This is a genomic window from Streptomyces sp. TAA486 (assembly GCF_000426165.1).
This window is the reverse complement of the sequence record NZ_AUEV01000003.1, coordinates 400,637-500,129: the sequence shown is the minus strand read 5'-3', so window position 1 is coordinate 500,129 and position 99,493 is coordinate 400,637. Positions and strand designations below refer to the sequence as shown.

General features: G+C 70.0%; 74 protein-coding genes, 3 tRNA genes and 1 pseudogene (1 of these 78 only partly in view). 54 read left to right on the top strand and 24 right to left on the bottom strand.

Annotated features, from left to right (window positions below):
• Positions 1–32: 32 nt before the first annotated feature.
• The 10 genes and pseudogenes from I004_RS33055 to I004_RS0108850 form a co-directional block, all read left to right on the top strand.
• A complete protein-coding gene (locus I004_RS33055; protein WP_486579866.1) occupies positions 33–6,665 on the top strand; it encodes an amino acid adenylation domain-containing protein in 6,633 nt (2,210 codons plus the stop codon).
• Between the two features lie 56 nt (positions 6,666–6,721).
• Positions 6,722–7,999, top strand: coding sequence for an enterochelin esterase (gene fes, locus I004_RS0108890; protein WP_078510950.1), 1,278 nt, complete (start codon positions 6,722–6,724; stop codon positions 7,997–7,999).
• Positions 8,000–8,090: 91 nt separating this feature from the next.
• Positions 8,091–9,212, top strand: coding sequence for a 3-isopropylmalate dehydrogenase (gene leuB, locus I004_RS0108885; RefSeq protein ID WP_028435181.1), 1,122 nt, complete (start codon positions 8,091–8,093; stop codon positions 9,210–9,212).
• Positions 9,213–9,310: 98 nt separating this feature from the next.
• Positions 9,311–10,756, top strand: coding sequence for a pyridoxal phosphate-dependent aminotransferase (locus I004_RS0108880; protein ID WP_028435180.1), 1,446 nt, complete (start codon positions 9,311–9,313; stop codon positions 10,754–10,756).
• Positions 10,757–10,803: 47 nt separating this feature from the next.
• Positions 10,804–12,195 (top strand): hypothetical protein, encoded by a 1,392-nt coding sequence (locus I004_RS0108875; protein ID WP_028435179.1) that lies wholly within the window; start codon positions 10,804–10,806, stop codon positions 12,193–12,195.
• Positions 12,196–12,235: 40 nt separating this feature from the next.
• Positions 12,236–13,639 carry a 3-isopropylmalate dehydratase large subunit gene (leuC, locus tag I004_RS0108870; protein WP_028435178.1) on the top strand — a complete coding sequence of 468 codons (1,404 nt, stop codon included), beginning with the start codon at positions 12,236–12,238 and terminating at the stop codon, positions 13,637–13,639.
• Positions 13,640–13,655: 16 nt separating this feature from the next.
• Entirely contained in the window at positions 13,656–14,267 is a 612-nt protein-coding gene (leuD, locus tag I004_RS0108865) for a 3-isopropylmalate dehydratase small subunit (RefSeq protein WP_028435177.1), read from the top strand.
• An 82-nt stretch (positions 14,268–14,349) separates the two neighbouring features.
• A complete protein-coding gene (locus I004_RS0108860) occupies positions 14,350–14,565 on the top strand; it encodes an MbtH family NRPS accessory protein (protein WP_028435176.1) in 216 nt (71 codons plus the stop codon).
• Between the two features lie 72 nt (positions 14,566–14,637).
• Positions 14,638–14,976 carry a hypothetical protein gene (locus I004_RS0108855; RefSeq protein WP_028435175.1) on the top strand — a complete coding sequence of 113 codons (339 nt, stop codon included), beginning with the start codon at positions 14,638–14,640 and terminating at the stop codon, positions 14,974–14,976.
• 324 nt (positions 14,977–15,300) lie between these two features.
• A pseudogene (locus I004_RS0108850) lies at positions 15,301–15,576 on the top strand (alpha-isopropylmalate synthase regulatory domain-containing protein); the annotation flags it as partial.
• Positions 15,577–15,699: 123 nt separating this feature from the next.
• Here I004_RS0108850 and I004_RS0108845 read toward each other — a convergent pair.
• A tRNA-Arg gene (locus I004_RS0108845) sits at positions 15,700–15,772 on the bottom strand.
• Between the two features lie 338 nt (positions 15,773–16,110).
• Here I004_RS0108845 and I004_RS33050 point away from each other — a divergent pair.
• The 7 genes from I004_RS33050 to I004_RS0108810 all read left to right on the top strand — a co-directional run bounded on the left by I004_RS33050 (position 16,111) and on the right by I004_RS0108810 (position 25,563).
• Positions 16,111–17,862: a dynamin family protein gene (locus I004_RS33050; RefSeq protein WP_486579865.1), complete on the top strand. Its 1,752-nt coding sequence runs from the start codon at positions 16,111–16,113 to the stop codon at positions 17,860–17,862.
• A 491-nt stretch (positions 17,863–18,353) separates the two neighbouring features.
• The gene (locus I004_RS33045) at positions 18,354–20,246 is read left to right on the top strand and encodes a GTPase (protein WP_486579874.1); all 1,893 of its coding nucleotides are present in this window, start codon (positions 18,354–18,356) and stop codon (positions 20,244–20,246) included.
• 206 nt (positions 20,247–20,452) lie between these two features.
• Positions 20,453–20,935 carry a single-stranded DNA-binding protein gene (locus I004_RS0108830; protein ID WP_028435173.1) on the top strand — a complete coding sequence of 161 codons (483 nt, stop codon included), beginning with the start codon at positions 20,453–20,455 and terminating at the stop codon, positions 20,933–20,935.
• A gap of 210 nt (positions 20,936–21,145) precedes the next feature.
• Positions 21,146–22,654: a TQXA domain-containing protein gene (locus tag I004_RS0108825; protein WP_486579864.1), complete on the top strand. Its 1,509-nt coding sequence runs from the start codon at positions 21,146–21,148 to the stop codon at positions 22,652–22,654.
• Between the two features lie 150 nt (positions 22,655–22,804).
• On the top strand, positions 22,805–24,469 hold the full coding sequence (gene ettA / locus I004_RS0108820; RefSeq protein WP_028435171.1) for an energy-dependent translational throttle protein EttA: 1,665 nt from the start codon (positions 22,805–22,807) through the stop codon (positions 24,467–24,469).
• 19 nt (positions 24,470–24,488) lie between these two features.
• Positions 24,489–24,932 (top strand): thioesterase family protein, encoded by a 444-nt coding sequence (locus I004_RS0108815; RefSeq protein WP_028435170.1) that lies wholly within the window; start codon positions 24,489–24,491, stop codon positions 24,930–24,932.
• The gene (locus I004_RS0108810; protein ID WP_037975405.1) at positions 24,901–25,563 is read left to right on the top strand and encodes a DUF8185 domain-containing protein; all 663 of its coding nucleotides are present in this window, start codon (positions 24,901–24,903) and stop codon (positions 25,561–25,563) included. The genes I004_RS0108815 and I004_RS0108810 overlap by 32 nt, the downstream gene beginning before the upstream one ends.
• A gap of 61 nt (positions 25,564–25,624) precedes the next feature.
• On the opposite strand, the gene I004_RS0108805 is transcribed toward I004_RS0108810, so the two are convergent.
• The 3 genes from I004_RS0108805 to I004_RS0108795 form a co-directional block, all read right to left on the bottom strand.
• Positions 25,625–26,038: a globin gene (locus I004_RS0108805; protein WP_199779354.1), complete on the bottom strand. Its 414-nt coding sequence runs from the start codon at positions 26,036–26,038 to the stop codon at positions 25,625–25,627.
• 167 nt (positions 26,039–26,205) lie between these two features.
• On the bottom strand, positions 26,206–27,285 hold the full coding sequence (locus I004_RS0108800; protein WP_028435167.1) for an ABC transporter permease: 1,080 nt from the start codon (positions 27,283–27,285) through the stop codon (positions 26,206–26,208).
• Complete coding sequence (locus I004_RS0108795) at positions 27,282–28,010, bottom strand: ABC transporter ATP-binding protein (protein WP_028435166.1); 729 nt, start codon at positions 28,008–28,010, stop codon at positions 27,282–27,284. The genes I004_RS0108800 and I004_RS0108795 overlap by 4 nt, the downstream gene beginning before the upstream one ends.
• A 71-nt stretch (positions 28,011–28,081) precedes the next feature.
• Between I004_RS0108795 and I004_RS33040 the strand changes: the two genes are divergently transcribed.
• The 6 genes from I004_RS33040 (at position 28,082) to I004_RS0108765 (ending at position 36,637) form a co-directional block, all read left to right on the top strand.
• Entirely contained in the window at positions 28,082–29,038 is a 957-nt protein-coding gene (locus I004_RS33040; protein ID WP_051344852.1) for a methyltransferase domain-containing protein, read from the top strand.
• Between the two features lie 190 nt (positions 29,039–29,228).
• Positions 29,229–29,963: a TSUP family transporter gene (locus tag I004_RS0108785; RefSeq protein WP_028435165.1), complete on the top strand. Its 735-nt coding sequence runs from the start codon at positions 29,229–29,231 to the stop codon at positions 29,961–29,963.
• 494 nt (positions 29,964–30,457) lie between these two features.
• Positions 30,458–31,783, top strand: coding sequence for a hypothetical protein (locus I004_RS0108780; RefSeq protein WP_078510947.1), 1,326 nt, complete (start codon positions 30,458–30,460; stop codon positions 31,781–31,783).
• A gap of 151 nt (positions 31,784–31,934) precedes the next feature.
• A complete protein-coding gene (locus I004_RS33035) occupies positions 31,935–33,446 on the top strand; it encodes a protein phosphatase 2C domain-containing protein (RefSeq protein ID WP_486579863.1) in 1,512 nt (503 codons plus the stop codon).
• Between the two features lie 216 nt (positions 33,447–33,662).
• Positions 33,663–34,997: a VWA domain-containing protein gene (locus I004_RS0108770; RefSeq protein ID WP_028435162.1), complete on the top strand. Its 1,335-nt coding sequence runs from the start codon at positions 33,663–33,665 to the stop codon at positions 34,995–34,997.
• Positions 34,998–35,059: 62 nt separating this feature from the next.
• Positions 35,060–36,637: an FHA domain-containing protein gene (locus I004_RS0108765; RefSeq protein WP_028435161.1), complete on the top strand. Its 1,578-nt coding sequence runs from the start codon at positions 35,060–35,062 to the stop codon at positions 36,635–36,637.
• 99 nt (positions 36,638–36,736) lie between these two features.
• On the opposite strand, the gene I004_RS0108760 is transcribed toward I004_RS0108765, so the two are convergent.
• From I004_RS0108760 to I004_RS33030, 4 genes are all read right to left on the bottom strand, one after another.
• Positions 36,737–37,729 (bottom strand): BadF/BadG/BcrA/BcrD ATPase family protein, encoded by a 993-nt coding sequence (locus tag I004_RS0108760; protein ID WP_028435160.1) that lies wholly within the window; start codon positions 37,727–37,729, stop codon positions 36,737–36,739.
• Positions 37,720–39,012, bottom strand: coding sequence for a 6-phospho-beta-glucosidase (locus I004_RS0108755; protein WP_028435159.1), 1,293 nt, complete (start codon positions 39,010–39,012; stop codon positions 37,720–37,722). Before I004_RS0108755 ends, I004_RS0108760 begins: the two co-directional genes overlap by 10 nt.
• Before the next feature lie 23 nt (positions 39,013–39,035).
• The gene (locus tag I004_RS0108750; RefSeq protein ID WP_028435158.1) at positions 39,036–40,280 is read right to left on the bottom strand and encodes an ROK family transcriptional regulator; all 1,245 of its coding nucleotides are present in this window, start codon (positions 40,278–40,280) and stop codon (positions 39,036–39,038) included.
• A 141-nt stretch (positions 40,281–40,421) separates the two neighbouring features.
• A complete protein-coding gene (locus tag I004_RS33030) occupies positions 40,422–41,573 on the bottom strand; it encodes a mechanosensitive ion channel family protein (protein WP_486579862.1) in 1,152 nt (383 codons plus the stop codon).
• Between the two features lie 345 nt (positions 41,574–41,918).
• Here I004_RS33030 and I004_RS0108740 point away from each other — a divergent pair, with 345 nt between their 5' ends.
• Positions 41,919–42,458: an HNH endonuclease gene (locus I004_RS0108740; protein WP_028435157.1), complete on the top strand. Its 540-nt coding sequence runs from the start codon at positions 41,919–41,921 to the stop codon at positions 42,456–42,458.
• Positions 42,459–42,599: 141 nt separating this feature from the next.
• Here the strand turns inward: I004_RS0108740 and I004_RS0108735 are convergent, their stop codons facing one another.
• Positions 42,600–45,875: a glycoside hydrolase family 84 protein gene (locus tag I004_RS0108735; RefSeq protein ID WP_028435156.1), complete on the bottom strand. Its 3,276-nt coding sequence runs from the start codon at positions 45,873–45,875 to the stop codon at positions 42,600–42,602.
• A gap of 696 nt (positions 45,876–46,571) precedes the next feature.
• On the opposite strand from I004_RS0108735, the gene I004_RS0108730 reads away from it, so the two are divergent.
• From I004_RS0108730 to I004_RS0108720, 3 genes are all read left to right on the top strand, one after another.
• Positions 46,572–46,865 carry a hypothetical protein gene (locus I004_RS0108730; protein WP_028435155.1) on the top strand — a complete coding sequence of 98 codons (294 nt, stop codon included), beginning with the start codon at positions 46,572–46,574 and terminating at the stop codon, positions 46,863–46,865.
• 114 nt (positions 46,866–46,979) lie between these two features.
• The gene (locus tag I004_RS0108725; protein WP_028435154.1) at positions 46,980–47,237 is read left to right on the top strand and encodes a hypothetical protein; all 258 of its coding nucleotides are present in this window, start codon (positions 46,980–46,982) and stop codon (positions 47,235–47,237) included.
• A 310-nt stretch (positions 47,238–47,547) separates the two neighbouring features.
• The gene (locus tag I004_RS0108720; protein WP_028435153.1) at positions 47,548–48,666 is read left to right on the top strand and encodes a hypothetical protein; all 1,119 of its coding nucleotides are present in this window, start codon (positions 47,548–47,550) and stop codon (positions 48,664–48,666) included.
• A 28-nt stretch (positions 48,667–48,694) separates the two neighbouring features.
• On the opposite strand, the gene I004_RS0108715 is transcribed toward I004_RS0108720, so the two are convergent.
• The 3 genes from I004_RS0108715 to I004_RS0108705 all read right to left on the bottom strand — a co-directional run bounded on the left by I004_RS0108715 (position 48,695) and on the right by I004_RS0108705 (position 52,665).
• Positions 48,695–49,822, bottom strand: a complete 1,128-nt coding sequence (locus tag I004_RS0108715) for a serine hydrolase domain-containing protein (protein ID WP_028435152.1) — start codon at positions 49,820–49,822, stop codon at positions 48,695–48,697.
• Positions 49,823–49,831: 9 nt separating this feature from the next.
• On the bottom strand, positions 49,832–50,860 hold the full coding sequence (locus I004_RS33025; protein WP_486579861.1) for a DMT family transporter: 1,029 nt from the start codon (positions 50,858–50,860) through the stop codon (positions 49,832–49,834).
• A gap of 62 nt (positions 50,861–50,922) precedes the next feature.
• Complete coding sequence (locus tag I004_RS0108705; RefSeq protein WP_028435151.1) at positions 50,923–52,665, bottom strand: TIGR03767 family metallophosphoesterase; 1,743 nt, start codon at positions 52,663–52,665, stop codon at positions 50,923–50,925.
• A 500-nt stretch (positions 52,666–53,165) separates the two neighbouring features.
• Here I004_RS0108705 and pepN (I004_RS0108700) point away from each other — a divergent pair, with 500 nt between their 5' ends.
• Positions 53,166–55,745 carry an aminopeptidase N gene (pepN, locus tag I004_RS0108700; protein WP_028435150.1) on the top strand — a complete coding sequence of 860 codons (2,580 nt, stop codon included), beginning with the start codon at positions 53,166–53,168 and terminating at the stop codon, positions 55,743–55,745.
• 380 nt (positions 55,746–56,125) lie between these two features.
• Here pepN (I004_RS0108700) and snpA read toward each other — a convergent pair whose 3' ends face one another.
• The gene (gene snpA / locus I004_RS0108695) at positions 56,126–56,791 is read right to left on the bottom strand and encodes a snapalysin (protein ID WP_028435149.1); all 666 of its coding nucleotides are present in this window, start codon (positions 56,789–56,791) and stop codon (positions 56,126–56,128) included.
• Between the two features lie 207 nt (positions 56,792–56,998).
• On the opposite strand from snpA, the gene I004_RS0108690 reads away from it, so the two are divergent.
• The gene (locus I004_RS0108690) at positions 56,999–58,003 is read left to right on the top strand and encodes a LysR family transcriptional regulator (protein ID WP_051344851.1); all 1,005 of its coding nucleotides are present in this window, start codon (positions 56,999–57,001) and stop codon (positions 58,001–58,003) included.
• A gap of 91 nt (positions 58,004–58,094) precedes the next feature.
• Here the strand turns inward: I004_RS0108690 and pepN (I004_RS0108685) are convergent, their stop codons facing one another.
• On the bottom strand, positions 58,095–60,794 hold the full coding sequence (gene pepN, locus I004_RS0108685; protein WP_028435147.1) for an aminopeptidase N: 2,700 nt from the start codon (positions 60,792–60,794) through the stop codon (positions 58,095–58,097).
• Between the two features lie 219 nt (positions 60,795–61,013).
• Here pepN (I004_RS0108685) and I004_RS0108680 point away from each other — a divergent pair, with 219 nt between their 5' ends.
• Positions 61,014–61,646 carry a mycothiol-dependent nitroreductase Rv2466c family protein gene (locus tag I004_RS0108680; protein WP_028435146.1) on the top strand — a complete coding sequence of 211 codons (633 nt, stop codon included), beginning with the start codon at positions 61,014–61,016 and terminating at the stop codon, positions 61,644–61,646.
• Between the two features lie 162 nt (positions 61,647–61,808).
• On the opposite strand, the gene I004_RS0108675 is transcribed toward I004_RS0108680, so the two are convergent.
• Together I004_RS0108675 and I004_RS33020 are read right to left on the bottom strand one after the other, a co-directional pair.
• Positions 61,809–62,450, bottom strand: a complete 642-nt coding sequence (locus tag I004_RS0108675; protein ID WP_028435145.1) for a superoxide dismutase — start codon at positions 62,448–62,450, stop codon at positions 61,809–61,811.
• 140 nt (positions 62,451–62,590) lie between these two features.
• On the bottom strand, positions 62,591–64,066 hold the full coding sequence (locus tag I004_RS33020; protein WP_078510943.1) for an amino acid permease: 1,476 nt from the start codon (positions 64,064–64,066) through the stop codon (positions 62,591–62,593).
• 340 nt (positions 64,067–64,406) lie between these two features.
• Here I004_RS33020 and I004_RS0108665 point away from each other — a divergent pair, with 340 nt between their 5' ends.
• The 3 genes from I004_RS0108665 to I004_RS0108655 all read left to right on the top strand — a co-directional run bounded on the left by I004_RS0108665 (position 64,407) and on the right by I004_RS0108655 (position 66,479).
• The gene (locus I004_RS0108665) at positions 64,407–65,024 is read left to right on the top strand and encodes a biotin transporter BioY (RefSeq protein WP_028435144.1); all 618 of its coding nucleotides are present in this window, start codon (positions 64,407–64,409) and stop codon (positions 65,022–65,024) included.
• A gap of 131 nt (positions 65,025–65,155) precedes the next feature.
• Positions 65,156–65,641, top strand: coding sequence for a ribose-5-phosphate isomerase (locus tag I004_RS0108660; protein ID WP_028435143.1), 486 nt, complete (start codon positions 65,156–65,158; stop codon positions 65,639–65,641).
• Positions 65,642–65,645: 4 nt separating this feature from the next.
• Positions 65,646–66,479, top strand: coding sequence for a DNA-formamidopyrimidine glycosylase family protein (locus I004_RS0108655; RefSeq protein WP_028435142.1), 834 nt, complete (start codon positions 65,646–65,648; stop codon positions 66,477–66,479).
• 55 nt (positions 66,480–66,534) lie between these two features.
• Here I004_RS0108655 and I004_RS0108650 read toward each other — a convergent pair whose 3' ends face one another.
• The gene (locus tag I004_RS0108650) at positions 66,535–67,773 is read right to left on the bottom strand and encodes a GNAT family N-acetyltransferase (RefSeq protein ID WP_028435141.1); all 1,239 of its coding nucleotides are present in this window, start codon (positions 67,771–67,773) and stop codon (positions 66,535–66,537) included.
• 148 nt (positions 67,774–67,921) lie between these two features.
• Between I004_RS0108650 and I004_RS0108645 the strand changes: the two genes are divergently transcribed.
• Complete coding sequence (locus tag I004_RS0108645; protein WP_028435140.1) at positions 67,922–69,079, top strand: PP2C family protein-serine/threonine phosphatase; 1,158 nt, start codon at positions 67,922–67,924, stop codon at positions 69,077–69,079.
• A 113-nt stretch (positions 69,080–69,192) separates the two neighbouring features.
• On the opposite strand, the gene I004_RS0108640 is transcribed toward I004_RS0108645, so the two are convergent.
• Positions 69,193–70,497, bottom strand: coding sequence for an acyltransferase family protein (locus I004_RS0108640; RefSeq protein ID WP_028435139.1), 1,305 nt, complete (start codon positions 70,495–70,497; stop codon positions 69,193–69,195).
• Positions 70,498–71,112: 615 nt separating this feature from the next.
• Between I004_RS0108640 and I004_RS0108635 the strand changes: the two genes are divergently transcribed.
• Positions 71,113–71,307: a hypothetical protein gene (locus I004_RS0108635; RefSeq protein WP_028435138.1), complete on the top strand. Its 195-nt coding sequence runs from the start codon at positions 71,113–71,115 to the stop codon at positions 71,305–71,307.
• 182 nt (positions 71,308–71,489) lie between these two features.
• Here the strand turns inward: I004_RS0108635 and I004_RS0108630 are convergent.
• Together I004_RS0108630 and I004_RS0108625 are read right to left on the bottom strand one after the other, a co-directional pair.
• A tRNA-Gly gene (locus I004_RS0108630) sits at positions 71,490–71,560 on the bottom strand.
• A 262-nt stretch (positions 71,561–71,822) separates the two neighbouring features.
• Positions 71,823–72,701 (bottom strand): serine hydrolase, encoded by an 879-nt coding sequence (locus I004_RS0108625; RefSeq protein ID WP_028435137.1) that lies wholly within the window; start codon positions 72,699–72,701, stop codon positions 71,823–71,825.
• 609 nt (positions 72,702–73,310) lie between these two features.
• Here I004_RS0108625 and I004_RS0108620 point away from each other — a divergent pair.
• The 5 genes from I004_RS0108620 (at position 73,311) to clpX (ending at position 78,006) form a co-directional block, all read left to right on the top strand.
• Positions 73,311–73,387, top strand: a tRNA-Pro gene (locus tag I004_RS0108620).
• 108 nt (positions 73,388–73,495) lie between these two features.
• Positions 73,496–74,935 (top strand): trigger factor, encoded by a 1,440-nt coding sequence (tig, locus tag I004_RS0108615; protein ID WP_028435136.1) that lies wholly within the window; start codon positions 73,496–73,498, stop codon positions 74,933–74,935.
• A gap of 249 nt (positions 74,936–75,184) precedes the next feature.
• Complete coding sequence (locus tag I004_RS0108610) at positions 75,185–75,787, top strand: ATP-dependent Clp protease proteolytic subunit (RefSeq protein ID WP_106965301.1); 603 nt, start codon at positions 75,185–75,187, stop codon at positions 75,785–75,787.
• Between the two features lie 73 nt (positions 75,788–75,860).
• Positions 75,861–76,568, top strand: coding sequence for an ATP-dependent Clp protease proteolytic subunit (locus I004_RS0108605; RefSeq protein ID WP_028435134.1), 708 nt, complete (start codon positions 75,861–75,863; stop codon positions 76,566–76,568).
• A gap of 151 nt (positions 76,569–76,719) precedes the next feature.
• The gene (clpX, locus tag I004_RS0108600; RefSeq protein ID WP_028435133.1) at positions 76,720–78,006 is read left to right on the top strand and encodes an ATP-dependent Clp protease ATP-binding subunit ClpX; all 1,287 of its coding nucleotides are present in this window, start codon (positions 76,720–76,722) and stop codon (positions 78,004–78,006) included.
• Between the two features lie 183 nt (positions 78,007–78,189).
• On the opposite strand, the gene I004_RS33015 is transcribed toward clpX, so the two are convergent.
• Together I004_RS33015 and I004_RS0108590 are read right to left on the bottom strand one after the other, a co-directional pair.
• Entirely contained in the window at positions 78,190–78,891 is a 702-nt protein-coding gene (locus tag I004_RS33015; protein ID WP_051344850.1) for a hypothetical protein, read from the bottom strand.
• A gap of 75 nt (positions 78,892–78,966) precedes the next feature.
• Entirely contained in the window at positions 78,967–79,929 is a 963-nt protein-coding gene (locus tag I004_RS0108590; protein ID WP_028435132.1) for a hypothetical protein, read from the bottom strand.
• Positions 79,930–80,086: 157 nt separating this feature from the next.
• Between I004_RS0108590 and I004_RS0108585 the strand changes: the two genes are divergently transcribed.
• The 11 genes from I004_RS0108585 (at position 80,087) to I004_RS0108535 (ending at position 94,304) form a co-directional block, all read left to right on the top strand.
• Positions 80,087–82,729 (top strand): valine--tRNA ligase, encoded by a 2,643-nt coding sequence (locus I004_RS0108585; RefSeq protein WP_028435131.1) that lies wholly within the window; start codon positions 80,087–80,089, stop codon positions 82,727–82,729.
• 222 nt (positions 82,730–82,951) lie between these two features.
• Entirely contained in the window at positions 82,952–84,514 is a 1,563-nt protein-coding gene (gene folC, locus I004_RS0108580) for a bifunctional tetrahydrofolate synthase/dihydrofolate synthase (protein ID WP_028435130.1), read from the top strand.
• Positions 84,514–84,864, top strand: coding sequence for a DUF4233 domain-containing protein (locus I004_RS0108575; protein WP_028435129.1), 351 nt, complete (start codon positions 84,514–84,516; stop codon positions 84,862–84,864). Before folC ends, I004_RS0108575 begins: the two co-directional genes overlap by 1 nt.
• Before the next feature lie 122 nt (positions 84,865–84,986).
• A complete protein-coding gene (gene ndk / locus I004_RS0108570; RefSeq protein WP_028435128.1) occupies positions 84,987–85,400 on the top strand; it encodes a nucleoside-diphosphate kinase in 414 nt (137 codons plus the stop codon).
• Positions 85,401–85,703: 303 nt separating this feature from the next.
• Positions 85,704–86,723: a rod shape-determining protein gene (locus I004_RS0108565; protein ID WP_028431807.1), complete on the top strand. Its 1,020-nt coding sequence runs from the start codon at positions 85,704–85,706 to the stop codon at positions 86,721–86,723.
• Positions 86,724–86,866: 143 nt separating this feature from the next.
• On the top strand, positions 86,867–87,805 hold the full coding sequence (gene mreC, locus I004_RS0108560; RefSeq protein WP_028435127.1) for a rod shape-determining protein MreC: 939 nt from the start codon (positions 86,867–86,869) through the stop codon (positions 87,803–87,805).
• Positions 87,806–87,808: 3 nt separating this feature from the next.
• Positions 87,809–88,561, top strand: coding sequence for a rod shape-determining protein MreD (gene mreD, locus I004_RS0108555; RefSeq protein ID WP_028435126.1), 753 nt, complete (start codon positions 87,809–87,811; stop codon positions 88,559–88,561).
• A complete protein-coding gene (gene mrdA, locus I004_RS33010) occupies positions 88,558–90,720 on the top strand; it encodes a penicillin-binding protein 2 (protein WP_037975398.1) in 2,163 nt (720 codons plus the stop codon). The genes mreD and mrdA overlap by 4 nt, the downstream gene beginning before the upstream one ends.
• Complete coding sequence (gene rodA / locus I004_RS0108545) at positions 90,717–91,916, top strand: rod shape-determining protein RodA (protein WP_028435125.1); 1,200 nt, start codon at positions 90,717–90,719, stop codon at positions 91,914–91,916. The genes mrdA and rodA overlap by 4 nt, the downstream gene beginning before the upstream one ends.
• Before the next feature lie 175 nt (positions 91,917–92,091).
• Complete coding sequence (locus tag I004_RS39410; protein WP_037975396.1) at positions 92,092–92,292, top strand: hypothetical protein; 201 nt, start codon at positions 92,092–92,094, stop codon at positions 92,290–92,292.
• An 83-nt stretch (positions 92,293–92,375) separates the two neighbouring features.
• A complete protein-coding gene (locus tag I004_RS0108535) occupies positions 92,376–94,304 on the top strand; it encodes a TIGR03960 family B12-binding radical SAM protein (RefSeq protein WP_028435124.1) in 1,929 nt (642 codons plus the stop codon).
• A gap of 191 nt (positions 94,305–94,495) precedes the next feature.
• Here the strand turns inward: I004_RS0108535 and I004_RS0108530 are convergent, their stop codons facing one another.
• Positions 94,496–94,888 (bottom strand): VOC family protein, encoded by a 393-nt coding sequence (locus I004_RS0108530; RefSeq protein WP_028435123.1) that lies wholly within the window; start codon positions 94,886–94,888, stop codon positions 94,496–94,498.
• The gene (locus I004_RS33000) at positions 94,888–95,706 is read right to left on the bottom strand and encodes an arsenate reductase/protein-tyrosine-phosphatase family protein (RefSeq protein ID WP_486579860.1); all 819 of its coding nucleotides are present in this window, start codon (positions 95,704–95,706) and stop codon (positions 94,888–94,890) included. Before I004_RS33000 ends, I004_RS0108530 begins: the two co-directional genes overlap by 1 nt.
• 331 nt (positions 95,707–96,037) lie before the next feature.
• Here I004_RS33000 and I004_RS32995 point away from each other — a divergent pair, with 331 nt between their 5' ends.
• The 3 genes from I004_RS32995 to I004_RS32990 form a co-directional block, all read left to right on the top strand.
• Complete coding sequence (locus tag I004_RS32995) at positions 96,038–97,294, top strand: hypothetical protein (protein ID WP_199779353.1); 1,257 nt, start codon at positions 96,038–96,040, stop codon at positions 97,292–97,294.
• Positions 97,295–97,478: 184 nt separating this feature from the next.
• A complete protein-coding gene (locus I004_RS0108515) occupies positions 97,479–98,237 on the top strand; it encodes a TIGR03936 family radical SAM-associated protein (RefSeq protein WP_028435122.1) in 759 nt (252 codons plus the stop codon).
• A 271-nt stretch (positions 98,238–98,508) separates the two neighbouring features.
• Positions 98,509–99,493 carry the beginning of an Rne/Rng family ribonuclease gene (locus I004_RS32990; RefSeq protein WP_106965293.1) on the top strand. It continues 3,539 nt past the right edge of the window, so 985 of the gene's 4,524 nt are visible here — the first part of the coding sequence; its start codon is at positions 98,509–98,511; its stop codon lies beyond the right edge, outside the window.

Below are 99,493 nucleotides of genomic sequence, written 5' to 3'. Positions count from 1 at the left end.
AGCGTCCGTATCTGATCGACATCGTCAGCCGGGTGCAGGACGGGCGTCTGCACATGGAGTGGACCTACAGCGAGGCCGCTCACCGGGAGGAGACGGTCCAGGAGGTCGCCGAGCACACCCTGGAGGTGCTGCGTCGGCTTGCGGCAGAGGCCAAGCGCCCAGAGGTGGTGGGCTTCACCCCTTCCGACCTTCCGCTGAGTGGTCTGTCGCAGACGCAGATCAACGACCTTGTCGGCCGGTTGCGTTCGCTGCCGGAGTGGCAGTCCGGGTCGCTGCCGCGTCCGCTGGAGGACTGCTATCCGCAGACTCCGATCCAGCAGGGCCTGTGGTTCCAGAGCCAGTACGCGCAGGGCGAGGGCATCTACCACGTCCAGCTGATTCTGCGGATCGACCAGGACCTGGACGTCGACGCCTTCCGGCAGAGCTGGGCGCAGGTGATGCGCCGCCATCCGATCATGCGCACCAGTTTCTGGGCGACGGAGGACAGCGAACCGCTCCAGCTGGTCTGGGCCGATCTTCCCGTCCCACTTCAGATGGAGGACTGGCGGGGCGACAGCGCGGAGGAGCAGCAACAGCGCCTGGACGCCCACCTCGAGCAGGACCGCCGACGGGGCTTCGCCCCCCACGACATCCCGCAGTGGCGGATGCTTCTGGCCCGTACCGCCGATGAGAGCTACCAGCTCGTCTGGAGCGCTCACCACGCGATCCTCGACGGCTGGAGCATCAGCCTCATCCTGAACGACGCCGTCCAGTGGTACGGCGCGCTCACGCAGGGCCGGCACATCGAGCTGCTGCCCACCCGGCCCTACCGCGACTACGTGTCCTGGCTCGAACGCCAGGACATGGAACAGGCCGAGAGCTACTGGCGCGAGGCTCTGCAAGGAGTCGAAGAGGCCACCCCGCTGGCCGCGGGGAAGCGTCCGGAGACCGAGAGCGACACCTCCGCGGAACCGGCCCCGCAGGCGAGGACGAACTTCTTCCTCAGCCAGGCCGAGACCACCGAGATCCAGAACTTCGCGCAGCAGCACCGGCTCACCCTCAACACCGTCCTGCAGGGTTGCTGGGCGCTGCTGCTGGGGCGCTACGCCGGCACGGACGACGTCGTCTTCGGCACGGTGACCTCAGGACGCCCGTCCGAGGTCGAAGGCGTGGAGCGCATGGTCGGCCTGTTCATCAACACCCTGCCCCTGCGAGTGCGACTGCCCGAGCACAGTTCCTCGCTCGAATGGCTCCAGGGTCTGCAGGAACAGAACACGCAGATGCGCCAGTTCGACTACAGCCCGCTGAGCTACGTGCAGCGGTGGAGTGAACTGCCCGCCGGCGCCCCGCTGTTCGAAAGCCTCTTCGTCTTCGAGAACTACCCCGAGGACGAAAACACCGAAGCAGCACTGCAGTTCACCGAGATGAGCTCGCAGGAACAGACGCACTACCCGCTCAACATCGTGATCACGGTGGGCGAGCGCCTCGGCGTCAACGTCTTCTACGACACCCGCTGGTTCGATGAGGGCACGGTGGAGGCCGTCTTCGGACACATGCGGCAGATCTGCCGCGAGCTGGCCGCCTCGCCGCGGAAGCCCCTCGCGCAGATCACCATGCTCTCCGACGTCGAGCGCACCCGGATCCTCGACGAGTGGAGTACCGAAACCACGTCGGACATCGACCACACCTATATGCACGAACTCGTCGCCGCTCAGGCGCGGTTGACGCCCGACTCCGTCGCGGTGGTCCACGAGGACGGGCAGCTCACGTACGCACAGCTCGACACCCGCTCCAACCAGCTCGCGCACTGGCTGAAGGCCCACGGCGTCGGACCCGAGGTCCTGGTGGGCCTGTGCCTGGAGCGTTCGCTGGAGGGCATCGTCGGCCTGCTCGGCATCCTCAAGGCGGGCGGGGCGTACGTCCCGGTCGACCCGCGCTACCCCCTCGACCGGATGACGTACGTCGTCGAGGACGCGGGGATGCACCTGTTCCTCACGCAGTCGCACCTGCTGGAGAAGCTGCCGGGCGGAGACCTGCGGACCCTCTGCCTGGACTCCGAGTGGTCCTCCGTCGCCTCCCAGCCGACCGAGGCACCGTCGACGACCCTCACACCGGAGAACCTCGCCTACATCATCTACACCTCGGGGTCGACCGGAAAGCCGAAGGGCGTGATGGTCGCGCACCGCTGCATCCATCACGTGGTGCCGTGGATCCGCAAGAACGCGTGCTTCGACAAGCGCCAGAACGTACTTCAGGTCGCATCGCTGAGCTTCGACTTCTCCGTCTGGGAGATCCTCCTGCCCCTCGTGACGGGCGGCACACTCCACATCCCGAGCAGCGGCACGCGCATGATCGGTACCGATCTGCACGACATACTGGCCGAACGAGCCATCGAGAGCCTGAACTTCACGCCGGGCGCGCTGGCCACCCTGCCGACGGACTCCCTGCCGCATCTGCGCCACCTCGTCGTCGGCGGCGAGGCCTACTCCGCGGACCTGATCCGGACCTGGGCACCCGGCCGCGTGTTCTTCAACGTGTACGGGCCGACCGAGACGACGATCTTCGCCTCCGGAACGCACACCGACGAGAACCTCGACACCATCCACATCGGCCGCCCGATCACCAACGTCCGGCTCCATGTACTCGACGCCTACATGCAGCCCGTTCCCGTGGGCGTCCCCGGCGAGCTCTACATAGGCGGCGTCGGCGTCACCCGTGGTTACATGAACCGCCCCGAGCTCACCGCCGAGTACTTCGTCGCGGACCCGTTCAGCGGCGAGCCCGGAAGCCGCCTCTACAAGAGCGGGGACCTCGTCCGGTATCTCCCGGACGGCAACATCGAGTTCGTCCGGCGCATCGACAACCAGGTGAAGATCCGCGGCTTCAGGATCGAGCTCGGCGAGATCGAATCGGTGCTCGACCAGCATGCGCTGGTCCACAGCTGCGCCGTGCTCGCCCAGCCGGACGGCTCGACCAAGCGACTGGTCGCCTACGTGGCCCTCAACAAGGAGACCGCGGACGTGACCGACGTCCTCCGGGCCCACCTGAAGGAACAACTGCCGTCGTACATGGTCCCGTCGGCCTTCGTCTACATGGACGAGCTGCCCCTCAACAGCAACGGCAAGCTCAACCGCCGGGTGCTCCCGATGCCCGAGGAGAGCTCTGTGCCGGCGCTCTCCGAGAGCGCGCTTCCGCGGACGAGGACCGAGGCCCTGCTGGCCACGATCCTCGAGGAGGTGCTGGACCGCCGCGCCATCGGCGTCCACGAGGACTTCTTCACCCTCGGCGGGCACTCGCTGCTCGCGGTGAAGGTCGTGGCCCGCGTCCAGCAGACGTTCGGAGCCGATCTGCCGGTCCGTGTCCTGTTCGAGCAGCCGACGGTCGCCCAGATCGCCGTCGAACTGGACGCTCTGCTGCGGGAACAGGACCCGCAGGACGCCATCCCCCTGGTTCCCGTGTCACGCGACGAGCCCATTCCCGCGACGTTCGACCAGCAGCGGCTCTGGTACATGGACCGCCTGCACCCGGACAGCGCCCTGTACACCGTGGGCTGGCTGCTCCACCGGCACTCCGACGTCGACCCGGCGCGGCTGAGGAAGGCGCTCGGAGTGCTGATCGCGCGTCACGAGACGCTGCGGACCACGTTCCGGGAGGACCGGGGACGGGTGTGGCAGACCATCGCCGGGACCGGGACCGTCGTTCTCGCGGAGGCCGACCTGTCGGCCGAGCCTGCCGACCGGCAGCCGGAGGCGGTCAAGGCCCTCACACGCGAACTGTGGACCCGTACCTTCGACCTCGCCGAAGGCCCGCTGTTCCGCACGCTGCTCGTCCAACTCTCCGACAGTGAGGCGCTCCTCGCGTTCAGCGCGCACCACGCGATCTTCGACGGCTTCTCCGTGCGGATCCTCAACGAGGAGCTGCTGCGGATCTACGACGCCCTCGCGACCGGCGACTCGGAGCTGCCGGCCCCGCTGGCCGTCCAGTACGCCGACTACGCGGTGTGGCAGCAGCAGTGGCTCCAGGAGGAACGACTGCGGCCGCACCTGGCGTACTGGAAGGAGCAGCTGGCGGACGCACCCGCGCTGATCTCGCTGCCCACCGACCACGCACGCCCGGCGGTGCAGAACTACCAGGGCGCGAACCACACGTCCTCCGTGCCGCCGGAGCTCGTCGAGCAGCTCAAGAAGGTGAGCGGCGAGAACCGGACGACGGACTTCATCACGGTGCTGAGCGCGTTCGCCGTCCTGCTCTCGCACTACAGCGGACAGGACAAGGTGGTCATCGGCATCCCGGTCGCCAACCGCAGCCGGGTCGAGACCGAGCCGCTGATCGGATTCCTCGTCAACACCGTGGCGCTGTGCGTGGATCTGGAGGGCGACCCCACCTTCGCGGAGGTGCTCCAGCAGGTCCGGTGGAAGCTCCTGGAGGCGCAGAGCCACCAGGAGGTGCCGTTCGACCGCATCGTCGAGGAGCTCAAGCCGGAGCGCAGCCTCAGCTACAACCCCGTCTTCCAGGTGATGTTCACCGGCCTGGACAAGCTCTTCGAGGACGCGCCCGAGGAGCAGGCGCAGCCGTCGTGGATCCACGACGTCACGGAATCGGGCATCGGCGTCGCCAAGTTCGACCTGGGCCTGAGCATCCAGCGGCGCGACGGGGAGCTGCGGTTCAACTTCGAGTACAGCACCAACCTCTTCGAGCAGGAGACGATCGCCGGACTGGGCGAGCACCTGCGGATCCTCACCGAGGAGGCGCTCTCGGCACCGCAGACGCCCGTCAAGCGGCTTCCGATGCTGCCGGCCGGCGAGCGGACGGAGATCCTGAAGGCGCGCAACGCCACGTACGACGAGGAGGCCCTGCGGCCCGCGTGCCTGCACCGGCTCTTCGAGGAGCAGGTGCGCCGGACACCCGACCGCGTCGCGCTGTCCTACGAGGACCAGCAGCTCACCTACGCCGAGCTGGACGGGCGCGCCAACCGCCTGGCACGGACCCTGCGCGCTCAGGGAGTCGGCGCCGAGAGCCGGGTCGGCATCTGCATGCGCCGTTCGATCGACCTCGTCACCGGCCTCTACGCGATCCTCAAGGCCGGCGGTGCCTACGTGCCGCTGGACCCGGACTACCCGCCGGAGCGGCTGAAGTTCATGGCCGAGGACGCCCAGGTGCAACTCGCCCTGGTGCAGCCGGGCACCAAGGACGTTGCCGACCTGCTGTCCGGGCAGGGCATCGAGCTCATCGAGCTCGGCGGTCACGACACCTCCTGGCTCGATGCGAGCCCCGAGCCCGTCGACGCGGAGGTGAGCGCGGACAACCTGGCCTACGTGATCTACACCTCGGGCTCGACCGGCAGGCCCAAGGGCGCGATGCTCTCGCACCGCGGCATCTGCAACCGCCTGCTGTGGATGCAGGACGCCTACGGGCTCCAGGAGCACGACCGCGTCCTGCAGAAGACCCCGTACAGCTTCGACGTGTCGGTCTGGGAGTTCTTCTGGCCGCTCATCGCCGGTGCGCAACTCCATGTCGCGCGTCCCGAGGGCCACCGCGACCCGGCTTATCTGGCCGAGCTGATCGAGCAACAGGGCATCGGCGTCCTGCACTTCGTCCCGTCGATGCTGCAGACGTTCCTGCAGCAGCAGACCGTGGGCCGGCGATGCCAGGGCCTCCGGCACGTGGTGTGCAGCGGTGAAGCCCTTCCGCTCGAGGTCCAGGAGCAGTTCCTCCGGACCCTGCCGGACACACGGCTGCACAACCTCTACGGGCCGACGGAGGCATCGGTCGACGTCAGCTTCTGGGAATGCGGGGACATCCCGGGCGCCACCACCGTCCCCATCGGCACTCCGGTGGCGAACACGCAGCTGTACATCCTGAACGACGCGATGTCGCCCGTGCCCGACGGCGTCATCGGCGAACTGTTCATCGGCGGTGTCCAGTTGGCGCGCGGCTATCTGGGACGCCCCGACCTGACGGCCGAGCGCTTCGTGGCGAACCCCTTCGGCCCGGGCCGGCTCTACGCGACGGGTGACCTGGCCAGGTACCGGGCCGACGGCGTCATCGAATACGCGGGACGCAAGGACCACCAGATCAAGATCCGGGGCTACCGCATCGAGATCGAGGAGATCGAGGCCGTACTGGCCGATCACCCGGCCGTCCGGTCCTGCCTGGTCGTCGTGCACGAGGCCACACCCGCCGACAAGCGGCTCACCGCGTTCCTCACGACGAAGCCCGGCCAGGAGGCGGCGCAGGACGACCTTCGGTCGCATCTCCTCGAACGGCTCCCGGAATACATGGTGCCCGCGTACTTCGTGACGCTGGACGAGTTCCCCCTGACCTCCAACGGCAAGGTGGACCGGAAGGCGCTGCCGGCGCTGTCGGACGTCATTCAGCAGGCGCAGGCCGGCGAAAGTTACGTCGCACCCGGAACCGAGACCGAGAAGGTCCTCGCGGAACTCTGGGCGAGCCTCCTCGAAGTGGAACGGGTGGGTATCCACGACGACTTCTTCAACCTCGGCGGCCACTCACTCCTTGTGGCGTCCATGGCGACGGAGGTCCAGGACAGGTGGGGCATCGCGCTGATGCTTCCCACGGTCTTCCAGAACCGGACGATCGAAGCACTCGCGCAGGTCATCGACCAGAGCGTCGAGGAGGGCGACAGCGAAGAGCCGGACGCGGACGAGCTGTTCGATCTGCTCTGAGCATCACCACGCGTCACTCACCGCCAACCCACCTGCAAGGGACAAGGAGAACAACGATGTTCGCTCCGGAGACATCCATCGTGAGTCCCCGAATAGCCCGAGTGGCACAGGCCGTCGAGGCCGGGAACCACGACGCCCTCGACGAGCTGTGGAAAGAGGTCGCGGAGTCCGGTGCACCGCTGATGGAACAGGTCGGGGACGACGAGTCCCAGACGCTGGTCACCTTCCTGTGGCGGGATCCGGGCGACACCGAGAACGTCCTGGTGCTCTTCTTCAGCGCACCGAGCAACGAGGACTTCAGTGAATACCGGATGGAGAACCTTCCGGGCACCGATCTCTGGTACAAGTCCTACTTCCTGCCCTCGGACCTGCGGACGACCTACCTGTTCTCGGTCAACGACCCGATGGTGCCGTTCACGTCCTACGCGGAGGTCCTCGGGCGCCTCCCGGCCTACCGGACCGACCCGTTGAACCCGGCCGACTACACGCTCCTGGGCAATCCGAACACGTTCAAGGTGTCGGTGCTCGAGCTGCCCGGTGCTCCGAAGCAGCCGTGGAACATCGCCCGCCGCGGGGTGCCGAGGGGCAAGACCCACATGCACTCCATGGACAGCTCGATCCTGGGGACCAAGCACCACATCAGCGTGTACGTACCGCCCGGCTATGACGCCGCGTGCGAGGAGTACAACGTGTTCCTCCTCTTCGACGGGTGGTCGTACTACAACTTCGCGTCCATCACGACCGTCATGGACAACCTCGTCTACACCGGCCGGATCCCTCCGTACGTGCTGGTCATGCACACCAACGAGGACCAGGACATCCGTGCCCGCGAACTGCCCTGTCACCAGCCTTTCAACGAATTCCTGGTCCAGGAGCTGATGCCCTGGCTCCACGAGAATTACCACATCACCTCGGACCCGGCGCGCACCGTTCTCGGCGGCTCCTGCTTCGGCGGCCTTGCGGCGGCGTATTCGGCGTTCAAGTCGCCCGAGCGGTTCGGCAACGTGATTTCACAGTCGGGCTCGTTCTGGTGGCCGGGGAAGGACAACCCCGACTTCGAAGACGAGTGGATGACGAAGCAGTACGCGGAAAGTCCCAAGCTTCCCGTCCGCTTCTCCATGGATATCGGGAGCCTGGAGCGGGCCATCATGGAATACGACCCGATGACGACGCACCGGAACATGCGTGACGTCCTCCAGGAAAAGGGTTACGAGGTCGACTACTTCGAATACACCGGCGGACACGACATGGTCTGCTGGCGCGGCTCCATCGTCGACCGGCTCATTTCCTTCCACCCGAAGCCCAAGGGCTCGGCTCCCAAGAAGCAGGCGTGATGCCCGGCCATCGGCTCGGAACCGCCGGCTCCGCGACGTCCGGCGACGAATGCGCACTCGAAACCGCAACAGTCCGAAAGGTATTGACCCGATGAGCAATGCCACGATCACTGTGCTGCCGGGAGACGGCGTCGGGCCGGAGGTGACGTCGCAGGCGCTCCAGGTCCTGCGTGCCGTGGAGGACCTGTACGACCACACCTTCACGGTCCACCGCGGGCTGGTCGGCCTGGACGCGATCGAGGAGGAAGGAGTCGCGATCTCGGACGCCACGTTCGAGACGTGTGCGCAGAGCGACGCCATACTCTTCGGCGCCGTCGGCGGCCTGCCCGCCGCAGCGAAGCGCGCGGGTGGCCCCCGCCCGGAGCAGGCTCTCTTCCGCCTGCGCAAGGAATTCGGGTTCTTCGCCAACCTCCGGCCCGTCCGGCCCGTCGAGGCGATGTACGAGGCGTCTCCGCTGAAGCCCGAGTACCTCAAGGGCACGGACATGATCTTCGTACGGGAGCTGTCGGCCGGCCTCTACTACGGGCACTTGGACTCGGTGCCCGGCAAGCCCAGCGAGATCCGCCGCACCGGGCAGGAGGCGGAGGCCGTCGACACCCTGCTGTACACGGAGCAGGAGATCGAACGCGTCGTGCGTGCCGCCTTCGAGATCGCCGCCGACCGCCGGAGGAAGGTCACATCGGTCGACAAGGCCAACGTGCTGAGCTCCTCCGTCCTGTGGCGGGAGATCGTGGAGCGCGTGGCACGGGACCACCCGACCGTGACCTGGGAGCACATGCTCGTCGACGCCTGCGCCATGCAACTGATCCGGAATCCCGCGGACTTCGACGTCGTCGTCACGGAGAACCTGTTCGGCGACATCCTCACCGACGAGGCGTCGATGCTCACGGGCTCCATCGGGATGCTGCCGTCGGCGAGCCTCGGGGTCCGGCGCACCGAGGCCGGGATGTTCGGGCTGTACGAGCCGATTCACGGCTCGGCCCCGGACATCGTCGGCCAGGACAAGGCCAACCCCGTCGGTGCCGTTCTCTCCGCGGCGCTCCTCCTGCGCCATTCCCTCGGACTGGCACGGGAGGCCTCGGCCGTCGAAGCGGCCGTCGAGGACGTGCTCCGCGAGGGCTACCGGACCGTGGACATCCACGAAGGGGGATGCACGGTCGTCGGAACCAGCGAGATGGGACAGCGGATCCGGCACAAGCTGACGCGGTCGTGACCCACCCCGGCCGGCTCGTCCCTCCGGGACGAAGCGGTCACCGAACCCCCGTTCAAGTGCGCGCCGTTCGCGAATCCGTAGCTGGAGGTCTTCCACTGATGATGCTGCAGAGTTCCTCCCCCGGGGCCGGGGGAGCCCTCGAAGAGCAGCGCCTGCTCGTCCGGCGGGCCCGCAAGGAAATCCTTCAACGCCACCGAGGCCGCCTGGGGACCGGTGCGGAGCCGCCCATCAGGGTCATGGCGCGGATCGTCCAGGACCTCGAACGGGAATGCGCGGAGCGCGACTTCACCCCGGAGGCCATCCGGCTGGAGATCGTCAACCGGACCATCGGTGACGTGAATCTGCGCCTCGTCACCGAGTGCGAAGGGGAAGAGGGAGGTCCCGAGGATTTCCGGATGCTGGGCGACGAGCTCGGCATCGCCCTGCCGGGAGAGGACCTCAACGGATATGCCGCGTCGGGTGAGGGCTACCACTGGCTCAGGGCGCGGATGCTGGACGCGGAACGGGAACTCCTCGCCGCCGGCTACGACCCGCGCGTCTACGACATCCACGGTGTGGGCAATCCGGTCCTGCGCGGCCGGCTCGCCGAGGAGATGCAGCAGTGGGGGCTGTCGGTCTCCGCACAGCACGTGGCCCTGGGGCTGGGTGCGACGGACTGCATCGACAAGGTCCTCCGAGGTCTCGCGCACCTTGCCGGACTGCGCTCCCAGCCTCCCGGCGCGGTCCTGTTCGCCGCTCCCGGATTCAACATGCCGGAACTCCAGGCCGCCTCCTACGGATACCGGCTGCATTCGGTCCACACCCGGGCCGAGGACGGTTTCAAGCTGACCGGCCCGCTGCTCGCCCAGCACCTCGAAGAGAACCAGGACATCAACGTCGTCTACCTGACGGTGACGAACAACCCGACCACGTTCGCGTATTCGCCCGGCGAACTCGCCGCCATGCAGGACGTGTTACGGCGGTTCGCACAGCAAGGGCGACACGTGTACGTCCTCGCGGACCTGGCGTACGTCGGCACGGGCCGGCCCGAGGAGGACCGGGCGCGCATGCGGGGCCTCACGTCGGCCGCCGACGTGGCCGGCCAGATGATCTATGTGAGCAGTTTCTCCAAGACGCACACGCTGACCGGGGAGAGATTCGGCTGGGTCGTTTTCGGCGACACGGAATTCGCCCGGAACATGGGATCCAGCTGGACGAACAGCGTGGGTTCACTTCCCGGGGAATGGCAGCTGCGTTTCATGGCCTACCACGACCTCTTCCGGGAGAATCCCCGGTTGATCGAAAAGATCCGCGAGTTCTACCGGCTGCGTCGTTCCCGGCTGCGGCAGCAGCTGGAGCGATTCGACAAGGAGCATCAACTCTTTGAGCACATCTATCTCGACGACGACGCGACCATTTACAACTGGAGCAGGCTCAGGGCGGGTGAGGACTGCTTCTCCGTCCTTGAGAAGACCGGCCTTGCCGGCATTCCCGGCTCCACCTTCGGTTATTCCGACGACTACATCCGCTTTTCGGTCGGCATCCTTCCCGTCGTCATGGACTGACGTACGCCCCTGCCGCCGAGTGATCGCTTTTCCGACAAGGAGAGATCATGCTGAAGGAAACACCCAGGTCCGAAGACGCCGGGAAGCCGGCGACGAACTGCGCCGATGTCCCGACGAACTTCAACTGGAACAGTGAGGAGAGCCCCCTCTCCCCGCTGCCGGTGAACATGCCCGGTGAGCCGGCCGCTTCTCGGACCGCCGGAACGGAGATTCTCTCGGAATGTCTGAGGGACGGGCTCCAGGGCATATCCGGCTATCCGTCGGTGGACAAGATGATGCAGTACCTGCACATGCTCGACGACTTCGGCATCAAGTACGCCACCGTCGGCATCTACCCCGGCAACGCCGACACGCTCAACGCGACGATGAAGCAGCTTCTCGTGCGGATGCGTGACGAGGTTCCCTCGATCGTTCCGTCCGTGCTCTCCATGTGCACCGAGGACTCCCTCAAGTGGACCGTCGAGTGCAAGGAGATCCACCCGGCCCTCGAGTCCCTCGTGTTCATGGGCAGCGCTCCGTCGCGGAGGCTCGCCCAGGGCTGGGACATGGACTTCATCCTGGACAAGCTGGACACGTTCATCAGGAAGACCGTGGAGATGGGCATCCCCGTCATCGCGGGGACCGAGCACACGACTCAGACCTCCCCCGAGGACGTACGTGCCATCGTCCGCACGCAGGTCGAGAGCGGCGCGTACTGCATCGCCCTGGCGGACACCATCGGAATCATCCGGCCGCTCGGCACCTACCGCCTCGTGCGCTTCGTCCGCGACGAGCTCGAAGCCCTGGGCGCGTCCGAGGTGAAGCTGGACTGGCACGGCCACCGCGACACCGGGAACGCGCTGAGCAACGCGATGATGGCGACCGCGGCCGGGATCGACCGCATCCACGTCGTCTCACGCGGCGTCGGCGAGCGTTCCGGCAACGCCTCCCTGGAAGAGGTCGTGCTGAACCTCGCCGCGATCGAGGCAGAGGCAGGTCTTCCCGTCCGGTGGGAGATGCGGCAGCTGCTCCAACTGATCACGTTCTACGAGGAGATGGTCGGCGTCGCGACGCCGGAGCACGGAGTGCTCGGGCAGCGCTACAGCCACACGTCCTCGGGAATCCACACGGACGCCATCCTCAAGGCCTACGGCCTGGCCGACAGGGCCCGGGAGGCGAAGGACTTCGCGCTGGAGCGCCGGCTGCGCGAGATGGCCCGCACCGTGTACTCGGCCGTCGACCCGGCCACCGTCGGCGGCACCCAGTCCGTGGGCGTCAGCCCCTGGAGCGGCCAGAGCGCCGTGAGGCTCGCCTATATGAACAGTGGGCGCGACCCCCGGCAGCTCTCGCCGGAAACCGTGGAGAGGGTCCTCGCCCGTGCGAATGAGCTGGGCCGCGAACTGACTCCGGATGAGCTGGAAGAGAGCTACGCGGAGGCGTACGCACCCCATGGAGCCTGAGCTCCCCCGACGACCACAGGCACGCTTGGAGAGACCTTCGATGCCCCGAACGATGTTCGAAAAGATCTGGGACGCGCACGTCGTGCGTGACGAGCCCGGAGAGGTGCCGATGCTCTACATCGACCGGCATCTCACGCACGAGGCGACGTCGCCGCAGGCCTTCGCCGGACTGAGGGCGAGGAAACTTCCGGTCCACCGTCCCGACTCCGTCGTCGCCGTGATCGACCACAACGTCCCGACGGTTCCGGGCCGCAGGCTCATCGACGTCGTGGACGACCAGAGCGTCATGTGCATCGAGACGATGGAGGAGAACGCCCGGGACTTCGGCGTGAAGCTCCTCGACATGAACGACGCGGACCAAGGAATCGTCCACGTCGTGGGGCCGGAACTCGGCCTGTCGCTCCCCGGCATGACGGTCGTGTGCGGTGACTCCCACACGTCGACGCACGGTGCCCTCGGCATCTTCGCGGTGGGTATCGGAACCAGCGAGGTGGAGCACGTACTGGCCACCCAGTGCCTGCTCCAGCAGAAGCCCAGGACGATGAACATCGTGGTCGACGGAGTGCTGGCGCCCGGCGTGACCGCGAAGGACATCGCTCTGGCGGTGATCCGCAAGCTCGGCACCGACGTCGGTACGCACCACGTCATCGAGTTCAGCGGTTCCGCCGTCCGCTCCCTCACGATCGAGGGGCGCATGACGCTGTGCAACATGGCGATCGAGGCCGGAGCGAGGGCGGGCATGGTCGCGCCCGACGACGTCACGATCGAGTACGTGCGAGGGCGGCGTTTCGCGCCCTCGGGCGAGCTCTTCGAACTCGCGGTATCGCAGTGGAAGCAGCTCGCCAGCGATCCGGGTGCCTGCTTCGACGCGGAACACCACCTGGACGTCGGCACGTTGGTCCCGCAGGTCACCTGGGGCACCAACCCCGGCATGGTCGCCGACGTCACCGGGGCGGTTCCGGACCCGGCCGCCGAGAGCGACCCTGCGACCCGCGCCGGGCTCGAACAGGCCCTGGAGTACATGGGGCTTGAGCCCGGGCAGCGCATCCAGGACGTCGGTGTCGACACGGTCTTCATCGGGTCCTGCACCAACTCGCGGCTGGAGGACCTTCGCATCGCGGCCGGATTCGCCGCCGGGAAGCGGGTGGCGGAAGGCGTGCGCGCCATCGTCGTCCCCGGCTCGATGAACGTCCGCCGTCAGGCCGAGGAGGAAGGGCTGGCGGACATCTTCCGCGAGGCGGGCTTCGAGTGGCGTGAGGCCGGCTGCAGCATGTGCATCGCCATGAACGGCGACCGCCTCGCGCCCGGCGAGCGATGCGCATCCACCAGCAACCGCAATTTCGAGGGGCGCCAGGGACGCGGAGGACGGACCCATCTCGTCAGCCCCGGCACGGCGGCCGCAACGGCTGTCGCCGGTCGCTTCGCCGACGTTCGTGACCTGTAGAGAAAGGACCTCCTCCGTGGAGAAGTTCATCACGCATGACGGCATAGCCGTGCCGCTGGCGCGTACCAACGTGAACACGGACGACATCATTCCCGCCCGCTTTCTCAAGTCGGTTCGCCGCACGGGCTTCGGAATATCCCTGTTCGCCAACTGGCGTTATCTGGAGGACGGGAGCACGCCCGATCCGAACTTCGTGCTGAACCAGCCGGGTTACGAGGACGCGAGCATTCTGGTGGCCGGGGAGAACTTCGGCTGCGGCTCCTCGCGCGAACACGCGCCGTGGGCGCTGAGGGAGTACGGATTCCGCTGCATCATCGCCCCCGGCTTCGCGGACATCTTCCACAACAACTGCTTCAACAGCAGCATCCTCCCCATCGTGCTGGCCTCTTCCGAGGTCGACGCGCTCCTCGGCTCGCTGGAGCCCGGCGCGTCCACGCTGCACATCGACCTCCCGGAGCAGTCGGTGACGACCGGGGACGGATCCACCTTCCGCTTCGAGATCGACCCCTTCAAGAAGAACTCGGTCATGGAGGGCCTCGACAACATCGGATGGTCGCTGTCGCACAAGGACGAAATCCTCGCCTACGAAAAGCGCCGCAGGCAGGAGGTCCCTTGGCTCTTTCCCTAGCACCGCGGACCTGCCCGTCCATCAGGACGGCGCGACGAGACCCGGCAAGAACCCACCTGAGAACAGAAGTTGGAGATCAGCAATGGAGAGCAGCGAGATGAAGGTCCTCATCAACGACGAGGAGCAGTACTCCCTTTGGCCGGGCTACCTCGCCATTCCTGCGGGCTGGCGGGACACCGGAGTCGGCGGCACGAAGGAGGAGTGCCTCGTCTACGTGAAGGAGTCCTGGAGGGACATGCGCCCCCGGAGCCTGCGCGTGCAGATGGAGGAGTCGGCGGGCGAGGTCGCCCACGCCTGACCGGCCCGCCGGGTCCGTCACCCGCGAATGATCACTCGTCAGAAGCCTGCAGCAGTTACGGAGGAACCATCCATGGACGAGCTCGTCGAACGTCTCTCGGCCGAGGGGCAGAACGTCGTTGTCGGCGGCCCTTCCCCCTCCGCGGGGGAGTTCCAGCAGCGCATCACGGAGAGGGGCTACGTCTTCATCAAGTTCCCTGATTCCCGCGGGGGTACGGACCTCGGCGTGCGCGTCGACGAGGACGCGACCGACGTCAGCAAGGCGGACTTCGCCAACGCCACCGGAAGCGTGCACATCGAGGGAACGCTGACGCTGAACTACGTGAAGGTCCGCTGCGTCGCCGACATCGAGCTGTCGTCACTCAGCGGGCAAGGCCATCTGGTGGCGCTCGACGAGGTGTTCGCCGAGTAACCGCCGTTCGTCCCCGGGGCGTTGAGCCCCGTGTGCCGGGCCCTTACGAGACCCGCCGGTTACGCCGCTGCCCGAACCCAGCGGGAGGCGGGTCCTCGTGCGGCCGGACGACGGATCGCATCCCCGTCCGCCGCCCGCAGGACCCGCCTGGCGTTCCACCGAGCGTGCGACGCCTGGCAGCAGCCCCGGCGGAGATCTGGGAGATCTTCCAGCACGCGTACCTGCCCACCCCCGAGAGTGCCTGGGGCCGCATGGCACCCGACGCGGTCGAGGTCGCCACCTTCGGCGAGGACGGGGGGCGACGAGGCCACCGCGGTGAAGGCGGAGGTCGTCGTCGGCGGTGAGGCAACGGTGCTGGCCGGCAGCGGCAACGGTCCCTTGGCCGCCTTCATCGACGCCCTGCAGGCCATCGACGTCGACGCGCGGCTCCTGGACCACGTCGAGCACACCATGAGCGAGGGCGCCGGATCGCAGGCCGTGGCGTACATCGAGCGCGTCATCGACGGCAAGATCCTCTGGGGCGTGGGCATCGACGCGAACCTCGTCCGCGCCTCCCTCCAGGCCGTGGTCTCGGCGGTCAACCGCGCCTCCCGGGACTGACGCGGGGAAGCCCGCCCCTTCGGGCGTGGCGACCGCGGATACCTCAAGGCGCTTGGCCTGCGAGCTCTGTGCGGGGGTGCAGACATGGGAAAGACCAGCGTATCCGCTGGTCAGGTGGGGAAGCGCCCCCGGCAGGACTCGAACCTGCGGCCAAGCGCTTAGAAGGCGCCTGCTCTATCCACTGAGCTACGGGGGCCGGTCTCGGTCGCGGAGGTGGGCTTGCCTCCGGGTGACCGTGGCGCGGTCAAGGATAGGGGTCCCCGTGGCTGGCGCTGTCTGCTTCACGTCCGCGACACCTTGTGGAGGTTCAGTGAAGCGCTCCCGATAATCGCAGGCGGGTGCGATTCATGCAGCGGTTTTCGCTGTGAGTCGCACGGGTGTTGCTCAGTCGTTATGGCTGCGCCGGTCGGGACGGGCTTGACCTGTGGGCCACATGGTGCGAATGGCTCTATTCGCGCCCGAAACCGATTGTTTTTGCAGTGCAGAACCGTGGATACACTTCAAAAACTGGCGAAGTTTGGGCATTCTTCGCATGTGGCGATCTTGAACGTACGGCCTGAACTGCTCGACGCACTGTCGGCGCTCCGCGATGGCGTCGCCGCCGCACGCTTTCCGTTGCCGCTCCCCGGAGCAGACCGGGCCGCCCGCTCGCGGGACGAACTCCTCGCCCAGCTCGACGACTACCTCATGCCACGCCTGCGTGCCCCCAAGGCGCCGCTGCTCGCGGTGGTCGGCGGTTCCACGGGCGCCGGGAAGTCGACACTCGTCAACTCGCTTGTGGGGCGCAGGGTCAGCGAGGCGGGCGTGCTCCGCCCCACCACGCGTACACCCGTACTCGTGTGCCATCCCGAGGACGAGCACTGGTTCGCGGGACAGCGCGTGCTGCCCCGCCTCGGCCGCGTATGGATGCCCCGCCAGGACGGGCCCGCCGCCGGGCCCGACGACGATGTGCGGGGCTGCGCTGCCGAAGAACTGCTCGGCACCGACGACGGCATGGACGAGGGGGAGGGCGAGCGCGCACTGCGCATCGAGACCGAAACCGCCCTCCCTCCGGGACTCGCCCTGCTCGACGCCCCCGACATCGACTCCCTCGTCGCCGCCAACCGTGATCTCGCGGCCGAACTGCTCTGCGCCGCCGACATCTGGGTCCTGGTGACGACCGCCGCACGCTACGCGGACGCGGTGCCCTGGCATCTGCTGCGCACGGCGAGGGAGTACGACGTCACGCTCGTCACCGTCCTGGACCGTGTGCCGCACCAGATCGCCTCCGACGTGGCCCGCCAGTACGGGTCGCTGCTGATCCGCGAGGGCCTGGCCGACGTCCCGCGCTTCACCGTTCCCGAACTGCCCGAGTCCGCAGGGGGCTCGGGACTGCTTCCGGCGACCGCCGTCGCCGGTCTGCGGAACTGGCTCACGCAGCGGGCGCTCGACCCGGCGGCGCGTGCGGTGGCCGGGCGCCGCACGGCGGCCGGGGCTCTCGCGTCGCTGCGCTCTCGCGTCGCGTCGCTGGCGAACGCCTCGGCCGCGCAGCACGCCGCGGCGATGCGGCTGACGGGGCACATCGAAGAGGCGTACGAGGAAGCGCGGGTGCGGGTGCGCCGGAACATCGCGGTCGGCGAACTCCTCGCCGGCGACGCGGCCGCGCTCTGGCGCGGATTCCCCGTCGACAGCCGCGCCGAGGAAGTCCTGGACGCCTTCGAGGCGGGGCTGACGACGCTGCTCGCCTCCTCCGTCGCCGCCGCCGACGAGCGCGTGGCCGAAGCATGGCGCCAGGATCCTGCATCGCCCGGCACCGAGATCACGGACATCGCCACCGGACGGGCCGCAGGGAGCACCCGCGCCGGCCAGGACGCCGCCGACGGACGCGGCCGGATGAACCTGCTCGTACGGCGCTGGCGGCGCTGCCTCGAGGAACTGTCCGAGGAGGAAGCGCGCGCCGTGGACCACGGGTTCGGGCGTGACGCGGAGGAGGCCACGGCGATGCTGGCGACGGCCCTCGTGGGCGGAGGCCAGGCCGCCGGCGCGTACCGCGGACTCGCGGCCGCCTTCGGAGAGCCGAGCGCCCGGCGGTTGCGCGAGTGCGGCATCCGGCTCCTTGCGACGTACATCGAGCGGGCGCTCTACGGGGAGCGCGACAGGCGTCTGGCGCCCCTGGACGCGCTCGAGGCCGGACCGGACCCGCAGGTCGATCTGATCGCCGCGCTGTCGGTGCTGCGCAAGGCGGAGGCGGAGGCGCGGTCGGGGCTTGGAGCACGGAAGTTGTCGCAGTCGCAGACGGAGAGGTGACCGCAGTGTCCACAGCGGATGTTCGGACCGACGGCACGTGCGATGAGGGAAAGGCCGCTCCGGCTTCTCACGCCGCCGAGCACGGTCCGGGTCACGGGGCCGAGCAGGCCGTGGAACCCGCGCCGGCTGCCGGCTCCGCCCAGGCAGGCGAGAGCCCCGAGGCCGGGGGCGCGGGCGAGGAGAGCGGCTGGGACGACGGGCTGATCGCCCGCCGGGCCAGTGGGGCGAGGGTTCCCGGGGAACGCCAGGGACGGTCGAGGGCCTCCGCGCTGTGGGGCGCGGACCCGGATCCGGCGCTGTCGGACGAAATGGCGGACGGACGGGGCGCAGCGGGTCGCGGTGGCGACACGGGTGGCGCCGGCCCCCAGGAGCCTTCCCTGAGAGGCAAGTTGCCGGACCAGCCCATGACAGCGTGGCCGATGAGGGACACGCACGCCCACGACGGGTACGACAACCAGGCGTCCGGCGAGCAGAGCGTGCTGGGCCGTCGGATGGCCGCACTGCGGAGACTTGTCGACCTGTCGAGAACGCGGTTGCCCAGGCAGTTGCTCGCGGAGGCCGACCGCGTACTGGACGCCGCCGACGCACGTGAGAGGCTCTCCCGCAGATACACCACCGTCGCGATCGCGGGGGCCACCGGAAGTGGCAAGTCCTCGCTCTTCAACGCGCTCGCCGGAACGCGCCTCTCGCAGGCGAGCATGCGGAGGCCGACCACTGCCACGCCCGTCGCCTGTTCCTGGGAGGTGCCGGGCGCGGGCCCCGCCGACGGGCTCCTGGACCGGCTCGGCATCTCGCCGTCCACTCGTCGTGTGATGCGCCAGGAGTCCGACTGGAGGGGGCGGATCGACGAGGGGGCGCGCAGCGAGCTGGAGGGGCTCATCCTCATCGACCTCCCCGACCACGACTCGGCGGCGGAGGGCCACCGGGAACAGGTGGAGCGGCTGCTGCGGCTCGTCGACGCCGTCGTGTGGGTGGTCGACCCCGAGAAGTACGCGGACGCCGTCCTGCACGAGCGCTACCTGCGTCCTCTCGCCGGATACGCCGAGGTGACGTTCATCGTCCTGAACCAGACGGACCGGCTGCCCGGCGACGCGACGGGTGCCGTCCTCAACGACCTGCGGCGGCTCCTCGACGAGGACGGGATGGCACTGGGCGAGCACGGCGAGCCGGGTGCGCGTGTGCTGGCGACATCGGCACTGGTGGGGGAGGGGACCGACGAACTCCGCACCGAACTGGCCTCCTTCGTGGCCGAACGCCGGGCCGCATCGCTGCGGCTGAGCGCCGACCTGGACGTGGTGGTACAGCGGCTGCGGCCGTCGTACGAGAACCAGGGTCCGGTGACGGGCGTCAACGCACCGACGGGACTCACGGAGGACGTGCGGGAGGCCTTCTCCGACCAACTGGCGCGCGCGGCGGGTGCGGTGGTCGCCGGTCAGTCAGCGGAGCGGGCCTGGCTGCGGAGCGCCGAACGGGCGTGCGGAACCCCGTGGGCGCGGCTGCGCAGCTGGTCCGAAGGGCGCCGGTCCCGCAAGAGGGTCGCGGCGCTGGCGGCGGCCGAGGCGGACGTCGAGGTGGGCCCCGGGGTGGATGACGTCTCCGGCGAGGCCCGGGGTGGCTTGCCGGGTGGCGACGCCTCCGAGGGCGCGGCCGGTCAGGCGCACGGTGACCTGCCCCTCGACATGTCCGGTCAGGTCCCCGGCCGGTACGGCGACGACGAGGACGGTTCGGCTCTTCCCGAGCCCGTTCCGGGCGGCGACGGACGGCCGCGGGTGGCGCGGCCCGTGGTGGCGCACGCGGTGCGCACGGTGGTGGAGCAGGCGGCGGCGGGGCTGCCCGAGACATGGCGCAGGTCCGTACGCGACGCCGCGTGGCGCGGGGCCGCGGGACTGCCGGAGGCGCTGGACGAGATGCTGAGCGAGGGTGCGGAGCCGGACGGACGGAGCTCCGAGGGCGCGGCCGCCGCGAGCCGGAGGTCCGAGTACGCGGAGGCGGCGGCCCCGGAGGCGCGCCGACCGGCGCCGCCCCGCCGCCCCTTCTGGTGGAACCTCGCGCTGGTGGGTCAACTCACCCTGCTGCTGGTCCAGTTGGCTGGGGCGGGGTGCGTGGTCGCTGTGAGCCTCGGGGTGGACCTCGTCGCGCATTGGGTGGGCGTGGTGCTCGTCGTCGGCGGTGTGCTCGGCGGTTCGCTCCTTTCGTGGGGATGCAGATTCGCCGCCCGTGGGCCCGCGGCCGAGCACGGGCGGCGTGAGGAGTGGCGGCTGAGGCGACTCGTCACGGGGTGCGGGCAGGTGCACGTGCTGGAACCGGTGGCCGCGGAGCTGCTGCGCTACCGGGAGGTGCGCGAGCAGTACGTCATCGCGGCGGGTGACGGCGCGACGCTGTAGCGGGTGCTGGGGGCGACGGGCCGTCCCCAGCTCCTTGAACCCCTCTTGCGGGTGGTGCCGTTGTCCACAACTCTTCGGTACTCCCCTGCTCAGAGCGGCATTTCCGTGATCGGTGCAAGCTGGATCCACTCCGGCCGGACGAGCGCCGGGGAGGACCAGACTGCCGGGCCGCCAGGCCGGTGCGGAAGGCGCGGAAGAGGGGGCGTATGAACGAGACGCATGTGACGGTCGTGGGGAACGTCGCGACACGGGTCGAGTTCAGGACGACGGCGTCCGGGGTGCCGCTGGCCCGGTTCAGGCTCGCCAGCACGGTACGGCGCTTCGACCCGCAGGAGCGCGTATGGTCCGACGCCGGCACGAGCTTCTACACCGTCTGGGCCCGCCGGGGGCTCGCGGAGAACGTGGCTTCCTCAGTGATGGTCGGTGAACCGGTCATCGTGACCGGCCAGTTCCGCATCCAGGAGTCCGCTCGCGACGGGCAGCACTATGTCTCCGCAGAGCTCTCCGCCTCGTCCGTCGGGCACGATCTCTCGCGCGGCACATCGGCCTTCGTACGCGTCTCACCGGGACGGCGCGGTCTCACGGGGAGTGGCCGGGGCGACGGCGGCGAAGAGTCCCTGCCCGGCCTTCCGGAGCCCGCCGCGGACGTAGCGGATTCCAATGTTCCAGGTCAGTCGGCCGGGCCTTGATCGTCCCGGTCCGCCGGATTCGCTGATAACGATTATGAGTCGGAACGCTTGAACGACCCGATCGACGGGGACCGGCGGGCGTCTGCCTCCCTACGATCCCCCTGTGGCTGACGGGGATTCAGTGCTTGCGGCGGGACAGCACGACCCGACCATCCGGTCACCGCGGTGATCGCTCAACTGTCGTGCCTGTGCCGCCCGGAGGGGAATTTCATGAGGTTCGTGCGCGGAGCCGTGACCGTCATGGGCGGGCACGTGGCCGCACGCGCGGCGCGACGTCTTGCCGCCGCACTGTTCGCCGCCCTTCTGCTCGCCGCGGGCGTGACCGCCACGGCCGCTCCGGCCGCCGCGGCGACCGGTGACGAGCCGTCACGGCAGAGTGGTGCCACAGCCACTCTGGAAGGGCTGAAGACCTACGGCCAGGCAGTCGTCCACGAGGACGGCGAGGAGCTGACCACCGGCGCCGGCCTCTTCGAAATGGCGGTCGACGGAGGCGGCAGGCTCCAGACGTACGGCCTCGACGTGGACAACCCCACGCAGCAGCACGCGCGTTACGGCGAGACGGACTGGGGCCGTACGTCGCTGTACGACAACCCCGACGCCGGCAAGATCCTCTGGATACTCAGGCACTCCTACCCACAGGTGGACGATCTCCGTGCGCTCGCGAAGTCGTCCCACGCGGGGAAGCTCTCGCCGCAGACCGCGGCCGCGGGCACGCAGGTGGCCATATGGCGATTCACGGACGGCCGGGCGGAGGGCCCCGGTGAGGGCGGCGGTGTCAGCATCGACGCGGTCGATCCCGCCGCGGAGAAGCTGGCCGATCATCTGGAGCGGTCGGCCCGGCGGATGACGGAGCCCAAGGCGTCACTGACGGTCGGTCCCGAGACCCTCGCCCGGAGGAGCGGCAGCCGGCTCGGCCCCTTCACGCTGCGTACCGGAGCGCCCGACGCCGCCGTGTCGCAGACGCCGGGCTCCGCCGTGCCGGGAGCGCGGATCGTGGGCCGCGACGGCAAGCCGGTGACGTCGGTACGGGACGGCGCACAGCTGTACCTGGACGTGCCGGAGGAGCGGCGCAGCGGTGAGGGCTCCCTGACGGTGCAGGCCGCGACGAAGGTGCCGGTCGGGCGCGCGTTCACGGGAGTGGGGGGTCATGCGGCGAGCCAGGCACAGATCCTCGCCGGGTCCAGCCGGTCGATGGTCTCCGCGAACGCGGCGGTCAAGTGGTCGAAGGGCGGAGCCATATCGGCCGTGAAGGCGGAGGAGAGCTGCGCCAAGGAGGGGGTGACCTTCACCGTCGCCAATGCCGGTGACCGCCCCTTCCGGTTCAGGCTCGCCGGCCTCGAGCACGCGGTGGCGGAGAGGAGCTCCCGGACGTTCACGGTGCCGGTGGGCGAGGACCAGGCGTACCGGATCCCGCTCGCGGGGCGGCACGGCGCGGCAAGGTCCTTCACGGGCGTGCTGGACTGCGCCACCAAGAGCTCGGTGCCCGTCACGGCGACCGGAACGAACGCCGATGCCGAGGGTGAGTCGCAGCTGCGGACGGCCACCGTGGGCGGCGGGAGCGGGTCCGGCAGCCCCCAGAGCGGCGACCTCGCCGAGACCGGGACGAACAGCACAGAGTGGATAGCCGGCACGGCGGTCGGCCTCGTGGCGCTCGGTGCGATGGCCGTGCTCGCGGTACGCAGGAAGAATCCGGACGACGGCGGCGTTCACGAAGCGTGAGGCGGCGCCACCCACCACGGCGCCGGGCGCTCGGGCCGCCGGGCCATCCGCCCCGTTTCGGGGTAGGGGCCCTTGTGCGGCAAGATGGGTGCCGTATGCCCATGCGGCGCAGCCGCGCACCGAAACCTACTGACTGCCGGACGGTTCCTCTTGGCTGAGTACATCTACACCCTTCGCAAGGCGCGCAAGGCGCACGGAGACAAGGTGATCCTCGACGACGTCACCTTGAGCTTCCTGCCCGGCGCGAAGATCGGTGTCGTGGGACCGAACGGTGCCGGCAAGTCGACGGTGCTGCACATCATGGCCGGGCTCGACCAGCCCTCGAACGGTGACGCGCAGCTCGCTCCCGGCTACACCGTGGGCATCCTGCTGCAGGAGCCGCCGCTGGACGAGTCGAAGACCGTCCTGGAGAACGTCGAGGCCGGAGTCGCGGACACCAAGGGCAAGCTCGACCGGTTCAACGAGATCGCCGAGCAGATGGCGACCGAGTACACCGACGAGCTGATGGAGGAGATGGGCAAGCTGCAGGAGCAGCTCGACCACTCCAACGCCTGGGACCTGGAGTCCCAGCTCGAGCAGGCCATGGACGCCCTGGGCTGCCCGCCCGGCGACTGGCCCGTCACCAATCTCTCCGGCGGTGAGAAGCGCCGCGTCGCGCTGTGCAAGCTCCTGCTGGAGCAGCCCGACCTGCTCCTCCTCGACGAGCCCACCAACCACCTGGACGCCGAGTCCGTCCAGTGGCTGGAGCAGCACCTCGCGCAGTACCCGGGCACCGTCGTCGCCATCACCCACGACCGGTACTTCCTGGACAACGTCGCCGGCTGGATCATGGAGCTCGACCGCGGCCGCGCCATCGGCTACGAGGGCAACTACTCCACGTACCTGGAGAAGAAGCAGTCCCGTCTGAAGGTCGAGGGCCAGAAGGACGCCAAGCGCGCGAAGCGGCTCAAGGACGAGCTGGAATGGGTCCGCTCCAACGCCAAGGGCCGCCAGGCCAAGTCGCGGGCGAGGCTGACCCGTTACGAGGAGATGGCCGCCGAGGCGGAGAAGACCCGGAAGCTGGACTTCGAGGAGATCCAGATCCCGCCGGGGCCGCGCCTGGGCAACGTCGTCGTCGAGGTCGAGCACCTGAGCAAGGGCTTCGGCGACAAGGTCCTCATCGACGACCTCTCCTTCACGCTGCCGCGCAACGGCATCGTCGGCGTGATCGGACCGAACGGCGCCGGTAAGACGACGCTGTTCAAGATGCTCCAGGGCTTCGAGGAGCCGGACTCCGGCGTCATCAAGGTCGGCGACTCCGTCAAGATCTCCTACGTCGACCAGAGCAGGGAGAACATCGACGGGAAGAAGACGCTGTGGGCCGTCGTCTCCGACGAGCTGGACTACATCAACGTGGGCCAGGTCGAGATGCCGTCGCGCGCGTACGTGTCGGCCTTCGGCTTCAAGGGCCCCGACCAGCAGAAGCCCGCGGGCGTGCTCTCCGGCGGTGAGCGCAACCGGCTGAACCTGGCGCTCACGCTCAAGCAGGGCGGCAATCTGCTCCTGCTCGACGAGCCGACCAACGACCTCGACGTCGAGACGCTCTCCTCGCTGGAGAACGCGCTGCTGGACTTCCCCGGCTGCGCCGTGGTCGTCTCCCACGACCGCTGGTTCCTCGACCGCGTCGCCACACACATCCTCGCCTACGAGGGCGAGTCCAAGTGGTTCTGGTTCGAGGGCAACTTCGAGGCCTACGAGAAGAACAAGATCGAGCGGCTGGGCCCGGATGCCGCGCGCCCGCACCGCGCCACGTACAAGAAGCTCACCCGCGGCTGAGGCAGGCTGATCGGTTCACGTGCGTCACACATACCAGTGCCCCCTGCGCTGGTCGGACATGGATGCCTACGGGCACGTCAACAACGTCGTCCACCTCCGCTACCTGGAGGAGGCGCGGATCGACTTCATGTTCCGGCTGGCGGGGGAGGCGGTGGCCACCACGGACGAACCGGCGCCGTTCAAGACCGGATGCGTGGTGGCACGGCACGAGATCGACTACCTGAGGCCCCTCTTCCACCGGTACGAGCCGGTCACGGTCGAGACCTGGGTGACGAAGCTGAACGCGGCCTCGGCCACGATCGCCTACGAGATCAAGGACGCGGGGACGGTGTACGTGCGGGCCGAGACCGTCCTCGTCCCCTACGACCTGGAGAAGGAGCACCCGCGCCGGCTCAGCGCCGGTGAACGGGCGTTCCTGGAGGGCTATTTCGATGACAGCGCGGCCGCGCCTCGTATTCGCTGACCCGGGAGAGGCGGCGGGGCTCGATGCCTTTCTGCAGCGGCTGCTGCGCTGGGAGAAGGCCGCGGCCGTGCGTATCCAGGCCGGGAGCGGCGTCGTCGGCGTCTTCGCCAAGCCGGCACGCTTCGAGGTGGTCGCGGTGCGGACGGCCCGGCTGCTGGAGCCCGCGGAGGTCGACGTCACCGTCTCGGCCGGAGAACTCCTCGAGGGCATCGACGAGTCGGCCGAGGCCTTCACGGTGCCCGCGGCGGTGACGGGTCCGCCGTGGGCGGGCGTCCTGCCGCCGCGCGGAGGCTGGGAGGCCTTCGGCGAGGTGCCCGCGGACGCGGTACGGGCGGTCGCCGCAGCGGCCGTGGGCGAATTCCGCGAGCGTGCCGAGAAGCTGGGCCGCCAGGAGCGCACCCGCGAGAAGCTTGACGCCCTCGCCGAGGAGATCTGGTCCCGGCCGCTGGGCAGGACCCAACTGCCGCTGCGCGCCGCGCACGCCGCACACGCGCTGGGTTTCCTCACGGGCGAGGGGCCCCTCAAGCTTCTCCGGACCGGCTCATGGCTGCGGCTTCGCACGCCTGGCGGTTCGGTGGTCGTACGGAGCGGCAGCGAGAAGGCACCGGGGCTGAGCGTCACCCCCGTCTGAACCGGCCCCGTCGCTTGGACACTTCCGTGTCCGTCGACGGGTCCGCCGGTGAACCGGGCGCTCAGTCAGGGGAGTTGACCATGGAGCCGGCCGCGTACACGAGGTAGTCCCACAGCTGGCGTTCGTGCTCGGGCGCGAGTCCGAGGCTGTCGACGGCGTCCCGCATGTGCTTCAGCCACGCGTCATGGGCGGCACGGTCGACCTTGAACGGCACGTGCCGCATGCGCAGCCTCGGGTGTCCCCGCTCGTCGCTGTAGGTACGCGGGCCGCCCCAGTACTGGATGAGGAAGAGCGTCAGCCGCTCCTCGGCGGGGCCGAGGTCCTCCTCCGGGTACATGGGCCGCAGCAGCGGGTCCTCGGCGACACCCTGGTAGAAGCGGTGCACGAGCCGCCGGAAGGTCTCCTCGCCTCCGACCTGCTCGTAGAAGGTCTGCGTCTGCAAGCTGCCGCGCGGAATCTCCATCACGTCCCCCATGGTCGCAGATGGCTCCGCGAGGTCGTCGGGCGTCGTCGAGGCCTCCCCCGGTCCCGGCGGGACCGGGCTCCTTCCGGGCCAGGAGCCTGCGAGCTACGTCGGTCGCCGGTCCATCCTGCCCGCAGCCCCCGTCCCCGCCCATGGGCAGGGACGGGACCGGAGGGGCGCTACGCGTCGTCCCAGCGGAAGAGCCTGGAGGCGATCAGGGTGACCACGGCTGCGAACAGCAGCATTCCGCCCATCACCGGCAGCGCCGCGCCCCAGGACTCACCCCTGCTCAGCACGGCCTGCATCGCCTCCGCGAGGTGGGTCAGCGGCAGGAAGTCGGAGACGGTGCGCACCCAGGCGGGCGCGATCTCCAGCGGGAAGAACGATCCCGACAGGAAGGCCATGGGCAGGACGATGATCTGCGCGAGACCGTTCGCGGCCTCTTCCGTCTTCGCCCACGAGCCTATGAGCAGGCCGAGCGACATGAACGCCAGAGTGCCGCAGGCGACCAGCGGCAGGCACAGCCACCAGTTCCCGGACAGCTTCAGCCCGTAGAGGGGGAGTGTGGCCAGGCCGATGAAGATGGCGGTCTGCGCGAACGCCAGCACGAGGTTCACACCGACACGTGCGCCGATCACCGACCCCGGGCCCACGGGCGCCAGCCACAGCCGACGAAGGATCCGCTTCTTGCGCCAGCTGACGAGGTTGAGCGCGGACCCGAAGACCCCGCCCATCGCCACGGCCCAGCTGAGCAGCCCCGGGGTGAGGAACTGTATGGGCTTGACCGACTCGTCCTCAACGCGCTGCGTCGTCAGGCGGTACGCGGGGGGCTTCCCCGTCGCTGCCTGGTTGGCCTGCTGGACGACGGAGTCGACGACGCCTCGCACGTTGCCGGCGCGTACCGAGTCGGCGGCCGAGTAGCGCAGCGTGACCTCGCCCTTGCCGCCCTGGAAGACGGCGGCGTCGGTGTCTCCCTCGCGCACCTTCTTCAGCGCCGCGGCGTGTGCGTCCGCCGAGCCGTCCGTCTTCTCGATGCTCAACACGCCCCGCAGTTCCGCGCGTTGCTGGTCCGGGATGTCATCGAGGATCTTGACGTCGCCGACCTGGACGATCTTCGCCTCGGCCGTGGAGTCGTTGTTGAACAGGGCGCCGAACAGCGCCAGGAACATCAGCGGGAAGACGAGCATGAAGAGGACGGCGGCCCGGTCCCGCAGCAGCCCGAGCGCCATGGCCTTCGAGAGGCTGACGAAGCTCTTCATTCCCGGTACTCCCTCCCCGTGAGCTGGAGGAAGACGTCCTCCAGCGACCGCACGCCCAGCTCCTCCACCAGCTGCGCGGGAGCGCCCACCCGCAGGATCCGGCCGTTGTCCATCACGGCCACGCGGTCGCACAGTTGCTCGGCCTCGTCCATGTAGTGCGTCGTCAGCACCACGGTGCGGCCCTCGGAATTGATCGTGCGGAGGAGATCCCACAGATTCCGCCGGGCCTGAGGGTCGAGTCCGGTGGTGGGTTCGTCGAGAAAGACCAGCTCCGGGTCGTGCACGAGCGCGCAGGCTATGGACAGACGCTGCGCCTGGCCGCCCGAGAGCTTGTTCTCGCGTGTGGCGCGCTTGTCGGTCAGCCCGACGGTCTCGAGCATCTCGTCCGCGCGTGCCCCGGGCACGCCGTAGAGGGAGGCGAAGGTGTGTATCTGCTCGCGTGCGCTGAGCCGTTCGAAGAACGCCGACGCCTGCAACTGCACGCCTATCCGGCGTAGCAGTTCCGGCTTGCGGGGCCATGACGCCTCTCCCAGCAGCCGGGCAGTGCCCCCGTCCGGCTCCCGCAGCCCTTCGATGATCTCCAGAGTCGTGGTCTTGCCCGCCCCGTTCGGCCCGAGGATGCCGTAGAACTCACCCCGCTCCACCTCGAAGGAGACGCCGTCGACGGCCTGGGTCTCCCCGTAGCGCTTGCGCAGCCCCTCGGCCGTGATCGCTTTCGATGTCATGGCGGGAGGCTAGCGGCGGAACGTCACCTTCAGGCCTCGCGCGTACGGCTTCCACGCAGCACAGTGGAGGCATGCCAGCTGCTTCGGATCTTGTGCGGCAGATCGTCGCCGGCGGATCGCTCGCCGATCCCGCGTGGCAGGCGGCCTTCGCGGAGGTGCCGCGCGAGCTGTTCGTGCCGTACTACTACGTGACCGTCTCCGGTGGGGGCCAGGAGCGGCTGTGGCGGGACGACCCCGATCCCGAGCGCCGCGAGCGCTGGCTCGCGGGCGTGTACGACGACCTGCCGCTGGCCACGCGGGTGCGCGACGGCGAGTTGATCTCCTCCAGCAGCCAGCCCTCGTTGATGGCGCGCATGCTGGAGGCCCTGGATGTGCGGGATGGCATGCGCGTGCTGGAGATCGGCACCGGGCCGGGCTACAACGCGGCTCTCCTCGCGCACCGGCTGGGCGATGAGCGGGTCACCACGGTCGACCTCGAACCGGCCATCACCGGCACCGCCCGGGAGCACCTGGCCGCCGCCGGGTACCGGCCCCGGATCGTCACGGGGGACGGCGCGCTCGGTGTTCCCGCGTACGCCCCCTACGACCGCGTCATCGCCACCTGCGCGCTGCGCGCCGTCCCGCCCGCCTGGCTGGCGCAGAGCGTGCCGGGCGGACTGGTCCTCGCGCCGGTGGGCACCGGACTCGTGTCGCTGCGTGTGGAGGGGCCGCGGGACGGCGAGGGCCGCTTCCTCGCGACGCCTGCGTACTTCGTGCCGCTCCGGGGCGGTGGTGTGCCGGGGGCGGGCGTGCAACCGGTGGCCCCGACACACAGAATCCCTCGGCACGCGCAGCGCCAGGACTCCTTCCACTTCCTCTTCAACCTCACGGGAGGCTCGGTGGAGCCGTACGACGCCTACGAGTTGTGGCGCGAAGCCGGCCGTCCCGAGCGCGAGCGTTACGGCGTGACGGTCAGGGAAGGACTCCAGTGGGCGTGGCTCGACGATCCGGACGGGCCGCACACCTGGCCCCTCGGCAGCGGCAAATGAAGCCTCGGGAATACCTCTCGGGCGCTGGTCAGGACGTGTTCCGGGATGCGGTCGATGCGCTCCGGTGCGGGTCCCCGCGAGCGCGCGCTTCGGGGGTGAGCTTCGACCCTCGGATGTGAACTTCCGCACTCCGGAAGGAAATTCAGGGCTTCGCCCTCCAGCGCCCGACGGCGGCGTCTAGTTTCGGAGGGTGCTCAGCGGCTGGTCCTTCCTCACCCTGCTCGGCGGCGTCGTGCTACTGGGTTCCTCCGTGCAACGGCTGGCCGGCATCGGATTCGGGCTGCTCGCGTCACCCGGTCTGGTGCTGCTCATGGGACCCGTGCAGGGTGTGGCGCTCGTCAACTGCGCGGGCGTCGTCATCGGCATCGCCGGGCTCGCGACGAGCTGGCGGCAGGTGCAGTTGCGGACGATGCTTCCGCTCGTCGCGGCCGCTGCCCTCACGGTGCCGCTGGGGGCATGGCTCGCGTTGCGGCTCCCGGAACCCGTGCTGCTCACCGGGTTCGGCGGACTCGTCACGGCGGCTGTGCTGCTGGTGATGTGCGGTGCGCGCGTCAGGGCCCTGCACGGCAGGGGCGGCGCCGTCGCGGCGGGCGCGGCCAGTGGATTCATGAACTCGGCCGCGGGGACGGGCGGTCCGGCGCTCTCCCTGTACGCCGTCAACGCGGGCTGGACGGCTGTCGAGTTCGTGCCCAACGCCCAGTTCTACGGACTCGTCGTCAACTTCATGTCTGCCGCCGCAAAGGGGCTGCCGCATCTGACCCGCCCGGCATGGCTGCTGGTTGCCGGAACGATGGCGGTGGGCATCGTGCTCGGACATCTGCTCGCGGCCCGTACTCCGGAGAAGGGGGCGCGCCGCATCATCCTGGGGCTCGCGCTCCTCGGCGGAGTCGCAACGGCGGCGAAGGGGTTGTGGCTGCTGGTGTGACGGGAACCGGCGCCGGGCGGGCGGCGTGTTCCCGGGGGACCGACGGGGTCCGCGGGTGACGCCCGGTGCACGGTGGCTGCCGCAGGTCCCGATCCGAACAAGATCCCGGTGGAAACAGTGTGGTTGATGTTTCCCGTGGCCATACTCTGGCGGTGGGCCTCAACCCGTTGCGACAGACACATCGCACAAAGTAGGCGCGGAAGGCGGCCCGGCAACGACCAGGGGGAGGGCGACGAGCCGTGACAGAGCTGTACTCGGGGCCGGCGGGGGGCTCCGGTGTTCGCACTCGTGTGCCCAAGTCCTCACCTTCGCGGTCACAGTCGCCGATGTCGTCACCGATGCCGCTGACGTGGGGCGAGGATGGGTACGGACGACGTGGGCAACTCCCCCCGCCCGGGCGCGGGCAGGGGCGGACCTGAACCAGACCGGCCCGCCCGCCGACCGGTGGCGACCGGACCGAACAGCAGACCACGACAGAAGCAGCGAGGTGATCGATGGGGCCCGCGGGACCCACGGGACCGGTGATGAGCCGGGAGGAGGCCGACCGTGCACTGGAACGGCTCACCGCCGAACACGAGGCGGTCGAGTCGTCGTTGCTGGCGCTGCAGGACCACGCGGGCCGCCGCCTTCTCGAGGGCGCACAGCTCACCGGCACGACCGCCGGGCGCTGGGCGCAGGCCGAGGAGGCCGTCACCCGGCTGTGGAACGTCTTCGACCACTACAGCGGTGCGCTCACCAAGGCACAGGAGATCCGCGAGCGCCGCCGCTGGCCCAGCCGCGAGGACCTCGCCGAACTGACGCAGCTGCTGCGCGGATCCCACACGCTTCCCGGCAGTGTCGTGGGCGGCGCTTCGGGCTCCGGCGGGGGCGGAGGCCCACGGCTGGCGGAGGAGGCGACCCTCAGCACGCTCGTCGAGTGGATGAACAGCTGGTACGCGCAGGCACTCGACGTGGTCGCGGCGGCCGACTCGGTCTGGTCGGCACTGCCCGCCCGCATAGACATGCTCGCGGCCGAACTGCGCCGCGTACGCTCCCTCGCGCACTCCGTCGGCGTGCGCCCGGGGGAGCACCCCTCGGGCGACGACCTTGAACGTACGACGGAGGAACTCACCGCGCTGCGTGCCGAAGTGGTCTCGGACCCGCTCGCCTTCTGGACACGGGCAGGCGGCAGCAGCGCACCCGGCGGCGGCAGGCCCGACACGTCCCGGTACGACCGCGCGGCGCGCGAACTCGAGGACATCCGGCGGGAGATCGACGCCGTCCTCAACGTCCGCCAGGACTCCGAACAGCGGCTGATGCGGCTGCGCGATGTCCTCTCACGCGCCGACCGAACCCTGGCCGAGGCCCGCGAGGCGCGCGGCGAGGTGCTGGCCAAGATCGCGGCTTCCGAGGTCCCTGCGGTGAGCGGCCCCGCGACCGCCCTGCAGGAGGAGCTCACTGCCGCCGCGGAGTACAGGCGCCACTCACAGTGGCACCGGCTCTCACCTCTGCTGGAGAGTCTGGAGCAGCGCGCGGAGGACGAGTTGGACCGCGCACGCGCCCAGCTCGCGGCCGTTACCGCACCGTTGGCAGTACGGGCGGAACTGCGAGGGCGTCTGGATGCGTACAAGGCGAAAGTGGCACAGCAGGGCATGGGGGAGGACCGGATGCTGATCGAGCGCTACGACGTGGCACGGCGAATGCTGTGGAGCGCGCCGTGCGATCTGCGTGCGGCCGAGGACGCGGTGCTTCGCTATCAGTACGCGGCGCAGGACGTTCTCACGGCGCGGCACGGCGGCAGCGCCGGGCCCGCACGAGCGGAAGGGGTGACGGACTCGTGACCGGAGTCCGGGCAAGCGGCACGCCCCTGCCGCGACGACTCATGTGCCGCAGAGGTGTCCGGCTCGCGCAGTCCGGAACCGAGAGGATCGAACCGGCGGAACGGGCGTGCCCCTTCCGCCCCAGGACGTGGGTGTGACCATGCTTGATCAAATGTCCGCGTGTCCGAGCTGCTCCCAGCCGCTGGCGGCGGGGGACCGCTTCTGCGGAGTCTGCGGCGCCGATCTTGCGGCGGGGCGTCCGGGGAACGGGACCGGAGGAGTCCCCGGCGGCTGGGAAGGGTTCACGCCACCGGGAGCGCCCGCGCGTCCCCCGGGCGAACCGGATTTCACGCTGGCGCCCGCGGAGAATCCCGTGCCGGGTGCGCGGCCCGGATATGCGGGGCCGGGTGTACGGGCACGGCTGGATGTGCAGGGTCCGCCCGTTCCGGGACCGGAGGCCGACGGCCCGTCCGTCCAGGGCCCGCCGATGCCGCCGCCGACCGCGCCTGGGCTGCCCGAGTCGTCGACGCACGAGCAGCCGCCGCCCGGGGCTCCGGACGGCCCGATGGTGCCGCCCCCGCCGCCCGCGCCGCCCGTGACGCCGCCCGCGCCGCCCGGGACACCGGCCCCGCCGCCCGTGACACCGGCCCCGCCGTCGGTGCCGCCCGCCGCATCGGCGCCTGATCCGCGCGCCGCCGACCCGCGGCTCACGCGGGACGATTCGCCGCACGACGGGCCTCCACCGCACCCCACGGACCCGGTGGGGATGCCCGTGGCCTCCGGGGCGCGCTGTGTCGCCTGCGGCACCGGAGCCGTGGACGGCGACGGCTACTGCGACCACTGCGGTCACAAACAGCCCCGTGAACGCGACCACATGGAGGGCACGTTGCCGTCCGTGGCGGCCGCCAGCGACCGCGGGCTGCGCCACCACCGCAACGAGGACTTCTTCTCGCTGCACGAGGCGGTGACCCCGTCGGGCGCTCCGGTGACCATCGCCGTCGTCTGCGACGGCGTCTCCTCGGCCACGCGGCCCGACGACGCCTCCGCTGCCGCGGCCGTGACTGCCGGTGCGTCGATGCGCGAATCCCTGCCGCAGGGCACACCCGCGCCGCAGGCCATGCACGACGCCCTCATCGCGGCCTCCGAGGCGGTCACGGCCCTGGCCGCCGAGGGCCCCAACGAGCCCTCCAAGAACGCACCGGCGTGCACGATCGTGGGCGCCGTGACGACCGAGGGCATCCTGACCGTCGGCTGGATCGGGGACAGCCGCGCCTACTGGGTGCCCGAGGCGCACGGCGCACCGCCCGCGCGCCTCACCGAGGACGATTCGTGGGCGGCACAGATGGTCGCGGCCGGTCTGATGACCGAGGGCGAGGCCTACGCGGACCCACGCGCGCACGCCATCACCGGATGGCTCGGTGCGGACGCGTACGAGGTCGAACCGCACACCGCCTCCTACAAACCGGAAGGCGCCGGCGTCGTGATCGTCTGCACCGACGGGCTCTGGAACTACGCCGAGTCCGCGGAGCAGATGGCGGCTGCCGTTCCCGCCGACAGTCGCGCCCGTCCCTTGCACGCCGCGCAGCGCCTCGTCGGGTTCGCGCTCGACGGCGGCGGACACGACAACGCGACCGTGGCCGTCATCCCGTTCCCGGCCCCGTCGGAGGTAGCAGGCCCGGTCTGACCGCCGCAGCAGGCTGCGGCCGCCGAAGGGCTCTGACGGACTTCACGTTCGGCACGGACACCGAGGGCGGGAGAGGGGACTTCCGCCGCAGGCGGGGCGGGCATCCCTGCCGCGCGCCGCCTCCGGGCACCTCGCCGTCCCGTGCCGTCCCACGACAACTCTCATTCGCCACGCTGGGGGCACCCCCGGCCGAAGGCTGGGGGAAGGAGCGGAACCATGACCGATTTCGCCGGGCAGCGCACGCCGCGGTTCTCCGTCGACGTCTACCAGAACGAGTACCTGCCCGAGGGCGGGCAAGAGGTCAACGCGATCATCACGGTCACCGCGGGGGCCGGGGACGAGGCGCGGGGCACGCCCCTGCCGGCCGGTGCGGTCCGCGGCGGCGGCGAGGTCGTGATCATGATCGACTGCTCCGGTTCGATGGAGTATCCGAGCTCGAAGCGGCGCAACGCGCGCGACGCCACCGCCGCCGCGATAGACACGCTCCACGACGGTGTCTCCTTCGCGGTCGTCGCCGGACGGCACACGGCCGAGGAGGTCTACCCCGGAGGAGGCAGGCTGGCCGTCGCCGGTCCGGAGACCCGTGCGGGCGCGCGGAGCGCCCTGCGCGAGCTCCGCGCGGACGGCGGAACCGCCATCGGCACCTGGCTCCAGCTCGCGGACAAGCTGTTCTCCACGCACGACGGCCCCGTACGGCACGCGATCCTCCTCACCGACGGGCGCAACGAGCACGAGGACCCGGAGAGCCTGAAGGCCGTACTCGACGCCTGCGCCGGCCGGTTCACCTGCGACGCGCGCGGTGTCGGCACCGACTGGGAGGTCGAGGAGGTCACGGGGATCGCATCCGCGCTCCTCGGGTCCGCCGACATCGTCGCTCTCCCGGAGAACCTGGCCGCGGACTTCACCGACATGATGGCGAACGCGATGCGCAAGGAAGTCGCGGATGTGGCGCTGCGGCTGTGGACACCTCAGGGCTCGAAGATCAAGTTCATCAAGCAGGTCGCACCCACCGTCGAGGATCTGACGGGCCGCCGCACCGACGCCGGCCAGCACTCCGGTGACTATCCGACCGGCTCGTGGGGCGAGGAGTCCCGCGACTACCACGTGTGCGTCGAGGTGCCGGCGGCCGAGGTGGGGCAGGAGATGCTGGCCGCCCGGGCCGCGCTGACGCTCCCCGCGCAGGACGGCGGACTTCCGCGGACCCTGGCACAGGGCCTGATCCGGGCCGTGTGGACGGACGACCTGGTCGCGACGACCAGCATCAACGCGCAGGTCGCGCACTACACGGGCCAGGTCGAGCTCGCCGACGCGATCAAGGACGGCCTGGAGCGTCGCAAGGCAGGGGACGAAGAGGGCGCAACCGTGCAACTGGGGCGGGCGGTGCAGCTGGCCGACGCTTCCGGCAACGCAGATACTTCGAAGCTGCTTTCGAAGGTGGTGGACGTCATCGATGCCGCGAACGGTACTGTTCGGCTGAAGGCGAAGGTTGCCGACGCCGACGAGATGACGCTGCAGACGCGGTCCACGAAGACGGTCCGTGTGAAGAGGTGACAGAGCCCGCGAGGGCCGTACCGCAGGTACGGAAGCCAGAGCACAAGGGGGAGGCACTCACCATGCCGACTTGCCCGAACGGACACCAGTCGGCGGCCGACGACTGGTGCGAGGTATGCGGTCACCGCATGGCCGAATCGACATCCGCACCCGCCGGTGCGGTACCGCCGTCACCCTCGCCGCCGGTGCCAGGAGGCGGTTACGGCTACCCCGGTCCGTCGGTCGCGCCGGGCGGGCAGGGTGCGCCCGGCGGCGGACCGGTCCCTCCAGGCCCTCCGCCTCAGGGGTATGGCTACCCCGGTCCCCAGACCGGTGGACCCGGCGGTCCGGCTCCCGGTGGCCCCGCTCCGGCCGGTCCCGGCGCTCCGGCTCCTCAGGCCCAGGGTGAGACGTGCCCGCAGTGCGGCAAGCCCCGTGAGGGGCAGGCACCCTTCTGTGACAACTGCCGCTACAACTTCCTGACGAACTCGCCGATGACGTACGTCCCGGCCGATCAGTCGCCGCAGCCGAACGCCTTCTCGCGTCCGGGCGTCCAGAACGACCCCGGTCCGCAGGGGCAGCCCGGTCCGCCTCCGCAGCCGCCGGGTGCGCTGGGCCAGCAGGGCCCGCCTCCGCAGCCGCCGGGTGCGCTGAGCCAGCAGGGCCCGCCTCCGCCTCCTCCGTTCCCGGGTGCTCCGTCCCCGGGAGGACAGCAGCAGTACGACTTCGACAGCTCGAACCGTCCGTCCGAGGTCAATCGGCCCGCGGAGCCGCTGAATCCGGACCAGCCCCCGCAGGGGTTCGGCGGATACCCGGGGCAGGGTCCCGGCCAGGGACCAGGACAGGGCCCGGGTCAGGGTCTGGGTCCCGGTCCGGGAGGCCCCGGTCCCGGCGGTCCGGGCCAGAGCCAGGGACAGGGCGCGCCCATGGCGCCGCCCGCGCCCGGGAGCCCGCAGCAGCCCTCGCCGCCGAGCGGCGACTGGGCGATCTCGCCTCCCGTCGCCCCGCCGCAGGAGCAGCAGCAGCCGCCCGGTCCGCCGCCCTTCCAGGTCCCGGGCCAGGGTCAGGACTTCGGTCAGGGCCAGCCGCCCGGTCCGCCGCCCTTCCAGGGCCCGGGTCAGGGTCAGGACTTCGGTCAGGGTCAGCCGCCCGGTCCGCCGCAGCAGCCCCAGAACCAGCCCCAGAACCAGTTCCAGCAGCAGCCCGGACCGGGCCTGCACGACCAGGGCCAGCAGATGCAGCCGCCCGGACCGTCCGGTTCGTGGGTGGCCGTCATCGCGCCCGACCGTGCGTACTTCGCGGCGATGCTGGACCGCAGCGGTCCCGAGGCGTCGAACCTGAACCTGCCCGCGTACTCGCCCGAGCAGCAACTCCCGCTCAACGGCAACCAGATCACCATCGGCCGCCGGCGCCACTCCACCGGTGAGGCGCCCGACATCGATCTGGCCCGTACACCGGAGGACCCGGGTGTCTCGCACCAGCACGCCGTGCTGGTCCAGCAGCCCGACGGCAGCTGGTCGGTGGTCGATCAGGACTCGACGAACGGCACCACCATCAACGGTGCCGAGGACCCGATCCAGCCGTTCGTCCCGGTCCCCCTCAAGAGCGGCGACCGCGTCCACGTCGGGGCGTGGACGACGATCACGCTTCACCTCACCTGACGGATACGTCCCCGGCCTGTTCGCTCTGTCCCGCCTCCCCCGTCGGCGGCGGGACGGGCGCGGGGCCCGGGCCCGTCCCGCCCGTGCCGGCGCGGGCCCTCACTCGTACTGGCTCCGCAAGCGGGCGTGCGCCTGTGGTGGTGCGCCGATCTCGTCGAGGCCGAGGAGTGCCGACCCCAGGACCGGTGGTGCCGTGACCACCTGAGGCGTCGCCTGCGGCGCGCGCACGGCCAGTTCGCGTGTGAGGTGGTCGTGCAGCAGCGGGTGGCGGGCCGCCGCGACGCTGCCACCGAGGAAGACCGGCGTCGCGGTCCCCAGCAGTCCGAGACGCGTCAGGCTGACCTCGATCATCGAGACGAGCTCGTCCGCCTGCCGCTCGACGAGCGCGCGGGCGACCGCGTCACCGGCGGAGGCCGTCTCGAAGAGGACCGGGGTGATCTCGTGCATGCGTCCACGGGGCAGATCGCCCAGGTGCAGGGCCTCGATCAGCGCGCGCATCGAGGTCAGCCCGAAGTGCCAGGGCAGTTCCCGCGCGAGCCGCGTGGCCTCGCCGCGTCCGTCCTCCGCCCGCGCCGCGAACCAGACGGCCTCCGCCGCGAGTCCACCGCCGCCGCCGAAGTCGCCCGAGAGCCGGCCCAGGGCGAGGAAGCGGTGGGTGGCACCCTCGCCGTCCTGGCCCGCGCAGTTGACGCCCGCGCCGCAGACGACCGCCACCCCGTGCCGGACGGAACCGTCGTCCGGCAGCCCGGCCCGCAGGATGGCGAAGGTGTCGTTGGCGACGTACGTACTGCGGCCCCAGCCCCGTTCCGTCAGCGCCGCCGTCAACTCGCTCTCCTCGCGCGGCAGATCGGCGTTGGCCAGGCATGCCGAGACATGCGCGACCGGCTGCCCGGCCGCGGCGCCCGCCTCGGCGAGTGCTCTGCCGACCGGCACCCCGAGTGCGTCCACCGCGGCCTTCACGCCCATGGCCTGCGGATGGAAGCCGCCGCCGCGCCCCCTGCCCAGAACGGCGCCGCCGACGTCGACCACCGCCACGTCCGTCTTGGTGTTGCCCGCGTCGATCGCGAGGCAGGCCGAAGTGCTCAGGCCCACGCCAGATACTCCCGGTTATGGGCGAGAAGCCGGTCGGTCAGGGCCTCGGCGCGGTCGTACTGCCCGATCAGCGGGTGCGCCAGCAGTGCCTTGAAGACCCGCTCGCGTCCGCCGTGCAGTGCCGCCTCCAGCGCCAGGTCCTCGTACGCGGTGACGTGCGAGATCAGTCCGGCCTGTACGGGACCGACGGCCGGCGCGGGCAGCGGTACGGCTCCGTCGCGGCCGACCCGGGCCGGTACTTCGACCACCGCGTCGTCGGGCAGGAAGGGCAGTGTGCCGTCGTTGCGCACGTTGACGACCTGCACGCTCGGACCCGGGTTCCCGTTCGCTCGCTGCCCGCCGGACGTGCCCAGCAGCGCCGCGGCCAGCGCCACCGCCGCCTCCGAGTAGAAGGCGCCGCCGCGCTTGCTGAGCAGGTCGGGCTTCCGGGTCAGTGCGGGATCGCCGTACATCCTCAGCAACTCCCGCTCCATGTCGGCGACTTCTTCGGCACGCGAGGGCTTCGTACGCAGCTCCTCGACGGTCTCGTCGTGCGCGTAGAAGTAGCGCAGGTAGTACGACGGGAAGACGCCGAGCGTGTCGAGCACGCGGCGCGGCATCTTCAGCTGCAGCGCGAAGGCGTCGGCGTGCTCGTCGAGCAGCCGCGGGAGGACGTCGGTGCCGCCGGGGCCGCCGATCCGAACGCCCAGTTCCCAGGTGAGGTGGTTGAGCCCGTAGTGGTCGAGGTGGACCTCCTCCGGGGCCACCTCCAGCAGTCCGGCGAACTTGCGCTGGAGATTGATCGCCATGTTGCACAGCCCGAGGGCCTTGTGCCCGGCCTGGAGCAGGGCGCGGGTGACGATGCCCACGGGGTTGGTGAAGTCGATGATCCAGGCGTCAGGACTGGTGCGCCGCACGCGTTCGGCGATGTCGAGGACGACGGGCACGGTGCGCAGGGCCTTGGCGAGTCCGCCCGCGCCCGTCGTCTCCTGCCCGACGCAGCCGCACTCCAGCGGCCATGTCTCGTCCTTGTGCCGTGCCGCCTGGCCTCCGACGCGCAGCTGGAGCAGCACGGCGTCGGCACCGGCAGTCCCCAGGTCGACATCGGACGTGGCGGTGACCGTCGCCGGGTGGTCCTGTTCGGCGAAGATCCTGCGGGCCAGGCCGGCCACCAGCTCCAGCCGGTCCGCCGCCGGATCGATGAGCACCAGCTCGCGGACGGGGAGCGTGTCGCGCAACCGCGCGAAGCCGTCGATGAGTTCGGGCGTGTAGGTGGAGCCGCCGCCGACCACTGCGATTCTCATGTCGTCCTGCAGTCCCTTCAGCTTCAGCGTGAGGTGTCGAACACTTCGTCACGGGTCGTGGCCAGCGCGCTCTCCAGTGCCCCGTGCAGTACGGGTTCGCGGGTGACCGTGCCGAGCTTCAACCCCGGCCTGGGCACGGCGAGTTCGGCCAGTTCGTCCTGTACGAGCCGCCGCAGCCGTTCCCCGCCCGCGGCGAGTACGCCCCCGGAGAGGACGATCAGCTGCGGATCGAGCACCGCGACCATGGACGCGAGCCCGACGGCGGTTCCCGTGGCGAGGCGGCGCAGCAGTTCGGCGTGCGGGCCGCTCCCGTCCTCTCCCTCGTCCGGTGGGCCGTCCACGGCCGACGCGGCGCTCGCTACCAGGGCGGCGGCGTTCGCGTGCAGGGAGCCGTCCGGGTCGTGGGTCAGGCCCAGTTCACGTGCCCAGCGCAGTACGGCGCCGGCGCCCGCGAGTTCCTGGAAGCCGCCGCTGTTGTACCGGGCCGGGTCGCGTACGAGGGCCGTGCCGGGCACCGGGAGGAAACCGACCTCGCCCGCGCCGCCGGTACGGCCGCGGTGCAGCCGGCCGCCGATGACGAGCGCGGCACCGATGCCTTCCTCGTTCCACAGCAGGACGAAGTCGTCGTGCCCTCCGCCCGCCCCCAGCCGCTGCTCCGCGACGGCGACGAGATTGACGTCGTTCTCGTACCCGAGGGGCATCGGCAGCGCGGCGGCCATCTCCTCCAGCAGTGTGGGGGAGTGCCAGCCCGGCAGATGCGAGGCGTAGCGCAGCCGGCCGGTGCCGGGGTCGAAGGCGCCGGGTGTGCCGATGACGGCGCGGCACAGGCCGGAGGGGTCGACACCGGCGGCCGCGGCGGCTCCCTCGACGGCCCGCAGGACGAGCTCGGGCGGTGCCGGTCTCGGCCCGTCCTGCGGCCGGGCGGGGGTGGGCAGTTCGTACGTGCCGGTGACGCGGCCGGTGATGTCGGCGACGGAGGCGAGGATGCGGGCCGTGGTGACGTCCACTCCGGCGACATGGGCCGCTTCGCCGTTGACCGCGTACAGCTGTGCGTTGGGACCGGGACGCCCCTCGCTCCTGCCGGTGACGACGACGAGGCCCGCTGACTCCAGCCGGGCCAGCAGCTGGGAGGCGGTCGGCTTGGACAGGCCGGTCAGCTCACCGATGCGCCCGCGGGAGAGGGGGCCCTCGGCGAGCAGCAGATCGAGGGCGGCCCGGTCGTTCATCGCGCGCAGCACCCGCGGGGTCCCCGGCCTCGTACCGGCCATCTGTGCTCTGCCTCCGGCCTCGGGCCACCACTGTTAGGAAGCCTTCCAATTGTCGGACCGTAGAGCCCCGGGCTACGTCACGTCAATGGAATGCCCAGCACGGTGCCGACGCGAGGCCGCGGCCGGTGGGAGGCCGGACCGCTACTTGCGGGCCTTCTCGAGCGGCACGCTCGCGCCGCCGGCGCGGTCACGGCCCGCGGCGCCGTCCCCGCTCTTGCCGGCGCCCGCGTCGCCGCTCTTCCCGGCGCCCGCGTTGCCGGTGGCGCTCTCGGCCTGGGGGCCCGTCTCCGCGGCCTCGGCCGGCTCGACGGACCGCAGCTCCTGGCCCGTGCTCTCGATGCCCCTGCGGTCCAGCGCCTGCTTGATGCGCCAGCGCAGCTCGCGCTCCACGCTGAGCGCCTTGCCCGGCATGGTCTTCGCCGTGACCCGTACGACCACTTCCTCGAGCGTCACGGAATCCAGGCCCAGCACCTCGACCGGCTCCCACAGCAGCTCGTCCCAGGGCTCGCTCCGGCCCAGCTCCTCACCGACGGCGGCGATGGCGTCCCGCACCTCGTCGAGGTTCTCGCCCGGGGCCACGCGGACGTCCACGGCGGCGGTCGCCCAGCCCTGGCTGAGGTTGCCGACGCGCTTGATCTCGCCGTTGCGGATGTACCAGATCTCGCCGTTGTCACCGCGCAGCTGCGTCACCCGCAGGCCGATCTCCAGGACCGTGCCGGAGATCTCACCGACGTCGACGCGGTCGCCCACGCCGTACTGGTCCTCCAGCAGCATGAAGATCCCCGCCAGCAGGTCCGTGACGACGTCGCGGGCGCCGAAGCCGAGCGCGACACCGGCGACACCGGCGCTGGCCAGCAGCGGAGCCAGGTTGATGCCGAGATCGGACAGGACCATCAGCAGTGCGGTGCCGATGATCACGAAAGAGGCGATGCTCCGCAGCACCGAACCGATCGCCTGGGAGCGCTGCCTGCGCCGCTCACCGCTGACCAGCAGCCCGCGCAGCGCGTTGGCACTGTCGGCGGCCTCGGCCCGGCGGTTCACGCGCTTGATCAGCCGGCTGATGGCACGGCGTATCACGTGCCGCAGCAGGATCGCGATGACCGCGATGAGCAGAATGCGCAGCCCGGCCGCCACCCACTCCGACCAGTTCTGCTCGATCCATCCGGCCGCCTCGGTCGCCGAGTCGTGCGCGTCGTCGAGAGAGGGAGTGCCCTTCCCGTCCCCCGTCCCGGTTCCCGCACGGTGGGGCCCCGCGAGAGCGGTCGGGGTAGCAGCGCCGATCAGCCAGAACACAGCAGATCCTTCCGAGCGAGGAGCCATGACCAACCCAGCGCCGGAGACCCGCCGATGCGGGCCCCGGGCGCGGCAACCACACTAACGGCGCACGGCCTTCACAAGTGGCGGCGGTCGCGTCCGGGGGGCACCATCCGGCCGCCGCGGGCCCGCTTCTCGGCAGGCTTCGCGACGTCTTGACTGATCGGAAGCGGGGCAGAAGTTCAAGGGGGAGGCAGGGGGTGTGGTCGAAAACACTCTCAGGGCGTTACCCGGTCGTGGTGGCGGAATGACCAGGGCGCGGGCCACACTGAGAGCAGATCGTCCCGGCGCGAGCCACGCGCCGCAGACGTACAAGGAGGCACCGTGCCGCATGTCCTGGTCCTCAACGCGTCGTACGAGCCGCTCGGTGTCGTACCGCTACGTCGCGCCCTCATCCTCGTGCTCAACGACAAGGCCATCAGCATCGAGGAGTCCGGCGCCCTGATGCACAGCGCGACCCGCGTCATACCCGCCCCGAGCGTCGTCCGGCTGAAGCGCTTCGTGCGGGTTCCCTTTCGAGGCACTGTTCCGCTGACCCGCCGGGCGCTCTTCGCCCGCGACGGCGGCCGGTGCGCGTACTGCGGTGGTATCGCAACCAGCGTCGACCACGTCATTCCGCGCAGCCGCGGCGGACAGCACACCTGGGAGAACGTTGTGGCGGCCTGCCGCCGCTGCAACCACGTCAAAGCCGACCGGCACGTCGCCGAGATCGGCTGGCGGTTGCGCCACCAACCCGCGCCGCCGTCGGGCCTCGCCTGGCGGATCATCGGCACGGGGCACCGAGACCCGCGCTGGATGCCGTACCTACAGCCGTACGGCGCGGACGACGCCCTCGCCCGGATCGAAGGCAGAGCTACTGCCTGAGACCGGGCTTCGTTGTTCTCACGGCCGGGAAACGCCGCCGTGGGGCCGAGGCGGGCCGGCCGCAGCCGTGCCCGCCCATCGCCGTGCCCGCCGCCACCGCGCCCGTCGTGGTGCCTGCCGGGGCACCCTGGCGCCCCGGGGTCAGCGGTCCCGTGCGGGCCCTCCGAGCACCGCGTACGCCTGCAGCGCCCAGAGCGAGTATCCGAACTTCGTCGCCCGCTCGTCCCCCTGGACGCGGACGTAGCGGGTGTCGCCGGGGGCGTCCATGCGGACCGTCTCCCTGCCGCCCTTGCCCTCCCGCACGGTCGCCGCGTCCCGCCACCGCTTGCCGTCCGGGGAGACCTGCACGCGGTAGCGCTTCGCGTACGCGTCCTGCCAGTGCAGGACCAGCTCGCCCAGCCGTACGGGGCGTCGCAGCTTCAGCTGCACCCACTCGCCGTCCTTCGCCGGGGAGGACCAGCGGGTGTCCTTGCGGCCGTCGTTGACGGCCGACGCCGGGAACTCACCCGTCTCGTCGCCGGACGAGGAGGCCTCCGCGTCCCGCGCCAGGTCGGGCCCTCCGGCACGCGGGAAGGCACGCACGGTCAGGGTCCGCTTCTCGTCCCCGAAGGAGAGCCGGATGTGGTGCTTGCCCCGCTTCACCGACGAGTCGGCCTCGATCTCGACGGGAACCTTCGCCGTCCCGCCGCGCGGTACGACGGTCCGCTCCGGGGTGCGCACCGTGAAGCCCCGAGGAGCCTCGGCGGTGATCCTTCCGTGCAGGTCGGACGGTCGGTGCCCGTGGAGTTCCGCGGTCAGCTCGCCCTTGCCGCCTCCGATGGAGGCGTAGACGTCGTCCTTCGACAGCGACAGCGAGGCGTCCGGCTGGTCCGCGTACCAAGGGGTGATCTCGTGCACCACCGGTTCGTCGGAGCCGGGGGACCAGGCGAGGCGCAGCGCGTCGGCGCGCAGGCCGTGCGCGTCGCGCTGCGTCCAGCCGCTCCCTGAGAGCGGGCCGAGGCGCCGCCAGCCCTCGCCCGGCACATGGGCCTCGACGCGTGCACGCGTCCCGGAGCCGGGACCCGTCTGCACGGTGACGGCCTCCAGAGGGCGGCGCTCGGGCAGCCGGACGGTGAGCGCCGGGGTGCCAGGACCGTTTTCGCCGGGGCCTCGGCCGGGGTCCCCTGACGGGCCGCCGCCCGGGGCTCCCCGCTGGCCCAGGCCGCCCGGCAGCGATGCTCCGGGCAGGGCGTCGCGCGGGGCGAACCAGCCGGTCGCCGGGGCCGCTTCGGCCCGGTACGCGGTGTCCGGATCGCCGTCGACGGCGGCTTCGGCCGGGGAGTCGGGACGAGCGGTGGGGCCGCCCTGAGCCGTCGCCCTGTGGCGGCCCGCCGGCGCGTGGTCGGCGCCCGTCCAGCTGTCGGAGGCCTTCAGCGCCCGCTTCACGAAGTCGGAGAGCACGCCCTTCCCGACCGTCGCGGACGCCTCGGCGCCCTTCCTGTCGTCCCGGTCCTTCGCGTGCAGACGCTCGGCCGCCAGCCGTGCCTCCCAGGCGCCGCCGCCGTCGCCGCGTGACTGTGCCGTGAGCATCCGTACGGCGTGCTCGCCAGCTTCGCCGTGGCGCGCCAACTCATCGAGCCACGGGCGCACTTCACGCGCGAGCGCGTCCGGGACGTGCTCCCGGGCGGTGCGCATCGCACGGAACTCGCCGCGCAGCCGGTCCGCCGTGCGCCGCAGCCGCTTCATGGAGGCGTCGTCCTCCGGGTCGGCCGCGTCGTAGGCGTCCCAGAAGTCCTCGAGCACCGGCCGGAGATAGGCCGACTCCTCACCGCCGAGGAGTGAGGAGGCGTCGTTGCCCGCGAGTGCGTGCACGGCCTCGCGTGACCGTCCGGAGCCGCCCGCGACCTCTGAGATCGCCGCCTGCCAGGACTCCTGAGGGCTGTAACTCTTCGGATTCCAGGCGTAGTCGGCGGCGGTGAACAGCGGGATGCGCGAAGCGGTCGGCTGCTTCATGGCGTTGGACAGGACGGCCGCGGAGCGGGCGGCGACGGCCGGCTCGCGGCCGCGGTAGGGGCCGAGGAAGATCCGGTCCTGCGCGTAGTCGTTGACGGGGTAGTTGTCCATCGTGACCAGCGGATGCTGGTGGAACGCCGAGCGCGCGGCGGTCAGTTCGCCCCCGGTGATGGTGCGCGGCACCACGCCGACGCCCGTCCAGGCGACCTCCACACCCGGGTTCAGCCTCTTCGACAGCTCGGTGCGGTAGTCGGTGTCGCCGTCCTGGTAGAACTCCGTCGGCATGACGGAGAGCGGCTCGGCGTCCGGGTGGCGTTCGGAGAGATGGCGGGCGACCTCACCGGCCAGGTCGGCATGGGCACGCGCCGCGGCCTTCGCCCCGGTGCCGTAGGTCTGCGCGTCCTCGTCGCAGTGCCATTCGCTGTAGCTGACGTCCTCGAAGCGGAGCTGGAACGCCTCGAAGCCGAGGGCCCGCATCGAGTCCAGCTTGCGCAGCAGCGCCCGGCGGTCGGCCGGAGAGGAGAAGCACATGCCCTGGCCGGGCGCCACGGCCCAGCCGAGCGTCACGTGATTGCGGCGTGCCCGTTCGGTCAGCGCCCGGAACTCCTCACGCTGCGCGGCCGGATAGGGGTCACGCCAGTGGGAGGACTGACGGTACGGGTCGTCGGTCGAGGCGTAGAGATAGCGGTTCTGCTTCGTGCGGCCGAGGAAGTCCAGCTGTTCCAGGCGCTCCTGCTGCGTCCAGGAACCGCCGTAGAAGCCCTCGGTGATGCCGCGCACGGGCGCTGTGGGCCAGTCCCTGACCGTCACGCCCGCGAAGCCCCTGCTGCCGTCCTCCTCGGACACGAGCTGCCGCAGCGTCTGCGCGGCGTGGAACAGGCCGTCGGCGTCGGCTCCTTCGAGTGCGATGGTGTCGCGCGAGTCCGTCCGGCCGACGGCGAGCCTGTAGCCCCCTCGGGGCAGATCGCCTCGCGGCGGTGCGTGCAGTGCACGGAGGGCCGTGGCGGCCGACGCCGCGTCCGCACGTACGACCAGGCCGTTCCGGTGGGGCAGCGGCTGACCGGGGCGCACCTCGGCGATGTCGCGTGCGCCGGCCCGGCGCAGAGCGGCTCTTAACGCCTCGATGGCGGGCGCGTCGGTGTCCTCGTCCGCGACGAGCGTCACATCCCTGCCCACGGGCACGAACGAGCCCTGCTCCCGCATGGACTGGGGGCGGGGCCACACCGGCGGTACCGAGGATCCCCTTGCCTTGGTCCCGCCGTCGCGTTCCTGGTCGGCGGCGCCCGCCGAGTGTCCCCCTGGGCCCGGTGCCGGAGCTGCCTGCGCAGTGGGCACTCCGCCGAGAAGCCCGCCGATGACGGCCGCGGTGAGCGCAGTTGCTCCCGCCCGCCTGCGTGCTCTGTCCCCCTGGGCCGCTGCGCCCACGACGTCCTCCAGTCCTCCCCGTGCCGAACGGCCGGCGGCTTCCGCGACGTTGTCGTGCCGTCGTGTCGCCGCGCTGCCCGTACGGCCTTCGCGGGCCGTACGCCGTTCAGATCGCTCACATCGGTCACATTGTTCACCAGAGCTGAACACCGGGCGCGCGGGCCACACTTCGAGGGGCGAGCCCATCACCGCCTGTCGAGCGTGTCAACGCGCTCCGGAACGCGTGCGGTTCGCGAACGGCAGGCGACCGTCCGCTTCCACCAAGGCTTGACGCGGCGGGCCGCCGTGCCGGTTCCTGACGCGGAGGCGGGCCCGCCCCTGGTCGGCTGCTGATTCCGCCACGCCGCGGTGCGGGTCGTGACGGTGAGCCGACGTCCGGTCGGCACGGTGCACATACGGTCGCACACTCACAGTGACTGAATGTGACATGCCTCTCCCTGTCCCTGCAGCACGGAAGGTGAGAAGTGCCGCAATCACGGCCTCAGGTGGTGACCTTGGGTGAGTGGCCTGTAAAATTTTGTGCGCAATGGCCTGGAACCCCGTCGACCGTTCGCCCTCCGGGGCCGCCCACAGGCAAATCGCCTGTCGGCCTGGAAGTGACCTAGGACACGTTCGCCCTTTGATCACGTCTGCGTCCGGCTCGACTGGGTAGGGCACCCCACCTGACCATCCGACGTCGACGAACGGAGGCCCGCCGTGGCCGCGTCCGCTGAACTTCTCGCAGTCCTCACGCCGCTCCCGAAACAGGTGATCTCGAAACACGGGGTCCTCTCCAAACAGGGGCACGAGCCGGTAGACCTGTCCGGTGTGTCCCACCCCGACTCCGGACTTGACGGCTCGTGCTCATGCGAGTGCTTCGAGGCGCCTCTCACCTCCGAGCCGCCCCTCGCAGACGTGGCCCCCCTCACCTCCGAGCCGCCCCTCGCAGAGCTGCCGCTCACCAGTGAGCCGACCGGCAACGGCTTCAGTGCGGACAGCACCGAGATCTGATCCGGCCCGCTGACCCGCAATCTCCCGAGGGCCCGCCCCGCACCCGCGGGGCGGCCGGCCGCCCCGGGGAGACCCGGAGGCGCGGCGTCCCGAGCGGTCCGCTATGTTGACGGTGTGAGCGACAACGTCAATTCGAAGGTCAACAAGAGCGTTCTGCGGGCCGGCACGATCGCCGCCGCCTCGGCGCTGATGCTGCTGGTCTCTTCCCCCGCATTCGCGGTCGCCCCCGACGACGGGGACGACCCCGGCCCCGGGCTGAGCGTCGTCGAGACCCTCGGCCTGTACGTCGCCCTCCCCATCGGGATCTTCCTCGTGATCTCCGCCCTGGTGATGCTGGGCGGCAGGTCCGGCAGCGGCAAGCAGCAGCACTGACTCACCGGCCCCGGGTGGCTCTTCCCCGGGGTCTGTTGTGCTTCTCCGCAATCGCCGGGTCTCTCGTGTTTCCCCGGGATCACCGTCGCGCCTTCTTCCGTCCGCACTGTTGTCCGGACCTCTCGAACGTCGGAGCTTTCGACTCCTCTGATGCGTACGGAAGTTGACCGACGCATGCCCGGAACACGGCCCCCGTGCGTCGGCCTGCTCGACACTCGAACGTGCGTACTTTAGGGCAGAGTTGTCCGGCTTTGTCGACGAGCTCGTAACAGAGGTTGGAAGGCGGGTCAGGGCTGGGAATCGCCCGGACATGACGCACAACATCCCGCTCTCCCCTCGCCCTCTCAGCCACCTCACCGAGGCCCCGCAGCACCGCGTGCTGACCGCGAACGCTCTGCGCGAGCACGGCATCACCGCCGCGGTCGCCGGGGAGCGCTGCCGCCCCGGCGGCCCCTGGCAGTTGCTGCTCCCGGGCGTCTACCTGCTGCACCCGGGCCCCCCGACCAGCGACGAGCGGTTGCATGCCGCGCTGCTCTACGCGGGCGGCGAGTGCCCGCCGATCCCCGCACAGCAGGGGAGCGCCGGCCGTACGACGTGCTCGTCGCCCGCCGGTCCGGCCCTGTCCTCCGTCATGCCGTCCGGCCTCTCCTCCGCCGGCCACTGCCCGCCTCCGCACCCGCCGAAGGCGATGATCACCGGCCTCGCCGCGCTCACCCTGCACGGGTTCGCCGGCTCACCGTCGCTGCGCGCCCTCGACCGCATCGACGTACTCGTTCCGCGTACGACACGGCTGCGCTCCACGGGGTGCGTCCACATCGTGCGCGGCCAGAGCCTGCCGGATCCCGAAGAGGTCACGGGGCTGCCCGTGGCGCCCGTGGCACGCGCTCTCGCCGACACCGTCGGGCAGTTGACGGACGCCGGAGTGGTGCGGCGGCTGCTGGTGGAGTCCGTGCGCGGGGGTCACTGCGAAGCGGGCGCCGTGGTCGGGGAGTTGCTCAGGGCGCGGCTGCTCGGGCGGCCCCATGTGCGGGACGCCGTCGACGTCGTGGTGGCGGAGAGCCGCGCGCTGGCCGAGGGCATGCTCTACGAGATGGTCTTCCGGCACCGGCTCCCCGACCCCTGCTGGAACGTCGACCTCCGCCTCCCCGGCGGTCCGCACCTGGGCGGAGTGGACGCCTACTGGCCCGAACAGGCCGTGGCCCTGGAACTGGACACCCGGGCGCCCCGCCCGCATCTCGACCAGGACGCGCAGTGGTCGGAGTACGCGCGCAAGCGGGAGGCACTGGAGGGGCTCGGCATCACCGTGGTCCATCTGACGCCGGGGAAGCTCCGCGAATCGCTGCCACAGCAGGCCGCGATCGTGCGTACGGCTCTGATGACAGCCGTCGAACGGGAGCCCGCCGAGTACCTGATCGTGACGCCGCGCTGACGGGGGCTGTGCGGCGGGAGGGGAACGCTCAGCCGCAGTACTCCGCCTCGACCAGGTCGGCCGTGCCGGTCGACCAGTCGGAGTTGACGTTGAACGCGGCCGCGTGCGACCCGTCCGCCGTGGTGACGGCGGTGGAGTGCGAGCCCTGGATGGTGCCCTCGTGACCCCACACGGTGGTTCCGCAGGGGAGGCGGTGCATGGTGAGGCCGAGCCCGTAGCGGTCGCCGCCCTCGGCGGGAACGGTGGACTTCATCTGCGCCAGCTGCCGGGCAGGCAGTACGTCACCGCCGAGGAGCGCCCGCATGAAGCGGACCAGGTCGCCCGTGGAGGAGATCATCTCGCCCGACGCGCCCGCGAGTGAGGGATCGAGAGCGGTGACGTCGTGCACCGGCCCGGCTCCCGAACCCGTCAGGGAGAGCTTGGAGTAAGCACGCCCGTGCGGTTCCGGGATGCCCGGAGAGGTGCCCGGCAGCGAGGTGTCGTGCAGCTTCAGCGGGCGGATGATCCTGCGTTCGACCTCGTCGGCGTAGGAATGCCCGGTCGCCTTCGCGATGACCATGCCCGCGAGGACGTAGTTCGTGTTGGAGTAGCCCCAGTCCGTGCCCGGTTCGAAGTCGCGCCGGTGCGCCATGGCCGTACGGACGAGCGACGCGGGCTCGTGGGAGTCGTACCGGTGGGCCGCGAAGCGCGGGCCGAAGTAGTCGCGCTGCATGCCGGGATCAGCCGTGAAGTCGTACAGACCGCTGGTGTGGCCGAGGAGCTGGCGCACGGTGACCATGCGGCCGTCCTGCCCGCCGCCGCGCACCGTGCCGGGCAGCCAGTGTTCGACAGGCGCGTCCAGATCGACCTTGTCCTCCGCCTCCAGCTGGAGCATCACGGTGGCGATGAAGGGCTTCGTCAGGCTGCCGATGCGGAACTTGTCCCGTGGCATCGGCGGGCGGTCGGTCGCGCGGTCCGCGACGCCGGACGTGCCGTGCCAGACGCCGCCGCCGTCCTGGGCCTGCCCCAACACGCCCGGCACACCGTCCTGTTGGGCCATCACGTCCATCGCGTCCTGCGTGGCGCCGTGTCCCTGGTCGGCCGCCGCCGATGACGCCACGGGGAGCGCCGCCAGGGCGGCGGCCACCATGGCGACGACGGTGGAACGCACGGACATGCACCGACTCTAATGATCGGTACGCGTGGTGCGCCATACGGCCAGAACCACAAGTACACAGCCCGCGTACTGGGTTGGAGTGGGACGTTCGGTGAGGAATCCGACGCCGAAGAGAAGGGCGAGAATCGGCTGGAGGAGCAGCAGTGTGGCGCCCTTGTCCGGGGAGAGGCGAGGCAGCGCGGGATTGATGAGCAGCCAGGCCAGCACCTGTCCGAGGAACGCCATCGGTATCAGCCAGCCCCACGCCGCCCAGCCGGGGTTGAGGTCCACGCCCGTCCACAGCGAACCGAGGGCGCCCGCGGCGACGGCCGCCGCGAACGTCGCCACGCACACGGGTGTCACGGTGTGCGGACCGCCCGCCCCGCGAGAGCTCCGGTCGGGCGCGGATGTGCCGCGGATCTCCTCCGGGCTTGCGGCGGACGGCAGTTGGGAGCTGCCGCCCGGGCTGCCGTCCCCGCCGAGCCGGATCAGAAAGAGGTAGCCGGCGAAGGCCACGCCGGCGACGGTGCCGAAGAGCACCCCGGAGAAGGGGTCGCTGCCCGGCTCCGCCTGTCCGATCGCCCCGCCGGCCAGCGCCAGCCCGATCAGCAGCACGGACGCGGTCAGCCAGAACCGTCGCGCGAGCCGCACACCGGTCAGGAACCGCGCCAGCAGCGGGAAGACGACGAGCTGGACGTTGAGCAGCAGCGTCGCGATGGACGCGCCCAGACCGTGGATGCTCTGCACCCAGCACACGTAGTCGAGGCCGAGCAGCGTGCCGGCGGCGAGATCCATGGCGAGGAGGCGTGGACGGCGAGGTCCCACGCGGCGGTACTCCACGAACGCCATCGGCGCCAGCACCACGAGGGCGAGGGCGCACCGCAGGAAGGCGGCGGTGCCGGCGTTCACCCCGGAGAGCTTGATGAACATGCCCGAGGACGACGTGCAGGCCGCCCCCGCCACGACCATGAGTGCGGGGCCCGGCCTCCATGTGCGCTTCGGTTCCTTCCCCCGTGCTGCCGGCCGCCCCGTCGCTCCGGCCTTCTCCGTGCTCGCCATGCCCGCCACTGTGCTCCACCGGCGGCGGAAGCGACAGTCGGGGTCGCCGTTCTCCGCCGCGGCTATGGCTTGGGCAGCAGCAGCTCCGTGTTGCGGTCGTCGGGATCGCCGGCCAGTTCGGTGCGCGCCCCGGGCGAGTTGAGCGCCAGCTCGCGGTAGAGCGAGGCCAGACCGGTCTGTGAGAGGTCGTGGAAGTCCGTGCGGGCCGGGGCAGCCGACTCGATCAGCGTCGTGAACAGGGACAGCGTCCCGTCACCGTTGTCGGCCAGCTCCAGCGTCCGCGCCATCTGCGGGAAGTCGATGTGGGAGGCGGTGGATATCTCCCAGAACGTACGCCGCGATCTGATCCGGTTCTTGTGACTGTGGCCGTTGATCCAGGCCAGGACGTGCGCATTGCGGTGCAGCAGGGACATGAGCCTGTCGCCGCCGTCCGGGATGGTGGTGCTGGTGTGGTGGCTGAAGATCAGCACATAGGTGCCCTTGGAGCGCTCCTCACGCAACCGCCGTTCAAGCCAGTCCAGTTGGTCATCGCCGACCTCGCCCTTGTAGCCACCGTCGCGCCGCGTCGTGTCCAGGCTGATGCCCGTCACGCCCTCGGCGACCCGGAAGGTGTAGTAGAGGCGGTCCTCGGCGAGATTGGCCTCGGTGTAGCCGTGTCCGACAGGGCCGGCACCCGCGTAGCGGCGCCGCATGTGAGCCCGCACCCAGTCCTTCTTGGAGAAGGGTGCACGGCCCAGGTCCGGGGTGACGCGGCGCATCTTGCGGGAGTCCATCCGGGAGCGCAGAGCCTCCTGGAACTGCTCACCCTTCGGGTCGCCGCCGTCCTCCACCGTCTTCCACAGCCGGGCCGCCTCCGCCTTGCTGTCCAGCTCCATCAGCTTCCTGCCGCCGACGGAGAAATCCGCGAAGAACGTGTCGCCGGCGAAGCAGCCGCCCGGCAGGGCGTCGTGATTGCCCGAGGTGGAGTACCAGGGCAGGGCCAGACCGGGGCTGTTGACCTCGCGGATCGCCGCCCGCAGATAGCCGTCGATGCGGGGGAAGCCCAACGCCTTGTCGTCGTCGCGGAGTTCGTCCTCGGGGTGCCAGTACAGCTTCAGTCCGCTGTTGTGCACGCCCTCGTACCGGTCGACGTCGCCGGTGTTGGGGGTGATGCGTCCGCCCGTCATCGCCGTGAGGAACCAGTCGAGTTCGGCACGGCAGTTGTTGTCGGTGTTGTCACCGGTGGTCACCACGAAGGACAGCGGTTCGCCGGTGGCCGGGCCGCCCTTCAGGGCGTTGACGCGTTCGATCATGGAAACGGCGCCCGCGACCGAGAGCGCCTCCTGGGGCCGCCAGGCGCTGGTGGTCTCGGCGCGCAGGAACTCGTAGCGCAGCGGGTGCTGCACGTCGACCAGATGCAGGTCCGTGAACTGGACGAACGCGGCCAGCGTGCGCCGCTTCTCCGTCCGTCCGCCGCGTGCTTCGGCGAGATCCGTGCGTACGAGCCGCTTCCAACCCGGGCCGTCGCCGAGCCTGCGGTAGCCGTCCGCGTTGCCGCGCGGAGTGGAGACGCTCTCGAGAGTTGTGCCCTTGGGCGACGGCTCCACCGCCTTGTCACGGGTGACGGGCGCGTGTGCGCGTGCGCGGGCTGCGCGTGAACGGGCCATGGCCCCGGGTGAGGGTGTCGTCCTCGGCGACGGCGGACCGGCGCTGGCGGCACCGCCGAAAACCGATCCGGCTCCCAGAGCGGTGGCCGCTCCGGCGCCGATTGCGAGGAGGGTGCGGCGGTCGGGCAGATGTGTCTGCTTCCGGCTGCTGCGGTCCATGCGGGCTGCCTCTCCTGATGAGGGACGCGAAGCGGAACGCCTGCCGTGCCGTGCCGCTCGTGTGGACCGGCCGGAACGACCTGCTCACCAGGGATGTTTGGCATCCGGAGTGACCTGCGTCTGAACGACGGCGGAACGCCGAACACCCATCCACACTCATGGATCACCGCTCGGGACCCGGTCCTTCTCCTCGTCGCCCGGCACCGACCGGCCGTCGTCCTGCTGCTCACCCGCCGTTCACCTGCGGCTCCGGGGAGCGTTCCGGCACACACCTCCGCACGGGGCCGGCACGAGGGCGTGGTGTATCAGCCGGAGGTGCTCGGGGAGGGGGCGTTCAGCGCGGCGCCACGCACGACGCAGCGTCCGTGCGTCATCCGTGCGGGGCGGTCGTACGGGCCGGTGCGGGGTTCGTGGGCGGGTGGGAACCGCAGGCAGCGCCCACGTGGAAGGATGGCCGAACTACGACATCGTGAGCACGCGAGAGCATGGGAGAGCACCAGGTGCCTGGCACGAATCTGACACGCGAGGAGGCCCGTGAGCGCGCGCAGCTCCTCCGCGTCGACTCCTACGAGATCGAGCTGGATCTGAGCGGCGCGCAGGACGGGGGCACCTACCGCTCCCGCACGCTCGTGCGTTTCGAGGCCGCCGAGGCCGCCTCCAGCTTCATCGACCTGGTGGCGCCGACGGTGCACGAGATCACCTTGAACGGACGGGCGATCGACCCGGCCTCGGCCTTCGCCGACTCGCGGATCGCGCTCGACGGTCTCGCCCAGGGGCAGAACGAGCTGCTGGTCGTCGCCGACTGCGCGTACACCAACACCGGTGAGGGTCTGCACCGCTTCGTCGACCCGGTCGACCAGCAGGCATATCTGTACACCCAGTTCGAGGTGCCCGACGCGCGGCGTGTCTTCGCCAGCTTCGAACAGCCGGACCTCAAGGCCACCTTCCAGTTCACCGTGCGCGCCCCCGAGGGCTGGACGGTGATCTCGAACTCGCCCACCCCTGAGCCCGAGGACGGGCTGTGGCGCTTCGAGGCGACACCCCGCATCTCGTCCTACATCACCGCCCTCATCGTCGGCCCGTACCACTCGGTGCACAGCACGTGGGAGGGCGGCGGCCGCTCCGTTCCGCTCGGCATCTACTGCCGTCCCTCGCTGGCCCAACACCTCGACGCCGACGCGATCTTCGAGGTGACCCGGCAGGGATTCGACTGGTTCCAGCAGAAGTTCGACTACGCCTACCCGTTCGCCAAGTACGACCAGCTCTTCGTGCCCGAGTTCAACGCGGGCGCCATGGAGAACGCGGGCGCGGTCACCATCCGGGACCAGTACGTCTTCCGCTCGAAGGTGACGGACGCCGCGTACGAGGCACGCGCCGAGACGATCCTCCACGAGCTGGCCCACATGTGGTTCGGCGACCTCGTGACCATGGAGTGGTGGAACGACCTGTGGCTGAACGAGTCGTTCGCCACCTACACCTCCGTGGCGTGCATGGCGGCCGCACAGGGCTCCCGCTGGCCGCACTCCTGGACGACCTTCGCCAACCAGATGAAGACCTGGGCCTACCGGCAGGACCAGCTGCCGTCAACTCACCCGATCATGGCGGAGATCCGCGACCTGGACGACGTCCTGGTCAACTTCGACGGGATCACCTACGCCAAGGGCGCGTCCGTCCTGAAGCAGCTCGTGGCCTACGTCGGCGAGGACGCGTTCTTCAGCGGCGTGCAGCGTTACTTCAAGCGGCACGAGTGGGGCAACACCCGCCTGAGCGACCTGCTCGGTGCGCTGGAGGAGACCTCCGGCCGCGATCTCACCGTCTGGTCGAAAGCCTGGCTCGAGACCGCGGGCATCAACGTGCTGCGCCCCGAGATCCGTACCGACGCCGAGGGCCGCTTCACGTCCTTCGCCGTACGTCAGGCCGCGCCGTCCCTGCCGCCGGGCGCCACGGGCACCTCGACGCTGCGCCCGCACCGCATCGCCGTCGGGGCCTACGAATTGAGCGGCGGCAAGCTGGTCCGTACGGGCGGGGTCGAGCTGGACGTGACCGGCGAACTCACCGAGGTGCCGGAGTGGGAGGGCAGGAAGCGCCCGGACGTCGTCCTCCTCAACGACGGTGACCTCTCGTACGCGAAGGTCCGGCTCGACGCCGAGTCGCTCGCGACCGTCACGAAGCACATCGGCGACTTCGAGGAATCCCTGCCCCGCGCGCTGTGCTGGGCCTCGGCGTGGGACATGACCCGCGACGGGGAACTGCCGGCCCGCGACTACGTCGACCTCGTCCTCTCCGGAATCACCAACGAGTCGGACATCGGTGTCGTCCAGTCGCTGCAGCGGCAGGTCAAGCTCGCGCTCGACCTGTACGCCGATCCGCGGTGGCGCGAGACGGGTCTCCTGCGCTGGTCGGAGGCCGCCCTGGAGCAGCTGCGCGCAGCGGCTCCTGGCAGCGACCACCAGCTGGCATGGGCGCGGGCGTTCGCCTCCGCCGCGCGGACGGACTCCCAACTGGCCCTGCTGGAGGGTCTGCTGGACGGCGGGGAGTCGCTGGAGGGTCTGGCCGTCGACACGGAGCTGCGCTGGGCGCTGCTGCAGCGTCTCGCCGCCACCGGACGGGCGGGGGAGAAGGAGATCACGTCGGAGCTGGAGCGCGACGCCACTTCGGCCGGCGAGCGGTACGCCGCGATGGCGCGCGCCGCCCGGCCCACCGCGGAAGCCAAGACGGAGGCGTGGGCCTCGGTGGTCGGCAGCGGTGCAGCGGCGGAGACCGGGCTTCCCAACGCCGTGCAGGAAGCGGTCATCGGCGGATTCCTCCAGACCGACCAGAGGGAACTGCTCGCCCCGTACTCCGAGAAGTACTTCGAGGTGGTCAAGGACATCTGGGAGCAGCGCAGTCACGAGATGGCGCAGCAGATCGTGGTCGGGCTCTACCCGACGCTCCAGGTCTCGCAGGAGACCCTCGACGCCACGGACGCGTGGCTGGAGAGCGCTCAGCCGGCGCCGGCACTGCGGCGTCTGGTGACCGAGTCGCGGGCGGGAGTCGAGCGGGCCCTGCGTGCGCAGGAGGCGGACGCGGCGGCCGGATGAGCCAGGTGCCGGGGGCGTAGCGGCACAGCCGCCGTGTCCCCGGCACGGGCTTCGTCATCGGCCAACGGCACCGGGACTCATCACGTGCCGGGCGGCGCTCGGTCGCCCCGTGGATTCCCGGGCCGGAGTGGCGGGCGTCCGGCGGCCCCCCGCGCGGACGGCGAGCCCGCCACTCCGACCCGGCCGCCCTGGAGGCACCCCGAAGGCCCCCGGCGTGCACCGGGGGCCTCCGAGTGGGGGATGCGGGTCGTGCATCTTTCAGGCGTGGTGCGTAGAACTGCGCTGATCCTCAGGCGTGGTGCATGTGTTTTGTTCGCGCTGTTCAGGCGTGGTGCTCTTCTGTTCTTCTGTGCTCGTTCCGGCGCGGCGGCCGGCACTGGCTACTTGGCGAACGCCGCTTGGTCGAAGGCTGCGCTCGCGACACCGTTGGCCCACAGCGACTGGACCTGGGCGGCCTCGTTCGCGTCGGGACGGGAGTTGGTGCAGGACGGGCCGGGGCCGCCGCCCGACATCAGTTCACTGCAGGGACCCTCGTAGTGGTCCGGGAGGCCGAGGACGTGCCCGGTCTCGTGGGCCACGACGCGGTTGGAGTCGTACTCCTCGTTCTGGGCGTAGTCCAGGAAGATGTAACCGTTGCCGTGCCCGTCCGTGGAGGCGTACGAGCCACGCGGGTCGTTGCCCTCGCGGTAGTCGAAGCTGGCGCCGCTGCCCTGGGCGAGCTGCACGTTGGAGACGGCCGAGTTCCAGGTGGCCGTGCTCTGGGCGATCTCGCCGGCGAAGCTGGGTGCGCCGCTGGCGTCGTAGTGGACGGTGACGGCCTGGATGCCGGGCTTGGCCGCCTGCTTCTTCAAGGCGTCCTTGACGACGGCGTTGAAGAACGCCTCGGTGGACTTGTTCGACTCTCCGATGTATCCGGAGCGGGTTGCGCTGTTCTTGGAAGTGCTGCCACCGTCGTCCGGCGTCGCAGCCGAGGCGGGCATCGCACCCAGTCCCAGGGCCAGTCCGAGGCCGAGTGCCGCTGAGATAGCCAAGGGTGCACGTCTCATGGGGGGTCTCCTTCGGTCCGAAGCACCGAGCCGCTACAAGGTGGGGTGCGGTCGTGTGCTGCCGGAAGAACTCCTGCCGACGGAGAGTCTGTTGGAGAGTCAGGCCCGGGGGATGATGGCAAGTGGCGATAGCTCCGTCCCATCACCCGATGCGCAGTAGGTTCCCCGGCTCCCTTGGTATCTGGTGTGACGAACGCCCGCTTGGATATGCTCCGCCGTGTGGAGCTCGAGGTGAGGCATCTTCGCGCACTGTGTGCGATAGCCGACACGGGCAGTGTGCACAAGGCGGCCCGTCAACTCGGCATGACTCAGCCCTCCCTGACCACCCAGCTCCGCCGCATCGAGCAGGCCGTGGGAGGGCAGCTGTTCTCCCGTGAGCGTACGGGGAGCGTCCCCACCCCCCTCGGCAGGTTCGTCCTGTGCCGGGCCCGCCCGCTCGTTGCGGAGATGACCGCGCTCGTCAGCGAGGCGCGTGCCGCCGCGAACCGCGCCGGGGGCGAGTATCTGCGCATCGGCAGCACCGGAAGCCCCGCGGTGCCGGGCTGGCTGCGCAGGCTGCGCGCCCGCTTCCCCGAGGCCGACACCACCTTCCACATGGACGCCTCCGCGCACACGCTGCTGCGCATGGTCGGGTCGAACCAGCTGGACGCCGTCTTCGTGCACGAGGTCGAGGGCACGCCGCTGCAGATACCGGACGGACTCGAGCTGTACGTACTCGTCGAGCGCGAACCGCAGTTCGTCGCCCTCTCCGCGACTCATTCGCTCGCCTCGCGTGCGGTGCTCAGCCTCGGGGAGCTGGCGGACGAGCGATGGATGGTCGACCCGGCGGCCGACGGCGAATGGACCGGACTGCGCAGGGTCTTCACCGAGGCGGGCATCAACCCCCGCGTGGTGCACGGCGACAATCTCGCCGCCGCCGACCTCGTGGCCGCCGGCGAGGTCGTCGCACCCTGCCAGCCCACCGCGCCCGCACGTCCCGGCAGGGTCGTACGGCCGCTGCTCGGCGACCCGCTGGCGGTGCGACTGCTGCTGGCGACCCGCGGGACGACGTCCGGGGTGGATCCCGGCACGGCGCCCGTGATCGAACCGGCCGCCCTGCTCGCCGACCTCCAGGCCGCCTACCGCGAGGTGGCCTGGGCGAGCGACACCTACCGCTGCTGGTACCAGCAGCACGACGGCGGCATGTCGCTGCCGTTCACCGTCGTCGCGTAGACGTCACCGCCGCGGTGGACCCGCCAGGGTCGTCCCGCGGCGGTCGGCCCTCACCCGCCCGGCAGCCCCGCCGCGTCCACGAGGCCCGCGGTCAGTCCTTCGCGGCAGCCGCGTCGCAGCGCTGCGCCCGCAGCGCGCGGGCCAGGTCGTCGCGTGACTCCAGGACGAGCCGGCGCAGCGCGGGAGGGGAGTCCTCGTGCGCGGCGAGCCAGGCGTCTGTCGCGTCCAGCGTGGCCTGATCACCCTGGAGATCCGGGTAGAGACCGAGGACGACGGCCATCGCGATCTCGATCGACCTCGTACGCCAGACCCCCTCCAGCGCGTCGAAGTACGGCTGCACGTACGGGGCCGTGAGCTCCTCCTGGCCCGGCTGCGCGAAGCCCGCGATGGTGGCCTCGACCAGGGCGTTGGAGAGCCGGTCGGACCTCATGACGGCATCCCATGCCTGCGCCTTGACCCCGGCCGAGGGGCGCGCCGCCAGACAGCGCACATGGTGCCGCTTGCCGGACGCCGTGTTGTCGCGGGCGAGTTCGGCGTCGAGGAGCTCCTCGTCGGCCTCGCCGTGTGCCGCCAGCGTCTCCAGGAACGTCCAGCGCAGCTCCTGGTCGACCACGAGACCGTCGATCCGTGCGGAGCCGTCACCCTTCGAACCGTCAGGACCCGGCACCCCGAGCAACCCCCGCAGCAGCCGCAGATCCTTCTCCTCCGAGGCGACCGCGGAGAAGAACCGCGCCCACGCCAGCTGGTGCCCGCTGCCGGGACCGGCCAGCCGCAGGCCCCTCAACGCGCCCTCGGCCAGCGCCCGCCGGCCCTCCGCGCGCCACTCCGGCGCGGCGTAGTGGACGACGGCGGAGCGGCTCCAGGCGTGCAGCGTCTGCAGTACGCCGACGTCCGACTCGGTCGCGGCGAAGGAGAGCACGAGGGAGACGAAGTCCCTGGCGGGCATCAGGGCGTCGCGTGTCAGGTTCCACATCGCGGACCAGCAAAGCGCCCTGGACAGCGTGGGGTTGTGCGCACCGTCCGCCTCGGGGGCCGTGCCCCGCTCGGCTGCCGGACCGGGAGGGGCGAGCTCGCCCAGGTGGTCACGGAGCGACGCCAGCGAGCCCTCGTCGAGTCGGGTCTTGCAGTACGTGAGGTCGTCGTCGTTGACGAGCACCAGGTCCGGCCGATGCTCACCGGCCAGTTCCGCGACGACCGTGCGCGCACCCCTGACGTCGGTCTCCGCGCGGGCGTAGCGGACGAGCCTGCGATCGACGGCCTCGCGCCGGTAGAGGCCCACGGCCACGCGGTGCGGGCGCAGGACGGGATGCGTCTCCGGGGCCTCCTGGAGGACGGCCAGCTCGGTGATCCGGCCCTCGGCGTCGCAAGTGACTTGCGGCGTCAACGAGTTGACGCCGGCCTCCTGCAGCCAGGCGCGGGACCACTCGTCCATGTCGCGCCCCGAGGTCTCCTCCAGGACGGCCAGCAGGTCCGCAAGCGTCGTGTTGCCCCACGCGTGCCGCTGGAAGTAGCGCCGCGCGCCCTCCAGGAAGGTCTCCCGGCCGACGTAGGCGACGAGCTGCTTGAGGACGGACGCCCCCTTGGCGTAGGTGATCCCGTCGAAGTTGAGCTTGGCGTCCTCCAGATCCGTGATGTCCGCGGTGACGGGGTGCGTGGAGGGCAGCTGGTCGGCCCGGTAGGCCCAGGACTTGCGGCGGTTGGCGAAGGTGATCCAGCCGTCCTTGAAGCGCGTCGCCTCCACCAGCGCCAGCGCGCCCATGAAGTCGGCGAAGGACTCCTTCAGCCACAGGTCGTCCCACCAGCGCATGGTGACCAGGTCGCCGAACCACATGTGCGCCATCTCGTGCAGGATGACGTTCGCCCTGTGCTCGTACGACGCCTCCGTGACCATCCCGCGGAAGACGAACTCCTCGCGGAAGGTGACCAGGCCAGGGTTCTCCATCGCGCCGAGGTTGTACTCGGGGACGAACGCCTGGTCGTACTTGCCGAAGGGGTAGGGGAAGCCGAAGTTGTCGTGGAAGAAGTCCAGGCCCTGCTTGGTGACGGTGAAGATGTCCTCGGCGTCGAAGTGCTTGGCCAGCCCCTTCCGGCACAGTGCCCCGAGCGGGATCTCCAGCTCTTCGCCGGAGTCCCCGGCCGGACGGCGGTAGGTGTCGGTGACGTAGTGGTAGGGCCCGGCGACCACGGCGGTGATGTACGTCGAGACGGGCTCGGTCGGCGCGAAGTGCCAGCAGGCCGCCGCGCCTTCGTCCAGCGGCTCCGGCTCGCCCTGCTGCCGGCCGTTGCTGAGCACCGTCCACCGGGCGGGAGCGGTGACGGTGAAGGCGAAGCGGGCCTTCAGGTCGGGCTGTTCGAAGTTGGCGAACACCCGGCGGGCGTCGGCCGGTTCGTACTGCGTGTAGAGGTAGACCTCGCCGTCCTCGGGGTCGAGGAAGTGGTGCAGGCCCTCGCCGGTGCGGCTGTACGCGCAGGCCGCGTCGACGACGAGCTCGTTCTCCGCCTCCAGGTCGTCCAGAGCGATGCGCGCGCCGTCGAAGACGGTGTCGACGGGCAGGGAGCGGCCGTTGAGGGTCACCGAGTGCACCCGGGGCGCGACGAGGTCGGCGAAGCTGGAAGCGCCCGGCTCCGAGCAACGGAAGCGGATCGTCGTCGTCGAACGGAACGTACGGGGCCCCTTGGCGGGCGGGGACGCCGTCGCGGAGCGCAGATCCAGGGCCACGTCGTAGCCGTCCACGGTCAGCAGCCCGGCCCGTCGCTGTGCCTCGTGCTGGGTCAGGTTCTCTCCGGGCACGGCGTGGCTCCTCTTCTCGAATCTCGGCTTCTCGCCCTGTCGCGGTCCGCACCAGGCCGGGGCCCTTGCGCGCGGCGTCCCTCGGCGGGGCTCCGGCGACGCCGCTCAGCATGCCACGCGGCAGATGCGCCGCACACGCGGGAATGGCGGCGCGGGGCCGAGCGTTGCCGCTGAGGCCGGACCGCCCGCAATGCTCAGGAGAGCCGAGGAGAACGTGTCATGACAGACAAGACCGTCGCCGACTTCTGGTTCGACCCCAGGTGCCCGTGGGCCTGGCTGACCTCCAGGTGGATGCTCGAGGTCGAGAAGGTCCGGCCCATCGAGGTCCGCTGGCACGTGATGAGCCTGGCGGTCCTCAACGAGAACAAGCTGGACGAGCTGCCCGAGGGGTACCGGGAACTGCTCGCCTCCGCCTGGGGCCCCGTACGCGTGTGCATCGCGGCGGAGCAGAAGCACGGGGGCGAGGCGCTCGGTCCCCTCTACACGGCGCTCGGCACCCGTCTGCACAACCGCGGGCAGGAGCTGTCCCGCGAGCTGCTCTCCGAGGCGCTGGAAGACGCCGGCCTGCCCGCCGACCTCGTCGACGCCGCGGACTCCACGGAGTACGACGAGGCGCTGCGCGCGTCCCACAAGGAGGGCATCGACCTCGTGGGCCAGGACGTCGGCACGCCCGTCATCGCCGTCCCCGGAGCGGACGGATCGCGGATAGCGTTCTTCGGGCCCGTCGTCACCCCCGCGCCCAAGGGCGAGGCGGCGGCGAAGCTGTGGGACGGCACGCTGATGGTGGCCTCCACGCCCGGCTTCTACGAGATCAAGCGCACCCGCGACGTCGGTCCCGTCTTCGACGACTGACAGCCTCGGCCTACGGGCGCGCCCCCGCCCGGGGCCGGGCCCGCACGAACAGGAGGGCCCCCGTACGTCACGTCCGTACGGGGGCCCTCCCTTTTCTCCGCCTGCCCGGTGAAAGGTGAGAAGACGATCACGAGGGCAGGAGGTCCTGGGTCCCGGGGCCGCTCACAGCGCCGTGAGCAGAGTGTTCCCCTTCTCCTTGGCGGCGCTGTAGCGGCGGCTGACGTCCTGCCAGTTCACGACGCGCCACATCGCCTCGACGAAGTCGACCTTCTGGTTCCTGTACTGGAGGTAGAAGGCGTGCTCCCAGGCGTCGAAGACCAGAATCGGCACGCTGCCCTGGCCGACGTTGCCCTGGTGGTCATAGACCTGTTCCACGATGAGCCGCCCGGTCACCGGTTCGTAGGCGAGAACCCCCCAGCCGCTGCCCTGCGTGGTGGCCGCCGCCTTGGTCAGGTGCGCCTTGAACCTGTCGAAGGAGCCGAAGGACTCGGCGACGGCGTCGGCCAGTTCGCCCGTCCCGTCCTTCTCCAGCGGTTCGCCTCCTCCGTCGCCGGTCATGTTCCGCCAGTAGATGCTGTGCAGGATGTGCCCCGAGAGGTGGAACGCCAGGTTCTTCTCCAAGCCGTTCACCGAACCCCACTGGTCCCGCTCGCGTGCCTCGGCCAGCTGCTCCAGGGTGTCGTTGGCGCCCTTCACGTAACCGGCGTGGTGCTTGTCGTGGTGCAGTTCGATGATCTCGCCGCTGATGACCGGCTCCAGGGCGGAGTAGTCGTACGGCAGCTCAGGCAGCGAATACAGGGCCATGGCGTTCTCTCCTCCGCTTATTGCACATTACTTGCAAGAGGACGCTAGCAGCAACAGCGGCACGGAAAACGGAGCGGCCCCGCAGTGCGGGACCGCCCCGTCGAGTGCTCGCGGACCGGTGTTCTCCGGTGTCCGTACGGTCAGGCCGAGCCGTCACCCGTCTTCGCCCCGCCGGGCCCGGCGGCGTCTCCGGCACGGTCGCCGCCGCTGGGCAGCGTCTTCTGCCGGGCCAGCCCGATCGCGATCAGCACGAACGTCAGACAGCCCGTGAAGGCCAGCTGGGTACGGGTGTCGCCCTCGCGCAGCATCAGCAGGAGCACCGTGAGGATGCCGAGCAGCGCGACGACCGTCAGCACGGGGAAGGCCCACATCCGCACCACGAGCTTCTCCGGCGCCTCGCGCTCCAGGCGGCGCCTGCTGACCAGCTGGGAGAGGGCGATGAAGCCCCACACCACGAGCGTCGCGGCGCCGACCATGTTCAGTAGCCACTGGAAAACCGTGTCCGGCCACCAGAAATTCAGCAGCACCGCGATGAAGCCGAAGACGGACGAGGCGACGACAGCGGGACGCGGCACCCCGCTCCCGCTGACCCGCCCCAGGAAGCGCGGGCCCTGGCCGCGGGCGATGAGGGAGTAGGCCATGCGGGACGCCCCGTAGATGTTGGCGTTCATCGCCGAGAGCAGTGCGACCAGCACCACGGTGTTCATCACCTGCGCGGCACCGGGGATGCCGATGTGGTCCAGCACCGCTGCGTACGGGCCCGCGAGCACGGACTTGTCGTCCCAGGGGATCAGCGTGACGATCACCAGCATCGAGCCGACGTAGAAGACGGCGATGCGCCACATCGCGGTGCGCACCGCCTTCGCGACGCCCCTGATCGGGTCCTCGGACTCCGCGGCCGCGATGGTCACCGTCTCCAGGCCGCCGTAGGCGAAGACGGAGGCGAGCAGCCCGATGACGAGGCCGTTCGTACCGGCCGGCAGGAAGCCGCCCTCACCGGTGAGGTGGGCCGTCCCCGGGGCGTCGACACCCGGCAGCAGGCCGGCGACGGCGACCGCGCCCAGCAGCAGGAAGGCAGTGATCGCGAAGACCTTCAGCGCCGCGAACCAGAACTCCGTCTCACCGAAGTTCCGCACGGCCACGAGGTTCGAGAGGCAGAAGAGCGCCATGAAGAGGGCGACCCACATCCACGGCTCGGTGCCGGGCATCCACTGCGTGACGATGTCGGCCGCGGCGGTCGCCTCCGTCGCGATCGCGACGCACAGCAGCACCCAGTAGATCCACCCCGCGGTGAACCCGGCCCACGGGCCGAGCGCCCGCTCCGCGTGGACGGAGAACGAGCCGGACGCCGGGTTCGCCGCCGACATCTCACCCAGCATGCGCATCACGAGCATCACGAGCAGACCGGATGCGGCGTAGGCGAGGACGATCGACGGGCCCGCCGCGGCGATGCCCGCACCGGAGCCCACGAAGAGCCCGGCTCCGATCACTCCCCCCAGAGCGATCATGGACAGATGGCGCTGCTTGAGGCCGTGGGACAGGGCGGACTGCCCCCGGTCCGTTCTGGAACCCCCCGGGCTGGGGGGTGGCGCGTCGGACAGCTCGGTGCGGGTCATGAAGGGCCGTTCCTGAGAAGACTTCGGGTGGTCGATGTATCGGCAAACCAGTCTCGCAGCGGGGTCGTGACGTGCGGCAAGCGGCCCGCGATCAGTTCAGGCCACGCCAACGGCACGGCCTCTCCCCGGGTGTTGCGGAGATCACGTGCCCAACTGCCGCCCCGTCGGGCGGCTTGATCGGGCGCCTCTGCGAGGACCCGTCAAGCGAGACCCGTCCGGTTCTGTCCGATCCCTCACTTCGTCCTCTGGCGGCTTCGGCTAGCGTCGAACGGTCCGCACGCCGAACGGTTCGCGGACACCACCGCAACCCGTACCGACACACAGGACCCGGAGCCGCCCGATGAGCGCCCTCACACCCGCCGCCGATCCCCGTCCCGGCGCCGTTCTCGCCGACGCGCTGACGCCGGACTCGGCAACCGCCACCGGGCCGCGCGCGCACGTACGCGACGCGGCGCTGGTCCTCGGCGGCGCGGCCCTCACCGGCGTCGCCGCCCAACTCGCCGTGCCGGTACCGGGATCGCCGGTGCCCGTCACAGGGCAGACGTTCGCTGCGCTCCTCGTCGGCGCGGGGCTCGGCGCGCGACGCGGCTTCCTCGCGATGGCGCTGTACACACTGGCGGGCGCGGCGGGGATGCCCTGGTTCGCCGAGGCATCGTCGGGCGCCGCGATGCCGTCCTTCGGATATGTGCTCGGGATGCTGCTGGCCGCCACCGTGGTCGGGGCGCTGGCACGGCGCGGTGGCGACCGCGGGCCGCTGCGCACGGCCGGGACGATGGCAGTCGGCATGGTGCTGACGTACGCGGTCGGTGTGCCCTACCTCGCGCTCGCCGCCGGCATGTCTGCGTCCGAGGCTGTCGCCGCCGGTCTGGTGCCTTTCCTGATCGGCGATCTGCTCAAGGCGGCACTCGCGATGGTCGCGCTGCCCGGAGCGTGGAAGCTGGCGGGCCGCCGCGGCTGACGCCGTGACACCGCGCACCGGGCGGGCCCCTGGGGCGTGCCCCGTGGACCGCCCGGTACCGGCGACGGCCACGTCGTCCGAGGTCACGCCCGGTGCCGAGCGCCGCCGCACGGCGTCATAGACTCGGCGCCATGCGCGTGTACCTCGGCTCCGATCATGCCGGCTACGAACTGAAGAACCGCCTCGTCGAGTGGCTGCGGTCCGCCGGGCACGAGCCCGTCGACTGCGGCCCCCACATCTACGACGCGGCCGACGACTACCCGCCGTTCTGCCTCCGGGCGGCCGAGCGCACCGCGCAGGACACCGAGGCCATGGGCATCGTCGTCGGCGGCTCCGGCAACGGCGAGCAGATGGCCGCGAACAAGGTGAAGGGCGTGCGCTGCGCCCTGGCCTGGAGCGAGGAGACGGCGTCGCTGGCGCGCGAGCACAACAACGCCAACGTCGTCAGCCTCGGAGCGCGGATGCACACCACGGACGAGGCGCTGACGTTCGTGGAGACCTTCCTCAACACCCCCTTCTCGCACGGCGATCGGCACGAGCGCCGCATCGACATGCTCTCCGCGTACGAGGTCACGGGGCAGCTGCCTCCCGTGCCGCCACACCACCCGGAGACCTGACCGCATGCCCGAGGGGCACACGATCCACCGGCTCGCCCAGGACTGTCTGGAGAGCTTCGGGCGCCGCAAGGTACGGGCCGCCAGCCCGCAGGGGAAGTTCTCCGACGGCGCGGCCCTCGTGGACGGGCAGGTCCTCACGGGGGCCGAAGCCCACGGGAAGCATCTGTTCCTCGGCTTCGACGGCGCGGGCTGGGTGCACGTACACCTCGGCCTCTACGGCAAGTTCACCTTCGGCGCGGGGCCGGCTCCAGCGCCCGTGGGGCAGGTGCGGCTCAGGCTCGTCGGTGAGGGGGACGGCGGCGGCGAGGCGAGCGGCGTCCACGCGGATCTGCGCGGGCCGACCCGCTGCGAGCTGATCACTGAGGACGAGAAGCAGGCCGTGGAGGAGCGGCTCGGGCCCGACCCGCTGCGCGCGGACGCCGATCCGGAGCGGGCCTGGGCACGCGTCTCCCGCAGCCGCACCACCATCGCGGCGCTGCTGATGGACCAGAAGATCGTCGCGGGCGTCGGCAACGTCTACCGGGCCGAGGTGCTCTTCCGGCACGGGATCGACCCGTACCGTCCCGGGCGCGGGCTGAGCCGCACGGAGTGGGACGCGATCTGGGCCGACCTCGTCGAGTTGATGCATGAGGGCGTGCGCAACAACCGCATCGACACCGTGCGCCCCCATCACACTCCGGAGGCCATGGGGCGCGCCCCGCGCGTCGACGACCACGGCGGCGAGGTGTACGTGTACCGGCGGGCCGGCAAGGCATGCCATGTGTGCGGCGAACCGGTCCGTACGGCGGCACTGGCGGCGCGGAACCTCTTCTGGTGCCCCGCCTGCCAGCCCGCCTGAAGCGCCGGACCGCCCCAACTTCGCCCCGCCGGCCCGGAGTTCACCCCACCCCGCGTCAGAATCCGTGGGAGAGCCACGGCGCCTGGTCCGTGGCGAAGGCGGCGGACGCGGCGTTCAACGCTCCCGGCCGCAGCTCCCGCACGCGGCCCGCCGCACCGAGCGTCCGCAGCGCGGTGCCGCCCAGATACGCCTCGCCCAACTCCCGTACGGACAGGGCGAGATCGGCAGCATCTCCCGTACGTTCGCACGTGGCGCCCCCGGCGTCGCCCGAGAGCCGCCAGCGCCCCTCGTTCCACGGGCAGGAGGCGTCCTCGACATCGAGGACCACATCGACCGGAACGGTGTAGGCACGGGCCGCCAGCGCGGCCCCCACCTCCACCGGCCGCGCGAACAGCGAGTCCCGCCACCGCGGACGGCACAGCCGCACGCTGTCGTCCACCATGTGCAGCCACGGGTCGTCGACGGGGCGGTCCCGCACGCTGATCTCCGCCATCAGATCGATCTCGAACAGAAAGCGCCACAGGGCGCCGTACGCCGCCGTGTCCAGCGCTTCCAGATCGCGCAGCAGGACGGTGCCGCGCGGAACGCCGTCCTCGTCCCAGCGGCCCTTGAGGGCGTAGCGCGCGTACCCGCACACCTCTCCGCTCTCGTCCTCGGCCAGTACGCAGGCCAGTTTCGTGGCGCCTCCCCGGCTCGCCGGATCGTCCAGCAACGGGCGGCGCTCCCACCCGGGTGCGCGCTCCAGCATCCCCGCGCGCTCGGGAACCCGGCGCGCGTAGACGCTCTCGCACGCGTCGCTCACGGACGCCGCGTCGTCGGCGAGCCGCAGCCGCAGACGGTCCGAGCCCGGCGGGGGCCGCAGGGTGACGCGGGTGGTGTCGATGTCGGCGTCGAGCCTGCGCGCGGCCATGCCGTAGCCGAACCGTCCATAGATGTCCGGTTCGGAGGCGGTGAGCAGGGAGAGCGGTTCCACTCCGGCCTCCCGTGTCTCGTCCAACTGGCGCCGCATCATGGAGCGGAGGATCCCGCGACGCCGGTGCGTCGGCGCCACATGCACCATGGACAGGCCCGCCGAGGGCACCGGCGCACCTCCCGGCACGGTCATCCGGAATGAGATCAGGCTCGCGGAGCCGACGAGTTCGCCGCCGTCCCATGCGCCGAGCGACCGGTCCATTTCGGTCAATTCCCGGTGCAGCTCTCGTTCATGGGTTCCGACGGCGGCGAAAGCTCGAAGAATTCCGTCGTACCAGGAGTCCCATTCCGAACGGCTCAGCGTGCGCAACTCTGTCGTCATGCGCCTTCTCTAGCAGGGGTTTTGAGTAGTGGCCAACGCATTTCCCCACCCCCGGAGACGGATGCACGTGCATACGCACGTTCCGTCGTTCTTGCACGTCGTGAACGGAAGTGACGCACTGGTCAAAGGCTCGATAAGGTCCATCTGCATGGCGGTACGTCGTCCGAGCCTCACACCCCCGAAGGCCCGGTTGCACAAGACGCGAAGAGCGTTGCACCGGGCCCGAACGAGGCTGCGCCGCTGCGCCGTGGACTATTTCCGCGGCGGAGTCTCGGACTGGCTCGCCTTCGGCGCACTGCTTCTCACCATTCCGCTGCTGACCGTCCTCACGGTCCTCATGCCGCTGTGGGCCGCTCCGGAAGCGCTTGTGCTGCCGCTCATCGCGGGCGGCCTGCTGCTGCGCCCGGCGAGCCTGCTGGCGCTCTACGCGTCGGTGGCGGTGGCCCTCATCGTCGAGTCCGCGATGCTCGGGCCGTACCAGGACGGGGCTGGGCGCGTCACGCCCGGCAGCATCCTGGTCGTGGCCACGGCGGGGCTCGCGGGCCTGCTGGTCGCGCAGTTCCGTAGCCGCGTCGGCGTGCCCTGGCGGCGCGGCGGCACCATGCTCTTCGACCTCCGCGAGCGCATCCGCGTACAGAGCAAGCTGCCCAGGCTGCCACGTGGCTGGCACCGCGAGATGGCGCTGCGGCCGGCCGGCGGGCAGTCGTTCTCGGGGGACTTCGTCGTGGCGGCGCGTACGGGCCCGGGGGAGCGCACGCTCGAGGTCGTGCTGACGGACGTGTCCGGGAAGGGCATGGACGCCGGTTCACGCGCGCTGCTGCTCTCCGGTGCGTTCGGCGGCCTGCTGGGCTCCCTGCCGCCGCACGCCTTCCTGGCCGCCGCCAACGGCTATCTGCTGCGGCAGGACTGGGAGGAGGGCTTCGCCACCTCCGTCCATCTCGTCCTCGACCTGGACAGCGGCGACTACGAGCTCTTCTCGGCCGGGCACGTTCCCGCCCTCCAGCGGGGCGCGGGCACCGGCAAGTGGGAGGAGAAGACGGGCGACGGGCCGCTGCTCGGGGTCTACCAGGGCGCCCAGTTCGACCCGGTGAAGGGGACGCTGCTGCAGGGCGACGTGCTGATGCTCTTCACCGACGGCCTCGTGGAGACCTCGGAACGCGATCTGTCGGACGGGCTCGACCGGCTCACAGGTGAGGCCGACCGGCACGTCGCCTCGGGTTTCCACGGTGCCGCCTGGCACCTGATCGAGACGGTGGCGCGGGACGTGAACGACGACCGCGCCCTGCTGCTGCTCCGCCGCGGCTGAGCCGGCAGGGGGCCCGGGGCGAGGCCGGTCGCGGACGCCGCCCCTCACGCGACAGCGGGCCGGTGCGCAGAAGCGCCCGGCCCGCCCGTCCGAAAGGCTGTTCTCCCGTCCGCCTATCTGGCGTGCTTGCCGCCGCGGGAGCCGCCCTCTTTGGACGACGAACCCGATCGTGCGTACTCCCCGGAGACCGGGGCGGAGCCGCCCGATTCGGCGTGCGCCGGAGCGCCGGGGTTGAAGGACGCGGAGGCCGCCTGAGCCGGATTCGGCGGGGGCACGGAGTCCTTCTGGCGTGCGCGGGCCTGCGCACCCGCGTCCTGCCTGAAGAACCACTCCATCTTCGGCTCCATGGCGAAGCGGAAGGCGCGGCGCACCGGCCAGGTGCACAGGACGGTCATCATCACCGCGGCCATCAACGTGATCACCACGCGGCTGACGGGGTGGTCGACCCACTCCATGTCGTACCACTCGAACTCGCGCGAGATCTTGATCGGATAGACGTGGATCAGATACGCGTACAGCGTTCCGGCGCCGAGGGAGGTGAACCACATGTGGCGACGCGGCACGAGCGCGAGGAACGCGGCGGTCAGCACCAGCCCGCAGCCGAAGGTGGCGAGCGTCATCACGCCGCCGACCCAGGCCGGCGCCCCGAGGTCCTGCGAGGCCTTGTCGTGCAGGAACCAGCCCTTGGACATCCGCGGCACGGCCCAGTAGGCGACGAGCAGCGCACCGGCGAAGACCGGCAGCGCCAGCATCCGGAACCTGCGCCGAGTGACGATCTGGAAGTGCTCGGGCCGCAGTTGGAGGCCGAGCACGAAGAACGGCAGGAAGGCGGCGATCCGCATCAGGTTCAGGTCGCTGTTGATGCTCGGCGTGACACCGGCGGCGACGGCGACCGCGAGGGCGACGGGCAGCGGCCAGCGCATGCTCTTCCACAGCGGGGTCGTCAGCCTCCACAGGAAAAGGGCCACCAGGAACCACAGTGCGAAGCCCGGCTCCTGGTAGTGGAACTCCCGGTCGGGGTTGTCGCTCGCCCACCGCATGAAGAAGGTGTAGATCGTCTGGAAGATCACATACGGCACAAACACGCCGGTGACGAGCCGCTTGATCTGCCGGGGCTTGCCCTCGAAGCTGCGCGAGAGGTAGCCCGAGACGATGATGAACGCCGGCATGTGGAAGGCGTACAGCACGAAGTAGAGCGCGCCCGCCATGCGGCTGTCGTCGCGCAGCGGGTCCCACACGTGTCCGATCGCGACGAGCACGATCGTGAGGTACTTCGCGTTGTCGAGAAAGGGGTCCCGCTGGTCGGCGGGCTTTTTCTTGACCTTGGCCGGCGGCTCCGCGGACGCGTCAGGCGTCGCGGAAGGGGACTCCTGGCGGACCGGGGGGAGCGGTGCCCGCTCATAACCAGCGTGCAACATCTGTCGCACCTTAGTCCTCAAACCTGTGAGTCGTAAATTCTTGGCGAGATTCCAACACGCCTACCCGGAACAGTTTTCGACACACGTCGGTGAGCAGGGATTTCCGGCTACGGCGCCCGATCCGGGTGTCACTCTGTCCGTACATGTCCGTTACGACCGGACAATCGGACAGGGTGGGGACCGTCGGGTCGGCGCCTCAACGGGGCTTGTTTCACACCCGGGCGGACCGTATCCGGAACGCGCTGTGATCGACTCCACAACACCCCGCGATGCGGGGGCAATTCGGCGCCGACGGTGCCGCGGAGCCACGTCCGCTCTTGCATATGTTGCGTTATCGCTGCGCAGCGCATTGATCGGTGTGGAGCGTCACGAAATACCGTACGTATTAACTTCCGGCGGGCGGTGGGAGATGCGTCACGGGTGTGTCCGGAGCGTGTAGAGCGTGTGCGCACGGGGGAGAACCGCAACGACCGGGGAGGGTGGTCCCACGGCCGATGATTCGTCACCCAACTCCACGCACACGTGACTTGGTGGCACGATGGTCCGCGGCGGGGGCAGTGGTGGCGACGGCCCCTCGGCCGGTGAGGCTTTCCGACCGCAAGGGTGTGATCAGTTGTGGCCATTTCACTGTCTGTGGTGCTGCTGTTGGCAGTCATCCTGGTGGTGATGATCAGGGGTGGCTCGATAAAGGCAGGACCGGCCATCGTGGCGGTGCTCTTCGGCTTCTTCCTGGCCTCGACCGACATCGCGCCGTCGGTCAACCGGTTCATGAACTCCCTTGCGGACATGATCAACCAGATCAGCTTCTAGCGCGGCGGCGCTCCCGCGGCCGCAGGCGTCCGCCCGAGGCTGCACCGGCCCTGCCCGAGCAGGGGCACAAGAGCACACAGAGCCCATGGTCACCGTGCACCTGAGGAGGGCATCCCCTCGCGCCGAAGACCCGGAGCACGCCGAAGGGCCGGTCCCACATGGGGCCGGCCCTTCGCATTCAGAGCGGGCGACGGGAATCGAACCCGCGTAGCTGGTTTGGAAGACCAGGGCTCTACCATTGAGCTACGCCCGCAAGTGCCCCGCCCCGCACACCGGGCGCCTTGATCCCGGTGTGTGATTCCGGCGTCGCCACGGCCTGGGCCGGCACGTCCGTCGGAGCGGCACGGACTGCATCGTAGTGCATCTTCATCCGGCCGACGATCGTGACCTGGCGCCGGTGCGGCCGGGACGTCCCCGACGTGCCGGTACGCGCGGCAGAAGCAACAGGATGAGGCCGATGTGAGCCTGTCCTCCCGGCCGTCTCCGGCCGTCTCCGGCCGTCCGGACCAGAGGGCTCAGCGTCTGCCGAGCCCGCGGTGCACCGCCTTGGCGACGCCCTGGATCGTGCCGACTCCGTACTCCATCGTGCTGTTGCCCTGCGAGAGCACGGCGATGCCGTAGTCGTTGCCGCCGTGGGTGAACGCGCCGATGCTGTGGACGCGCCAGGCGCCCGTGGCACGCGGCAGCCAGCCGTTCTTGACGTGGACCGTGGCCGAGCCCGGGGCTCCGGCCGGCACTCCCCAACGCTGGCTCGGCACAACGCGGTTCATGAGGGTGAGGGCGTACGCGCGTGACTCCGCATTGAGGACCGAGTTGGACGCGGTGAGCAGCCGCAGCAGCTTCACCTGGTCCCGCGCGGTGACCCGGGTGAGGCCCCAGACTCCTTTCCGTCCGGGCTCGGTGTTCCGCATCCCGGCCAGCGACAGGAACTGACCGAAGCGCTCGCGGCCGATCCGGCGCCACAGCGTGGAGGTTGCCGCGTTGTCCGACCTGGTGACCATCGCGGTGGTGAGATCCACTTCGTCGCGCGTCAGCCTGCGGTGCTCGTCCTGGGCCTTTCGCAGCAGCGCCGCGAGGACCGAGACCTTGACGATGCTGGCCGAGTCGTAGTGCACGTCGGCCCTGAACTCGCAGGTGGTGCCGGTGCGCCGGTCGTACACGGCGAGCGCCGAGCTGTCCTGGCGGGGGCGGATCGCGTCGGCCACGTCGTCCGCCAGCCGTGCCGCCAGACCGGGCTGGGACGAGGTGCACACGACCTGCGCGCCCCCGACCCGGGCCTGTGCCGTGCTCGCCGCCGCCGGGCCGGCCGACGTCAGGACGGTGAGCGTGGATGCGGCGGCGACGGCCGCAGCGGTCACCCGTCTCGTGGTGGCCGATGTGCGCGATCCGAACATGGAGGTTCCGTCCCGGTCTGGGGCTGCTCTCTGGTGGTGACCTTCCGGCTCCGGCTCCTGGCCACGGGAGAAGTGACCGGCCGTCCGGATTGTTCATGTTGCGACGAATGTCACATGATGCTGGAGGCGCTCGCATGGCAGCACGTGCGCCACGCGGGGCTGCTGGCGTTCGAGCCGTGAGCACGGCGGAAGCACTGTGACGGCTTACAGCCGGCGCCCCGCCCCCGCGCCCGTACCGGGGAGTGCCCGGTGCCTGCCGCCCGGCGGTGTGACCACCGGGCTCGTGCGAAGGAGCCCGGGCGACCGTTCAAGTGTCACCCACTCCTGCGGTTCCTCTTCCGGCGGCGAGACCTCTCGCTCCGCGAGGCGGGCACGTGACCGCACGCCTTGGAGATGCCGGGCGGATCCGAGGCACTCGGTGCGGTCCGTCGCGGAGGGCCGGGCGGGTCGACCGCGGGAAAGGGTCCGCCGCACGATCCGACCTCGGGCTCGACCCCGATTCCGCTTCCGCGGAAGCCGGGACGACAGGGAACATCGCTGGGGCCCGGGAACGGGACGAGAGCCGGGCGCGGCCCCGTAGAAGGCCATGTACTCTACGTGTCGCACCGGCGGGGTGTGGCGCAGCTTGGTAGCGCGTCCGCTTTGGGAGCGGAAGGTCGTCGGTTCGAATCCGGCCACCCCGACCACGTACTATGCAAGACGCGCGCGCCAGTGTCGTGTCCGGATTCCGAGCGGTTTACGGGGCACCCGGCAGAGCGTTATTCCCCAAGAAGTCAGCCCCAAGGAGACCGACCGTGAAGAGCGCCGTGGAGACCCTGAACCCCACCCGGGTTCGGCTCACAGTCGAGGTGCCCTTCGAGGAGCTCAAGGACAGCCTCGACGCGGCGTACAAGAAGATCAACCAGCAGGTCACCGTCCCGGGTTTCCGTAAGGGAAAGATCCCTGCCCGGGTGATCGACCAGCGGTTCGGACGCGGCGCGGTGCTGGAGGAAGCAGTCAACGACGCGCTTCCGAAGCTCTACCAGTCGGCTGTCGAGGAGGGTGAGCTGAACCCGCTGGGTCAGCCCGAGGTCGACATCACCGACCTGAAGGACAACGAGCTGCTGTCCTTCACCGCCGAGGTCGACATCCGCCCCGAGATCACGATCCCCGACTACGCGGGCATCGAGGTCGAGGTCGAGGCCGCCGAGGTCTCCGACGAGGACGTGGACAAGGCCGTCGAGCAGCTGCGTGAGCGCTTCGCCTCCAACACGGTCGTCGAGCGCGCCGCGGCCGACGGCGACGTGGTCAAGGTCGACCTGGAGGCCAAGGTCGACGGCGAGCTCCTCGAGGACGGCGTCGCGGAAGGCGTCGACTACACGATCGGCTCCGGCGAGCTCCTCGACGGCATCGACGACGCCGTCACCGGTCTCGAGGCCGGCGGCGAGTCCACCTTCACCTCCGAGCTCAAGGGCGGCTCCGCAGCCGGCAAGGAGGCCGAGGTCTCCGTCAAGGTGCAGACGGTCTCCTCGCGTGAACTGCCCGCCCTGGACGACGACTTCGCCCAGCTGGCCAGCGAGTTCGACACCCTCGAGGAGCTGCGCGAGGACAGCCGCAAGCGGCTCGGCCAGCAGAAGAAGTACGAACAGGCCACCGAGGCGCAGGAGAAGGTGCTGGACGCCCTCCTCGGTCTCGTCGAGGTTCCCGTCCCGGACAAGCTGCTGGCGGACGAGGTCAGCACCCGCAAGGACAACCTCGTCAACAACCAGCTCGGTCAGATGGGCCTCGACCTCGCGACGTACCTGCAGATGCAGGACAAGTCCGAGGAGGACTTCGACGCGGAGCTCAAGGAGCAGGCGGAGAAGGGCATCCGCACCCAGTTCGTGCTCGACGAACTGGTCACCAAGGAGAAGCTCAACGTCAGCCAGGAAGAGCTGACCGAGCACCTGATGCGCCGTGCCCAGTCCTCGGGCATGAGCCCCGACCAGTTCGCGCAGGCGGTCGTCGAAGGCGGTCAGGTGCCGATGCTCGTCGGTGAGGTGGCGCGCGGCAAGGCGCTGGCCGCTGTCGTCGAGAAGGCCACCGTCAAGGACAGCAACGGCGAGACGGTCGACCTCGAGGACGACGAGGACGAGACCGCCGAGACGGTCCAGGCCGAGGCCGGCGAGGAGTCGGGAGAGGCCGCCGCGACGGCCGCCGAGGACACCTCGGAGAAGGGCTCGGACGAGGAGCAGGAGAAGAAGTCGGAGGGCTGACCCTCCCTCTCACCGCCCTCTCGCAGCACGTACCCGAGTACGCGACAGCCGGGGCCCGCGCACCTGTTGGTGCGCGGGCTTCGGGGCTGCACAGAGGGCCCATGGGACCTGCGCTGACAGCGAACAGCTCCCGATGCGGGATGGCTCCGTCGGTGCCGCGCGTTAGGGTCCCAAGTGCATGAAGACCCCAGAGACGGCACGCCTTCGGCTACCGTCCGGACACGAGCAGGTGGACACGTGACGCTTCCGATGCCTTCCGCCGCCGCTGAGCACCTTGGTGGTGGCCTCGGCGACCAGGTCTACAACCGGCTGCTCAACGAGCGGATCATCTTCCTCGGCCAGCCCGTCGACGACGAGATCGCCAACCAGATCACCGCTCAGTTGCTGCTCCTGGCGGCCGACCCGGACAAGGACATCTTCCTTTACATCAACAGCCCCGGTGGCTCGATCCAGGCCGGCATGGCGATCTACGACACCATGCAGTACATCAAGAACGACGTGGTCACCATCGCCATGGGCCTCGCCGCCTCGATGGGCCAGTTCCTGCTGAGCGCGGGCACCCACGGCAAGCGTTTCGCGCTGCCGAACGCGGACATCCTGATCCACCAGCCCTCGGCCGGCCTGGCGGGCTCCGCCTCGGACATCAAGATCCACGCCGAGCAGCTGCTGCGCACGAAGAAGAAGATGGCGGAACTCTCGGCCCAGCACACCGGCCAGTCCGTCGAGCAGTGGACCCGTGACGCCGACCGCGACCGCTGGTTCTCCGCCGAGGAGGCCAAGGAGTACGGCCTGATCGACGAGGTGTACGGCAGGGCGGCACAGCTTCCGGGAGGCGGCGGTACGGGCGCGTGAGCCGCGCCGCAGGACAGCAGGCTCAGCAGCAGCGCAGCGACCGCAGTCAGCCCATCACCAGGAGAAGGCTCCGATGACCAATCTTTCCGGACTCCCCGCCTCCGGCGGTTTCCCCGGCGCGGAGAGCACGTACGCCTCACAGGGCCGCTACACGGGCCCGCGGCCCGAGTCCCGCTACATCGTCCCGCGGTTCGTCGAGCGCACCTCGCAGGGTGTGCGGGAGTACGACCCGTACGCGAAGCTCTTCGAGGAGCGCGTGATCTTCCTGGGCGTCCAGATCGACGACGCCTCGGCCAACGACATCATGGCGCAGCTGCTGTGCCTGGAGTCGATGGACCCGGACAGGGACATCTCGCTCTACATCAACTCGCCCGGCGGCTCCTTCACGGCGCTCACGGCGATCTACGACACGATGCAGTTCGTGAAGCCGGACATCCAGACGGTCTGCATGGGACAGGCGGCCTCCGCCGCCGCGGTGCTCCTCGCCGCCGGTACTCCCGGCAAACGGATGGCGCTTCCCAACGCACGCATCCTGATCCACCAGCCCTACAGCGAGACGGGCCGCGGTCAGGTCTCCGACCTGGAGATCGCCGCGAACGAGATCCAGCGCATGCGGATCCAGCTGGAGGAGATGCTGGCGAAGCACTCCACCAAGGAGATCGAGAAGATCCGCGACGACATCGAGCGTGACAAGATCCTCACGGCCGAGGAGTCGCTGGAGTACGGGCTGATCGACCAGATCGTCTCCACCCGCAAGTCGTCCGTCGGCATGGGAGTCTGACGCCGGCGCATGTCACTTTCCCCCTTGGGTCGCCTCCACCGAGTCGTCCCAAGGGGGGCCCAATTCGACGGCTCGGCAGGGTACCGTCGTCAGAGCACGTACCTCGGTCCGACGGCTGATGGACCGGTCCCAGGCGAAGGGGAAGCACCTCGTGGCACGCATCGGTGATGGCGGCGATCTGCTCAAGTGCTCGTTCTGCGGGAAGAGCCAGAAGCAGGTGAAGAAGCTGATCGCAGGGCCAGGCGTCTACATCTGCGACGAGTGCATCGACCTGTGCAACGAGATCATCGAGGAGGAGCTCGCAGAGTCCTCCGAGGTGCGCTGGGACGAGCTGCCCAAGCCCCGCGAGATCTCGGAGTTCCTGGAGGGGTACGTGGTCGGCCAGGAGGCAGCCAAGAAGGCGCTCTCCGTGGCGGTCTACAACCACTACAAGCGCGTGCAGGCCGGTGAGAACGGCGGCCCCCAGGGCCGTGAGGACGGCATCGAGCTCGCCAAGTCCAACATCCTGCTGCTCGGCCCCACCGGCTCCGGCAAGACACTGCTCGCGCAGACGCTCGCCCGCATGCTCAACGTCCCCTTCGCGATCGCGGACGCCACCGCGCTGACGGAAGCGGGTTATGTCGGCGAGGACGTCGAGAACATCCTCCTGAAACTGATCCAGGCGGCGGACTACGACGTCAAGAAGGCCGAGACCGGGATCATCTACATCGACGAGATCGACAAGGTCGCCCGCAAGAGTGAGAATCCGTCGATCACGCGTGACGTCTCCGGCGAGGGCGTCCAGCAGGCCCTGCTGAAGATCCTTGAGGGCACGACGGCCTCGGTGCCGCCGCAGGGCGGACGGAAGCACCCGCACCAGGAGTTCATCCAGATCGACACGACGAACGTGCTGTTCATCGTGGGCGGTGCCTTCGCCGGGCTGGAGAAGATCATCGAGTCCCGTGCGGGGGCGAAGGGAATCGGCTTCGGTGCCACCATCCGCTCCAAGCGGGAGATCGAGGACAGCAACCAGTTCGAGGACGTCATGCCGGAGGACCTGGTGAAGTTCGGGATGATCCCGGAGTTCATCGGCCGTCTGCCCGTGATGACGAGCGTCCACAACCTCGACCGCGAGGCGCTGCTGCAGATCCTCATGGAGCCGCGCAACGCACTCGTCAAGCAGTACCAGCGCCTCTTCGAACTCGACGGTGTGGAGCTGGACTTCGACCGTCCCGCGCTCGAGGCCATCGCCGACCAGGCGATCCTGCGCGGCACCGGGGCGCGCGGGCTGCGCGCCATCATGGAAGAGGTCCTGATGTCGGTGATGTACGAGGTTCCCTCCCGCAAGGACGTCGAGCGCGTCGTGATCACCGAAGAGGTCGTCCACTCCAACGTCAATCCGACGCTCGTGCCCCGCTCGCGCGGCAACGAGCAGGAGCGGCACGAGAAGAGCGCGTAGGGCATCGTCCGCAAGCGCGCGAACAGTCGCTCAATCGCCGCCGCAGCAATGGCAGTTGTCCCGCAACGACGAGAAGGGGCGCCCGGCACATTGCCGGGCGCCCCTTCTCGTTTCCGTGCTCCTCGCGACGTGAACGCCGCGCTCTTATCGTCAGCCGGAAGCTTCTGCGGGCAGCGGCTGCCGTCAACCGGCCTCGACGAGGGCGTCCTTGCGTACCTTGGCGGTCAGTTCGGCGGTGCTCTTCAGGTCCACGGGCTTCGTCTTCGTCCCGTCGCTGGTGAGGATCATCGAGGAGACCGTGCCGACCGTGCTGGAGTCGGACCAGCTGCACATCACGAGGCTCATGCTCGAGATCTTGTACTCCTGGCACTTGAGCACGTCGCCGTCGAAGCCGGAGGGCGAGAACTTCTCGAGGCTTCCCTCCGCCTTGGCGCCGGTCTCGGTCCCGAGCGACTTGCCCGTCTGCTCGAAGACCCAGTCCACTGCCTTCTCCGGGTTCTCCACGGAGCCGTAGGCGCCCCCGAGTTGGAGCTTCTTGGTGGCGCCGGCCTTGTACTCGGCGCTGACGTCGGCGCCGGAGGTCATCCCCGGCACCTTCTTGTTGTCGAAGGCCTCGCCGTCGCCCTTCTCGCCCTTGCCGTCCCGCTGGTACTCACCGGCAACGGTCTGCGGCGTCGTCAGCTTGTACTCGGGACCACCGCCGGGCCCCAGGACGAAGTACCCGCCGACGAGGAGGCACACCACGACCAGGGCGCCGACGCCCAAGGCCATGGTCCGGCCACTGAGACCGCTCCTGCCGCCCTTGTCGCCGCCGCCGTCCTGCGTGGGCACCGGGGCATCGGGCGCCGTCGACGGTCCGTGCGGGGCCGGCTGACTGTCACTCATCGCTTTGCGTCTCCTCCGTCAGGCGGGGGATCCCCGGCACACCGGCCGGGGGTCCCGGAACCTCAGTCCCGCGGGCTACTTGATCTCGACCCGCGCGTCGTCGCGCAGCTTCGTCGACAGCTTCGCGACGTCATCGATCGTCATGCTCTTGCCGGTGAGAACGGCGGCGGAGTCCTGGGCGGAGACCATCGCCACCGTGCTGTGGTCGCCCCACATGCACAGCGGCGCCTTGATCTCCGAAGGAGTGCCGCTTCCCGCGGACGTGGATGCGCCGAGGCTGACCTTGATGATCTGGCACTTCATCACGGCGTCGTCCTCGAGACCGGCCGGCTGGACCTTCTCGGGGCTGCCCTCGAGTTCGGCGGTCCTGCCGGAACGCTCCGCGCTCCTCTCGCTGTCCTCGGCCATCTTCGCGAACGCCGCGTCGACCGTGGCCTCCGGGTCCTCGACCTCGCCCCAGACGCCCTGGAAGTTGAGCTGCTTCAGGGTCGTGCCGCTGCCGGACTTGTACGAGCCGTGCTCGCTCTCGGGGCCGTCGACGCCCGCCCTCTCGAACTCGGAGAGCTCGGACTGCGTCATCTGGTTCGTGGTGCCGTAGCCCTCGTTCTTCTCGTACTCGCCGGCGACCGTCTGCGGAGAGGTCAGCTTGTACTTCTTGCCGTCGTCGGCGACCGAACCGCCGCCGCTGCCCCCCAGGCCGCCGAACAGCAGGATGGCGCCGATGAGGACGCCCACGATCACCAGCGAGCCGATGATGATCGCCATGGTCTTGCCCGCCATGCCGCCGCCCTGCGGGGGCATGGGCGGCCCGGGCTGCCCGTAGGGACCGGGCTGCCCGTACGGGCCCGGCTGCCCCGGCTGCTGCGGATAGCCGTAACCGGGCTGTCCGGGCGGCTGCTGCGGATACCCGTAGCCGGGCTGGCCCGGTGTCCCGCCCGGAGCGCCCTGGGCGTACGGATTCGGGCCCTGCGGAGGCTGTCCGTACGGTCCGGGCGGGGGCGGCTGCTGTCCGGAAGGCCCCGGCTGGTTCTGACTCATGGCTGTGCATCCCCTCCGTTTGATGAGCGACGCCTACGACGCGGTCGCGCTCGCGCCGGCTCGCTGCGCGTACATCCTTGCGGACCCCAGGAGCACGTGCTGCACCGGTCCCCAAACCGATTCGAGACTGCGACATTGACGCCCGTACACTGCCGTCGTGACCGAGAATTCTCAGCAGCGCCCCGACTCCCGAGGGCCGAAAGCAGCAGCCCCCGCAGACCTTCCGACGCAGTACGCGCCGGCCGAGGTGGAGGAGGAGCTGTATGAGCGCTGGGTAGCTCGCGGTTACTTCGAGGCGGACTCGAAGAGCGACAAGCAGCCGTACACCATCGTCATCCCGCCACCGAACGTCACGGGATCGCTCCACCTCGGCCACGCCTTCCAGCACACGCTGATGGACGCCCTCACGCGCCGCAAGCGCATGCAGGGCTTCGAGTCGCTGTGGCTGCCGGGCATGGACCACGCGGGCATCGCCACGCAGAACAAGGTCGAGCAGCAGCTCGCCGAAGAGGGCAAGTCCCGGCAGGACTTGGGGCGTGAGGAGTTCGTCGAGCGGGTCTGGCAGTGGAAGGAGGAGTACGGCGGCAAGATCCTCGGCCAGATGCGCCGCCTCGGCGACGGCGTCGACTGGACGCGCGAGCGCTTCACGATGGACGAGGGCCTCTCCAGCGCCGTCCAGACCGTCTTCAAGCAGATGTACGACGACGGGCTGATCTACCGTGCCGAGCGGATCATCAACTGGTGCCCCCGCTGCCTCACCGCCATCTCCGACATCGAGGTGGAATACCAGGAGGACGACGGCGAGTTGGTCTCCATCCGGTACGGCGAGGGTGAGGATTCCCTGGTCGTCGCCACCACCCGGGCCGAGACGATGCTGGGTGACACCGCCGTCGCCGTCCACCCTGACGACCAGCGCTACGCACACCTGCTGGGCCGGCACATCAAGCTGCCGCTCACCGACCGCGCGATCCCGGTCGTCGCCGACGAGCATGTGGACCCGGAGTTCGGCTCCGGCGCCGTCAAGGTCACTCCTGCCCACGACCCGAACGACTTCGCGATCGGGCAGCGGCACGACCTGCCGGCGCTGACCGTCATGGACGAGCGTGGCGTGATCACCGCGCACGGCCCGTACGAGGGCCTCGACCGCTTCGAGGCGCGGTCCTCGATCGTCGCCGCCCTGCGCGAACAGGGCCGCATCACGGCCGAGAAGCGCCCGTACACGCACAGCGTCGGGCACTGCTCGCGCTGCAAGACGACCATCGAGCCGCGGCTGTCGATGCAGTGGTGGGTCGGCGTCGGCCCGCTCGCGCAGGCCGCCGGTGACGCGGTGCGCGACGGACTGGTCAAGATCCACCCGCCGGAGATGTCGGCGCGCTACTTCGACTGGGTCGACAACATGCTGGACTGGTGCATCTCGCGCCAGCTTTGGTGGGGCCACCGCATTCCGGTCTGGTACGGGCCGGACGGCGAGGTCCGCTGCCTCGGCCCCGACGAGAAGCCCCCCACGGGCGAGGGCTGGACGCAGGACCCGGACGTCCTGGACACCTGGTTTTCCTCCGGCCTCTGGCCGTTCTCCACCCTCGGCTGGCCCGAACAGACCCAGGATCTGGCGAAGTTCTATCCGACCGACGTTCTGCTGACCGGCCACGACATCATCTTCTTCTGGGTCGCCAGGATGATGATGTTCGGTCTCTACGCGATGGACGGCGTCGCCCCGTTCCACACGATCGCGCTGACCGGACTGGTCCGGGACGACCACGGCAAGAAGATGTCCAAGTCCAACCCCAACTCGGTGGATCCGCTGGACTGGATGAACGCTTACGGTGCCGACGCCGTCCGCTTCACGCTCACCAGCGGCGCCAACCCGGGCGCCGATGTGCCGATCGGTGAGGACTGGGTCAAGGCGTCCCGCAACTTCGCCAACAAGATCTGGAACGCCACGCGGTTCGCGCTGATGAACGGTGCGACGATCGAGGGCCCGCTGCCTGATGCGTCCGAACTGGGCGCGACGGACAGGTGGATCCTCTCCCGCCTCAACTCCGTCGTCACCGAGGTCGACGGCTACTACGACGACTACCAGTTCGCCAAACTCTCGGACGCGCTCCGCCACTTCGCGTGGGACGAGGTCTTCGACTGGTACGTCGAGCTGTCCAAGACCACTTTCGCAGCCGGCGGACGGCCCGCCGAGGTCTCACGCCGCGTCCTCGGCGAGGTCCTCGATGTGATGCTGCGGCTGCTGCACCCGGTCGTCCCGTTCGTCACCGAGTCGCTGTGGACGACGCTGACGGGCGGCGAGTCCCTCGTCGTCACGCCCTGGCCGGCCGACTCGGGATTCCGGGACGCGGAGGCCGAGCGTGAGATCGCCACCCTCCAGAACGCGGTGACCGAGGTCCGGCGCTTCCGTGCCGACCAGGGCCTCCAGCCGGGGCAGCGGGTTCCGGCCCGGCTCACGGTGGCGGCCTCCCCGCTGGCCTCCCACGAGGCCGCGATCCGGCAGCTGCTGCGGCTCCAGCCCGAGGGCGAGAGCTTCCACGCCACGGCGTCGCTGCCCGTCGCGGGCGGAACGGTGGAGCTGGACCTGTCCGGCGTCATCGACGTCGACGCGGAGCGCAAGCGGCTGACGAAGGACCTGGACGCCGCCGAGAAGGAATTTCGGCAGACGACGGCGAAGCTGGAGAACGAGGGCTTCCTCGCGAAGGCCCCCGATCACGTCGTCGGAAAGATCCGGGACCGCCGCGCCGCCGCCGAGGCCGACATCGCACGCCTCCGGCCGCAGATCGAGCGGCTGCCCGGCGCGTAACCCGCCGCGAGCGCGTGGTCCCGGTCGCCTAGGGCCCACGCGCTCGCGCTGCGCCGAGCGCGTCCCTGGGCGCCCCCGCGACGGGCCACCCACGCACTCACGGTCCGGCAGCATCCGTGCTGCCGGACCGCTTCGCGTTCCATGGGCCACGAGCCCGAGCACCGGCGACCGCGGGCGGACCGCCGGGAAGGCGGCCCCGCCGCCCTACGTAGACTGGGCGCCGTGAGTGACCAGCCCCAGCCCCCCGAGCAAGGTCCCGGCGAAGACCCGGACGAGGAGAACGGCGACACCGCACCCTCCGAGTTCGAGGAGATCGTCGGAGCGGAGACGGACCGCGACCCGGACCTGGCGGTGATCGAGGCCGGCAGCCGCACCCTCCGCGCTCAGGCCGGCCCGCCGGAGGCCGACGTCGTTCCCGGACGGCCCGAGGACCCCGAGACGGACCGTGCGCTGCGGGCGGTGGAGACGGAGCTGATGGGCCGCTGGCCCGAGACCAAGCTCGACCCGTCCCTGGACCGCATCCGGGCGCTGATGGACGTGATGGGGGAGCCGCAGCGCGCCTACCCGTCCATCCACATCACCGGCACGAACGGCAAGACCAGCACGGCACGCATGATCGAAGCGCTGCTGAGCACCTTCGAGCTGCGCACCGGCCGCTACACCTCCCCGCACGTGCAGTCGATCACCGAGCGGATCAGCGTCGACGGTGCTCCCGTCTCCGCCGAGCGCTTCATCGAGACCTACGAGGACGTGAAGCCGTTCGCGGAGATGGTCGACGCGCAGGAGCCGCACCGTCTCTCCTTCTTCGAGATGCTGACGGGCATGGCTTACGCGGCCTTCGCCGACGCCCCCGTGGACGTCGCCGTCGTCGAGGTCGGCATGGGCGGCAGCTGGGACGCCACGAACGTGATCGACGCGGGCGTCTCCGTCATCACTCCCATCTCGCTCGACCACGTCGCGCGCCTCGGTGACACCCCCGAGAAGATCGCCGGTGAGAAGTCCGGGATCGTCAAGAAGGACGCCACCGTCGTTCTCGCCCAGCAGCCCGTGGAAGCCGCCTCCGTCGTGCTGAAGCGGGCCGCCGAGGAGGACGCGACGGTCGCCCGTGAGGGCATCGAGTTCGGCGTGGTCTCGCGTGAGGTCGCGGTCGGCGGGCAGCTGATGACGCTGCGCGGACTGGGCGGTGAGTATCCGGAGATCTTCCTGCCCATGCACGGGGCGCACATGGCGCACAACGCGGCCGTGGCGCTCGCCGCCGTCGAGGCCTTCTTCGGCCTCGGCGCCCGGCAGACGGACAAGGGCCGCACGCTCGACGCCGACATCGTCCGGCAGGCCTTCGCGTCGGTCTCCTCACCCGGCCGCCTGGAGCTGATGCGCACCAGCCCGGCGGTGCTCCTCGACGCCGCGCACAACCCGGCGGGAGCCCGTGCCACCGCGGAAGCGGTCACGGAGGCGTTCAGTTTCAGCCGTCTCGTGGGCGTTGTCGGTCCCAGCAGCGACAAGGACGTACGGGGCCTGCTCGAGGCCTTCGAACCGATCTTCGCGGAAGTGGTCCTCACCCGTAACTCCACGTCCCGTGCGATGGATGTCGACGACCTGGCCGCCGTCGCCGTCGAGGTCTTCGGGGAGGAGCGGGTACAGATCGAGCCCCGGCTCGACAGCGCCCTGGAGGAGGCGATCACGCTCGCCGAGGAGGAGGGCGAGTACGCCGGAGCGGGCGTCCTGGTCACGGGATCCGTCATCACGGCCGGCGAGGCCCGGCTGCTGCTGGGGAAGGAGCGGTAGTGCGCACCCTCTGCGCGAGCACGCTGCTCGGTGAGTTCTTCGTGATCGGCTTCGCCGGTCTCGTCGCCATGCGTACCAGCGATCTGTCCGCGGGCACCGTCTGGACGGTCTGCGGGGTGGCGATGGCGCTGTGCGTCCTGCTCTGCGGGGCACTGACGCGCCCGGGCGGTGTCCAGCTGGGCTGGGCGCTCCAACTGGCCCTGATCGCCTCCGGGTTCGTCGTCCCGGCCATGTTCTTCCTCGGCGCCTGCTTCGCGGGACTGTGGTGGGCGTCCGTCCACTTCGGCCAAAAGGTGGACGAGGCGAAGGCCGAGCGTGCCCGGCTGGAGACCGAGCCTGACACTGCGTGACGGTGAGGGGTGCCGTCCGTGTAGCCTCTGGGCATTCGCAACCGGCCACATCGCCGACCCTGACCTCCCCGACGCCTGACGTCCCCGACGGCACGGCGCGCCATCCCCGAGGAGCCCCCGACATGAGCGAGCGCACCCTGGTACTGCTCAAGCCCGACGCCGTACGCCGCGGCCTGATCGGTGAGATCACCGGCCGGATCGAGAGCAAGGCGGACTGGGCTGTCAGGGCACTGGAGTTGCGCACGCTCGACCGCTCGACGCTGGAACAGCACTACGCCGAGCACGTCGGAAAGCCCTTCTACGAACCGCTTGTGGAATTCATGGCCTCGGGCCCGTCTGTCGTGATGGTCGTCGAAGGTGAGCGCGTCATCGAAGGAGTACGGGCACTCGCCGGTCCGACGGACCCGATTGCCGCGGCGCCCGGCTCCATTCGGGGGGACTTCGGCACGATTGTGCGGGAAAACCTGATTCACGCATCGGACTCGGTGGAGTCCGCCGAGCGTGAGTTGAAGATTTTTTTCCCTGACTTCAGTTAGGGTTCCGCTGACGCGTCATCAGTCGTCAGAGCCTGGATGACCTGGGGCGACCGACAATTTCCGGTCGCCCTTCGGCATATGCGCCTTGGTTCGGGGGAACGCATCACCCCGACACGACGTCACTGATTACAGGGACGACGGCTGTTACGCCGACAATGGCGGGACACCCTCGCTACGTGTTCGAGTCCGCGTCTACGATGGAACCTCGCGCCTCCATTGCGTTAGCGCGGATCACACACTCCTGCCGTCCTCCCACACACATCGCTCCAGTTGGAAGGCCAGACGCATCCTATGGCGAACAACATGTCGTTCATCGGCCGTGATATGGCTGTCGACCTCGGGACCGCCAACACGCTGGTGTACGTCAGGGGTCGCGGGATCGTCCTCAACGAGCCGTCGGTCGTCGCCATCAACACCAACACCGGGGGCATCCTGGCGGTCGGCGCCGAGGCGAAGAAGATGATCGGCCGCACCCCGGGCAACATCGTGGCCGTGCGTCCGCTGAAGGACGGCGTCATCGCCGACTTCGAGATCACCGAGCGGATGCTCCGCTACTTCATTCTCAAGATCCACAAGCGACGCTATCTGGCCCGTCCGCGCGTGGTCATCTGCGTTCCCTCCGGCATCACCGGGGTCGAGCGCCGCGCCGTCATCGAGGCGTCCACGCAGGCGGGCGCGCGGCAGGTGCACATCATCGAGGAGCCGATGGCGGCCGCGATCGGCTCCGGGCTGCCCGTGCACGAGGCCACCGGCAACATGGTCGTCGACATCGGCGGTGGCACCACCGAGGTGGCGGTGATCTCGCTCGGAGGAATCGTCACGGCCCAGTCGATCCGTGTCGCCGGCGACGAGCTGGACAACGCGATCATCCAGCACATCAAGAAGGAGTACAGCCTGCTCCTCGGTGAGCGCACGGCCGAGAGCATCAAGATCACGATCGGATCCGCGCACTCCCTCGACAAGGACGAGCACACGGAGATCCGTGGCCGCGACCTGGTCAGCGGCCTCCCCAAGACGGTCGTCATCTCGGCCGCGGAGGTCCGCAGGGCCATGGAGGAGCCCGTCAACGCGATCGTCGACGCGGTGAAGACCACGCTCGACAAGTGCCCGCCCGAGCTGTCCGGCGACGTCATGGACCGCGGGATCGTCCTCACCGGTGGCGGCGCGCTGCTGCGCGGACTGGACGAGCGGCTGCGCAGTGAGACGGGCATGCCGATCCACATCGCCGAGGATCCGCTGGATTCCGTGGCGCTGGGCTCCGGAAAGTGCGTGGAGGAATTCGAGGCGCTTCAGCAGGTCCTCGATTCCCAGCCCAGGCGATGATCTGAACGTAACGAACCGCCGTGCGGTCCGCCGCATGCACGACCACCAGTCCGCCTGTGGATCGTTGACAGTTCCGGAGCACGGCAGCAGTGCTCCGGAACGGACACCGCTCCACCGACTGAGGAAAGGCACGGCCGCCGCACGTGAGGGACACCCGAGAGAGCCGGCTGCTGCTCGTCCTTCTGATCGTCATCGCGTTCGCACTGATCACGGTGGACATCAGGAAGGGCGAGCAGTCCCCGATGGACAGCGCGCGGCATGTGGCCGCTTCCGCCTTCGGGCCTGTGGAGAACGGGGTGTCGGCGGCTGTCGACCCCGTCGGGAACTCCATCGCCGCCGTCCGTGACTCCGGTGTGCGGCACAACCGCATAAGCCGTCTCGAGGCCGAGAACGCGAAGCTGAAGCAGAAGCTCGGCTCCAGCGACCGGCACCGTTCACGTTCCCAGGAACTGGACAGATTGCTGAAGACCGCCGGCGCCGGCGGCTACGGGCTCAAGGGCGCCCAGGTCATCGGCATCGGGTCCGCGCAGGGATTCTCCTGGACGGTCACCATCGACGCCGGTACCAAGGACGGTCTCGCGCGGGACATGACGGTCATCAACGGCGACGGGCTCGTGGGCCGTGTCACGACCGTCAGTTCGTCCACCGCGACCGTGCTGCTCGCCAACGACCCCGACTTCTCCGTCGGTACCCGCATGGAGAAGAGCAGCGAACTCGGCTTCGCCACGGGCCGTGGCGGTGACGCCATGACCGTCCAACTCCTCAACGGCAAGGCGGACGTGAAAAAGGGCGACCGGATAGTGACTTTCGGTTCCCGGAACAACAAGCCCTTCGTGCCGGGCGTGCCTGTGGGGACGGTCTCCAAGGTCGACAGGACGGCGGGTGACCTGACGCGCAGCGTCAACGTCCGTCCGTTCGTCAGCTTCAGCAAGCTCGACATCGTGGGGGTCGTCGTTCAGCCGCCGCGTAGTGATCCGCGGGACGACGTGCTGCGGGCGAAGAAACCGCCGAAGCCCAAGCCCGCGCCCACGGTGACCGTCACAAAGACGCCGAAGCCCAACGCTTCGGAATCCAGGAGCTGACCGATGTACATCAACCGGATCCTGCTCTCGGCCGTACTCGTCGTCGGCGCCCTGATCGCGCAGGTGAGCGTGCTGGCGCGGCTTCAGCTGCCCGGTGCCGTGCCCGATCTGCTGCTGCTCGTCCTGCTCGGACTGGCCATGGTCTACGGCCACACCGCCGGAGCCGTGACCGGCTTTCTCGCCGGACTCCTCGCGGACCTCGCGCCGCCGGCGGAGCACGCGGTGGGCCGGTACGCGCTCGTGCTGTGCATCATCGGCTACGTGGCGGGCCTGACCAAGCCCGAGAGCACGCAGCACCGTTCGGCGACGGTGCCGATGCTCGTCGTCGCCAGCGCCGCCGTCGGATCGACGCTCCTGTACGCGGGTGTCGGCACCCTCGTCGGCGACACCGCGGCGGGCCAGGTCGGGCTGCTGCCGCTGCTGTTCACGGCCACCCTCTACGACTTGCTGCTCGCGCCCTTCGTCGTGCCGCTGATCATGTGGGCGGCCCGCCGCACGGAGCGCGGAGTGATCACCTCCGACGCGTCCGGGGTCGGGAGTATGGGCCGAAGTGACAAAGGCGCCTACGGCTGGCTCAGTTCGGGTACGGGACTTCAAGTCGGCGGCAGCCTCTTCGGCAAGGGCCGCAACGGCAGCACGGTGCGAAATGCGCGTAACGGCAAGGCCATCCGGATGGGCATCCAGCGGGGCAGTCTGCTGGACCGGTCGTCCCGCAAAGGCAGGACCGGGAAGATCAAGGGGGTCAAGCGGCTGTGAGCAACATCCCTGAGACCGGGCGCAGTCACCGGGTGAACATCCGGCTGGTCGCCATTCAGATCCTGGTGATGTCACTGCTGCTCACCCTCGGGGGACGCCTGTGGTATCTCCAGGTGCGCAACGGCGACCAGTACCAGAAAGAGGCCGCGGGCAACCACGTGCAGCAGGTCGTGCAGCCCGCCACCCGCGGCGCCATCCTCGACTCGCGCGGCGTGCCGATCGCGGACAACGAGACGCGCCTGGTCGTCTCCGCCTCCCGCACCGAGCTGATGAAGATGGACGACAGCGGCAAGGCCGTGCTGACCAGGCTCGCCGACATCCTCGACATGAGTCCGAAGACGGTGCAGGAGAAGGTCCGCCTCTGCGACGCGAAGACTCCTCAGCCGTGCTGGAACGGGTCGCCCTACCAGCCGATCCCGGTCACCGACGACGCTACGACCCAGCAGGCCCTGCAGATCCGTGAACGGGCCGAGGACTTCCCTGGCATCACCGCCGAACCCACGGCCGTACGCCGCTACCCGGCCCCCTACGGATCCCACACGTCGCAGGTGCTCGGCTACCTCTCGCCGGTCACTGACGAAGAGATCAGGAAGACGAAGAACACGGACTCGCCCTTCCTCTCCTCCGACGAGATCGGCCGCTCCGGAATCGAGCGCACGTACGACGCGATGCTGCGCGGCAGTTCGGGTGTGACGCGCTACGAGGTGGACAACCTGGGACGCGTCATGGGCCGGGCCAAGAGCGACAAGGCCGAGCCGGGCTCCAGCCTCGTCACGAGCATCGACTCACGCGTTCAGGCCGTCACCGAGAACGAGTTGCTGACGGCGATGAAGAACGCCCGCAAGGAGCACGACAAGAACACCAACAGGAACTACAAGGCGGACGCCGGCGCGGCCGTCGTCATGGAGAACAAGACCGGCCGGGTCGTCGCGATGGCCTCCAACCCCGAGTACGACCCGAACGAGTGGGTCGGCGGCATCTCCGGCAAGAAGTACACGAAGCTGACGGGCAAGAAGTCCAACTACCCGCTGCTCAACCGCTCGATCCAGGGCCTCTCGGCGCCCGGTTCGGTGTTCAAGGTGATCTCCACGGCCGCCGCTGTGGAGGCGGGCAACAAGTTCGGCGGCAACTACAACTGCTCGTCCTCGTACAACGTCGGTGGACAGACCTTCAAGAACTACGAGTCCCAGAGCCACGGCACGATCGATCTGGGCCGCGCGCTGGAGGTCTCCTGCGACACGGTCTTCTACGACCTGGCCTACAAGCAGTGGCTCAAGGACGGCGGCAACAACCCGAAGAAGAACGCCGGGGACCACTTCTACAAGACGGCCCATAAGTTCGGCCTCGGTGCGAAGACCCACGTCGACCTGCCCAACGAGGTCGAAGGCCGTGTCCCGGACCGCCAGTGGAAGAAGGACTACTGGAAGGCCAACAAGGACGCCTGGTGCAAGCAGGCCAAGGACCCCAAGTCCTACGCCGACAAGATCGCCAAGGAGAACTGCGTCTCCGGCATGAAGATGCGAGCCGGTGACAGCGTCAACTACTCGATCGGGCAGGGCGACACGCTCGTCACGCCGATCCAGATGGCGACCATCTACTCGGCGATCGCCAACGGCGGCACCCTGTACAACCCCACCCTCGGCAAGGCGACCATCGGGCCGAAGGGCAAGACCATAAAGGAGATCAAGCCGAAGTCCCACGGCAAGCTGCCCGTGAAGAAGAGTCTGCTGAAGAAGATGGACAAGGCGCTCGCGGGTGTCGCCGAACGAGGCACCGCGGCCTGGCGCTTCGGTGACGCGGGCTGGCCCCAGGACAAGATCAAGATGCACGCCAAGACGGGTACGGCCGAGGTCGCGGGCAAGCAGACCACGTCCTGGTTCACGACGTACACCAAGGACTACACGGTCGTCATGACGATCTCCCAGGGTGGTACCGGCTCCGGTGCCTCCGGACCAGCCGTGCGCAACATCTACAACGCCATCTACGGGGTCAACGCGGACGGCGATCTCGATGAGAAGGCCGCACTGCTGCCGCACCCCGAGGAGGGCCTCCCGAAGGTGGACGGCCACGGCAACATCGAGGCCAGAGAAGACAAGGACTTCAAGAAGCGCGCCGAACGCGCGGTGAAGGGCACACCCGCCGGCGGAGCGGCCGGATGAGCACGCACTCCTACTCCCTCAGCGGCTACGGGCCGCAGAAGAAGTCGGCGTGGGGCAGGGTCACGGCACGCGACTCGGCGGTATGGCGGCTGGACTGGGTCATGGTGCTGGCCGGCGTCGGCCTTTCCATCGTGGGCTCGCTCCTGGTCTGGTCGGCCACGCGCAACCGCACGGACCTCAACCAGGGTGACCCCTACTACTTCGTGACCCGTCACGTGCTCAGCCTCGTCGTGGGGCTGCTGCTGATGGCCGGCATGGTGTGGCTCGGCCACCGCAGGGTGCGCGGGGCGGTGCCGTTCCTCTACGGGGCGTCGGTGCTGCTTGCGCTCCTCGTCCTGACTCCGCTGGGCGCGACCATCAACGGGCAGCGGGCCTGGCTCCATCTCGGCGGAGGCTTCTCGCTGCAGCCTGCCGAATTCATCAAGATCACCGTGATCCTGGGCATGGCGATGCTGCTTGCCGCTCGCGTGGACGCGGGGGACCGGGAGCATCCCGACCACCGCATCGTGCTCCAGGCGCTGGGCCTGGCGGCCGCCCCGATCGTGGTCATCATGCTGATGCCGGACCTCGGCTCAGTGATGGTCATGGTCATAATCGTTCTGGGAGTGCTGCTCGCCTCCGGCGCCTCGAACCGGTGGATCGTCGGGCTGTGCGCCGCCGGCACCGGAGGAGCCGTACTGGTCTGGGCGCTCGGCCTGCTCGACGAGTACCAGATCGACCGATTCGCGGCTTTCGCCAACCCCGCTCTGGATCCGTCCGGTGTCGGTTACAACACCAATCAGGCGCGCATCGCCATCGGTTCGGGCGGCCTGAGCGGCAAGGGGCTCTTCGAGGGATCGCAGACCACGGGGCAGTTCGTGCCCGAGCAGCAGACGGACTTCGTGTTCACCGTCGCCGGTGAGGAACTGGGCTTCCTGGGCGGCGCGTTGATCATTCTGCTCCTGGGTGTCGTGATCTGGCGCGCCTGTCGCATCGCCCGCGAGGCGTCCGAGCTGTACAGCACGATCGTCGCCGCCGGAGTGATTGCCTGGTTCGCCTTCCAGTCGTTCGAGAACATCGGGATGACGCTGGGCATCATGCCGGTCGCGGGGCTTCCGCTCCCGTTCGTCTCCTACGGCGGTACATCGATGTTCGCGGTGTGGATCGCGCTCGGTCTGCTGCAGTCGATCAGAGTGCAGCGTCCCGTCTCGGCGTAGCTGTCGTTCCTGTAGGCGTTGACGTTGTCGTAGTTGTTGCCGCGACGACGCTTCCGTCCTGTGCCCGGCGTCCCGTCCCCAGGGTCAGGCGGCGGCCGGTCCGGCTCATCGCGTGTGACATCCGCGAAGGGAAGGCGCCGGGCCCGGGGATGGTCACCGGACGTACCCGCCCGTTGTGGAGAGCCGAGATCCGCCAGCCCTGCCCGGTCCGCACGACGGTACTGCCGAGCGCGAGGTGTACGGCCCCGTCGGCGAGGCAGGGAAGTCCGCGCTGCGAAACCACGACGCGGACCAACTCGCTGTGATCAGCGAGTTCCTGGAGACGGCACGCCGCGTCCAGGAGGAGCAGACGGCCCGTCTGAAGGGGCGGGCCTGAGACGGGCGCCATGGCTCTCCCGCGTCCGCGTTACGCTGGATGGTCACCTGCACCGCGAACGCGCCCTGAGTCGAGGAACCCCCATGCCAGTCGAGTCGGTCTTCCCGCGCCTGGAGGCCCTCCTTCCCCATGTCCAGAAGCCCATCCAGTACGTGGGTGGTGAGCTGAACTCCACCGTCAAGGACTGGGACTCCTGCGACGTCCGCTGGGCGCTGATGTACCCGGACGCCTACGAGGTGGGGCTGCCCAACCAGGGCGTCATGATCCTCTACGAGGTGCTCAACGAGCGAGAGGGCGTACTGGCCGAACGCACCTACAGCGTCTGGCCGGACCTGGAGAAGCTGATGCGGGAGAACGACGTCCCGCAGTTCACGGTGGACGGGCACCGCCCTGTCGGTGAGTTCGACGTGCTCGGTGTCTCCTTCGCCACCGAACTCGGCTACACCAACCTCCTCACCGCCCTCGAACTCTCGGGCGTCCCGCTCGAGTCGAAGGACCGCGGCGATGACCATCCGATCGTCATGGCGGGAGGCCACGCGGCCTTCAACCCCGAGCCCATCGCCGACTTCCTCGACTGCGCCGTCGTGGGCGACGGTGAGCAGGCCGTGCTCGAGGTCAGCGAGATCATCCGTGCCTGGAAGTCCGAGGGGCGACCCGGCGGCCGGGACGAGCTCCTGCTGCGCCTGGCGAAGACCGGGGAGGTCTACGTCCCCAAGTTCTACGACGTGGAGTACCTCGCGGACGGGCGCATTTCCCGCGTGGTGCCGAACCGTTCGGGCGTTCCGTGGCGGGTCTCGAAGCGCACGGTGATGGACCTGGACGAATGGCCGTACCCCAAGCAGCCGTTGGTGCCGCTCGCGGAGACGGTGCACGAGCGGATGTCCGTGGAGATCTTCCGCGGCTGCACGCGGGGCTGCCGCTTCTGCCAGGCGGGCATGATCACCCGCCCGGTGCGGGAGCGCTCCATCACGGGAATCGGCGACATGGTGGAGAAGGGGCTGAAGAACACCGGCTTCGAAGAGGTCGGGCTGCTCTCCCTCTCGTCCGCGGACCACAGCGAGATCGGCGACGTGGCCAAGGGCCTCGCCGACCGCTACGAGGAAGACAAGATCGGCCTGTCCCTTCCCTCGACCCGCGTCGACGCGTTCAACATCGATCTCGCCAACGAGCTGACCCGCAACGGGCGTCGCTCCGGCCTGACCTTCGCGCCCGAGGGCGGCAGCGAACGCATCCGCAAGGTCATCAACAAGATGGTCTCGGAGGAGGACCTGATCCGCACCGTCGCCACCGCCTACGGCAACGGCTGGCGGCAGGTGAAGCTGTACTTCATGTGCGGGCTGCCGACCGAGACCGACGAGGACGTGCTCCAGATCGGCGACATGGCCATCAACGTCATCGCCAAGGGCCGCGAGGTCGCACGGTCCAACGACATCCGCTGCACCGTCTCCATCGGCGGGTTCGTGCCCAAGCCGCACACACCCTTCCAATGGGCGCCGCAGCTGTCGGCCGAGGAGACCGACCAGCGGCTCGGCAAGCTGCGCGAGAAGATCCGCGGTGACAAGAAGTACGGCCGTTCCATCGGCTTCCGCTACCACGACGGCAAGCCCGGCATCGTCGAGGGCCTGCTCTCGCGAGGCGACCGGCGCGTGGGCGCGGTCATCCGCGACGTCTTCGACCGGGGCGGCCGCTTCGACGGCTGGCGCGAGTACTTCAGCTACCAGCTGTGGATGGACGCCGCGGCCCGCACGCTGCCGGACTTCGGAGTCGACGTCGACTGGTACACGACGCGTGAGCGCACGTACGAAGAGGTCCTGCCCTGGGACCACTTGGACTCCGGCCTGGACAAGGACTGGCTCTGGGAGGACTGGCAGGACGCCCTCGACGAGACCGAGGTCGAGGACTGCCGCTGGACTCCCTGCTTCGACTGCGGGGTGTGTCCTCAGATGGACACGGAGATCCAGATCGGGCCGACCGGCAAGAAGCTGCTGCCGCTCTCGGTCGTGAACAAGTAGGGGCGATCCGCGGCCCTGTCGACTCGACGGGGCCGACGGCGTCTCAAGGGCGTCCGCCTGCGAAAGCGCCCCTCTTGACGACCAGGGGCGCCCCGGCATCCTCCGGGACGATCAGCTTCAGGTGGACCTCCGGAGCTCGGACCCCGCGCACGCTTGCTCGCGTGTGACGAGTTCTGCCTGCCGGGTTCGGGTCAGGTGCCGGCGGGCTGGAACAGCTCGACCACGTTGCCGGACGGATCCTCCAGGAGGATCTGCTGACCTCCGGGACCGGAGACGATGTCGTTCCGGAACGTCAACCCCGCGGCACGCAGCCGGTCCACCTCGGCGGCGATGTCGCTCACGATGAGATGGATGCGGTTCCATCCCCCCGGTGCCGGCTGCGCACCGTCAGGCATCGGTCGGCCCGCCGAACTGGACGGGCCGCTCAGCAGGAGCCGCAGGTTGCCGCGCAGGACGTCGGCGAAGGCCGGCGCCGCACTCATCCTGACGGTGAACCCCAGGTGAGTGGTGTAGAAGTCGATCGCGGTGTCGACGTCGTCGACCATGTACCGGACGCTGACCAGGTCCGCAGAGCTGTCGGACATCACTTGGTCCCCTCCGAGCGCGCCGGGGCGCGTTCGTTCGCGTGGAGCAGGAAGTGGATACGGGTGTCGAGTTCGTCGGCGGTGCGGACGAACGCCTGGTGGCTGTGCTCGTCGGCCGTCGCCGCGGCGGCCGGGTCGGGGATGCTCCAGTGCGCCACTGTGGGAGGGCCGGGGAAGTCCGGGCACTTCTCACGTACGCGGTCGCAGAGGCTGATCACGTGGTCGAACCGCTGATCGGCGAACTCGCTGAGGTGCTTGGAGCGGCGGCCGCCGATGTCGATGCCGCGTTCGCGCATCACACGCACGGCATCGCGGTGCAGGGGCTTGGGGTGACTCCCGGCGCTGGCTGCTTCGATCCCCGGGCCTCCCAGCCGCTCCAGGATCGCCTCGGCCATCTGGGACCGCGCGCTGTTGCCGGTGCACAGGAAGAGCACCCGGACGTGTGGCCGCCGCGAATTCCGCCCGCCGGCACCGGCCGCCGGCTCCGTCAGCGCGGCCGGGACCAGCCTCAGCCCGGGATGCAGGGCGGCGCCCGCTTCGGCCAGACCATCGCGGCAGGCGGCCAGGTCGAGGCTGTAGTAGGTGTCGCGTCCGTCGGCCGAGCTGCGCCGCGTGGTCACCAGCCCGGCGTCGCGCAACTGGCCGAGGTGGTAGGAGGTCAGGCTCTGCCTCAGGCCGACCAGAGCGGTGAGTTCGCGGACCTGCCGGTCGCTGCGCGCCAGTTCGCCGATCAGCTGCCACCGCACCGGGTGCCCGGTCAGGGACAGGACGCCGGGTGGTGCTGCTGACGGTTCGCCTTGCTGCGCAGCTGAAGTCACGGGGTCAAGATACATCAATCAAGATAGATCAATCAATCCTTTTTGTTGGATTCGCAGGTCGCACGCGCACGGTCCGGGACGGGGAGATCCGGGTGGGGCCGAGCGGGGAGGAAGTGCTGCCGACGGCCGTCGCCGAGCGGGGCGCGGGGCGCGGCTTTTCCGTGCGGCGCCCGGCGCGATGAACCGGACGGGCTGCGGCGGCGTCCTCATGGGTGTGAGTGACTGTCAGCCCGGACATGACGCAGGCCCTGCGGATCCCGAGAGACCAGCAGAGGCCGCGGGGCCCGCTGATCGGGTCTCCTTGGTGAAGCCGCACCGCACGCCGGGCGCAGTGACCCCGGCCCACCTCACTGAGGAGCCCTTCGAGGGATGGCTCGCGAGGGCGATCCGGATGCCCGTACGGATCGTGACGCTGGTGCTGATCGTGCCCGTGCGGCTGCTCTGGGACGCGCTCACGGCCTGCGGGCGGGCGCTCAGGCGGGTCGTGTGGGTGCCCTTCGCGCGGGCGTCGCAATGGGTGTGGAGGAAGGTGCTCTCACCGGTTCTCTTCGCGCTGCTGGTGTGGCCCTGGCTCGCGTTGTGGCAGTACACGCTCGCGCCCACCGGACGGGCGCTGGCCTGGCTGGCGAAGGCCGTCGGGTCGGGGATCGTCTGGACGGGGCGGGGGCTTTGGGCAGTGCTGGCCTGGCTGGGGAGTCATCTCGTCGTCGAGCCGCTCTCCCTCCTCCACCGCTACGTGCTGGCCCCGCTGGGTCGGGGCGCGCTGGCCCTCGCCCGGGCTGTCGGCGTGGGGCTGGCCTGGTTCGGGCGCACCATGATCGGCGCACCGTTGGGCTTCCTCTACCGCTATGTGCTGAAGCCCGTGGGATTTGCCGTGCTGGCGGTCATGGCCGCGGTGGGCGTCGCGTCCGTGTGGCTGTGGCGGTACCTCGTGGTGACGCCCTGCCGGCTGCTGCACCGGTACGTGCTGAGGCCGGTGTGGCGAGGGGTGGTCGCCGCGGTGCGCGGCACCGGTACGGGGCTGGCGTGGCTGTGGCGGTATCTGGTGGTGCTGCCCTGCACCTTCGTCCACCGCAAGCTGCTCAGGCCCACGGGACGTGCCGTTGCGGTCGTCGCGCGGGAGATCGCGGGCGCCGTGGGCCATGCGTGGCGCGTCGCCGGATACGTCTCGAGGGCGGTCTTCCGGTTCATCGGCCGGGTGCTGCGCTTCCTCTTCGTCGATCCCGTCGTGTGGGTGTGGCGGTACGTCGTGCGGCCGGTGGGCCGCGGGCTGCGCGACGCGGTGTGGCTCCCGGCCGTGCAGGTCGTGCGGGAGGTACGTCGCGGGGTGCGCGCGGCTCTGGAATCGGCCCGCGCTTCCGTACGGGAGACCCGGGCGGAGCTGCGCCGGGCGCTGTTCGGCGGGCCGCCCGCCAGGAAGCGGGGGAGCGAGCCCCTGGCGGAGCCCACTACAGGTCCCGTGCCGCATCGGAGGGCGCTGTCCGAGCCAGGGCGCGTACCCTGGGTCGCAGGATCACCGCACAACAGCGCGACGACGCCGGGCACACTCGGCGCCAAGCGCGACGATGCGGACTTCCGCACCCTTTGAAGCACCTGCGGTACCGGCGGGCACGGCCCGCAGCACCGTGGAAGCGTCCGAAGACACAACAGAACCTCGCATCTTCACGTACGCGGAGAGCGGCCGTTCCCCACGCGTTGCCGCCCTGCACCAGGCACTGAGGAGAGAACCACTGGGCAAGCGACAGCCCGAAGGCCCGCCGCCCGCACCCGCCGTGCAGCGTGTGCGACTGCGATACACCAAACGCGGCCGCCTTCGGTTCACCAGTCATCGAGACTTCCAGCGCGCTTTCGAGAGAGCGCTGCGCAGGGCAGGGGTGCCCATGGCGTACTCCGCCGGCTTCACCCCGCACCCGAAGGTCTCCTACGCCAATGCCGCACCCACCGGCACGGGCAGTGAGGCCGAGTTCCTGGAGATCGCCCTCGTCGAGCGGCGTGATCCGGAGGAGCTGAGATCACGGCTCGACGCGTCCATGCCGCCCGGGCTCGACATCGTCGAGGCGGTCGAGGCCCTCACGTCCGACTTCACCGAGCGGCTGGAGGCTTCCGAGTGGGAGCTCCGGCTGGACGGCGTCGCCCCGGCCGAGGCGGAGCGTGCCATCGAGTCGTTCCTCGCGTCGGAGGTGGTCGAGGTCGAGCGGCAGACCAAGAAGGGTCTGCGCACATTCGACGCACGGGCCGCCGTCACGTCGCTGACCTCAGCGGAAGCGGCGTCCGGCGCAGGGGCCGATGGTCGCCGGGAGGGTGCCTGTGCGATACTGCGCCTGGTGGTACGGCACCTGACACCTGCCGTACGACCCGACGACGTCCTGTCCGGCCTCCGAGCTACGGCCGACCTGGCGCCGCCGGTCCCCGCAGCGGTGACCAGGCTGGCGCAGGGGCCGCTCGATGAGGAGACCGGCACGGTGACCGACCCGTTGGCGCCCGACCGCGACGCACCCCTCGTCGCGACGGCGTCGGGCGGCAGCGCGTAGGCCAGAGGGCCTGGAGGATCAGCGTTGAAAGCGCCACCGCCGATGCAGGCACCAGGGAGCCACCCGGGTCCGTGTCGCGGCAGGCAGGCGCATTGACCAGAAGACTTTCGCCGTAGCCGGGCCGTCTGTACGGAAGGCAGACCGGAACCGGCGAGTGAGACAGAAGCTCCCGTGTGGCGCCCGCGCCCTGGAGCACGGCCCGCCCCGAGCGTGGGCCGTGGCCTTATCGATGAGGCGCGGCGCCCGGGAGCGCGACGGGAGAAACGCCCGCATGCTCGAACCGAACAACGAAAATGAAAGCGCAGCCGCGGAGAACGGCGACAACGCCGTGCCCGCGGAGGGCGCGCAGCACACAGGAATTGTGGAGGGCACCGGCGCCTGGAGCGCCACATCTGCCGAACAGCCCGCGTCGCAGCAGCCGCCGCAGCACGCGCAGACGGAGGCGCCGGAGCAGGAGCAGTCCGATGCCGACTCCGTCTCTCCGAGCGACACCCTTCCGCCGCGCCGCCGCCGTGCCGCCAGCCGTCCCGCCGGTCCGCCGGCCCAGCCGTCGGCGGCTCCCGAGGTGATCGCCACGAGCGAGGTGTCCGCGTCCGCCGGTGCTGCCGCCGACCGGGCGGACGACGCCGGTTCCGTGGGCTCCGGTGAGCCCGCAGCCGAGCCGGCTCCCGTGTCCCCGCCGCCGCGGCGGCGGGCCACCCGCAGGGCAAGCGCCCCCGCGGGTGCCCCGAGCGTGAGCGAGCCCGCGGCCGCCGAACAGGTCGCGACCGCCGGGACGGAGAACTCCGCGTCCGCCGGTGCATCCGCGGACGTGCCCGGCGCCGCCGGCACCGGGTCCGAGGCCGTCGCCGATCCGGCGCCGCCGCCGCGGGCGCGGCGCAGGGCCGCCGCCCCGGAGGGCACACCGGCAGAGGCGGAGACTTCCCGCGACGCCGGCGCCGGCGAGGACGCACAGGCAGGTGCGGGCGACGAGCCCGCTCAGCCCACGCGCACCCGCCGCAGGACGACGCGCAAGACGGCCGCCGCCACGGAGGACACCACGCAGCAGGACAAGCAGGCCGCCGAAGGCCAGGACGCCGAGGACAAGCAGGGCGCGAGCGAAGAGGCCGCGGCCGAGGCACCCGCACGCGGGTCGCGCCGTTCGCCCGCACGCAAGGCGAGCGCGTCGGCCAAGGCCCCGTCCAAGGCGTCCGCGGAGAACGAAGCCGAAGCCCCGGCAGAGGCGGACGCAGCGAAGTCGGCCGAGGTCGCCGGAG

What these genes read in the sequence shown, in the direction of transcription:
- I004_RS0108610 (WP_106965301.1), top strand. Translation starts at nt 75,185, where the DNA reads ATGCCTTCCGCCGCCGCTGAGCACCTTGGTGGTGGCCTCGGCGACCAG.
- I004_RS0108690 (WP_051344851.1), top strand. Translation starts at nt 56,999, where the DNA reads ATGCTCCGCCGTGTGGAGCTCGAGGTGAGGCATCTTCGCGCACTGTGT.
- I004_RS0108715 (WP_028435152.1), bottom strand. Translation starts at nt 49,822, where the DNA reads ATGTCCGTGCGTTCCACCGTCGTCGCCATGGTGGCCGCCGCCCTGGCG.
- I004_RS0108645 (WP_028435140.1), top strand. Translation starts at nt 67,922, where the DNA reads ATGGCGGTACGTCGTCCGAGCCTCACACCCCCGAAGGCCCGGTTGCAC.
- I004_RS33040 (WP_051344852.1), top strand. Translation starts at nt 28,082, where the DNA reads ATGCCAGCTGCTTCGGATCTTGTGCGGCAGATCGTCGCCGGCGGATCG.
- I004_RS0108750 (WP_028435158.1), bottom strand. Translation starts at nt 40,280, where the DNA reads ATGGCCGGTACGAGGCCGGGGACCCCGCGGGTGCTGCGCGCGATGAAC.
- I004_RS0108770 (WP_028435162.1), top strand. Translation starts at nt 33,663, where the DNA reads ATGACCGATTTCGCCGGGCAGCGCACGCCGCGGTTCTCCGTCGACGTC.
- I004_RS0108530 (WP_028435123.1), bottom strand. Translation starts at nt 94,888, where the DNA reads ATGTCCGACAGCTCTGCGGACCTGGTCAGCGTCCGGTACATGGTCGAC.
- I004_RS0108780 (WP_078510947.1), top strand. Translation starts at nt 30,458, where the DNA reads ATGGGGCCCGCGGGACCCACGGGACCGGTGATGAGCCGGGAGGAGGCC.
- I004_RS0108805 (WP_199779354.1), bottom strand. Translation starts at nt 26,038, where the DNA reads ATGGGGGACGTGATGGAGATTCCGCGCGGCAGCTTGCAGACGCAGACC.
- I004_RS33020 (WP_078510943.1), bottom strand. Translation starts at nt 64,066, where the DNA reads ATGACCCGCACCGAGCTGTCCGACGCGCCACCCCCCAGCCCGGGGGGT.
- I004_RS0108880 (WP_028435180.1), top strand. Translation starts at nt 9,311, where the DNA reads ATGATGCTGCAGAGTTCCTCCCCCGGGGCCGGGGGAGCCCTCGAAGAG.
- I004_RS0108810 (WP_037975405.1), top strand. Translation starts at nt 24,901, where the DNA reads ATGACAGCGCGGCCGCGCCTCGTATTCGCTGACCCGGGAGAGGCGGCG.
- I004_RS0108875 (WP_028435179.1), top strand. Translation starts at nt 10,804, where the DNA reads ATGCTGAAGGAAACACCCAGGTCCGAAGACGCCGGGAAGCCGGCGACG.
- fes (WP_078510950.1), top strand. Translation starts at nt 6,722, where the DNA reads ATGTTCGCTCCGGAGACATCCATCGTGAGTCCCCGAATAGCCCGAGTG.
- mreD (WP_028435126.1), top strand. Translation starts at nt 87,809, where the DNA reads ATGTACATCAACCGGATCCTGCTCTCGGCCGTACTCGTCGTCGGCGCC.
- rodA (WP_028435125.1), top strand. Translation starts at nt 90,717, where the DNA reads ATGAGCACGCACTCCTACTCCCTCAGCGGCTACGGGCCGCAGAAGAAG.
- I004_RS0108650 (WP_028435141.1), bottom strand. Translation starts at nt 67,773, where the DNA reads ATGACGACAGAGTTGCGCACGCTGAGCCGTTCGGAATGGGACTCCTGG.
- I004_RS0108800 (WP_028435167.1), bottom strand. Translation starts at nt 27,285, where the DNA reads ATGAAGAGCTTCGTCAGCCTCTCGAAGGCCATGGCGCTCGGGCTGCTG.
- I004_RS33015 (WP_051344850.1), bottom strand. Translation starts at nt 78,891, where the DNA reads ATGAGTGACAGTCAGCCGGCCCCGCACGGACCGTCGACGGCGCCCGAT.
- I004_RS0108825 (WP_486579864.1), top strand. Translation starts at nt 21,146, where the DNA reads ATGAGGTTCGTGCGCGGAGCCGTGACCGTCATGGGCGGGCACGTGGCC.
- I004_RS0108755 (WP_028435159.1), bottom strand. Translation starts at nt 39,012, where the DNA reads ATGAGAATCGCAGTGGTCGGCGGCGGCTCCACCTACACGCCCGAACTC.
- I004_RS0108655 (WP_028435142.1), top strand. Translation starts at nt 65,646, where the DNA reads ATGCCCGAGGGGCACACGATCCACCGGCTCGCCCAGGACTGTCTGGAG.
- I004_RS0108660 (WP_028435143.1), top strand. Translation starts at nt 65,156, where the DNA reads ATGCGCGTGTACCTCGGCTCCGATCATGCCGGCTACGAACTGAAGAAC.
- I004_RS0108535 (WP_028435124.1), top strand. Translation starts at nt 92,376, where the DNA reads ATGCCAGTCGAGTCGGTCTTCCCGCGCCTGGAGGCCCTCCTTCCCCAT.
- I004_RS0108640 (WP_028435139.1), bottom strand. Translation starts at nt 70,497, where the DNA reads ATGTTGCACGCTGGTTATGAGCGGGCACCGCTCCCCCCGGTCCGCCAG.
- I004_RS0108830 (WP_028435173.1), top strand. Translation starts at nt 20,453, where the DNA reads ATGAACGAGACGCATGTGACGGTCGTGGGGAACGTCGCGACACGGGTC.
- I004_RS0108855 (WP_028435175.1), top strand. Translation starts at nt 14,638, where the DNA reads ATGGACGAGCTCGTCGAACGTCTCTCGGCCGAGGGGCAGAACGTCGTT.
- I004_RS0108860 (WP_028435176.1), top strand. Translation starts at nt 14,350, where the DNA reads ATGGAGAGCAGCGAGATGAAGGTCCTCATCAACGACGAGGAGCAGTAC.
- I004_RS0108680 (WP_028435146.1), top strand. Translation starts at nt 61,014, where the DNA reads ATGACAGACAAGACCGTCGCCGACTTCTGGTTCGACCCCAGGTGCCCG.
- I004_RS0108605 (WP_028435134.1), top strand. Translation starts at nt 75,861, where the DNA reads ATGACCAATCTTTCCGGACTCCCCGCCTCCGGCGGTTTCCCCGGCGCG.
- I004_RS0108625 (WP_028435137.1), bottom strand. Translation starts at nt 72,701, where the DNA reads ATGTTCGGATCGCGCACATCGGCCACCACGAGACGGGTGACCGCTGCG.
- snpA (WP_028435149.1), bottom strand. Translation starts at nt 56,791, where the DNA reads ATGAGACGTGCACCCTTGGCTATCTCAGCGGCACTCGGCCTCGGACTG.
- I004_RS33045 (WP_486579874.1), top strand. Translation starts at nt 18,354, where the DNA reads ATGGCCGCACTGCGGAGACTTGTCGACCTGTCGAGAACGCGGTTGCCC.
- I004_RS0108590 (WP_028435132.1), bottom strand. Translation starts at nt 79,929, where the DNA reads ATGAGTCAGAACCAGCCGGGGCCTTCCGGACAGCAGCCGCCCCCGCCC.
- I004_RS0108795 (WP_028435166.1), bottom strand. Translation starts at nt 28,010, where the DNA reads ATGACATCGAAAGCGATCACGGCCGAGGGGCTGCGCAAGCGCTACGGG.
- leuB (WP_028435181.1), top strand. Translation starts at nt 8,091, where the DNA reads ATGAGCAATGCCACGATCACTGTGCTGCCGGGAGACGGCGTCGGGCCG.
- ndk (WP_028435128.1), top strand. Translation starts at nt 84,987, where the DNA reads ATGAGCGAGCGCACCCTGGTACTGCTCAAGCCCGACGCCGTACGCCGC.
- I004_RS33035 (WP_486579863.1), top strand. Translation starts at nt 31,935, where the DNA reads ATGTCCGCGTGTCCGAGCTGCTCCCAGCCGCTGGCGGCGGGGGACCGC.
- I004_RS0108765 (WP_028435161.1), top strand. Translation starts at nt 35,060, where the DNA reads ATGCCGACTTGCCCGAACGGACACCAGTCGGCGGCCGACGACTGGTGC.
- I004_RS0108720 (WP_028435153.1), top strand. Translation starts at nt 47,548, where the DNA reads ATGACGCACAACATCCCGCTCTCCCCTCGCCCTCTCAGCCACCTCACC.
- I004_RS33025 (WP_486579861.1), bottom strand. Translation starts at nt 50,860, where the DNA reads ATGGCGAGCACGGAGAAGGCCGGAGCGACGGGGCGGCCGGCAGCACGG.
- I004_RS0108705 (WP_028435151.1), bottom strand. Translation starts at nt 52,665, where the DNA reads ATGGACCGCAGCAGCCGGAAGCAGACACATCTGCCCGACCGCCGCACC.
- I004_RS0108665 (WP_028435144.1), top strand. Translation starts at nt 64,407, where the DNA reads ATGAGCGCCCTCACACCCGCCGCCGATCCCCGTCCCGGCGCCGTTCTC.
- I004_RS0108675 (WP_028435145.1), bottom strand. Translation starts at nt 62,450, where the DNA reads ATGGCCCTGTATTCGCTGCCTGAGCTGCCGTACGACTACTCCGCCCTG.
- I004_RS0108565 (WP_028431807.1), top strand. Translation starts at nt 85,704, where the DNA reads ATGTCGTTCATCGGCCGTGATATGGCTGTCGACCTCGGGACCGCCAAC.
- leuC (WP_028435178.1), top strand. Translation starts at nt 12,236, where the DNA reads ATGCCCCGAACGATGTTCGAAAAGATCTGGGACGCGCACGTCGTGCGT.